General features: G+C 72.9%; 82 protein-coding genes, 1 tRNA gene and 8 pseudogenes. 43 read left to right on the top strand and 48 right to left on the bottom strand.

Annotated elements, in window-relative coordinates:
* Together GTY84_RS25880 and GTY84_RS34200 are read left to right on the top strand one after the other, a co-directional pair.
* A partial coding sequence (locus GTY84_RS25880) for an avidin/streptavidin family protein (protein WP_161224100.1) occupies positions 1 to 446 on the top strand: 446 nt, incomplete at its 5' end.
* Positions 447 to 911: 465 nt separating this feature from the next.
* The gene (locus GTY84_RS34200; RefSeq protein ID WP_237532663.1) at positions 912 to 1,094 is read left to right on the top strand and encodes a hypothetical protein; all 183 of its coding nucleotides are present in this window, start codon (positions 912 to 914) and stop codon (positions 1,092 to 1,094) included.
* Positions 1,095 to 1,340: 246 nt separating this feature from the next.
* On the opposite strand, the gene GTY84_RS25885 is transcribed toward GTY84_RS34200, so the two are convergent.
* From GTY84_RS25885 to GTY84_RS25900, 4 genes are all read right to left on the bottom strand, one after another.
* A complete protein-coding gene (locus GTY84_RS25885) occupies positions 1,341 to 1,802 on the bottom strand; it encodes a hypothetical protein (protein ID WP_161228805.1) in 462 nt (153 codons plus the stop codon).
* 128 nt (positions 1,803 to 1,930) lie between these two features.
* Positions 1,931 to 3,244: a hypothetical protein gene (locus tag GTY84_RS25890; protein ID WP_161228806.1), complete on the bottom strand. Its 1,314-nt coding sequence runs from the start codon at positions 3,242 to 3,244 to the stop codon at positions 1,931 to 1,933.
* Positions 3,241 to 3,990, bottom strand: a complete 750-nt coding sequence (locus GTY84_RS25895) for an ATP-binding cassette domain-containing protein (RefSeq protein ID WP_161228807.1) — start codon at positions 3,988 to 3,990, stop codon at positions 3,241 to 3,243. Before GTY84_RS25895 ends, GTY84_RS25890 begins: the two co-directional genes overlap by 4 nt.
* A 48-nt stretch (positions 3,991 to 4,038) precedes the next feature.
* Positions 4,039 to 4,464, bottom strand: a complete 426-nt coding sequence (locus tag GTY84_RS25900) for a hypothetical protein (protein WP_161228808.1) — start codon at positions 4,462 to 4,464, stop codon at positions 4,039 to 4,041.
* A gap of 237 nt (positions 4,465 to 4,701) precedes the next feature.
* On the opposite strand from GTY84_RS25900, the pseudogene GTY84_RS34205 reads away from it, so the two are divergent.
* Positions 4,702 to 4,815: pseudogene (locus GTY84_RS34205) on the top strand (IS701 family transposase); the annotation flags it as partial.
* Between the two features lie 354 nt (positions 4,816 to 5,169).
* Here the strand turns inward: GTY84_RS34205 and GTY84_RS25910 are convergent.
* The 4 genes from GTY84_RS25910 to GTY84_RS25925 form a co-directional block, all read right to left on the bottom strand.
* Complete coding sequence (locus GTY84_RS25910; RefSeq protein WP_161228810.1) at positions 5,170 to 5,313, bottom strand: hypothetical protein; 144 nt, start codon at positions 5,311 to 5,313, stop codon at positions 5,170 to 5,172.
* Between the two features lie 106 nt (positions 5,314 to 5,419).
* Positions 5,420 to 5,950 (bottom strand): hypothetical protein, encoded by a 531-nt coding sequence (locus tag GTY84_RS25915; protein ID WP_161228811.1) that lies wholly within the window; start codon positions 5,948 to 5,950, stop codon positions 5,420 to 5,422.
* Between the two features lie 254 nt (positions 5,951 to 6,204).
* A complete protein-coding gene (gene ltrA, locus GTY84_RS25920; protein WP_161228812.1) occupies positions 6,205 to 7,986 on the bottom strand; it encodes a group II intron reverse transcriptase/maturase in 1,782 nt (593 codons plus the stop codon).
* A gap of 645 nt (positions 7,987 to 8,631) precedes the next feature.
* Entirely contained in the window at positions 8,632 to 8,964 is a 333-nt protein-coding gene (locus GTY84_RS25925; RefSeq protein WP_202551748.1) for a hypothetical protein, read from the bottom strand.
* 490 nt (positions 8,965 to 9,454) lie between these two features.
* Here GTY84_RS25925 and GTY84_RS25930 point away from each other — a divergent pair, with 490 nt between their 5' ends.
* From GTY84_RS25930 to GTY84_RS25970, 9 genes are all read left to right on the top strand, one after another.
* On the top strand, positions 9,455 to 10,714 hold the full coding sequence (locus GTY84_RS25930; protein WP_161228813.1) for an alpha/beta hydrolase: 1,260 nt from the start codon (positions 9,455 to 9,457) through the stop codon (positions 10,712 to 10,714).
* 172 nt (positions 10,715 to 10,886) lie between these two features.
* A complete protein-coding gene (locus GTY84_RS25935; protein WP_161228814.1) occupies positions 10,887 to 11,990 on the top strand; it encodes a thioester reductase domain-containing protein in 1,104 nt (367 codons plus the stop codon).
* A 933-nt stretch (positions 11,991 to 12,923) separates the two neighbouring features.
* Positions 12,924 to 13,367 (top strand): SRPBCC family protein, encoded by a 444-nt coding sequence (locus GTY84_RS25940; RefSeq protein WP_161228815.1) that lies wholly within the window; start codon positions 12,924 to 12,926, stop codon positions 13,365 to 13,367.
* 150 nt (positions 13,368 to 13,517) lie between these two features.
* Positions 13,518 to 15,920: an MFS transporter gene (locus tag GTY84_RS25945; RefSeq protein ID WP_161228816.1), complete on the top strand. Its 2,403-nt coding sequence runs from the start codon at positions 13,518 to 13,520 to the stop codon at positions 15,918 to 15,920.
* A gap of 304 nt (positions 15,921 to 16,224) precedes the next feature.
* Positions 16,225 to 17,058 carry a M55 family metallopeptidase gene (locus GTY84_RS25950; protein WP_161228817.1) on the top strand — a complete coding sequence of 278 codons (834 nt, stop codon included), beginning with the start codon at positions 16,225 to 16,227 and terminating at the stop codon, positions 17,056 to 17,058.
* Positions 17,051 to 18,382 carry a M20/M25/M40 family metallo-hydrolase gene (locus GTY84_RS25955; RefSeq protein ID WP_161228818.1) on the top strand — a complete coding sequence of 444 codons (1,332 nt, stop codon included), beginning with the start codon at positions 17,051 to 17,053 and terminating at the stop codon, positions 18,380 to 18,382. Before GTY84_RS25950 ends, GTY84_RS25955 begins: the two co-directional genes overlap by 8 nt.
* A gap of 331 nt (positions 18,383 to 18,713) precedes the next feature.
* Positions 18,714 to 20,684 carry a prolyl oligopeptidase family serine peptidase gene (locus GTY84_RS25960; RefSeq protein ID WP_161228819.1) on the top strand — a complete coding sequence of 657 codons (1,971 nt, stop codon included), beginning with the start codon at positions 18,714 to 18,716 and terminating at the stop codon, positions 20,682 to 20,684.
* A gap of 20 nt (positions 20,685 to 20,704) precedes the next feature.
* On the top strand, positions 20,705 to 21,628 hold the full coding sequence (locus GTY84_RS25965; protein ID WP_161228880.1) for an LD-carboxypeptidase: 924 nt from the start codon (positions 20,705 to 20,707) through the stop codon (positions 21,626 to 21,628).
* Between the two features lie 227 nt (positions 21,629 to 21,855).
* The gene (locus tag GTY84_RS25970; protein WP_161228820.1) at positions 21,856 to 22,407 is read left to right on the top strand and encodes a GNAT family N-acetyltransferase; all 552 of its coding nucleotides are present in this window, start codon (positions 21,856 to 21,858) and stop codon (positions 22,405 to 22,407) included.
* Positions 22,408 to 22,447: 40 nt separating this feature from the next.
* Here the strand turns inward: GTY84_RS25970 and GTY84_RS25975 are convergent, their stop codons facing one another.
* Positions 22,448 to 22,798, bottom strand: a complete 351-nt coding sequence (locus GTY84_RS25975; protein WP_161228821.1) for a VOC family protein — start codon at positions 22,796 to 22,798, stop codon at positions 22,448 to 22,450.
* A 69-nt stretch (positions 22,799 to 22,867) separates the two neighbouring features.
* On the opposite strand from GTY84_RS25975, the gene GTY84_RS25980 reads away from it, so the two are divergent.
* The 13 genes and pseudogenes from GTY84_RS25980 (at position 22,868) to GTY84_RS26040 (ending at position 36,558) form a co-directional block, all read left to right on the top strand.
* On the top strand, positions 22,868 to 23,401 hold the full coding sequence (locus GTY84_RS25980; protein ID WP_161228822.1) for a phage holin family protein: 534 nt from the start codon (positions 22,868 to 22,870) through the stop codon (positions 23,399 to 23,401).
* Between the two features lie 946 nt (positions 23,402 to 24,347).
* Positions 24,348 to 25,646, top strand: a pseudogene (locus GTY84_RS25985) (NAD(P)/FAD-dependent oxidoreductase); the annotation flags it as partial.
* 2,156 nt (positions 25,647 to 27,802) lie between these two features.
* Positions 27,803 to 29,653, top strand: a complete 1,851-nt coding sequence (locus GTY84_RS25990; protein ID WP_161228823.1) for a transketolase — start codon at positions 27,803 to 27,805, stop codon at positions 29,651 to 29,653.
* Between the two features lie 913 nt (positions 29,654 to 30,566).
* Positions 30,567 to 30,827 (top strand): annotated as a pseudogene (locus GTY84_RS25995) (gas vesicle protein); the annotation flags it as partial.
* A gap of 412 nt (positions 30,828 to 31,239) precedes the next feature.
* Positions 31,240 to 31,674 (top strand): gas vesicle structural protein GvpA, encoded by a 435-nt coding sequence (locus GTY84_RS26000; protein ID WP_161228824.1) that lies wholly within the window; start codon positions 31,240 to 31,242, stop codon positions 31,672 to 31,674.
* Positions 31,671 to 32,456: a GvpL/GvpF family gas vesicle protein gene (locus GTY84_RS26005; RefSeq protein ID WP_161228825.1), complete on the top strand. Its 786-nt coding sequence runs from the start codon at positions 31,671 to 31,673 to the stop codon at positions 32,454 to 32,456. The genes GTY84_RS26000 and GTY84_RS26005 overlap by 4 nt, the downstream gene beginning before the upstream one ends.
* Before the next feature lie 8 nt (positions 32,457 to 32,464).
* On the top strand, positions 32,465 to 32,728 hold the full coding sequence (locus GTY84_RS26010; protein WP_161228826.1) for a gas vesicle protein GvpG: 264 nt from the start codon (positions 32,465 to 32,467) through the stop codon (positions 32,726 to 32,728).
* On the top strand, positions 32,725 to 33,441 hold the full coding sequence (locus GTY84_RS26015) for a DNA primase (protein ID WP_161228827.1): 717 nt from the start codon (positions 32,725 to 32,727) through the stop codon (positions 33,439 to 33,441). The genes GTY84_RS26010 and GTY84_RS26015 overlap by 4 nt, the downstream gene beginning before the upstream one ends.
* Positions 33,438 to 34,715 (top strand): SRPBCC family protein, encoded by a 1,278-nt coding sequence (locus GTY84_RS26020; protein ID WP_161228828.1) that lies wholly within the window; start codon positions 33,438 to 33,440, stop codon positions 34,713 to 34,715. Before GTY84_RS26015 ends, GTY84_RS26020 begins: the two co-directional genes overlap by 4 nt.
* Positions 34,712 to 35,041, top strand: a complete 330-nt coding sequence (locus GTY84_RS26025; RefSeq protein ID WP_161228829.1) for a gas vesicle protein — start codon at positions 34,712 to 34,714, stop codon at positions 35,039 to 35,041. Before GTY84_RS26020 ends, GTY84_RS26025 begins: the two co-directional genes overlap by 4 nt.
* A pseudogene (locus GTY84_RS26030) lies at positions 35,038 to 35,799 on the top strand (GvpL/GvpF family gas vesicle protein); the annotation flags it as partial. The gene GTY84_RS26025 and the pseudogene GTY84_RS26030, both read left to right, overlap by 4 nt.
* A 290-nt stretch (positions 35,800 to 36,089) precedes the next feature.
* Positions 36,090 to 36,269: a gas vesicle protein gene (locus GTY84_RS26035; protein WP_161228830.1), complete on the top strand. Its 180-nt coding sequence runs from the start codon at positions 36,090 to 36,092 to the stop codon at positions 36,267 to 36,269.
* Position 36,270: 1 nt separating this feature from the next.
* The gene (locus tag GTY84_RS26040; RefSeq protein ID WP_161228831.1) at positions 36,271 to 36,558 is read left to right on the top strand and encodes a gas vesicle protein K; all 288 of its coding nucleotides are present in this window, start codon (positions 36,271 to 36,273) and stop codon (positions 36,556 to 36,558) included.
* Between the two features lie 56 nt (positions 36,559 to 36,614).
* Here GTY84_RS26040 and GTY84_RS26045 read toward each other — a convergent pair whose 3' ends face one another.
* From GTY84_RS26045 to GTY84_RS26055, 3 genes are all read right to left on the bottom strand, one after another.
* The gene (locus tag GTY84_RS26045) at positions 36,615 to 36,785 is read right to left on the bottom strand and encodes a hydrophobic protein (RefSeq protein ID WP_161228832.1); all 171 of its coding nucleotides are present in this window, start codon (positions 36,783 to 36,785) and stop codon (positions 36,615 to 36,617) included.
* Positions 36,786 to 36,838: 53 nt separating this feature from the next.
* Positions 36,839 to 37,660 (bottom strand): methyltransferase domain-containing protein, encoded by an 822-nt coding sequence (locus GTY84_RS26050; protein ID WP_161228833.1) that lies wholly within the window; start codon positions 37,658 to 37,660, stop codon positions 36,839 to 36,841.
* Positions 37,661 to 37,796: 136 nt separating this feature from the next.
* A complete protein-coding gene (locus tag GTY84_RS26055) occupies positions 37,797 to 39,311 on the bottom strand; it encodes a bifunctional phosphatase PAP2/diacylglycerol kinase family protein (RefSeq protein ID WP_161228834.1) in 1,515 nt (504 codons plus the stop codon).
* Between the two features lie 415 nt (positions 39,312 to 39,726).
* Between GTY84_RS26055 and GTY84_RS26060 the strand changes: the two genes are divergently transcribed.
* Positions 39,727 to 41,346 (top strand): ATP-binding cassette domain-containing protein, encoded by a 1,620-nt coding sequence (locus tag GTY84_RS26060; RefSeq protein ID WP_161228835.1) that lies wholly within the window; start codon positions 39,727 to 39,729, stop codon positions 41,344 to 41,346.
* A gap of 172 nt (positions 41,347 to 41,518) precedes the next feature.
* Here GTY84_RS26060 and GTY84_RS26065 read toward each other — a convergent pair whose 3' ends face one another.
* On the bottom strand, positions 41,519 to 42,640 hold the full coding sequence (locus tag GTY84_RS26065) for a Vms1/Ankzf1 family peptidyl-tRNA hydrolase (RefSeq protein WP_161228836.1): 1,122 nt from the start codon (positions 42,638 to 42,640) through the stop codon (positions 41,519 to 41,521).
* Positions 42,641 to 42,704: 64 nt separating this feature from the next.
* Between GTY84_RS26065 and GTY84_RS26070 the strand changes: the two genes are divergently transcribed.
* A complete protein-coding gene (locus GTY84_RS26070; RefSeq protein WP_161228837.1) occupies positions 42,705 to 42,989 on the top strand; it encodes a DUF6158 family protein in 285 nt (94 codons plus the stop codon).
* A gap of 409 nt (positions 42,990 to 43,398) precedes the next feature.
* Here the strand turns inward: GTY84_RS26070 and GTY84_RS26075 are convergent, their stop codons facing one another.
* Positions 43,399 to 43,953, bottom strand: coding sequence for a type 1 glutamine amidotransferase domain-containing protein (locus tag GTY84_RS26075; RefSeq protein ID WP_161228838.1), 555 nt, complete (start codon positions 43,951 to 43,953; stop codon positions 43,399 to 43,401).
* Between the two features lie 89 nt (positions 43,954 to 44,042).
* Positions 44,043 to 44,435 (bottom strand): DUF2795 domain-containing protein, encoded by a 393-nt coding sequence (locus tag GTY84_RS26080; RefSeq protein ID WP_161228839.1) that lies wholly within the window; start codon positions 44,433 to 44,435, stop codon positions 44,043 to 44,045.
* A 795-nt stretch (positions 44,436 to 45,230) separates the two neighbouring features.
* Here GTY84_RS26080 and GTY84_RS26085 point away from each other — a divergent pair.
* The 4 genes from GTY84_RS26085 to GTY84_RS26100 all read left to right on the top strand — a co-directional run bounded on the left by GTY84_RS26085 (position 45,231) and on the right by GTY84_RS26100 (position 51,013).
* Positions 45,231 to 46,025: an RNA polymerase sigma factor SigF gene (locus GTY84_RS26085; RefSeq protein ID WP_161228840.1), complete on the top strand. Its 795-nt coding sequence runs from the start codon at positions 45,231 to 45,233 to the stop codon at positions 46,023 to 46,025.
* 329 nt (positions 46,026 to 46,354) lie between these two features.
* A complete protein-coding gene (locus GTY84_RS26090; protein WP_161228841.1) occupies positions 46,355 to 47,317 on the top strand; it encodes a hypothetical protein in 963 nt (320 codons plus the stop codon).
* Between the two features lie 1,255 nt (positions 47,318 to 48,572).
* Complete coding sequence (locus tag GTY84_RS26095) at positions 48,573 to 49,949, top strand: aminotransferase class I/II-fold pyridoxal phosphate-dependent enzyme (protein ID WP_345943529.1); 1,377 nt, start codon at positions 48,573 to 48,575, stop codon at positions 49,947 to 49,949.
* The gene (locus GTY84_RS26100; RefSeq protein WP_161228842.1) at positions 49,946 to 51,013 is read left to right on the top strand and encodes an MBL fold metallo-hydrolase; all 1,068 of its coding nucleotides are present in this window, start codon (positions 49,946 to 49,948) and stop codon (positions 51,011 to 51,013) included. Before GTY84_RS26095 ends, GTY84_RS26100 begins: the two co-directional genes overlap by 4 nt.
* 179 nt (positions 51,014 to 51,192) lie before the next feature.
* Here the strand turns inward: GTY84_RS26100 and GTY84_RS26105 are convergent, their stop codons facing one another.
* Positions 51,193 to 51,822, bottom strand: coding sequence for a VTT domain-containing protein (locus GTY84_RS26105; RefSeq protein ID WP_161228843.1), 630 nt, complete (start codon positions 51,820 to 51,822; stop codon positions 51,193 to 51,195).
* Positions 51,819 to 52,592 carry an MBL fold metallo-hydrolase gene (locus GTY84_RS26110; protein WP_161228844.1) on the bottom strand — a complete coding sequence of 258 codons (774 nt, stop codon included), beginning with the start codon at positions 52,590 to 52,592 and terminating at the stop codon, positions 51,819 to 51,821. Before GTY84_RS26110 ends, GTY84_RS26105 begins: the two co-directional genes overlap by 4 nt.
* An 80-nt stretch (positions 52,593 to 52,672) precedes the next feature.
* On the opposite strand from GTY84_RS26110, the gene GTY84_RS26115 reads away from it, so the two are divergent.
* The 3 genes from GTY84_RS26115 (at position 52,673) to GTY84_RS26125 (ending at position 55,984) form a co-directional block, all read left to right on the top strand.
* Positions 52,673 to 53,074 carry a hypothetical protein gene (locus GTY84_RS26115; protein WP_161228882.1) on the top strand — a complete coding sequence of 134 codons (402 nt, stop codon included), beginning with the start codon at positions 52,673 to 52,675 and terminating at the stop codon, positions 53,072 to 53,074.
* A 124-nt stretch (positions 53,075 to 53,198) separates the two neighbouring features.
* Positions 53,199 to 55,322: a phage holin family protein gene (locus tag GTY84_RS26120; RefSeq protein ID WP_161228845.1), complete on the top strand. Its 2,124-nt coding sequence runs from the start codon at positions 53,199 to 53,201 to the stop codon at positions 55,320 to 55,322.
* A 233-nt stretch (positions 55,323 to 55,555) separates the two neighbouring features.
* On the top strand, positions 55,556 to 55,984 hold the full coding sequence (locus GTY84_RS26125) for an OsmC family protein (RefSeq protein WP_161228846.1): 429 nt from the start codon (positions 55,556 to 55,558) through the stop codon (positions 55,982 to 55,984).
* 80 nt (positions 55,985 to 56,064) lie between these two features.
* Here GTY84_RS26125 and narI read toward each other — a convergent pair whose 3' ends face one another.
* The 12 genes and pseudogenes from narI to GTY84_RS26185 all read right to left on the bottom strand — a co-directional run bounded on the left by narI (position 56,065) and on the right by GTY84_RS26185 (position 70,438).
* Positions 56,065 to 56,787 carry a respiratory nitrate reductase subunit gamma gene (narI, locus tag GTY84_RS26130; RefSeq protein ID WP_161228847.1) on the bottom strand — a complete coding sequence of 241 codons (723 nt, stop codon included), beginning with the start codon at positions 56,785 to 56,787 and terminating at the stop codon, positions 56,065 to 56,067.
* A complete protein-coding gene (gene narJ / locus GTY84_RS26135; protein WP_161228848.1) occupies positions 56,784 to 57,281 on the bottom strand; it encodes a nitrate reductase molybdenum cofactor assembly chaperone in 498 nt (165 codons plus the stop codon). The genes narI and narJ overlap by 4 nt, the downstream gene beginning before the upstream one ends.
* A 1-nt stretch (position 57,282) precedes the next feature.
* Positions 57,283 to 58,875, bottom strand: coding sequence for a nitrate reductase subunit beta (gene narH, locus GTY84_RS26140; RefSeq protein ID WP_161228849.1), 1,593 nt, complete (start codon positions 58,873 to 58,875; stop codon positions 57,283 to 57,285).
* The gene (locus GTY84_RS26145) at positions 58,875 to 62,570 is read right to left on the bottom strand and encodes a nitrate reductase subunit alpha (protein ID WP_161228850.1); all 3,696 of its coding nucleotides are present in this window, start codon (positions 62,568 to 62,570) and stop codon (positions 58,875 to 58,877) included. The genes narH and GTY84_RS26145 overlap by 1 nt, the downstream gene beginning before the upstream one ends.
* 145 nt (positions 62,571 to 62,715) lie before the next feature.
* A pseudogene (locus tag GTY84_RS26150) lies at positions 62,716 to 62,985 on the bottom strand (transposase); the annotation flags it as partial.
* Between the two features lie 90 nt (positions 62,986 to 63,075).
* Positions 63,076 to 64,641 carry a carbamoyltransferase C-terminal domain-containing protein gene (locus GTY84_RS26155; RefSeq protein ID WP_161228851.1) on the bottom strand — a complete coding sequence of 522 codons (1,566 nt, stop codon included), beginning with the start codon at positions 64,639 to 64,641 and terminating at the stop codon, positions 63,076 to 63,078.
* A 61-nt stretch (positions 64,642 to 64,702) separates the two neighbouring features.
* Positions 64,703 to 65,518, bottom strand: coding sequence for a histidinol-phosphatase (hisN, locus tag GTY84_RS26160; RefSeq protein WP_345943530.1), 816 nt, complete (start codon positions 65,516 to 65,518; stop codon positions 64,703 to 64,705).
* On the bottom strand, positions 65,515 to 66,204 hold the full coding sequence (locus GTY84_RS26165) for a methyltransferase (protein ID WP_161228852.1): 690 nt from the start codon (positions 66,202 to 66,204) through the stop codon (positions 65,515 to 65,517). Before GTY84_RS26165 ends, hisN begins: the two co-directional genes overlap by 4 nt.
* The gene (locus GTY84_RS26170) at positions 66,201 to 67,520 is read right to left on the bottom strand and encodes a DegT/DnrJ/EryC1/StrS family aminotransferase (protein ID WP_161228853.1); all 1,320 of its coding nucleotides are present in this window, start codon (positions 67,518 to 67,520) and stop codon (positions 66,201 to 66,203) included. Before GTY84_RS26170 ends, GTY84_RS26165 begins: the two co-directional genes overlap by 4 nt.
* A 60-nt stretch (positions 67,521 to 67,580) precedes the next feature.
* Entirely contained in the window at positions 67,581 to 68,597 is a 1,017-nt protein-coding gene (locus GTY84_RS26175) for a Gfo/Idh/MocA family oxidoreductase (RefSeq protein ID WP_161228854.1), read from the bottom strand.
* A gap of 45 nt (positions 68,598 to 68,642) precedes the next feature.
* Positions 68,643 to 69,119: an NUDIX domain-containing protein gene (locus tag GTY84_RS26180; RefSeq protein ID WP_161228855.1), complete on the bottom strand. Its 477-nt coding sequence runs from the start codon at positions 69,117 to 69,119 to the stop codon at positions 68,643 to 68,645.
* A gap of 476 nt (positions 69,120 to 69,595) precedes the next feature.
* Positions 69,596 to 70,438, bottom strand: coding sequence for a class I SAM-dependent methyltransferase (locus GTY84_RS26185; RefSeq protein WP_161228856.1), 843 nt, complete (start codon positions 70,436 to 70,438; stop codon positions 69,596 to 69,598).
* Between the two features lie 357 nt (positions 70,439 to 70,795).
* Between GTY84_RS26185 and GTY84_RS26190 the strand changes: the two genes are divergently transcribed.
* The gene (locus tag GTY84_RS26190; protein ID WP_237532665.1) at positions 70,796 to 71,008 is read left to right on the top strand and encodes a hypothetical protein; all 213 of its coding nucleotides are present in this window, start codon (positions 70,796 to 70,798) and stop codon (positions 71,006 to 71,008) included.
* A 1-nt stretch (position 71,009) separates the two neighbouring features.
* On the opposite strand, the gene GTY84_RS26195 is transcribed toward GTY84_RS26190, so the two are convergent.
* The 11 genes and pseudogenes from GTY84_RS26195 to GTY84_RS26245 form a co-directional block, all read right to left on the bottom strand.
* The gene (locus GTY84_RS26195) at positions 71,010 to 71,408 is read right to left on the bottom strand and encodes a GNAT family N-acetyltransferase (protein WP_161228858.1); all 399 of its coding nucleotides are present in this window, start codon (positions 71,406 to 71,408) and stop codon (positions 71,010 to 71,012) included.
* Between the two features lie 192 nt (positions 71,409 to 71,600).
* Positions 71,601 to 71,834, bottom strand: a pseudogene (locus GTY84_RS26200) (alanine--tRNA ligase-related protein); the annotation flags it as partial.
* Between the two features lie 20 nt (positions 71,835 to 71,854).
* Positions 71,855 to 72,427 (bottom strand): GNAT family N-acetyltransferase, encoded by a 573-nt coding sequence (locus GTY84_RS26205; protein ID WP_161228859.1) that lies wholly within the window; start codon positions 72,425 to 72,427, stop codon positions 71,855 to 71,857.
* Positions 72,424 to 73,218: a tRNA (adenosine(37)-N6)-threonylcarbamoyltransferase complex transferase subunit TsaD gene (locus GTY84_RS26210; protein WP_161228884.1), complete on the bottom strand. Its 795-nt coding sequence runs from the start codon at positions 73,216 to 73,218 to the stop codon at positions 72,424 to 72,426. The genes GTY84_RS26205 and GTY84_RS26210 overlap by 4 nt, the downstream gene beginning before the upstream one ends.
* 381 nt (positions 73,219 to 73,599) lie before the next feature.
* Entirely contained in the window at positions 73,600 to 75,180 is a 1,581-nt protein-coding gene (locus tag GTY84_RS26215; protein ID WP_161228860.1) for an ABC transporter ATP-binding protein, read from the bottom strand.
* Positions 75,177 to 76,802: an ABC transporter ATP-binding protein gene (locus tag GTY84_RS26220; RefSeq protein ID WP_161228861.1), complete on the bottom strand. Its 1,626-nt coding sequence runs from the start codon at positions 76,800 to 76,802 to the stop codon at positions 75,177 to 75,179. The genes GTY84_RS26215 and GTY84_RS26220 overlap by 4 nt, the downstream gene beginning before the upstream one ends.
* A complete protein-coding gene (locus GTY84_RS26225; protein ID WP_161228862.1) occupies positions 76,792 to 77,646 on the bottom strand; it encodes an ABC transporter ATP-binding protein in 855 nt (284 codons plus the stop codon). The genes GTY84_RS26220 and GTY84_RS26225 overlap by 11 nt, the downstream gene beginning before the upstream one ends.
* On the bottom strand, positions 77,643 to 78,722 hold the full coding sequence (locus GTY84_RS26230; protein WP_161228863.1) for an iron chelate uptake ABC transporter family permease subunit: 1,080 nt from the start codon (positions 78,720 to 78,722) through the stop codon (positions 77,643 to 77,645). The genes GTY84_RS26225 and GTY84_RS26230 overlap by 4 nt, the downstream gene beginning before the upstream one ends.
* A complete protein-coding gene (locus GTY84_RS34210) occupies positions 78,719 to 79,687 on the bottom strand; it encodes an iron chelate uptake ABC transporter family permease subunit (protein WP_345943531.1) in 969 nt (322 codons plus the stop codon). The genes GTY84_RS26230 and GTY84_RS34210 overlap by 4 nt, the downstream gene beginning before the upstream one ends.
* 146 nt (positions 79,688 to 79,833) lie before the next feature.
* Positions 79,834 to 80,901 carry an ABC transporter substrate-binding protein gene (locus GTY84_RS26240; RefSeq protein WP_161228865.1) on the bottom strand — a complete coding sequence of 356 codons (1,068 nt, stop codon included), beginning with the start codon at positions 80,899 to 80,901 and terminating at the stop codon, positions 79,834 to 79,836.
* Between the two features lie 127 nt (positions 80,902 to 81,028).
* Positions 81,029 to 81,832 carry a siderophore-interacting protein gene (locus GTY84_RS26245; RefSeq protein WP_345943532.1) on the bottom strand — a complete coding sequence of 268 codons (804 nt, stop codon included), beginning with the start codon at positions 81,830 to 81,832 and terminating at the stop codon, positions 81,029 to 81,031.
* A 280-nt stretch (positions 81,833 to 82,112) separates the two neighbouring features.
* Between GTY84_RS26245 and GTY84_RS26250 the strand changes: the two genes are divergently transcribed.
* Positions 82,113 to 83,819: a helix-turn-helix domain-containing protein gene (locus GTY84_RS26250; protein WP_161228867.1), complete on the top strand. Its 1,707-nt coding sequence runs from the start codon at positions 82,113 to 82,115 to the stop codon at positions 83,817 to 83,819.
* Here the strand turns inward: GTY84_RS26250 and GTY84_RS26255 are convergent.
* Entirely contained in the window at positions 83,813 to 84,676 is an 864-nt protein-coding gene (locus GTY84_RS26255; protein WP_161228868.1) for a helix-turn-helix transcriptional regulator, read from the bottom strand. The genes GTY84_RS26250 and GTY84_RS26255 overlap by 7 nt on opposite strands.
* A gap of 74 nt (positions 84,677 to 84,750) precedes the next feature.
* Positions 84,751 to 85,570 (bottom strand): annotated as a pseudogene (locus GTY84_RS26260) (helix-turn-helix transcriptional regulator).
* A 123-nt stretch (positions 85,571 to 85,693) separates the two neighbouring features.
* On the opposite strand from GTY84_RS26260, the gene GTY84_RS26265 reads away from it, so the two are divergent.
* From GTY84_RS26265 to GTY84_RS26275, 3 genes are all read left to right on the top strand, one after another.
* Positions 85,694 to 86,002, top strand: a complete 309-nt coding sequence (locus GTY84_RS26265) for a 4a-hydroxytetrahydrobiopterin dehydratase (protein WP_161228869.1) — start codon at positions 85,694 to 85,696, stop codon at positions 86,000 to 86,002.
* 852 nt (positions 86,003 to 86,854) lie between these two features.
* On the top strand, positions 86,855 to 87,565 hold the full coding sequence (locus GTY84_RS26270) for a hypothetical protein (protein WP_161228870.1): 711 nt from the start codon (positions 86,855 to 86,857) through the stop codon (positions 87,563 to 87,565).
* A 229-nt stretch (positions 87,566 to 87,794) separates the two neighbouring features.
* Complete coding sequence (locus tag GTY84_RS26275; protein ID WP_161228871.1) at positions 87,795 to 88,922, top strand: class I SAM-dependent methyltransferase; 1,128 nt, start codon at positions 87,795 to 87,797, stop codon at positions 88,920 to 88,922.
* A gap of 122 nt (positions 88,923 to 89,044) precedes the next feature.
* Here the strand turns inward: GTY84_RS26275 and GTY84_RS26280 are convergent, their stop codons facing one another.
* Together GTY84_RS26280 and GTY84_RS26285 are read right to left on the bottom strand one after the other, a co-directional pair.
* Positions 89,045 to 89,881 (bottom strand): aldo/keto reductase, encoded by an 837-nt coding sequence (locus GTY84_RS26280; protein ID WP_161228872.1) that lies wholly within the window; start codon positions 89,879 to 89,881, stop codon positions 89,045 to 89,047.
* A 156-nt stretch (positions 89,882 to 90,037) separates the two neighbouring features.
* On the bottom strand, positions 90,038 to 90,931 hold the full coding sequence (locus GTY84_RS26285; protein ID WP_161228873.1) for a LysR substrate-binding domain-containing protein: 894 nt from the start codon (positions 90,929 to 90,931) through the stop codon (positions 90,038 to 90,040).
* Between the two features lie 478 nt (positions 90,932 to 91,409).
* Here GTY84_RS26285 and GTY84_RS26290 point away from each other — a divergent pair, with 478 nt between their 5' ends.
* Positions 91,410 to 92,480 (top strand): bile acid:sodium symporter family protein, encoded by a 1,071-nt coding sequence (locus tag GTY84_RS26290; protein WP_161228874.1) that lies wholly within the window; start codon positions 91,410 to 91,412, stop codon positions 92,478 to 92,480.
* Positions 92,481 to 92,534: 54 nt separating this feature from the next.
* Here the strand turns inward: GTY84_RS26290 and fdhD are convergent, their stop codons facing one another.
* Complete coding sequence (gene fdhD, locus GTY84_RS26295) at positions 92,535 to 93,386, bottom strand: formate dehydrogenase accessory sulfurtransferase FdhD (RefSeq protein WP_161228875.1); 852 nt, start codon at positions 93,384 to 93,386, stop codon at positions 92,535 to 92,537.
* A 744-nt stretch (positions 93,387 to 94,130) separates the two neighbouring features.
* On the opposite strand from fdhD, the gene GTY84_RS26300 reads away from it, so the two are divergent.
* Together GTY84_RS26300 and GTY84_RS26305 are read left to right on the top strand one after the other, a co-directional pair.
* Positions 94,131 to 95,078, top strand: a complete 948-nt coding sequence (locus tag GTY84_RS26300; RefSeq protein WP_161228876.1) for a beta-ketoacyl-ACP synthase III — start codon at positions 94,131 to 94,133, stop codon at positions 95,076 to 95,078.
* A 426-nt stretch (positions 95,079 to 95,504) separates the two neighbouring features.
* A tRNA-Leu gene (locus GTY84_RS26305) sits at positions 95,505 to 95,592 on the top strand.
* A gap of 360 nt (positions 95,593 to 95,952) precedes the next feature.
* On the opposite strand, the gene GTY84_RS26310 is transcribed toward GTY84_RS26305, so the two are convergent.
* Positions 95,953 to 98,610: a hypothetical protein gene (locus tag GTY84_RS26310; RefSeq protein WP_161228877.1), complete on the bottom strand. Its 2,658-nt coding sequence runs from the start codon at positions 98,608 to 98,610 to the stop codon at positions 95,953 to 95,955.
* Positions 98,607 to 100,025: a hypothetical protein gene (locus GTY84_RS26315; protein WP_345943533.1), complete on the bottom strand. Its 1,419-nt coding sequence runs from the start codon at positions 100,023 to 100,025 to the stop codon at positions 98,607 to 98,609. Before GTY84_RS26315 ends, GTY84_RS26310 begins: the two co-directional genes overlap by 4 nt.
* A 448-nt stretch (positions 100,026 to 100,473) precedes the next feature.
* Between GTY84_RS26315 and GTY84_RS26320 the strand changes: the two genes are divergently transcribed.
* Complete coding sequence (locus GTY84_RS26320; RefSeq protein WP_161228879.1) at positions 100,474 to 100,941, top strand: hypothetical protein; 468 nt, start codon at positions 100,474 to 100,476, stop codon at positions 100,939 to 100,941.
* A gap of 163 nt (positions 100,942 to 101,104) precedes the next feature.
* On the opposite strand, the pseudogene GTY84_RS26325 reads toward GTY84_RS26320, so the two are convergent.
* Positions 101,105 to 101,699 (bottom strand): annotated as a pseudogene (locus GTY84_RS26325) (chitinase); the annotation flags it as partial.

A 101,699-nucleotide genomic window follows, 5' to 3' on the forward strand; every position in this document is an offset into this window, starting at 1 on the left:
CGAAGGCCACCGCCACGAACGGCCTCAGCGGTACCTGGTACAACGAACTCGGTTCGACCTTCACGGTGACGGCGCACGCGAACGGCAGTCTCACCGGCACATACGACTCGGCGGTCGGCAACGCCGAGAACCAGTACGTGGTGAAGGGCCGTTTCGACACCCTTCCCGCGCCGGACCACGGCACGGCACTCGGCTGGACCGTCTCCTGGCGCAACAGCTACCGCAACGCCCACTCCGCGACCACCTGGAGCGGCCAGTACTTCGGCGGCTCCAACCCGCGGATCAGCACCCAGTGGCTGCTGACGTCCGGCACCACCTCCGCCGACCAGTGGAAGTCGACGCTGGTCGGCCATGACGAGTTCACCAGGACCAGGCCGTCCGCCGCCACGATCGCCGCGGCCCGCAAGGCCGGCGTGAACGGTGGGGCCCCCTCTGCGCAGAAGTGACACGCCGGCCCGAGCCTGCCGGGACGACGCGTCCCGCGAGGGCGCCCGGGACGATTCCCTCTCGGGCGCCCTTCGCCGTGAAGAATCCGCGCCGGACCGTCTGCCGGGTCCGGGTACCCCTCATCGCCCGCGCCGTCGGCGGCGGGCTGAGGGCGGAGCTCCTCCACCGCGGCGCGCAGGCCCGCGATCTCCTGCCGGAGGAAGGCGAGCTCGCTGCGGGCCTCCTCCCGAGCAGTACCCGCAACCTGCTTGATCTGCCTGGCCGCTTCGCGTGGTTCCTCCGCGGCCGCCCGCCTGTCATCCGGGCCTTCGGCAGCGGCCGGGGCCGCGGTGAACGGTGCGAGCGCGACGGTGAGTTCCTCGGACAGGACCTCGCGGACGGCGTGGCGGACCGCGTCGAGCGGGAACCCCCTGCCCGGCAGGGCGCCCTCGCCGGTGGTGCGCTGCGCGGGGATCCCGGCGTGGGTGAAGTCCTCCCCGGGCTCGGCCGGTGCGGGGGCCGGAGCCGCCGCACCCGCCACCGTTCCTGGTCCGCTCGATGCGGCGGAGCAGCAGCCCGGCGCGGACGAGCGCGGCGATGACGGTGAGCGCGCCGACGAGCACAACCAGCCGCCCGCTCGCTGGACGGCGAGTCTGCCGGGGCGGTGATCGCGTGAGGCCGAGCCGAGCGGGGTCGACCTCGCTCGTCAGGCCCTGATCGCTGCCCGTGAGGCGGCGAAGAAGCCGAAGCGGCGCACCGGCACTGCCATACGGCGTGACGGCCGCGAGCCGCTCGGGCTCAGTGCGGCGATCGGCCTGGTGATGACCGAGCACGGCATGGCTGCTCCGGCGGTCGGCGGCAGCGTCCTCCCCCCAGCTCGACGACATCCTCGCCGCGGCCGCGCCCGAAGAGGCTCAGCGGGGGAAGTCACCCTTGGCCGTATAGCGCAGGCCAACCAAGAGAAGCGCCGCGGATCCCACCCAGGAGAGGGTGTCAGAGGCCCCAGCTGCGGGCCACGCCCACCAGTGCGCTACCTGCTCGGCTCCATAGCCGAACACTGAAACGATCAGGGCGAGCAGCGTCGGAAGCACAGTGGAAACATGAATACCGGCGATTGCTCTGCCGATGAGTGCGAGGCCGGTGTAGCAGATGAGGTTGCGGAGAGCCTGCTCGAAAACGTCATCCTGTACCCCGTTGATCCAGCCTGCCGCGATCGGGGCCGTGGCAGCTGCCATGCCCGCCACAACGGTAACGGCGAGCAGGGAGTCGAGAGCGGCGACCCGTCGCAGCGCCGTCGACTCGATGGGGGCGGACGTGCCGTAGCAGGTGTTCAAGGTGATGGCCGGCGCCAACGGCGCAAAGAGAATGACAGGCACGTTCGCCGAAGTCGCCCCGCCCAGCTGGGGCAGTGGGAGGCTGGCATTTCCTAGCAGGAGGGTCGCTACCCACAATCCGATGGTGACGATCGCGAGCAGGTGTACGCGTCGTGTGCGAAGCCACCAAGTCATCGGGGCATGCACCAGGCCCGGGAGAGAGTGGAGTGGTACCAGGCTTCCTGACTGCCAGGGCTGGTTTTCAGTACGTCTTCGACAGGTTTCCAAGTGCGGGGGTCGGAGTTGAGCCCGAAGTTCCGCTGGGGCATACCGGCATGTACTGAAAGCCAGATGTGTAGTTCTTCCTCGGCGTCGAGGGCTTCTTGTACAGCCGTGACAGGCTCTTCCGAGCAGACGGTGGCATTGTCTTCATGCCCGGTGCTGGTGAGATTCACAGTGAGGTCGGAGGCGAGACCGGCGACGATGTCCTGGCTAGTGAAATCCACATCCTGTCTGACAGTGACAGTCCACTGCCTCTTCCCGGGGTGCTGGGTGCTTTCGGTGACGACCTCCGGCGGGGTCACTCCGACGGACCGAAGCCGTTCGACTGCCTCGCTCACGGTCTGAGCCGCTTCAGGCAGGCGGGAGGCGTGCTCGGGCCAGACACACGTCCGCGTGCGGTTGATCTTGGTGCAGACCAAGTCCGCGGTGGGTCGTGCTTGAACGGCATCGGGTCCAAGTCCGTTCACCAGGCTGACGCCCACGGAAGTGGTCGTGAAGGCAACGATTGCAGCCAGTGCGCCAGCCAGGTAGGGGGCGGACGTGGGCAGGTGCCCGAGGCGGGGGGTACGCCGGGAGAGAGCAGCAGCGGCGGTCGCCAGCGCGGCGAGGCCGACGGCAACGAGTGCCGGTGCCGCGACGCCCCTGAGGTCAACGGCAACGGTGCTCAGGCAGCAGCCCGAGGCCGGCTGTGTGAGATGACGCAGCCAGAGAGGCTCGAGCGCGGGAGGGTACACGTTCCACAAGTAGTCGCCCACGAGCACGACCGGCACGGCGGCCACCGCGGGCAGCCGCAATCCGACCGCGTATCCGACGACGGTGTGGGCGCACACCACAACGCAGGACGCGCCGATGATGCGGCCATCCGGCCAGCCCGAAGCTGACTCCATGTGCAGACGGGCCACGGCGAGGGCCATGGCGAGGGCACAGAATCCCATCAGCACCACAGGCGTGAGGGAGACAGCGGCGATCTGCCACCCACTGCGTGCCGGAGTGCCCTCCCCGATCCGGGCGCGGCGGAGCCTTCCTGCCTCCCAGGCCGCACACGCCGCGGTCACCGGGGCGATGAAAATCAGCGCGGAGGCGGCCTTCGCAGTGGCCGCGGTCCAATAGCCGTCCAGGTCCCCTGCGACGTAGTCAGAAGAAACATAGAGGGCAACAATGCAAAGAAGCAGGGGGCTAACGAGAACGGCAGAATGGGCGCGCGGATGGAAGCGGAACGTCACCACCTTTCGCCACCGCCGAGAACCGCGGCGTAGGCGCCGTCCGCAGTGCGCCCCGGCGCCGTGTCACTCGGCGCCTTCGCGTAGAACTCCTGCACGGTACCGTTGAATCGGACGGCTCCCTCGGACAGGACTACCACGTAGTCGTAGACCTCGGAGAGATCCTCTGTCTGATGAGTGGAAACGATGACGTCAGCGCTCTCGGAAAGCTCTTCCACGGCCTTACGGAAGTTTCCTCGCTGCGCAGGGTCGAGACCCGCTGTCGGTTCGTCCATCAACACGAGCTGGGATGAGTGCACCAGTGTCTGCGCCACGCCGATCCTGCGGAGTTGTCCGCCGGACAGCGACGCCGTCTGATGGCCCTCCTTTTTGGCGAGTCCGACACGCTCCAGCGCCCCCAGGGCACCTTCCCACGCGTCTCGCCGTGACATGCCTTTGAGCCATCCCGCGTAAGCAACCTGCTCCCGGCAGGTCATTCCCGGGACGGAAGTGATGTGCTGGGGCATCCACCCGACTTGGCGCCTGTAGGTGCGCAGTTGAGACCGCACGGCGGGATCGAGACCGGCGAAGGAAACGCTGCCCGAGCGAGGCTTCAAGGCGGAAGCGGCAAGCGACAAGAGCGTGGTCTTGCCCGCCCCGTTGGGCCCGAGCAGCACCGTGCGACCGGAGGAGAAGGCGAAGCTGAGTCCGTCGAGGACTGTCGGCCCCCGGCGATACTGGTAGGAACAGGACTCGAACTCGACAGACACAGCCTCACTACCCTCTTACGAAAAAGAACGATGGTTCATCTTGCCAACTCAGTACTTTACGGAGACCGAGTTCACCGAAAGGTAATAGCCCGACGCACTACCCTGGATCTTGGTCACCGTGAAGTGATAGCTGCCCGACGGCTGGACGCCGAACGCATGGGAGTCGGAGCTGCTGCACTTGTAGGTGTAACGACCTCGGTTCTCGTTCGGCTGAATGATCGAGGTTTCACGAGTCAGCTGCAGCTCCGTGTTGCTGACCGCCGCACCCAGTCCCCCGTTGTTGCAGCCGCTGAGTCCGATGGTGGTACTGACGTTGTCGCTGTTCTTGTCGGACCAGGTCCGGGAGTCGAATCCGGTGCGAACCGCGCTCATGCTCGAAGTCCAGCTGCCTTCAGCGTGGGCCGGTATCGCGCCGGCGAGAACGAGAGCCGCAGCAGATCCCGTAACGGCGCCGACCAACTTCTGTCCACGCATGGAATGTCCCCTTCACTAGACCTACATGACATGGCCACAATGAGTAGCCGATCATGGACGGTACGCCAACGAGGCAGGTCAGGGCAGGGGGGCAAGAGGTAAGGCATGTCACGTTTGGTGCTCCAGCAGCGGTTCGTGTCCTGAGGTGCTGGTTGTCGGTGTCCTGGTATGGAAGGAATGACTGAAGTCGCCCACTGCGCCGCCGAGTTGGATTCGTGGTTCGCGCGGGTGGCGGGCCGGTTCGCCCGGACGGATCTGCGCTGGCGGACGCGGGACTACGTCCGTGGCCTGCTGGGGCGGGCAGCACTCAAGAACGGCTGGCAGCTCGGTTGGGCCGGCGGGACGGCTTCCAGCGGCTCCTGAACAGCAGCGTCAGTGATGATGTGACTGGTGGTTCTGCTGCTTCCTCGCCTTCCTCGACCTCGCAGCCGCCCTGACCTACTACAAGAAGCTATCGAAGATCGCCACGTGAGATGATTTTTAACGTCTGGCTGGAGTATTGGTTCCGCACCAAGAAGGCAATCGTGAAACGAGCCAGGAGTCGCCTGGAAAGTAGGTCGATCAAGGACCTGACCTACAACGTTTGGGGCCGTGTTCCGGCCTGGTGCCAGATAGGAGCGCATGAAAGCGTCAGTCAAGCTGGCTTCAAGACCAGTCAAATACGACAGGTCGGCTGCCGGTGCCCCCTATGAGCTCGCAACACGATCATGATCGGGCCTTCTTGAGGCGTCTCCAGTAGATCAGACTGCAGGCCAGGGGGAGGAGGGCGTCGTGGAGTTCGGTGCGGCGTTCCCAGCGGACGGCCAGTCGTTTGAACTGGTGAAGCAGGGCGAAGGTCTGCTCCAGCACGTACCGGTAGCTTGCCCAGGCCCTTGATGCTCGGGGCGCCCTTGCGGGAGATGACCGGCAGGATGCGGCGCTTTCGGAGCTCTTCGCGGTTCGGGTTGGAGTCGTATCAAGCTGTTGATATCGGTGACCGCCGACCGCCCAAGGTGGCCACCCGCCCTGATGAGGCATCTTCGGGGTGTCCGCCGCGGCGCTGGTACTTACGGGACCACAGCGCGACGGACAACCATGCCTTCCGGCCTACCGGGTCGAGCTCCTCCCACATGCCCTTGCGGCCGAGATGCCCTGTTCGGCGGAGGTCCCAGATCTCCGCAGCCCCAGGGAGAAGTTCATCGCACCGCAGCCGTACTTCGACATCGAACAGGCCATCGCCGTGCAGTGGCGGCCTCGCAGCCGTCGCCGTCACCCCGCTGACGAAGTAGGAACCCGTTTCGATGCCTTCAGCATCGAGGAGTGCCAGGTGAGCCCCGCCTGCCCTCGCTCTCCTGCTCCCGAGATGGTCGAGGCTGGTCAGGAACTTCCCCTGCGGCGAGGACCCCAGCAGTTCGACCTGCCGTAGACCGTCTTCCTGAGGTCCGAACAGCCCGTTGGTGTCCCGTACGGACCCCCAGAACTCGTCATCGTCCTCGTCACTGGGCAAAAGGGGTACCCGCATCCCTCGCCAGCCCCACCAACTGGGTCCATGACACCTCCTGCGCAGGGAGCCCACAGATGGCTACACCAGGAGCAGCGGAATCTGGCTATTCCGTCACGGCTACGGATACGAGGTGGTCGATGTCGAGGCCGCCGGGGCCCTGGATGTAGCGGTCGTGTCGGGTAGCCCCGTCCCCTTGCGGCGACGGGGCCCCCTCAGAACCGGACGTGCGAGTTGTCCCCGCATCCGGCTCAAGCAGATCACAAGGGCCTGTTGCAGGTGGCCTTCAGTAGGCCACGCCGGACGTTCCCGGCGTGGTGTTGGCGGTGGCATTCCGCATGGATCAGGATCAGATTCGAACGATGGTCAGGTCCACCGTGGCTCCGGTAGATGACATGGTGCCTGTGTAGGGTCCGGGACGTAGCAACGAACCAGCGCACCCAATCGCGCACATTGTCCGGCTCGTACCCCGCACCATCAATCAAGTCCAGCCCGCAGAGAGGGCATAGCCCCTTCTGCCGCACGGCCAGAGGGACGTTGGCTCCGTCCGCCTGGGGATGCTTGCGCTTCCGCGTGCGGTCGACCCAGTAATCCACGAGGCTCGGGTCGTCCTTGGACGCCGATCCCTTGACGGGGATATGCCTCACGATCTTGGTCCAACCGAACTTGTACAGGTACCTCTTCGTCTCCCGGTCACCGAAGACCCAGCGATCGTCGCGTTGCGAGTGATAGCGCCCCCAATAGCGGTCCACGACCCATGCCCTGGACTTTCGTGGATGACGCCGTCTGGCCCACTTCCACGTCAACCTCCATACATGGTGGTCGAGGGAGCCGAAGATCTCCTTGGAGACCACACCCCTGTAGTAAGTGGCCCAGCCCTTGATCAGGGGGTTGAGGTGTCGAATGACGTCCTCGGTTCGATCTTGCCCCATGGCCTTGATCTTCTCCCTGATCTCCCGCTTGATCCGGCGCACGGAGGCTTTGCTTGGCTTGATGAGAAGCTTCCCGTTGTACTTACGAACGTTGAATCCGAGAAAGTCGAAGCCGTCATCGAGGTGAACCACACGGGTTTTATCCTCGTTGAAGGTCAGACCCCTCGGCGCCAACCACTCCGTGATACGGCGTTTCACTTCCCACGCTTCATCCTCCGTGCGGCAAAACACCACGAAGTCATCCGCGTATCTCACCAACCGAGGCGACCGAAGACGCGCATTGCGTCCCGTGCCGGCCGTTCTCCCCAGTGCCGCCTCCATTCCATGCAGTGCGATGTTCAGCAGCAGGGGGCTGATGACGCCGCCCTGTGGGGTTCCCTCCACGGTTGGCGCGAATCGCCCCCTTTCAATCACACCTGCTGCCAACCATTTCCGGACCGCTCCCCTGGCGGGGAAGCACTCCAGCATCCCTAGGAGGCCGTCATGGTCGATTCGGTCGAATGCGCCCTTGAGGTCGGCGTCCAGTACCCATGGTTTGGTGGCACTCCGACGTGAGACGGTCCTGAAGATCGCCTCGATTGCGTCGTGACACCCCCGTCCGGGTCTGAAGCCGTAGCTTGCCCCCTCGAAGCGCGCCTCCCACTCTGGTTCCAGGGCGTTCTTCACCCTGGCCTGTTGGGCTCGGTCCCTGAGGACAGGGATACCGAGTGGCCTCATCGCTCCATTGGCCTTCGGGATGAATACGCGACGAACCGGTTTGGCTCTCAACGCAGAGATCGCTGCTAGCTCCGCGACCAGCCGTCCGCGGGCGGCTGGTGTGGGAGCCTTCTCTCCGTCGATTCCTGCTGTTCGTCGGCCTGTGCTCGTCAAGGCCACCCGTTTCACGCTCACGAGCGTGTTGGAGTGGGACTTGAGCATGAGCTTCTGAAGATTGCGAACCCTCTTGAGGTCGCCTTCCTGCGTGGCCTTGAAGATCCTCTGCCGAAGACGTCGTACGTGTCGTTCCGCCCGTGACCAGTCGGTGCTGTGCCAGTATTCGGCGTATGACGCGCTCAGGGGTCCGTTCGCGGCATCGTCTGCAGAGTCAACGACTGCTGTCGCTTCTGGCATGATCCCTCCGCGTCCAACTTGTGCCTTGATGCTGACGTTTCACGTTGTCTCTTCAAAGATCCACCTGACCCGCGTTGGCTCCCTTTCGGGCCCGGCAACTCTGGCCGGTATCTGCCCGGTTATACGTAGCGACTGAGGCGCCGTTCTCTACATTTTCCCGTGGGCTTTCGCCCAGGCAGCGTTCGCTTCTCGGGTCATCCTGTCCCGCACGAGATTCGCCGTCGTTACCTCTGGCTTACCGGTCAACTGGCCGGACTCATACGGGGTTTCCATGTTCCGCTTGACTCAGTAGCGCCCAAGGAGGGTGCCTCCTATACCCCGGGGTCGGTGGTGATCGCGCCGTCCAGTTCTACGGGCCGGACAGCCACCTGACGCTTCACAGCGACAGACCCTTCGACCGCTGATTACTGACCATTGAGCGGCCTTACTCTGACGAGGCCTCATCGGAGGTTCACTTGCGTTCACCCACTTGGGCTTTCCCCTGCCTGTAGCCTGCGAATGGCCCGCTGACCCTTGGGCTTTCTTGTCGGTCGGCTCAGCACGGTGCCGTTGCCAGCGCCGCACTCGACCTAGGGAACCGGCCTGTCGATCACTTGGCCGGAGAAATGCCTACCTCCTGACATTTCCACTGAAAATCAAACGACTTCATGTCGCACCGTAGGGGCTGTACCACTCGCCGCCGCTCAGGGTGCAGCGTCCGCTGACGGTGGGCGGGACGACGGCCTCGGCCCTGAGGGCCTCGGCCCTGGTGTTGCAGCCGTCCTTGTCGGCGTCGGTCCAGTGCTTGAAGGCTGCACGCTGGTATCCGGTGCGGTCCTCATCGGCGACAGGGATCCGGGCCAGCACGTCGCGCACGGGCGCGGTGACGGTCCGGCCCGCCTCGCGGGTGACCGCGCCGGCCGGCGCGGCGTGTGCGGCGACAGGTACCAGCAGGGCTGTGACAGCGGCCGCGAGCGCGGCGGTACGGGGGAGACTCACGAAGGGGCCCTCTCGGAGATCACCGGTCCGAACATCACCTTCGCAGCGGCCACCGGCATCCCGGAGCCCGGACGAGACGCCGCCCCTCATCCGCCTGGACGGTAAGTCATACGGTCCGGCCGCGGATGCGGCTCGCCCCCGTCGCAGGCCCCGTTGCCAGGGCGGCGAGGCAGCACTGCGTCGTGCCCGGCTGCTGGCCCTCCGTGCCTGCCTCGGCATCGATCAGCGCCCCACATCCCAGGTCTTGGTGGGTCTGGCGGCGGCGGGTGGTGCCGCTGATATGCGCCCTGCGGGGACGACCGGGAGTCGCTGAAGCATGCCGAGGAAGTGTGCCCAAGGTCGCTGATGTGTACACCTGCCTCGGGGGAGGTCTCCACGATGGTGTGAATGCGCATGCCAGTTCGCCCTGCGAGTGTGCCGTGCTTTCTTAAAGTGCCGTCTTGGGCCCAGCCGGTGGGCGGGCCCTGACCTGCCAAGGAGTTGACTGATCATGTCCACACCCGTCGTCGACATCTGGGGACCGGTTTCCCCTGAGTTCCGCTCCACGACGCCCTCCGCGCCGGAACCGCATGACGAGTGGTCCCTCGCCGGCGGAACCGCGTGGGTCTACTACAGCCCGCTGAACCGCCGGCAACTCGTCAGGCCCGTCATCCTCTCCGACGGCTTCTCCCACGGGGCGAGCGACCTCGACCGGCTCTGGAACGGCCTGGAGGAGAACGGAGACTTCCGGTTCATCTCCGAACTCCACGCGACCGGCCGCGACGTGATCATCCTCGGCTACGACGACCGGACGGCGTCGATCAGGGACAACGTCGACACGGCCATCGACTGCGTCCGCCGCGCCCTCGCCGAGCGGGTGGGCCGATCGAGGCTGGTCGTGGGCGGCTTCAGCATGGGCGGCCTGATCACCCGCTACGCACTGGCGAGGATGGAGCAGGATCCGGCCCTGCCCGACCACGAGACATCCCTCCACCTCTCCTACGACTCCCCCCACCAGGGCGGGTGGCTCCCTGTCTCCTTCCAGGCCTTCATCCACTTCGCGGCGGACAACTGGAGCGAGGACCCCGTCGTCGGAGACTCCCTGCGCTTGTTCTCCGGGCTGCTCAACAGCCCCGCCGCGAAGCAGATGGCGCGCTGGTACATCGCGAAGCCCGACGACACCCCGGCCCCGGCCCCGGAGCGGGAGCAGTTCCTCCGGGAACTCGACGAACTCGGCGGATGGCCGCGCAGCGTCCGCAGGATCGGCGTCGCCAACGGCGTGGAGACCGGCAACGGCAACGGCGTCACGCCCGGCGCGACCGCGGTCCGGGGCGACGGCGAATCCCTGCAGGACACCTGGCTCAAGATCCAGGGCCAGGGCGACCAGACCGTCGCCCGCCTGCAGAAGCCCGGAGGCCCGGTGACCGAGGTGCGCACCGGCGGGCTGCCGGAGATCGACGGCGCTCCCGGCGGCCTGTTCACCCTGCCGCTGCCGGACGGCGACCCCGGCAGCTTCGGACTGGCGGGCCTCCTCATGCGTTTCCTGCGCAACCGCGTTGACGACGACACCATCCGCACATCCTGCTTCATTCCCAGTGTCAGCGCCGTCGCCGCCGGTGACATCAGCGACCAGAAGGCCCTCTACGCACCGATCACACCGGACGCCAGCGAACTCGACGCGTTCCTGTGCGCCAGCCGCAACGAGGGACACACCACCATGACCGAAGAACTCGGCGCGTGGATCGTGAACGAGATCGTCTCCGGCGGCTGAACCCCAACCGCTCGACCCAGCGGGCCGGTGTACCGTCCGCCCCGACTGCGCACCGGGGCCGCCCGGTCTGAAGCGACACCGAAGGGACCTAAGCAGGGGGCCGCCTGGCCGAAACGACCGTCCGTCGAGGCTGCGAGGTTGGCTCTTCCGCTCCGGAGTTGGAGGTTTCGGCATGACGCTGGTATTGACCGGGGGGACGGGGTTCGTCGGCTCCAGGCTCTGTGCCGAACTGCTGCGCCGTACTGATGACGTGGTGGTCTGTCTGGTCAGAGCTGAGGATTCGGTGAAGGCCGAGGAACGGACACGGTCGGCGCTGGCCGCCGTCGACAAGGGCGTGGCCGGGTCGGCGCGACTGCGTGCTGTGCCCGCAGATCTCTCCGCCGACCGGTTCGGTCTGGGCGAGGACACTTATCGGCGGCTGGCCGACGAGGCGGACGCCGTCTATCACAGCGGAGCCTCGGTGCACCTGGCCGCACGGTACGAGCGGGTGGCTCCCGTCAATGTCGGCGGTACCCGACGAGTGGCCGAGTTCTGCACCACCGGTACATCCAAGCACCTGCACCACGTGTCGACTCTGGGGGTCTTCCTCACGGCCCGCGAGGCGGGTCTGGAACGGGTGGCCGAATCGACGGAGCCCACCCTGCGGACCTGTGGTCCCTTCGGGTACCCGCAGACCAAGGTCGAGGCCGAGCGGGCGGTGGCGGCCGCCGTGGCGGACCACGGTCTCGAGGCCACTGTCTACCGGCCGGGGCTGATCCTGGCCGACTCGCGCGACGGGTCCGCGCCCGCCACCGACCTCACGACCTGCGTCATCGCCGCGGCCATCGTCACCGGCTGCTACCCCACCACGCTGGGGTCGCTGCCCGCCTCGACCGCCGACCACACAGCACAGACGATCGCCGCTCTGTCCCTGACTCCCGGGACGGCGGGCAATGTCTTCCACATCATGCGGCCGGAACCGCTGCCCGTGCGAGAGCTGTTCGAAAGGACCCGTGAGCACGGACACCCCCTGCGGGAGGTCACCGCGCAGCAGTGGAGGAACGCCCTGCACGAGCACCGCGCGAGTCCCTGGGCACGAGCCGCATACGCGCTGGAGATCTGCACCTACACCCTCGGTCTCACGTACGCGTGCCGGCCTCCCGAGGTGGGTGGTGACGCCTCTGTTCGCGCTGCCGAAGCGGCAGGTGTGCCGGTTCCGGACACCGGCCCCGCCTACTTCCGCCGTCTGCTGACCCGGCTCGAACAAGAGCACGGAGACTCTCTCGGCAACACCTGATCAAAGCCGCGACCGTTGTGTGACCGCTGCGCACCTGGCCGTCGTGCTCTCCGCCCGCCTGCCCGCACGTGCCCACATCTGTTCCTCGAAAGCGCGGACGCCCAGCCAGGTCTCCGGGGCGGCAGGGCGGCCACGATACGTCCTGACGCCCGCACCGCAGCCAGGAGACCTGCCCGAACGCAGCACCTTGTCCCGGGACAGCGGCTTCTCACCGCCTGGCAGCGGTGACGCTGGGTGCCGACCACGAGCGGATGGCGGAGGCGGACAAGGGCAGTGAGAGGTGTGCCCTCCACCCTGGAGTTGGGAATCCTGGGCAGGGTGACGGGCAGCCGCTTCCCGGCGCCACTCCTGCCGACCGATGAACCCGCACCGGATGGGGGACATCCAAAGGCGCGTATTCCGCTGCCCACGCGAGCCCCACGGGGTCCGCTGTGCCCGGGGCACGGGGAGGTCAACCAGGCCCCGCGCGCATCACCCGCCCACCGCCAGCGCCCAGTACACCCTGTGCTCCCTGCCCGTCGCACCTCCGCCAAGGGGCCGGGACAGGACCAGCGCAGGACGACGACCATGGGGCGTCCGCAACCTGCTGATGTGGGCGAGCGGTTGGCCTGATAGAGGAGTTGCGTGCCTGGCTGTGAACACTGCCCGTGATCGTGCGAACGATCCCGACCGCTCGGCGGACGCGTCCGGCCTCCCCCGGGCGGCCGTACGGTCGGCGGCGGCACAGTCGGCGTACGGGTCGGCCGCGCGTGTCGACCGGTCCGGGGGTGCGGACCCGGTGGGTCGGCCGCGCGGGCGGGGGAGTGCGTTCCGGGCGTCCGGGCGGGTGAGTAGGCCGGGCCGGACCGGCCCTCGCCCCACCCCCGATTTGGAGGGCGGGCGGAGGGGTGGTTGGCTTGCCCCATCCCGAGAACCAGGCCCTGGAGGAACCCGATGGCGCAGGTCGAGGCCACGACGGAGCGGATCGTGGCGGCGGACGCGGAGACGGTGTTCGACACCATCGCCGACTACAGCGGCACGCGCGCGAAGCTGCTGCCCGAGCACTTCAGCGAGTACGAGGTCCGCGAGGGCGGCGACGGCGAGGGCACCCTGGTGCACTGGAAGCTCCAGGCCACCAGCAAGCGTGTCCGCGACTGCCTCCTGGAGGTCACCGAACCGTCCGACGGCGAACTCGTCGAGAAGGACCGCAACTCCACCATGGTCACCACCTGGCGGGTCACCCCGGCGGGCGAGGGCCGGTCCCGGGTCGTGGTCCACACCGCGTGGAAGGGGGCCGGTGGCGTCGGCGGCTTCTTCGAGCGGACCTTCGCCCCCAAGGGCCTCGGCCGGATCTACGACGCGGTGCTCGCCAAGCTCGCCGCCGAGGTCGAGAAGTAGCCAACACGCCCTGAACCGAGGGGCGTTGGCGGCCTCACCGGTTCGAGTGATCCTCGGATGATCGCGTCGTACGCCGTAACTTGTCGCACTTGCTCGTAGTTGCTGCCGCAGGCGGCCAGTTGTGAGCGGGTGTGACGAGGGGAGCGGCACATGGGCGGAGTCACCTTGGTGCAGGAGGAACCGGCCGTCGTGCCACCGCGACGGCCGGAGCCACCCGCTCCGGCCCCGGTCGCGGACCCGGGCCTGACCCCCCGGCGGGTGCGGCTGGTCTTCGTCGGGCTCATGCTGGCCCTGCTGCTGGCAGCGCTTGAGCAGATGATCGTCGCCACGGCGCTGCCGAAGATCGTCGGCGAGCTGCACGGCCTGGACCGGATGTCCTGGGCGATCACCGCCTACCTGCTCACCTCCACGATCGGCCTGCCCGTCTACGGCAAGCTCGGCGACCTCTTCGGGCGCAAGGGCGTCTTCCAGTTCGCCATCGTGGTCTTCGTCATCGGCTCGGCCCTGGCCGGCCGGGCGGGGACCATGAACCAGCTCATCGCCTTCCGCGCCGTGCAGGGCGTCGGCGCCGGCGGGCTGATGATCGGTGTGCAGGCGATCATCGCGGACATCGTGCCGCCCCGGGAGCGCGGCCGGTTCATGGGCCTGATCGGCGCCGCCTTCGGCCTCGCCTCGGTCGCCGGGCCCCTGCTGGGCGGCTACTTCACCGACCACCTCTCCTGGCGCTGGTGCTTCTACATCAACGTCCCCTTCGGCCTGCTCACCCTCGCCGTGGTCACGGCCGTGCTGAAGCTGCCCAGGCCCACGGCCAAGCCCCGGCTGGACATCCCCGGTGCGGTCCTGCTCGCCGCCGCCTCCACCTGCCTGGTCCTGCTGACCAGCTGGGGCGGCACCGAGTACGCCTGGGACTCCGGGGTCATCCTCGGCCTCGGCGGCGGCGCGGTGGCGGCCGCGCTCCTGTTCCTGCTGGCGGAGCGGCTCGCGCCCGAACCGCTGATCCCCCTGCGGCTCTTCCGCGACTCCGTCTTCAACGTCACCGCCCTGGCCGGACTCGTCGTCGGCATCGCCCTGTTCGGCGCGGCCAGCTATCTGCCGACGTTCCTCCAGATGGTCGACGGCGCCAGCGCCACCGAATCCGGCCTGCTGATGCTCCCCATGATGGGCGGCATCGTCGTGGCCTCGGTCGCCTCGGGCCAGCTCATCAGCCGCACCGGCCGCTACAAGGCGCACCCCGTCGTCGGCGGCGCCCTGTCCGTCATCGGCATGTGGCTGCTCTCCCGCCTCGACGTCGACACCCCCCGCGCGCAGTACAGCGTGTGGATGGCCGTGCTAGGCGCCGGGATCGGCATGGTGATGCCGGTCCTCGTCCTCGCCGTGCAGAACTCCGTGCGCCCGGCCGACCTCGGCACCGCCACCAGCGCCAACAACTACTTCCGGCAGATCGGCGGCAGCGTCGGCGCGGCGGTCTTCGGCACGCTCTTCGCGGGCCGCCTCACCGACGCCCTCCGCGAACGGGTCCCCACCGGGGCCGGTGCCGGGCCGCCCGACGCCGAGTCCCTCACCCCGCAGCTCGTCCACACCCTCCCGCCCGCGCTGCGCGACGCCTACATCGCGGCGTACGCCGACGCCATGCCGCGCATCTTCCTGTACCTGGTGCCCGTGCTCGCCCTCGGCCTGATCATCGCCTTCTTCCTCAAGGAGAAACCGCTGGTGTCCCACAACGCCCCCCTCATCGAGCCGGAGACCACCGCGCCGCACCACGCCGCCGTTCCGCAGGCCAGGTCGCCGTACGCCGCCGGGATCGCCGTCTGCGGCACGGTCCAGCACCCCGACGGCACCGTGGTGCCCCGCGCCGCCCTCACCCTCATCGACGTCGCCGGGCAGCAGATCGGCCGGGGCGCCAGCGGCGACGACGGACGCTACGCCCTGGCCACGCCCGGCTCGGGCGCCTACGTCCTGATCGCCGCTGCCGGCGGGCACCAGCCGCAGGCCGTCTCCGTGACCGTGGGGGAGCGCCCGGTCGAGCTCGACGTGGTCCTCGGCGGCGCCGGACGCCTGGCGGGCAGCGTGCTCACCGCCGACGGCACCCCCGTGCGCGACGCCATCGTCACCCTCACCAACGTCCACGGCGAGGTCGTCGCCAGCACCCGCAGCGGACGCGAGGGCGGCTACGCCATCACCGAGCTGGTGGCCGGCGAGTACACCCTCGCCGCCAGCGCGCCCGCCTTCCGCCCGGCCGCCCTACCGGTCAGCGTGCAGGCCGCCCGGGAGACCCGGCAGGACGTCGAGCTGGCCGGGGGCGCCGTGCTGCGCGGCACCGTCCGGGCGAGCGGCGGCCGGGCCGTCGAGGACGCCCGGGTGACCCTGCTGGACGCCGCCGGGAACGTGGTCGACACCCTGACCACGGGGCCCGACGGCGGCTTCCGTTTCGTCGACCTCTCGTCCGGCGAGTACACCGTCATCGCCGCGGGATATCCGCCCGTCGCCACCGTCCTGCGGGTCGCCGGCGGCGGACGCACCGAGCGCGATCTCCAACTCGGCCACGAGGACTGAGCGCGGGGAGGGGCGGGCCCCGGCGGTGGTCAGCGGATGGATCGGCAGGGCGCCGCGCACCGGCTGCGCGACGCCCGGACGGCGGGAGCCGGACGTGTGACGGTCCGGCGGCGGGAGCCGTGCCCCCGCCCCGTGTCCCCGCCCCGTGTCCCGGGCACGGGCCTCGCCGGGTATGCCCCCCGACGGCGTCGGCCACTGGTCCGGACGGGTCCCGCACCCCTCCGCACCGGCCGTTGGTCTGGGCCGGTGAGAGTTTTCCACAGCCCTGGCTGCGACGTGGAACCAGCGCGTAACGTGACGTGACATGAAGATCCTCATCAGCGCCGACATGGAAGGCGCCACCGGTGTCACCTGGCCCGCCGACGTGCTGCCGGGGACGCCCCAGTGGGAGCGGTGCCGGTCGATGTTCACCTCGGACGTCAACGCCGCCGTGCTCGGCTTCTTCGACGGCGGCGCCGACGAGGTGGTCGTCAACGAGGCCCACTGGACCATGCGCAATCTGCTCCTGGAGCGGCTCGACGAGCGCACGGAGATGCTCACCGGGCGGCACAAGCCGCTGTCCATGGTGGAGGGCGTGCAGCACGGGGACGTGGACGGCATCGCCTTCGTCGGCTACCACGCGGGCGCCGGCATGGAGGGCGTCCTCGCCCACACCTACCTCGCCAATCAGATCACCGGCGTCTGGCTCAACGACGTCAGGGCCAGCGAGGGCCTGCTGAACGCCCGTGTCGTCGCCGAGTACGGGGTGCCCGTCGTCCTCGTCACCGGCGACGACGTGGCCTGCGAGGACGCCCTGGGCTACGCGCCCGGGGCACCCAAGGTCGCCGTCAAGGACCATGTGTCGCGGTACGCCGCCGTGTGCCGCACCCCGTCCCGCACGGCCTCCGACATCCGTGCCGCGGCCCGGACCGGGGCGGCGCTAGCCGTGCGGCACGAGCCGGTCGACGCAGGGCCGTTCACTGTGGCGGTCGAGTTCGACGCCGAACACCTGGCGGCCGCCTGCACCGTCGTCCCCGGTGTCGCCCGCGTGGCGGAGCGCAGGATCTCCTACACCCACACGACCATGTACGAGGCCATCCGCACCTTCAAGGCGGTCACCACGATCGCCTCGGCCGCTGTGGAGGAACAGTATGGCTGAGCAGCCGGAGAGCATCGACGACCGGGCACTCGACGAGGTCGTCCGCTTCACCTCCGACCTCATCCGGATCGACACCACCAACAGGGGCGGCGGCGACTGCCGCGAGCGCCCCGCCGCCGAGTACGCCGCCGAGCGGCTCGCCGAGGCCGGGCTCGAACCGGTGCTGCTGGAGCGCACCGAGGGCCGGGCCAACGTGGTCGCCCGGATCGAGGGCACCGACCCGTCGGCCGACGCGCTGCTCGTCCACGGCCATCTCGACGTCGTCCCGGCCGAGGCCGCCGAGTGGAGTGTCCACCCGTTCTCCGGGGAGGTCCGCGACGGGGTCGTCTGGGGCCGGGGCGCCGTCGACATGAAGAACATGGACGCGATGATCCTCGCCGCCGTCCGTTCCTGGGCGCGCTCCGGAGCACGGCCCCGCCGGGACATCGTGATCGCCTTCACCGCCGACGAGGAGGCCAGTGCCGAGGACGGCTCCGGGTTCCTCGCGGACCGGCACGCGGCCCTGTTCGAGGGATGCACCGAAGGGGTCGGCGAGTCCGGGGCGTTCACCTTCCACGACGGCACGGGCCGCCGGATCTACCCCGTCGCCGCCGGGGAGCGCGGCACCGGCTGGCTCCGGCTGACCGCGCGCGGTCGCGCCGGACACGGCTCCAAGGTGAACCGGGAGAACGCGGTCACCCGTCTCACCGCCGCGGTCACCCGTCTCGGGGAGCACGAATGGCCGCTGCGCCTGACGCCGACCGTACGGGCCTGCCTGACCGAACTCGCCGCCCTGTACGGCATGGAGGCCGATCTGGCCGACCTGGACGGCGTGGACACCCTGCTGGACAAGCTCGGTCCCGCCGCCCGGCTGGTCGAGGCGACGGTCCGCAACAGCACCGCCCCGACGATGCTGGAGGCCGGTTACAAGGTCAACGTCATCCCCGGGGAAGCCGTCGCCCATGTCGACGGGCGCTTCCTGGCCGGATTCGAGGACGAGTTCCGGGCCACCCTGGACCGGCTCACCGGACCCGACGTGGACTGGGAGTTCGCCCACCACGAGGTGGCCCTCCAGTCGCCCGTGGACACCCCGGTCTTCGCCCGGATGCGCGCGGCGGTCCAGGAGTTCGCGCCCGAGGGGCACGTGGTGCCCTACTGCATGTCCGGCGGCACCGACGCCAAGCAGTTCTCCCGGCTGGGCATCACGGGCTACGGCTTCGCCCCGCTGAGACTTCCGGAGGGCTTCGACTACCAGGCCCTCTTCCACGGCGTCGACGAACGCGTCCCCGTCGAGGCCCTGCACTTCGGCGTCCGCGTCCTCGACCGCTTCCTGCGCACGGCCTAGCGGGGAGACGGCGGGGGAGGCGGCGGCCACGACGGGGCGTCTTCCCACCGCCCGGGCGGCGGGAAGCGTGTGTTCGACGGCCGGGGGACGGGCCGGGCGCACCGCGCGGGCGGGCTGGGCCTGGACACGAACAGCGCCGGCCGGGGCGCGGCCCGTGGGCAGCCCGGCCCTTCTGGCCCCGATGGACGGAAAGGTCCTGCTGGTCCTGCTGTCCGTGGCGGCCGGTCGGGACGGATGACCGGGAAGAGTGAACCGGGGCGGCGGAGCGGGACGGTGCGAACCGGAACGGCACCCCGCCACGATGAAGAAGTAGAGAGACCGGAGGAGAACGATGGGGGAGACAGTGCAGACTCAGCCGTACGGATCGTGGCCCTCGCCCATCGACGCGGCGCTGGCCGCCGCGCACGACGGGCACCCGGACGACGTGGAGTTCGTCGGCGACGAGGTGTGGTGGACCGCGCCCCGGCCCGATGAGGGCGGCCGTCGCACCCTCGTTCGGCGCCGTGCCGACGGCACCGAGGAGTCGGTGCTGCCCGCGCCGTGGAACCTGCGGACCCGCGTCCTCGAGTACGGCGGCCGGGCCTGGGCGGCCGTCCCCGGTGGCTCGGGACCGCTGGCGCTGTTCAGCCACTTCCCCGACCAGCGGTTGTACGCCTGGGAGGTCGACGGCGTCACGGAGCCGCGTCCTCTGACCCTGGTCTCCCCGGTCGGCGGCGGACTGCGCTGGGCGGATCCGCAGCCGATGCCGGAGCGCGGCGAGGTGTGGTGCGTCCTGGAGGAGTTCACCGGCGACGCGCCCTCCGATGTGCGCCGGGTCCTGGCCGCGGTCCCGCTGGACGGTTCGGCCGCCGACGACCGCACGGCCATCCGTGAACTCACCGACGAACGTCACCGGTTCGTCACCGGTCCCCGGGTCTCCGCCGACGGGGACCGTGCCGCCTGGCTGGCCTGGGACCATCCCCGGATGCCCTGGGAGGGCACCGAACTGCGTGTCGCCGACATCGGCCCCGACGGGGTCCTCCACGGGGCCCGCACCGTCGCGGGCGGCCCCGAGGAGGCCGTCGCCCAGGCCGAATGGGCCCCCGACGGCGCCCTGCTGTACTCCTCCGATCGCACGGGCTGGTGGAACCTGTACCGCGACGGGGAGCCGCTCTGCCCCCGTGAGGAGGAGTTCGGCGGGCCGCTGTGGAAGCTCGGGCAGCGCTGGTTCGCCCCGCTGGACAACGGACTCATTGCCGTTCTGCACGGCCGGGGCGGCGCCGCCCTCGGCATACTCGACCCGGCCACCGGGGAGGTCGTGGACGCGGTCGGCCCCTGGACGGAGTGCGCGAGCACCCTCGCCGTGCACGGCACCCGCGTGGTGACCGTCGGCGCCGGTCCGCACCGGAGCCCCGAGGTCGTCGAACTCGACACGCGCACCGGCCGTGCCCGGGTGATCGGCGCCCCGCACGAGGACACAGTCGACCCCGCCCACTACCCGAGGTCGGCCGCGCGCACCTTCACCGGCCCCGGCGGGCGCGACATCCACGCCCACATCCACCCGCCCCACCACCCCTCCCGCACCGCTCCCGAGGGCGAACGGCCGCCGTACGTCATCTGGGCGCACGGAGGACCCACCAGCCGGTCCCCGCTGGTGCTGGACCTGGAGATCGCCTACTTCACCTCGCGCGGGATCGGGGTCGCCGAGGTCAACTACGGGGGTTCCACCGGATACGGCAGGGAGTACCGTGACCGGTTGCGCGAGCGCTGGGGCGTGGTCGATGTGGAGGACTGCGCAGCCGTCGCCCTGGCCCTCGCGGAGGAGGGCACCGCCGACCCGGCGCGGCTCGCCGTGCGTGGCGGCAGCGCGGGCGGCTGGACCAGCGCCGCGTCGCTGGCCACCACCGGGGTGTACGCCTGCGGCACCATCCGCTACCCCGTTCTCGACCTCACCGGGTGGGGCACCGGGGAGACCCACGACTTCGAGTCCCACTATCTGGAGAGCCTGATCGGTCCCCTCGCCGAGGTGCCCGACCGGTACGTGGAGCGGTCGCCCATCGAGCACGCCGACGGTGTCACCGCACCGTTCCTGCTGCTCCAGGGTCTCGACGACGTGATCTGCCCGCCTGCGCAGTGTGAACGGTTCCTGGCCCGTCTGGCGGGCAGGGGCGTTCCCCACGCCTATCTGACCTTCGAGGGCGAAGGGCACGGGTTCCGCAGGGCGGAGACCATGGTGCGCACCCTGGAGGCCGAACTCTCCCTTTACGCGCAGGTGTTCGGGATCGATGTGCCCGGCATCCCGACCCTGGAGCTGGGCACATGAGGGAGCGCGGGGGCGATCGCGTGGAGGAGCTGGCGCGGCCTGCCCGGCTCGCCCCCGGCGCCCGGGTCGCGGTCGTCGCGCCCAGTGGGCCCGTGCCCGAGGAGCGGTTGCAGGCCGGCCTCGATGTGCTGCGCGGCTGGGACCTCGACCCGGTGGTGGCACCCCATGTCCTGGACCGGCACGCCGCCTTCGGATATCTGGCCGGTGAGGACGCCGACCGGGCCGCCGATCTCCAGGCCGCCTGGTGCGATCCGGAGGTGGACGCGGTGCTGTGCGCCCGCGGCGGCTACGGAGCACAGCGGGTGGTCGATCTGCTCGACTGGGAAGCGATGCGCGCGGCCGGGCCGAAGGTCTTCGTCGGGTTCAGCGACATCACCGCGCTGCACGAGGCGTTCGCCACTCGGCTGGGGCTGGTCACCCTGCACGGACCGATGGCCGCCGGAATCGACTTCATCAAGAACGCGCGGGCTCAGGAACATCTGCGGGCCACGCTGTTCGCCCCGGAGACGGTCCGGGTCATCGCCTCCGCCGGGAGGGCCCTGGTGCCGGGCCGGGCGCGGGGTGTCACCCTCGGAGGCTGTCTCACCCTGCTCGCCGCGGAACTGGGTACGCCGCATGCCCGGACGTCGGCGCGCGGCGGGCTGCTCTGCCTGGAGGACGTGGGGGAGGAGGTCTACCGGCTGGACCGTTCGCTGACCCAACTGCTGCGCGCGGGCCTGCTCGACGGGGTGGGTGGTGTGCTGCTGGGTTCATGGGAGCGGTGCGAGCCCGCCGAGCGGCTGCGTCCACTGCTGGCAGACCGGCTCGGAGGTCTGGGCACACCGGTCGTCCAGGACTTCGGGTTCGGGCACTGCGAGGGGGCTCTGACCCTGCCCTTCGGAGTGGCGGCGGAACTCGACGCGGACGGCGGGACACTGACCCTGGACGCCCCGGCGCTGCGGTGACCGGCCGTCGGTCGCCGGTTTCGGAATCCTGGCTGCGCAGGCTTTCTGCAGTGTCCGCCCTTCTTGCAGTGCCTGCCCTTCCTGTAGTGCCCGCCGCCAACGGGTTCGCGATCGTGGAGGTTCCCGGGACGCGTGCGTGGTCCCTGGCCGGGGTCACTCGCCGGTCGGTGGCCACGCTGGCCACCGTGCCTCGGGGCTCCGGAGTCCCGGCGGCGTAGGCTGACGGTATGCCGCACGTCGCCGTCCCCTATCTCGCCGAGGGCCCCCGGGTGGGCCTGCGGCATTTCACCCACGGGGACGCCGAGGAGTTCGTCGCGCGGGCCCGCGAGAGCCGGGAACTGCACCGTCCGTGGCTGTTCCCGCCCGACACCGCGCGGGCCTTCGCCCCCTACGCGGCGCGGCTGATCGAGGATCCGGCCAGGGCGGGGTTCCTGGTGTGCGAGAGGGACGGCGGTGCCATCGCCGGGTTCGTCAACATCAACAACATCGTGCACGGTGCCTTCCGGAACGGTGCCCTGGGGTACGGCGCCTTCGCGCACGCGGCCGGGCGCGGCCTGATGCGCGAAGGGCTAAGGCTCGTGGTGCGGTATGCCTTCGGGCCGATGCGCCTGCACCGGCTGGAGATCAACGTCCAGCCCGGCAACACCGCCTCCATCGCCCTGGCTCGCGCCTGCGGGTTCCAGCGGGAGGGCTTCTCGCCGAGGATGCTCCACATCGACGGTGCGTGGCGGGATCACGAGCGATGGGCGATCACCGCCGAGTCCGTGGGCGTGGACTGAGTCAACGGGCCGAGCGGGCAGGGTCCGGCCGGGCGTCGGTTCAGGCGGCGTGGCGGTCGACGTACTCGTACACGACTCCGTCGGGGTGGCGGGCGATCAGATTGCGTCCGGCGGGCGTGGGGACCGGTCCGGCGATGATGTCGGCACCGAGACCGGTCAGGACCCGGTGCGTCTCCTCCACGTCGGTCACGGCGATGGTGGCGGTGACCTTGCGCAGTACTTCGAGCTGGGCCTCGGGGCCGCTCATCAGCAGGAAGCAGCCGACCGCCGCGACCGCGACGCCGCCGCGCTCGAATCGGAGGGCCCGGCCACCGGCCAGACCTTCGTAGAAGGGGATCGCCCGGTCCAGGTCGTCGACGTAGATGCGCAGGGTGGCTCCGAGAATGTCCATGCGGGGAAGCCTAGTTGGCGATCGGGGGCCTCCGCCCATGGAAGCCGGGGGCGGGGGTAACCGCATCGTATGAACCGCAGGGAACAGTTGGAGCAACTGGACAGGGAACTGGTCGACGAACTGGCGCGGGTGGCGCGCGAGACGGTGCGTGACGAACTGCGTGAGCAGACGCGGAAGCGGCGTCGCAGGGCGGCGTTCTACGCGGCGTCCGGTGCCGTCGCGCTGTATGCCGGGGCGGCGCTGGCGCTCGCCGCCGGGCTGGCCCTCGCCGGCGTGGTGCCGGGTTGGGCCGCCGCGCTGATCACCGCCGTGCTGCTGGGCGTCGTGGCCCAGATGCTGCGCGGGGCGGCCCGGCCCTCCGAGCACCGGCCCTCCGAGCAGCGGTCCTTCGAGGGAGGGGCCGAGGGACGGAGCGCCGGACACCGGCACACCATCGGCGGCGACGCACCGGCGGCGCCGCCGAGCGGGATGGGGTTGCCCTACCCGCCCACGCCGTCGGCGCCGCCCATGGCGCAGGGCGGGGCGACGGGTGTGCCGGGAGCCCCGAGGATGGAGCCGTCCCAGGACGAGCTGGACCCCGAGGCCCGGCGGAACGGCCGTTGACGGGCCTCCGCCGGTGCTGGGGCGTCCGGCCGCCGGTGGGGGGGTGCCCTCCCGGACGGGACGTGAGCCGAGTGATGAGGCCCATGCCGCGCGACACGAGGCGGCGGTGTCAGCGATGAGACGGCGCTGTCGGTCGAGGGACGACGAGTGCCCCCGGACCCGCTCCGGGGGCACTCGTGTGGGATGACATGGGTGTGGGTGTCGGGGCGTCTCGGCCCGGGGCGCGGGGGCGAGACGGTGCGGGGCGGGCCCGTCCGGCTGGTCCGTGGGGTGCGAGCGGGGACCGGCGTTCTTGAACCGCTGTGGACCGGTCGCCTGGGTTTGTTCATGGGGGACCTGTCCGGTTCCTTCATTTCGTGGTTCCGGTGGCAGGTGCGGGTCCCTCCTAGGGCTGGGGTGGGGCCGGGGCGGGTTCGGTTCGCCGTTCGGCGGTGATCAGGGGGAGCGGGGGGCGAGGGATTCCGCCGTGCCGGTGCAGGGGGCGTCGCAGCGTTCGGGGACGCTGCCGGCCGACTTCGCTTCGGGCCACTCAGGTTCGGGCTCCGCGCTATCGGGAGCGGGAGCGGCTGAGGCGGAGGGCCGTTCAGTGAGCGGCGGAAGGACGGTGCTCCGGGGCGTCGGGCTTCCACCGAAGAGCAACGCGTCGGCACCGTGCTCACCGCACCGTGTGTGCCGGGTGTTCGCGGCGCCTCTCCGAGGCGATCGGCCGACGTTCCGTCGGTGTGGGGCACCGCATCCGGCAGCGTGCCGGCCGGTGACCGCGCACATGTGGTGGAGGGCTCTTGGGGCCCACTCCGCGAGCGGCCCTCCGGAGCGGTACCGGAGGGGCGCGGCGCGGTAGGTCAGGGGTGGATGGCGCGGGGGCGGCGGGCGTGGGGGACGTTTGGCGGTGCGGGGCAGGGGGACGCGGAAGGCTCATGTGTACGCGAGAGTCCGGAGGCACATCGTGAGCCGACCCCGCGTCGTGATCGTCGGTGCCGGTTTCGCCGGGTACCGGACGGCACGCACCCTCTCCCGGATCGTCCGGCGCCGGGCCGACATCGTCCTGCTCAACCCGACCGACTACTTCCTCTACCTGCCGCTGCTGCCCCAGGTCGCCGCCGGGATGCTGGAGCCGCGCAGGGTCGGAGTGTCCCTCACCGACACGTTGCCGACGGTGCGGCTGGTGCTCGGGGAGGCGGACGGGGTCGACCTCGACACGCACACCGTGCGCTACACCTCGCCCGAGGGGCGCCCGGGCACCCTGGACTACGACCGGCTGGTGCTGGCCGCGGGCAGCGTCAACAAGCTGCTGCCGATCCCCGGGGTGGCGGAGCACGCCCATGGCTTCCGCGGGCTGCCGGAGGCGTTGTACCTGCGTGATCACGTCACCCGGCAGATGGAACTGGCCGCCGCGAGCGAGGACCGTGCGGAGCGGAGGGCCCGGCGCACCTTCGTGGTGGTCGGCGCGGGATACACGGGTACCGAGGTCGCGGCGCACGGCCAGCTCTACACCGACGCGCAGGCCCGCCGGGGCCCGGGGCGGGGCGGGCCCAGGCCGCGGTGGATGCTGCTGGACGTGGCGCCGAGGGTCCTGCCGGAGCTGGACGAGCGGCTCTCCCGCACCGCGGACAGGGTGCTGCGCCGGCGCGGGGTGGACGTGCGGATGGGCACGTCGGTGCGGGAGGCCACGCATGACGGGGTGGTCCTGACCGACGGCACGACCGTGGGCACCCGCACGGTGGTCTGGTGCGTGGGGGTGCGGCCCGATCCGCTGGTGGAGTCCCTGGGACTGCCCATGGAGCGCGGCCGGCTGCTCGTCGACGCCCACCTCCAGGTCCCCGGGTGGCCGGACCTCTTCGCCTGCGGGGACGCGGCCGCCGTGCCGGATCCGAACCGGCCGGGTGCGTACACGTCGATGACCGCGCAGCACGCCTGGCGGCAGGGCGCTGTCTGCGCCCGGAACGTCGCCGCGTCGCTGGGCGTCGGCGAGCGGCGGACGTACCGCCACCGGGACCTGGGCTTCGTGGTCGACCTGGGTGGCGCGCAGGCCGCGGCGAATCCGTTCGGCGTGCCGCTGTCGGGCCCGTTGGCGGGTGCGGTCACCCGCGGATACCACCTCGCGGCGTTGCCGGGCAACCGGGTGCGCGTCGCGGCGGACTGGGTGCTGGACACCGTACTGCCGCGCCAGACGGTGCAGTTGGGACTCGTACGGTCCTGGTCGGTGCCGTTGGAGTCGGCGTCACCGGAGCTGGCGCGGGTCCCGACGGGCCACGAGGGGACGCGGGGTGCGGGCGGCGGCCGTGAGACACCAGGGGCGCGGGGCGCGCGGGACGTGCGGGACGCGCCGAGTGTGCCGGGTGCGCCGGGCACGGAACCGGAACGGGGACGATCCTCCGGGGCGTCCGGGGCGTCCGGGGCGTCCGGGGCTTCGGGCGCCGCTATGACTCCCGGTACTGCCGCGGCTGTTGGAGCCGCAGAGACCGCCGGGGCCGCGCGGGAGCCGTCCGGTGAACGGAGGCCGGGCGGCGGCACCGCAGGGCATCGTCCCGCTACGGGTGCGGTCCCCGGCCGGACGGCTTCCGGACACCTGCCGGAGGGAGCCTCCGGTGGGGACCGGCCCGGTGGTGCGGCCGGTGCCGGTGCGGCCGGTGCGCTGCCGGGGGGCGCCGCTCAGGACGGGCCGGTCCGGGCCGGGGAGTCGGCGAAGCCCGGTCCCGCGGCGATCCCGGGACGACCGGAGCCGGGGGCGGCCGACGATCGGGCGGCGGGTCGGGGCGGTGCGGGTACGTCCCCCTCCGAATCGGTGATCACCGGGGGTCCGGCGAAGCCGGGCGCGTCCGGTGTCCCCGGGGAACGGGAGGCGTCCGGCGGTCGTTCGAGCGGTACCGGTCACGTCGGGAACCCGTCCCGCGCTGCCACCGATGACGGACCGGCGGGATCCGGACCCACCGGCGGGCGTGCGAAGCCCGGTCCGGCGGGTGCGACCGGCGCGTCCGGACGGGCCGACGGCCCCGGAAGGCCCGGACCCACGGGCGCTTCAGGGACGTCCGGTTCCTCCGGCGACCACGGGAGGTCCGGCTCGGCGGGCGCGCCGGGGAAGCCCGGGCCCGGTGGTGGACGCGGGAAGCCCGGCCGTCTTCACGCACCTCCGATGTCGGGGCCTTCCGATGGACCGGGTGGCTCCGGTCCCACCAGCGGTCACGGGACATCCGGCCGTGCAGGCGCATCCGGGGCCCACGGCACTACGAGCCGGTCCGCGGCGCCCGCCCCCGGCGATGGCTCCGCGCGACCCGGCCCCGCCGACCGCCCCGGGACCCCTGGCTCCGCCGACGGCACGGGGAGCCCTGGCTCCGCCGACGGTTCCGGGAAGTCCGGCCGGGCGGCCGGTGCCGCCGCGACACCGCGAGCCGACCGCGGTCGGGAGGCGAAGACCGGCGCGCCCGGCGCGCCCGGCGCCCACCCCAAGCCCGGCCCTCCCCCCGGCGCGCACGCTGAGCCTGCCGAGCCTCATGGCGGGCGCCCGAAGCCCGGCCCTCCACCCGGCGCGCAGACTGAGCCTGCCGAGCCTCATGGCGGGCGCTCGCAGCCCGCTCCGCCTCACGGTGCGCACCCCCAACCGGCCCAGCGCCACGGCGGGGACCCGAAGTCCGCTCCGCCTCACGGCGCGCACGCCGAGCCTGCCGAGCCTCACGGCGGCGGGCGCCCGAAGCCCGGCCCTCCCCACGGCGCGCACCCCGAGCCTGCCGAGCCCCCCGGCGCGCACCCCAAGCCCGGTCCTCCCCACGGCCGGAAGGGCGCCCGGGGGCCCGCCTCCGAGCCCCACCCCACTGCCGGACCGCCCCCCGGTGGGCCCCCCACGGCCGGACCTCCCGCGCCCGGACCCCCCGCGCCCGGCTCCCCTCCCGCGCCCGGGCCACCCGCCGCAGCGCCCCCGTCGAGCGGGCCCACCGGCGCGGAACCGTCATCCCCGGCCGCCCCGCCGAGGTCCGGCCCCCGTCCCCACTCCGGCCCGGGCCCCGCCGGTCCCCAGCCCCCGGCAGAGCAACCGCCCCCGGCGGGACAGCCGTCCCCGGCGGGGAAGCCGCCCACGGCGGAGAAGCCGCCCGGAACGACCCCCAGCCCCCCCGGGACCCACACCAAGCCCCCCGGGCCGCCGTCCCGTGCCCACGGCATCCCCAAGCCGCCGCCGGGCACCCGGGCCAAGCCCAAGCCCAAGCCGCCGCCCGGGGCCCGTGCCATGCCCGAGCGCCCGTCGGGCACTCGCACGGCGAACGCGGCCCCCGGCACCCCGACCCGTCACCGGGGTCGCGGGGTGCCGTCCGATCCCGGGCCGGAGGCGCCCCCCGGTCAGCCCCCGCCCGGCCCAGACGTCGCGCCCGGTCCCGTCAAGCGTTCCGACGGGCGGGCGAAAGGAGATTCATGAACACCGGAGAGATCACCGAACTCGGCCGGCAACTGCGCGTCGACAGCGTCCGGGCCGCCGCGGCCGCGGGGTCCGGACATCCGACCTCGTCGATGTCGGCTGCGGATCTGATGGCCGTCCTGCTCGCCCGCCACCTGCGCTACGACTTCGACCATCCCGACCACCCCGGCAACGACCGCTTCGTCCTCTCCAAGGGGCACGCATCCCCGCTGCTGTACTCCGCGTACAAGGCGGCCGGGGCCATCGACGACGACGAACTCCTCACCTTCCGCACCCTGGGCAGCCGTCTGGAGGGGCACCCCACGCCCCGGCGGCTGCCGTGGGTCGAGACGGCCACCGGATCGCTCGGCCAGGGCCTGCCCGTCGGCGTCGGCATCGCGCTCGCCGGCAAGCGGCTGGACCACGCCGACTACCGGGTGTGGGTGATGTGCGGTGACAGCGAGATGGCGGAGGGCTCCGTGTGGGAGGCCGCCGAGCAGGCCGGGTACGAGCACCTGGACAACCTCGTCCTGATCGTCGACGTGAACCGGCTCGGCCAGCGCGGTCCCACCCGGCACGCCCACGACCTGGACGCCTACGCCCGCCGCTTCCGGGCCTTCGACTGGCACACGGTCGAGATCGACGGCCATGACGTGGACGCCGTCGACCGCGCCTACGGCGAGGCCCTGTCCACCCGGGGCCAGCCCACCGCCGTCATCGCCCGCACCATCAAGGGCAAGGGAGTCGCGGCCGTGGAGAACCGGGAGGGGCAGCACGGCAAACCGCTGCCCGACGCCGACGAGGCCGTCGCGGAACTCGGCGGCCCGCGCGAGGGCCTGCGCGTCCGGGTGGCCGGGCCGCCCGCCACCCCGGCGCCGTACACCGGGGGCACCGGGCGGATCGAACCGCCCCGGTACCGCAGGGGCGAACGGGTCGCCACCCGTGACGCCTTCGGCGAGGCCCTGACCGCCCTGGGCTCCGCCCGCGGCGATGTCGTCGCCCTGGACGGCGAGGTCGGGGACTCCACCCGCGCCGAGTACTTCGCCAAGGAGCACCCCGAGCGCTACTTCGAGTGCTACATCGCGGAGCAGCAGATGGTCGCCGTCGCGGTCGGGATGGCGGCGCGCGGCTGGGTGCCGTACGCCTCCACCTTCGCGGCCTTCCTCACCCGCGCGCACGACTTCGCGCGGATGGCCGCGGTCAGCGGCTCCGGCATCAATCTCGTCGGCTCCCACGCGGGGGTCTCCATCGGCCAGGACGGGCCCAGCCAGATGGGCCTGGAGGACCTGGCGATGATGCGGGCCCTGCACGGCACGACGGTGCTCTACCCGTGCGACGCCAACCAGACGGCCCGGCTCGTCGCGGAGATGGCCGACCTGGACGGCATCCGCTATCTGCGCACCTCGCGCGGCGCGAGCGAGGTGATCTACGGTCCCGACGAGGAGTTCCCCGTCGGCGGGAGCAAGGTGCTGCGGTCCGGCGCCGGGGACCGGCTGACCGTCGTCGCGGCGGGCGTCACCGTCCACGAGGCGCTGACCGCCGCCGATGTGCTCGACCGGGAGGGCATCCCGGTCCGGGTGATCGACCTGTACTCGGTCAAGCCGGTCGACCGCGAGACGCTGCGCAGGGCGGCCGAGGACACCGGCTGCCTGCTGACGGTGGAGGACCACCGGCCCCAGGGCGGCCTCGGGGACGCGGTCCTCGACGCCTTCCGCGACGGGCGGCCCGTGCCGCGCCTGGTGCGGCTGGCGGTGGACACGATGCCGGGCTCCGCGACGCCGGCCGAGCAACTGCGCGCCGCGGGCATCGACGCCGAGACCATCGCGGCGGCCGGCCGGATGCTGGTCGAGCAGGCGGTCGTCGTCTGATCCCCCTCGTCCGCCGGGGACGGCAGGCCCACGCGCGCCGTCCCCGGCGGCTCCATGCCCGCTCCCCGGCGGGGCGTGTCGCGGCCGGGGTGCGGCGCGTCGAGGTGTGACACGTGTCGCGACCGCCGGGCGGTGCCCCCGCGCCGCAGTACCGGAGACGTGGCGTGCGCCGGGGCGTGCCGGAACGGCGCGTGCCCCGAGGGCCGGACAGAGATCTGACGGAAGGTCATGCGTACGTGGTCGGGGGGCGCAAGCGGTGGCGTACGGGGACCGTGAGCGGACATGACGCCGGTTCCGTCGCTTGCGCGTCGCGCCCCTGCGCGCTCCCGAGCCTCGTGTCCCGCCGGACCCGGCCGGGGGCATCGCGCGCCACCGAGCCTGCCGTCGTCCCGTGTGCGCCCGGGCGGCACGCTGCCACCCCGCGTCCGCCGGGTGGCCCGCCCCCGCCCGCGCGCCCCGCAGCGGCCTCCGGCCGGGCCGGGGGGTGCCCGCCGCAGGTCCCGTGCGGCGCCCGCGCCACCCGCCGCGCCCCCCTCGCCGTTCGTCAGTCACGCGTCCGACCCGGCCCAGCACATCCCTTCGATTCGCGCAACCGCAGAGGTTTGGTCCGGGAGCACGCGGCCACACGGAGGGGGAGGTGGTCATGTCTGACACAAGGAACACCGCCGGAAGGCAGAAGGACCCACGAGAGGGTTCCCCCCGGTCGAGGCGGTCACGGACGGACGCCGGCACCGGTGCCACCGACGGCGACGACGCCCATACCGGAACCGACAACAGAAGCGACGGCGGCGCCGGCCGCGACACCGGGAACGGGACCGACGGGACCGGCACGAGCACCCACCGCGACCGCGACGGGGACGGGACCGGCACCGACCGCGGCGCAACCGGGTCGTCCCGCGGCGCGGCGGCGGCCCGGCAGCCCGCCCCCATGGAGGTGCTGCGCGAGGCGCGTGCCCAGTTCGGTGAGCTGACCGGGCTGACCGCCGAATCCGTGTCGTCCTTCGAACGGACGGAGGAGGGCTGGTCGCTGGAGGTCGAGGTGCTCGAACTGGAGCGGGTGCCCGACACGATGAGCCTGATGGCGAGCTATCTGGTCGAGTTGGATCCCGAGGGAACGCTCACCGGGTACCGCCGGGCCCGGCGGTACGAGCGCGGCCGGGCCGACGGGCGCTAGACCGCGTGGCCGACCCCGGCGGCACGCCCGCCGGACGGGTCGGCGCGCCCGGCCCGGGGCCCCGACGGCAGGGAGCCGCGCGCAACGTCAGGGAGCCGCGCGCACGGCGCAATCACGGCGGAAGGGTTGTCGTGTTTCCCGTGCGCGGAGGCGCCGGTGAGCGAGGGGAACGGCCCGGCGGCGCCGGGACGCGCCCGCACGCCGTGGCCCCGGCGGGAGGGACCGTACGGCGCCGCACGGACGAGGGCCCCGCACATCCGGAGAAGGACCCCGCGTCCAAGGACCCCGGACGCCCGGGACGCCCCGGACACCCGGGAGAGCAGAGAGAGCCGAGAACACCGGACAGCGACAACCCGGACACCGACAACAACCCCGGAAACCGAGAACCCGGAGACAGGGAGGTATCGCCGGAATGACAGTCGTACCGGCACAGCAGGGTGGCGGCGGAGGCGGCAGCAGCGGCCTCTACGACGTGCTCGAACTCGTTCTGGACAGGGGGCTCGTCATCGACGCCTTCGTGCGCGTCTCCCTGGTCGGCATCGAGATCCTGAAGATCGACGTACGGGTCGTGGTCGCCAGCGTCGACACGTATCTGCGCTTCGCCGAGGCGTGCAACCGGCTCGACCTGGAGGCCGGGCCGCGCAAGGACCCGGGCCTGCCCGATCTGGTCGGGGAGATGACCGAGTCCGGCGCCCGGGGCAAGTCCAAGGGAGCGCTGTCCGGCGCCGCCGAGACCATCTCCGACGCGTTCAAGCAGGCCCGGGAGGGCGGTTCCGAGGGCGAGTCCGCTCCCCGGGCCCGCACCCGCAAGGCCGCCCCGTCGCGCCGGAAGGAGGAGCAGGAATGAGTACGTACGTCTACGGCATCACGGCCGAAGCGCATCCCGCGCTCCCGGAGGGCCTGGTCGGCGTCGGGGACCCGCCGCGCGCGGTGCGGGTCCTCAGGGAGGGCGAGCTGGCCGCCGTGGTCAGTGACGCCCCCGAGGGGCTGCGGCCCAAGCGCAGGGAGCTGCTGGCCCATCAGGCCGTGCTCAGCGAGACGGGCGCCGACGGGTGCGTGCTTCCCATGCGGTTCGGCAGCGTCGCCCCGGACGACACGGCGGTCACCGCCGTCCTCGCCCGGCGCGCCGGGCACTACCGGGAGCGCCTGCGGGCGCTGGACGGCCGCGTCGAGTACAACGTCAAGGCCAACCACGTGGAAGAGGCCGTGCTGCACCACGTGATGGCGGAGAACCCGGAGATACGCGCCCGGGCCGAGGCCAACCGGCAGGCCGGGGGCGGGGACTACGAGGACCGGATACGGCTCGGCGAGCTGGTCGCGGCGGCGGTGAAGGGCAAGGAGGCGGTGGACGGCACCGCGCTGGAACGGGCCCTTGAACCGGTCGCCGAGTCCGTGAGCAGGGGCCCCGACTCCAGCGGCTGGCTGGCCAACGTGTCGTTCCTCGTGGACCGGGAGTCGGCCGACGCCTTCCTCGCCGCCGTGGAGCGCGCCCGCGCCGCCCTGCCGCACCTGGAGGTACGGGTCAACGGCCCCCTGCCGCCGTACAGCTTCGTCGAGCCCGGACCGGCCGAGCCCGCGGGCACCGACGCGGGCCGCGCGCACGGCTCGGCGCCGACCGGGACGGGGTGACGGGCCGCGTGGGACTCATCTCGGAGGTCCTGATGCTGCCGCTGGCACCGGCCCGCGGCAGCGTCTGGGCCATCGGACAGGTGATGAGGGAGGCGGAGCGGATCTACTACGACCCCGGAACGATCCGCGCCGAACTCGCCCGGCTGGAGGAGGCGCTGGAGGCGGGGGAGATCACCGAGGAGCAGTTCGACCAGCAGGAGGACGCGCTGCTGGACCGGCTGGAGACGGCGACGCGCACGGGCGCGGGATTGGGCAACGGTACGGCGCCATGAACCGAACGGGACTGGGCCTCGCGATAGGGGCCGGATATCTGCTGGGACGCACGAGGAAACTGAAACTCGCGGTCGCCGTGGGCACCATGGTGGCCGGCCGGAAACTGAACCTGACACCGTCGGGCGTCGCGGAACTGGTCTCCGCCCGCCTGCGGGACAACCCGCAGTGGAAGGAGATCGGCGACCAGCTCCGCGGCGACCTGCGAGGGGTGGGCACGGCCGCGACCGGTGCCCTGGTGGAACGACGGATGGACGCCCTCGCCGACCGGCTGCACGGACGCACCGAGCGGATGCGCGACCGGCTCTCCGGCGCGGTGCCGGCACCGGAGGCGGAGACGGAGCCCCCGGACGACACGGACGACACGGCGGGCACGGCGGACACCGGGGACGGCGGAGCCGCGGAGGACTCCGGCGACGGCCGGGACGGGGCGAGGCGTACCGGGACCGGGACCCGGACCCGGACCCGTGGGGCCCCCGGGGGACAGGCCCGCTCCGGTGAGCCCGGGGCGGCGAAGTCCGCCGCGAAGGCCCCCGCCAAGCGGGCCGCCGCGAAGGCGTCGGCGAAGAGGACGCCCGCGAAGAGGACCGCCGACCCCGAGGACCGCACGGCGGCCAAGAAGACGCGGTCCGCCGGGAAGTCGGCGGCTCCGCGGGCGGGGGAGACCCGGCGGACGGCCGGCGCCGGCCGGACGAAGGGCGGTGGTGACCGGTGACGGACACCCCGGCACCGGCGGCCTCCGCCGTCGGCGGCGCCGCGAAGCGCAGCCCGCTCGGCGAACTGGCCCGCAGCGAGGCGGCCGACCGGCTCAAGGCCGAGGCACAGGAGTATCTCGCGGCGCGGGCCCAGCAGTTGCTCGCCGGAGCGGGCCGCAGGCTCGGCGAGACCACCAACCGGCTCAACGACATCGCCGAGGGCAACAGCCCCGGCCTCGCCCGGCTCGCCCTGGACGGCGGACGCAAACTGGCCGAGGGCAAGGGCCCCCTGCGCAGCGCCCTGGAACTCGGCGCCTCCCGCGCCAAGGAGCGCGTCGTCGGCGCCGTCCGGAACGCGGTCGGCGGCAGGGGCGGACGCCACGGCGGCTCCGGCAACCGGCCCACGGTCATCATCGAGTACGCCGACGTCGGCGTACCGCTGCGCACCGCCTACGACCAGTGGACCCGCTACCAGGACTTCAGCGCCTTCGCCAAGGGCGTCAAGAGCGCCCGGCGAGCCGACGGCACCACCTCCGACTGGCAGATGAAGGTCTTCTGGTCCAACCGCAGTTGGAAGGCGAGGACCACCGAGCAGGTGCCGGACGACCGGATCTCCTGGACGTCGGAGGGCGCCAAGGGCACGACCCAGGGCGTCGTCAGCTTCCACCCGCTCGCCGACCGGCTCACCCGCGTGATCCTGGTCATCGAGTACTACCCCAAGGGCCTCTTCGAGAAGACGGGCAACCTCTGGCGCGCCCAGGGCCGCCGTGCCCGGCTCGACCTCAAGAACTACGTCCGCCACGTCACCCTCAAGGGAGAGGCGGAGGACGGCTGGCGCGGCGAGATCCGCGACGGCGAGGTCGTCCGCGACCACGAGGAGGCGCTCGCCGAGGAGGAACGGGAGCAGGGGCCCGACGAGGCCGAGGGCGACGGCCCCGGCGACGGGGAACCGGAGGCCGGCCACGAGGAGACCGCCCCCGGTGACGAGGACGACGGATACGACGAGGACGACGGGGACGACGGGGACGACGGGGACGGCCCCCTCGGCGAGGACGACGGCGCCGAGGAGGAAGAGGAGGAGAACGGGGAACCCGGTGCGCAGGCCGTGGACGGGCCGGACGAGCCGTACGACGACGAGGAGGACCCCGGCGAGCCCGCCCCGGAGGACGAGTACGACGAGGAGGACCCCGAAGAGGAGTACGTCGCCCCCGACGAGGACGAGGACGACGGCGAGGACGTCGTGGACGACGAGTACGAGGACGACGAGTACGCGGAGGGCGGGAGCCGTCGATGACCACCCCCAGCAGACTGCCCGACCCCTATGGCCAGGGGCAGGGCGCCAACCTCGCCGACATCCTGGAACGGGTGCTCGACAAGGGCGTCGTCATCGCCGGTGACATCCGGATCAATCTGCTCGACATCGAACTGCTCACCATCAAGCTGCGGCTGGTCGTCGCCTCCGTGGACAAGGCCAAGGAGATGGGCATCGACTGGTGGGAGTCCGACCCGGCGCTGTCCTCGCGGGCCCGGCGGGACGAACTGACGAAGGAGAACGCCGAGTTGCGTCAGCGGCTCAGAGAACTGGAACCGGGCCGCGTACCGGGGGAGGAGGCACCGTGACCCGACTGCGCTACGTCTACGCCGTCTGCCGACCCTTCGCCGCGGCCCTTCAGTCCCAGCTCTCCGGGGTGGCGGGCGATCCGCCGAGGCTGCTCGCCCACCGGGGGCTGGTGGCGGTCGTCAGCCATGTGCCCGAGGCCGACTTCTCCGAGGAGGCGCTGCGGGCGCACCTGGAGGACCTGGACTGGCTCTCCGGCACCGCCCGCGCCCATCAGCAGGTCGTCGACGCGCTCACCGCCGTCACCACACCGCTGCCGCTCCGGCTGGCCACGGTCTTCCGGGACGACAGCGGGGTGCGGACGATGATGGAGGAGCGCGGGGACGGCTTCCGGAGCACCCTCGACCGGCTGGCGGGTCGCGTGGAATGGGGCGTCAAGGTGTACGTCGAGCAGGAGCGGGAGCCCGCCGGGGCGGGGGCCGCCCCGGCGTCCCGCCCCGCCTCGGGCCGGGATTACCTGCGGCGGCGCCGGATGCGCAACCGTGCGGACGAGGAGCGCTGGTCCCGGGCCGAGGAGTGCGCGACGCGTCTGCACGACGCCCTCTCCGCCCGTGCCGACGCGGCCCGGCTGCACGCGCCGCAGAACCCGGAGCTGTCCGGGGCCGCCGGGAGGAACGTGCTCAACGCCGCCTATCTGGTGCCCCGGGAGACCTGCGAGGAATTCGTGGAGACCGTGGACGCGCTGAAGGGCGGGACCACTCCCGGAATCCGCGTGGAACTGACCGGACCGTGGGCCGCGTATTCCTTCGCCGGAGAGGAGAACGGGGGACGGGACGCCCCGGAAGGGAAAATCCCGGCGGGAAAGGATTCGGCAGGAAACGATCCGGGAGGGAACGGACGGCCGGGAAACGGGCCGGGGGAACAGGGCCCGGCGGGAACGGGAGCGGAAGGAAGGGACCCGCGAGGGTCGGGCCCGGCCGGAAGCGGTCCCGGCGGGGGCGGCCCGGGCGGGAGGAGGGGCGGGCGGGAGGACGCGGGCGGCCCGGGCGGACCGGGCGGGGGAACCGCCGGGGGGCCCGGTGGCGGACCGACCCGTCCCGGGGAGGCGCCGTGATCGTGGAGCGCCGCGAGATCGCCCTGGTGGACCTGCTCGACCGGCTGCTGGCCGGCGGCGTCGTCATCACCGGCGACCTCACCCTGCGCATCGCGGACGTGGATCTGGTCCGCATCGACCTCAACGCCCTGATCAGCTCGGTCAACCGGGACGTCCCGGCGCCCTGGGGGGAGTGACATGTCCGAACACCCCGGCAAGCGGCTCGCACTCGAACCCGACACCGTCGAACGCGATCTGGTCAAACTGGTGCTGACGGTCGTGGAACTGCTGCGCCAGCTCATGGAGCGGCAGGCGCTGCGCCGCGTGGACGAGGGGGATCTGAGCGAGGAGCAGGAGGAGCGGATCGGGCTCACCCTGATGCTGCTCGACGACCGCATGGCGGAGCTGCGCGACCGCTACGGACTGCGGCCCGAGGACCTGAACCTGGACCTCGGGCCGCTGGGACCGCTGCTGCCCCGGGAGTGACCCTCCCGGGGCAGCAGCCCTGCTCTCCTCACCCTCCTCGGCTCACCGCACGCGGCTCACCACTTGTACCAGCGGCCCCTGCCGCCGCCCGCGGTCGTGCCGCGCATGAGAAAGCCCAGCAGCCAGATGACGAGAACGGCCAGTGCGATCCACCACAGGACCTTCACCGCGAATCCGATACCGAAGAGGACCACGGCGAGAAGCAGTACGAGCAAAAGCGGAAACATAGTGTCAACCTCCTGCCCTACTGGTGTCCCCGATTTCACCGTTCAGGCATGCGTCACGCGGATTTCCGGCACAGGATCTCTCCGTTGAGCACGCTGAACCAGCCCTCCGGACACGCTCCCCATTCCCGCCAGGCCGCCGAGACGGCCCGCAGCCGCTCCGGCGTCGCGTGACGGCCCTCGGTGGCCCGGTCGGCGTAGGACGACTCCAGGGTGCGGTCCGCCCACAGGCCGCTCCACCACTCCCGCTCCTCGGGAGTGGCGTAGGTCCAGGTGCCGGAGCTCGCGGTGATGTCGGTGAACCCCGCCTCCATCGCCCAGGCCTTGAGCCGCCGCCCCGCGTCCGGCTCGCCCCCGTTGGCGCGGGCCACCCGGTGGTAGAGGTCCAGCCAGTCGTCGAGACCCGCCGAGGCCGGGTACCAGGTCATGGCGGCGTAGTCGGCGTCCCGCACGGCGACGAGACCGCCCGGCCGGGTCACCCGCCCCATCTCGCGCAGGGCCCGCACCGGATCGCTCACGTGCTGGAGCACCTGGTGCGCGTGGACCACGTCGAAGGTGTCGTCCGGGTAGTGCAGCGCCTGCACGTCCGCCACCTCGAAGGAGACGTTGGCCAGGCCGCGCCCCGCGGCGGTGGCCGCCGCCCGCTCCAGGATCCCCGCGGCCCGGTCCACGCCGGTCACCCGGCCCCCGGGCACCAGCGCCGCCAGATCGGCGGTGATGGTGCCCGGCCCGCAGCCGACGTCCAGGACCGTCATGTGCGGCTCCAGCGAACCGAGCAGGTAGGCGGCCGAGTTGGCGGCGGTGCGCCAGGTGTGCGAGCGCAGCACGGACTCGTGGTGCCCATGGGTGTAGACGGCGGTCTCCCGAGGCTCGGGCATGGCTGGTCCCCTCTCCAAGCGGCTGACGGCACGCCGGAACGCGGGGTACGGACCCCGTCCGACGACAGGTTCACCGTACGCCCGCGCTCCATATGATGAGACCGCTGTTTCGCGATGTGGACCGAACGGGGGAGGTTCAGCCGGCCGTCCCGCCCGGCTCGCGACCGCTCAGCGGACGGTAGACGGTGAGCGCCTCGGGGAGCTTCTCCAGCGTCAGGTCGCCCTCGGTCTCGGTCAGCTCGCCGTCGTACGCCAGCAGCGTGCCGGGGGCGACGCCGGACAGCCGCAGCCGGGGTGTGCGGACCGCCGCGTGGGCGGGGGAGCGGGTCAGCGGACCGGCCAGGGCCGCCGACAGCAGCCGCAGCGCGGGCCACCGCCCGCCGTGCACCACCCGCACGTCGAGCTGCCCGTCGGCCATGTCCAGCCGCCGGCCCGAGGCCAGCCCCCGCCGGTGGTAGGTGCCGTTGCCCGCGAACAGCATCCAGAGCGGGCGCCTGCGCCCCCGCACCTCGGCCTCCAGGGGGTGCCGGTCGGCGCGCAGCACCCGCACCGCGCCGAGCACCCCCGCCGGCCAGCCGCCGATCCGGGGCGACCAGTGCTCCCGCTCGCGCACCAGCTCGGGGTACACGCCCAGGCTGAAGGTGTTGAGGAAGATCCCGTGCCGCCCGCCCGAGGCGAACCGGCCCACGTCCACCCGGACGCCCTCGCCCGCCTCCAGGGCCCGGCAGAGGTCCCGCGCGTCCTCCACCCCGAGGTCGTAGGCGAAGTGGTTGAGGGTGCCGCCGGGAAGCACCGCGAGCGGCAGCCCGTGGCGCAGCGCCAGTTCGGCGGCGGCGTTCACGGTGCCGTCGCCGCCGCACACCCCGAGCACCCGCGCCCGTCCCGCGGCGTCCTCCAGCTCCGCCCGCACCTCCTCCGGCGCGCACTCGATGACCTCGGCCTTCGGCAGCGCGTCGCACAGCGCCCGTACCCGGTCCGAGGTGCCCGAGCCGATGTTGGCCACCAGGACCAGGCCGTCGCCCTCGGGCAGCGCCGGAACCTCGGCGCGCGGCCGGGCGGGCGGGGTGAGCTGCGCCCGGGTCGGCACCAGGCCCCGCACGGCGAACGCGGCCCCCGCGCCCAAAAGCACGCCCGCCAGCACGTCGCTCGGGAAGTGCACCCCCGTGTAGACGCGGGACAGCGCGACCGCCCCGGCCAGCGGGGCCACCGCCGCGCCCCAGCCCGGGGACTCCAGGGCCACCCCGGTCGCGAAGGCCGCGGCCGAGGCGGCGTGCCCGGACGGGAACGAGGTGGTGACCGGCTGCCGCTTCAGCCGCCGCACCAGGGGCACCGCGTCGAGCGGGGGGCGCGAACGGCGCACCGAGCGCTTGCCCAGGGTGTTGATCGTCAGGGAGGCCAGCCCCAGCGAGGCCAGCCCCCGGGCCGCGGCCCGCCGGGCCCTCGGGGTGCGCGAGGCGGCCACCGCCGCCGCGGCGGCGACCCACAGCACCCCGTGGTTGGCGCCGCGGCTCAGCCGGGGCAGCACACGGGTGGCGGCGGGCCAGTCACGGGTGGCGACGGCTTCGAAGACACGGTGGTCCAGCCGCATGAGGCCGTCGCGCAGCGGGCGCGGTCCGGGTGCGGGGAGGGTGAGGTCGACGTCGGGGCTCATGCCTGCCCGCCTACCCCGAGAAAGGGGTTTCTCGCGCCGGACGTCCGGGCGGCCGCGCCGACCGCCCACCGGGGCCGCCCTCGGGCCCGGTGGGCGAGGAGCGGCACACTGCCGAGGGCAGGGCCTCTCCCCGGTCCGGCGACGGCGCGTTCGGTGGGGAGCGGGACGTCGGGTTCGGCCCCTGCCCCCGGTCCGGCCCTCCGGCCCGGGCAGGGCCGAACCCCGGTCCGGCCCGGTGCCCGCCGCCGCTGGTCCGGCCCCCGGCGTGGGCGGGGCCCGGCTCGGGTCCCGCCGGTTGCGGCCGCCCGGTGCGCCCCGGGCGGGTCCTCCCCGGCCCCGGCACGGCCCGCGCCCCGCCCGCGCCCCCGGATATCGGTTTGCCACGGTCCCCGGACGCCCCGCACAATCCGGTTCCATGGGTCACCTCGAAGCCGCGCACCTGGAGTACCACCTGCCCGACGGGAGGACGCTCCTCGGCGATGTCTCCTTCCGGGTGGGCGAGGGTTCCGTCGTGGCCCTCGTCGGGCCCAACGGCGCGGGCAAGACCACGCTGCTGCGCCTGCTCTCCGGCGAGCTGAAGCCGCACGGCGGCACCGTCACGATCAGTGGCGGGCTCGGCGTCATGCGGCAGTTCGTGGGCTCGGTGCGGGACGAGACGACCGTGCGCGACCTGCTGGTCTCCGTCGCGCCGCCGCGCATCCGCGAGGCCGCCCGCGCCGTCGACACCGCCGAGCACGCCATCATGACCGTCGACGACGAGGCCGCCCAGCTCGCCTACGCCCAGGCGCTCGCCGACTGGGCCGAAGCGCGCGGCTACGAGGCCGAGACCCTCTGGGACATCTGCACCACCGCCGCGCTCGGCGTCTCCTACGAGAAGGCCCAGTGGCGGCAGGTGCGCACCCTGTCCGGCGGTGAGCAGAAGCGCCTCGTGCTGGAGGCCCTGCTGCGCGGCACCGACGAGGTGCTGCTGCTCGACGAGCCCGACAACTACCTCGACGTGCCGGGCAAGCGCTGGCTCGAGGAGCGGCTCGCGGAGACCCGCAAGACCGTCCTGTTCGTCTCCCACGACCGGGAGCTCCTGGCCCGCGCCGCCCAGCGGATCGTCTCCGTCGAGCCGGGGCCCGCCGGTGCCGACGCCTGGGTGCACGGCGCGGGCTTCGCCACCTTCCACGAGGCCCGCCGCGAGCGCTTCGCCCGCTTCGAGGAGCTGCGCCGCCGCTGGGACGAGAAGCACGCCCAGCTCAGGAAGCTGGTGCTGACGCTCCGGCAGGCCGCCGCTGTCAGCCATGAGATGGCCTCCCGTTACGCGGCGGCGCAGACCAGGCTGCGCAAGTTCGAGGAGGCCGGACCGCCCCCCGAGCCGCCGCGCGAGCAGGACATCCGGATGCGGCTGAAGGGCGGGCGCACCGGCGTCCGCGCCGTCACCTGCGAGGGCCTCGAACTCACCGGCCTGATGAAACCCTTCGACCTGGAGGTCTTCTACGGCGAGCGGGTCGCCGTCCTCGGCTCCAACGGCTCCGGCAAGTCGCACTTCCTGCGCCTGCTCGCCGGCGACACCGTGGCCCACACCGGGGGCTGGAAGCTGGGCGCCCGCGTCGTGCCCGGCCACTTCGCCCAGACCCACGCCCACCCCGAGCTGCTGGGCCGCACCCTGCTCGACATCCTGTGGACCGAGCACTCCCAGGACCGGGGCGCCGCCATGTCCCGGCTGCGCCGCTACGAGCTGACCCAGCAGGCCGAGCAGACCTTCGACCGGCTTTCCGGCGGCCAGCAGGCCCGTTTCCAGATCCTCCTGCTGGAACTGGAGGGCGTCACCGCCCTGCTGCTCGACGAGCCGACCGACAACCTCGACCTGGAATCGGCCGAGGCGCTCCAGGAGGGGCTGGAGGGCTTCGAGGGCACGGTCCTCGCCGTCACCCACGACCGCTGGTTCGCCCGCTCCTTCGACCGCTACCTCGTCTTCGGCAGCGACGGCCGGGTCCGCGAGACGGCGGAGCCCGTCTGGGACGAACGCCGGGTGGAGCGCGCCCGCTAGCGCTCCCCGCAGCCCGCAGCCCGCAGGTCATCGTCCGACCGTGCGCCCCGTCCCGCCGGGGTACGGCGCGGGGGCGCACGCACCGCGCCCCGGGCCGGGCCCCGGCCGGGCCCGGGGCACGCGCCGCGCTCCGTGGCCGGGTCCGCCGCGGCCCCGGTCCGGGGCGGCGGCGTCACCGCCAGCGCAGCAGCGCGCCCAGGCCGCCCACCGGCGCGCGGTCCGCCGGGCCGCCGCGCAGCGCCGGGGTCATCGAGACGGCCGGGGCACCGGTCATCACCACCGAGCGCAGCAGCGCGTCGTCCGCGCGGGCCGCCCAGGAGTTCTGCTCGCCGAGCGTGCTCAGCTCCGTGCGGCGCACGGCGAGCTGGTCGGCGTCCTCGCCGATCCACACCTCGCGGTGGGTGTCCGGCCCGTCCGGGATGACCAGCAGTTCGTCGATGCGGTGCTCCCGGGCCGCCTCCACCAGCGCCGGCACGCCCTCCGCCGCTCCGGCCCGGCCCTCGTCGTCCGGTGCCCTGGCGGCCAGGAACCGCTCCAGGTCCTCCCGCGCCCTCTCCCGCACATGGTCGTCGCGCAGCCGCTCCACCTCCCCGTCCAGCAGCCGGCTGCCCGCGCCGTGCCCGGCCTCGGTCACCCGGTCGCGGAGCCGCTTGGGCAGCCGCTCGCGCACCGCGCGCCGCTCCCGGTCGTCGCCGACCAGGATCAGCAGGTCGGCGCCGGTCTCGTCCTGGCACACCGCGAGCGCGTCCGCGACCTCAGCCGCGTTGTGCTCCCAGGTGTTCTCCACCCGGAGCTGGAAGTGGCGCTCGGACCAGTCGGCCGAGCCGGTGCGGTGCAGCGGCCACTGCCTGCCGGTCACCGAGCCCGCGTCCCGGCTGCCCAACGCGGTCCGCAGCTCGAAGTCGGCGCCCTTGCGGTCGATGTACGCCACCACGGACAGCGGGTCCTCGCCCGCCAGGTCCAGCAGCGGCGCCACGTGCGGCAGCGGTGCCCAGTCCGCCGTGGTCCCGCCGTACGGGGCGCGCGCCAGCGGCGGGTCGAGGACCACCCGCCCGGCCCGTGCGAACAACGCCCGTCCATGGGGGTCGGAGGCGTGCCGCAGCTCGTTCACCGCGTCCCGCACGGCCCGGCAGGTCGCGTCGTCCGCGCCCTGGTCCGCCAGCTCCCGGGCGATCGCCTCGGCGGTCAGCTCGCGTTCGTGCGCCGTGTCCTCCGTGTGCCGGGAGAGATCGACGTACACGGAGGCCCAGGGGCCCGGGTCCGCGTAGAGCGGATGCAGAAAGGCGAGGTCCATGTCTGGCTCCCTCCCGGAGGGGCGCTCGGGGGTGGTCTTGCCCGGGGGCGGGTACCCGGACGGCATGAACGAACACGACACGCGGGACGGCGCCCCGTCCGGAGTGGATCCGGCCCGGCTGGACGACCAGCAGCTCATGAAGGAGCTGGAGACCATCCACCGCACGCGCCACGACACGCTGCTCTACGGGTCGAACGGCGCCCTGCGCGCCCACAACGACCGGATGGCGCGGCTGGAGGGGGAGTGGCTGCGCCGCAACCCCCGGCGCTCGGTCGTCGCCGGACGGACCCGTGAGGGCGCCCGCGGCCGGATCAGCGGCGAGGCGGCGGCACCGGCACCGGGGGGCTGAGCGCGTTCCCGTCCCGCCGCGCAGGGCCCGGCCCCGGCGGTACCCGCCCGGTCCAGGCCCTTCGGTGTGGACCGGGCGGATCGCTCCCTCGCGGGCCGGTCCACACCGGCGGTCTTCGGGAGCACCCCGGGACACACGGGCCCGCGTGTCCCGGGGTGCTCCCGAAGACCCCGGGACACACGGGTCCGGCCGGTTCTTCCCGTTCCCGGTCCGGTGAGGAGGGCCGGTGCTCACCCGTCCGGGCGGTGGATTCACGGTTCCGACCGTGCGCCGGACGGTGCCAGTGCCTGTGCGGCGCCGAGCGGCGGTGTCGGCCGAGGGCGGTCCCGTCGGCCGACACCGCCGACGCCCACGTGGGAAGCGGACCGCCCGGCCCCGGGGCTCCCGCGACCGGGCGCGGCTCTGCGGCTCAGGCCGTGGCCGATGCGCCCGCCTCGGCGAACTCCGCGAGGAAGGCCGCACAGAACGCCTCCAGGTCGTCCGGCCGACGGCTGGTGACGAGGACGCTCTCACCGTGGTCGCAGACCCGGACCCGCTCGTCGACCCAGGTGGCCCCGGCATTGCGCAGGTCGGTCCGCAGACTCGGCCAGGAGGTCAGCACCCGGTCGCGGACCACGTCCGCCTCGATCAGCGTCCACGGCGCGTGGCAGATCGCGGCCACCGGCAGGCCGCGCGCGAAGAAGTCCCTCACGAACGCCACGGCCCTCCCGTCCGTGCGCAGGAAGTCGGGGTTGGCCACGCCGCCCGGCAGCACCAGGCCGCCGAAGGCCTCGGCCGAGGTCTCGCCGACCACCTCGTCCACGGGGAAGGTGCCGGCCTTGTCGAGGTGGTCGAACGCCTGGATCTCGCCGGACCGCGTGGAGACGAGCACCGGCTGGTGGCCCGCCCCCTCCGCCGCCCGCCACGGCTCGGTCAGCTCGACCTGCTCCACGCCCTCGGGTGCGCTCAGGAATGCGATGCGCATGGGGTTCGGCTCCTGTTCCGGTGGACGCCGGGCCGTCCGGGCCGGGCGTCCACCCGTGTCCTTCGTACGCCGTCGGATGCCGGGGCCGTTCAGGGACGCCCGGCACCGCCGGTCTCGGTCAGGGCGACGGCCAGTTCCTGGACGTTGCCGTAGCGGGCCTTGCGCGGCAGCCGCTCCATGCCCTCGACGAGGACGTCGGGTGCGTGGCCGAGACGCAGGGCCCGGCCCAGTTCCCCGGGGCCCGCCGGGAAGGCGCCCCGGGTCAGGGTCCGGGCCAGCTCCAGCCGCAGGGACTCCAGACGGGTGGGCCCGCGGTCGGGCGTCACCGGGCCGTTCATGACCTCCGGGTCGTCCTCGGCCGTCGGCTCCGGGTCGTTCCACTCCTCGGTACGGGTGGGGTGCCCGGAGCGCAGCATGCCCTGCAGTTCGTGCTTCATCTCGTCGTCGCGGTGGGCGCTCAGCCGGTCGCTGCCTCGCTGCATGTCTCCCTCACATCCTTCGGGGATGCGGACCGCGTACCCGAACGGAGCACCCCGACACGGGTTCTCCGCCGAGGGCTTCGGCGACCAGCGGAAGGGGCGTTCCCGCCGGTACGGGGGTTGCGCGGGGTGACCCGGAGGCCGCACGGGGTGACCGCGCGCGGAGACGGCGCGCGCGGAGACGGCGCGCGCGGGGGAGGGCGTGCGCGGAGACGGCGTGCGCGCCGGGGGAGGACGGCCGGGGCGGTGTCGTGCCGGGGCGGCCACGCGGGCCGGTGTTCCCCGGCCCCGCCCCGGAGGACGCCGTCCCTGCCACGGAACGGGAACGGCGTCCCCGGCCGCCTGGTTCCGAGCGCCCGGTGCGTCCCGCGTGCGGTGCCCCCGCGCCGTCCCGCGCGTCGGCCTGGCGGGAGACAGCGGACCGCCCCCGTCCCTCCCCGCCCGCGCGCCGCCGGGCGGGGCCATCCCCGGGGGCCCGCACCGGGTGGCTCGGCGGACCGGTCCGCCGCCCGTCCGGAAACGGGGGTTTGGACTCCGGTCCGCTGGGAAGGGGCACGTTCAGTGCTTCGGACAGCAGGCACGCCCGTGGGAGAGGTGTCCCTCCACGGAGCGTCCGTCCGGGCGCCCGGACCTTCTCCCACGGTGACCGCCCGCCCCCACGGGCCGTGTCGTCGTACCACCGGCACCCGTCGCGCGCGGCCCGAGGCCGTCCGGCCGGAGCGCCGTCCGCCCCGGCCACCCCGCCGGAGCACCCCGGAGCGACGACGGGCCCCGCACTCCGAGGGAGTTGCGACGCGCATGCCGATCCACGCCGGTGCCAAGCACCCGCACGACGACGCCCCCGACACCGCCGACGCCTTCCACCGCCTCACCGCCCTGCCCGACGGACCCGAGCGCGCCGCCGTCCGCGACGGGATCGTCGAGGCGTGGCTGCCGATGGCCGAACGCATCGCCGGACGCTTCCGCAGCCGCGGCGAGAGCCACGAGGACCTGCGCCAGGTCGCCGCCCTCGGCCTGGTCAAGGCCGTCGACCGGTACGACCCCGGTCTGGGCAGCGCCTTCGAGAGCTACGCCGTCCCGACCATCACCGGCGAGATCAAGCGGCACTTCCGCGACCACATGTGGACGCTGCACGTGCCGCGCCGGGTGCAGGAACTGCGCAACCGCGTCCGCACGGCCGGCCGGGAACTCGCCCCGACGGCCTCCGGCCACCCCCCGTCGGTCGCCGACCTGGCCGAGCGGACGGGACTGAGTGAGGACGACGTGCGGGAGGGGCTGGAGGCGCTGGAGTCCTTCACCGCGCTGTCCCTCGACGCCGAACTGCCCGGCAGCGAGGACGGCTACTCGCTCGGCGACGCCCTCGGCGCCCCCGACCCGGCGCTCGACACGGTCGTCGACCGCCAGGCCGTCAAGGACGGCCTCGCGGCGCTGCCGGAGCGCGAACGGGCCATCCTCTACATGCGGTTCTTCGACGACATGACGCAGAGCCGTATCGCGGCGCGCCTGGGCCTGTCCCAGATGCACGTGTCCCGGCTGATCACGCGCTGCTGCGCCCGCGTCCGGGAACAGGCGCTGAGCGACGCGACACCGTGAGCGCCGGGCCCCGGCCGGGACCCGCCGGGGCTCCATGACGCCCCGCGCGGCCGCTCCTCTCCGGGGACGGACGCCGGGCTCCGGGCCGGACCGTTCGGGGCGTGCGGAGCCGCGCCCCGAACGGGCCTGCCCCTGCGCCTGACCCGGGCGCCGACGCGGCGGCGCGGCCGCGACCCCGGCCCTGGAGCCCGGGGGCGCCCGCCGTCACCCGCTCGGGCGCCGGTGTCCCGCCAACGGCGCACGGCGGCGCGCGGGACGCGGGCGGGGCGGCTGTGATGGGCGAGGGCGCGCGAGTGCCGTGCCCGCCTCCGCCCGAAGGAGCCCGCTCCATGCGCCGCACCGCCCGCGCCCTGTCCGCCGCCCTCCTGACCGGTGCCGCCCTCGGGATGTGCGCCGGAACCGCGACCGCGGAGTCCGGTACGCCGCCGCAGCCCCCCGGCGTGGGGGAGACCGCGTCCGACACCGGCCCCGACACGGTGCCGGAGACCGTGCCGGACGGCGCCGGGTACGTGCCCGATCTCGGGCCCGGTGCCGAGGAGCCCGGTCCCCTGGGCCTCGGGCGGTCCGCGGCGGAGGTCGACCCGGCCGCCGTCGGCCCCGGCGGCACGGTCACCGTCGCGGTCTCGTGCGGGGAGACCGGCGGACCCGCGCCCGCCACCCTCGACGCCACGTCGGCCGCCTTCGACGAGGGCACGGTCGTGCTGCGCCGGGTCGCCGACGCCGGGGGCGGCCCCGCCTACCGGGGCACCGCCCGGGTGGCTCCCGCCGACAGCTTCCCGGACACCCCGGACGCGGCCGGGGCGGACCACCCCTGGACCGTCGACGGCACCTGCCCGGGCGAGGCCGGGAGCGAGGGGGACCCCTGGAGCGCCGACATGACCGTTTCCCCGGACGGCGCCGCCGGGCCGCCCTGCCCCGAATCGGCCACCCCGGGCGCGCCCTGCGCGGGGAACGCCCCCGCGCAGCCGTCCCGCCCCGAGCGGCCCGACCAGTCCGCCCGGCCGGACCCGTCCGCGCGGCCCGGCCAGTCGCCCTGCCCCGGGCCCGCCGCCCCGCATGGCGAGGGCGCGGGCCACGGCACGTCCTGCACGACCCGGCCCCCCTGCCCGGAGCCGGTGGCGCCCGACGGGGCCTGCGGCACCGGGACCCCGGAGCACGGCGTACGGGCGGGCTCCGGGGGCGCCTTCACGGACTCCGTGCCCGCCCTGGCGGCGGGCGGCGCCCTGATCGCCGGGGCGTTCGGCGCGGCGGCGCACCGGCTGCTGCGGCGCGGGAGCGGAGTGCGGCGCTGACACCTCCTCGCGGGGCGCGGCCATGACCGGGCGGCCCGGTGGGTACTTGGAGCACGACCGAGGAGGCGGGCCACCGCCGGGCGGCCACGGATCACGGCGGAGACGGCGCGACGGACTGCGCGGAGGCGAGGAAGCCATGCGGCCCACACACCCCACCCACGCACCCGCCCCTGCCCCCGCCCCGACCCCCGGTCCTGGCCCGGCCTCCGGCCCCGGTTCGGCCTCCGCGCCTGGGTCGGCTCCTGCGCCTGGTCCCGCCTTGGCCCCGGTCTGGACGTGCGCCCCGAGCCCTGGCCCGGCCCCCGGCCCCGGCCCCGGCCCCGGCGCGAGCTTGGTCTCCGCGTCCGGGTCGGCCCTTGCGCCTGCTCCCGCCTCGGCTCCGGTCTCGGCGTGCGGCCCGGACTCTGCCCCCGGTGCCGGCCTGACCTCGGGCCCCGGTTCGGCCTTCGCGTCCGGGTCGGCCCGTGCGCCTGGTCCCTTCCGGGGCCCGGTCTGGGCGTGCGCCCCGAGCCCTGGCCCGGGTCCTGGCCCGGCCACCGGCCCCGGCCCCGGCCCCGGCGTGAGCTTGGTCTCCGCGTCCGGGTCGACCCCCGGTCCCGGCCCCGGCTCCGGCGCGAGCTTGGTCTCCGCGTCCGGGTCGGCCCGTGCGCCTGGTCCCGACTCCGCCCCGGGCTCCGCGTGCGGCCCGAACCCTGGCCCGGGGCCTGGCCTGGCCCCCGGCCCCGGCCCCGGCCCCGGCCCCGGCCCCGGCCCCGGTCCCGGTCCCGGCCCGAGCGCGGTCTCCGCCTCCGGGTCTGCCCCCGCGCCTGGTCCCGGCCCCGCCCCGGGCTCCGCGTGCGGCCCAGCCCCGGCCCGCGGCGCCGACTCCGCCCCGGGCCAGGGCGTCGGCCATGTCCATGGTGGTGAAGACCCCCGTCCCGGCCTGGGCCGTGCTCCCGGTGCGGACCCCCTCGTCGGCTGGGACCGGACCCCCGGTGCCCGCCCCGTCCGGGGCAGGAACCATGCCCCTGGTGAACGCCCCGCTCCCCACCAGGACCCTCCCCCCGACAGGGCCCCCCTCCCCGGCTGGAACCGTGCCTCCGGCGAGGACCCCCGCCCCGGCCGGAGCCGCCGCGAACCCGGGCGGGGTTCCGGTCCCGACCGGGAAGCCCGGCCCGGTGGAGGACCCGTTCCCGGATCGCCCGGACCCCCGGGCGGGCCCCCGTTCCCGGCCGGTACCGGGTCCCGGCGCGTCCCCCCGTCCGGGCACGGTCCTGTGCGGTTCGGGCCGTCGTTGCCCGGGGACGGGCTGCCCGTGCCGCCCGAGCTGGCCGGGGTGGTCGCCGCCACCGCGGGGCGGGCTCGGGAGGAGCCGGTCGGGGGCGGCGGGGCGCTGCTCGACGCGGCCCGGGGCTACTGGGAGCGGCGCGGGCTGCCCACCGGCCCCGGGCGGGCCGTCGCCGGGCCCGGGGCCCACGCGCTGCTCCTCGCCCTGACCGCCGCCGTCGACGGCGACGTCCTGGTGCCCCGGCCCTGCGCCGCCTGGTGGGCGCCGTACGCGCGGCTGCTGGGCCGGGCCGTCTTCCACGTGCCCACCCCGGCCGAGGGCGGCGGCGTACCCGATCCCTACGCCCTCCTGGAGACCGTGCGCCGGGTCCGCGCCGAGGGAGGCGACCCCCGGGTGCTCGTGCTGTCCGTCGCCGACGATCCCACCGGCACCGTCGCCCCGCCGGAGCTGGTGCACGAGACGGTCCTGGCCGCCGCCGGGGAGGGGCTGCTCCTGGTCAGCGACGAGACCTGGCGCGACACCCTGCACGACCCGCGCGCCCCCGTCCTGCTCAGCCCCGCCGAGATGCTGCCCGACCGGGTCGCCGTCGTCACCGACCTGGCCGGTGCGCTGCTGCCGCCCGCCTGGCCCGCCGCCGTCGCCCGCTTCCCCGGGACCCCCGAGGGCGACCGCCTGCGCGCGCGGGTGCTGGACGCGCTCACCGCCCTCGGCGCCCGGGTCGCTGCCCCGGTCGCGGCGGCGGCCGCGTACGCCCTGGCCGAGCCCGAGCCGGTCACCGCCCGCCGGGCGGCCGTCGTCCGGCTGCACGCGCGGCTGGCCGCGGCCGCGCACGCCGTCGTCGTCTCCTCGGGTGCCACCGCCCGGCCCCCGCAGGCGGGCCGCCATCTGTACGCCGACCTCGGTCCGCTGCGGGACGCGCTCGCGCGGCGCGGCGTGGCGGACGCCCAGGAACTGGAGGACTTCCTCACCGACCGGCTCGGTATGCCCGCCCCGGGCGGCCACCGTTTCGGCGACGAACTGCCCGCCCTGCGGGTCCGGCTGTCCACCGGGCCCCTGCTCGGCGAGGGACCGGAGGCCGAGCGCCGGGCGGAACGCCTGCTCGCCCCGGGCACCGTTCCCGCCGCCGGAGGGGAGGCTGCCGCGCCCGCGGGCACCGCTCCGGCCGCCGGACGGGACGCGGCCGGGCCCCCGGCCCGGAGACGGGAGCCCCCCTCGCCCCCCGGCCCGCACCCGCGCCCGCACCCCGCCGCGGACCGCGCCCCGGTCCCCGACCCGACCGAACCACCGGGCGTGCGCGGCGCGTTGGCCGTCCTGCGGTCGGTTTTCGACGAACTCCGTGACGCTCAGCGATGGGAGCCCCGATGACACAGCAGCCCCGGACGACGACGGGTACCCGGCGCTCCCGCCCCCCGGCCGCCCCGGTGTCCGCCGCGCCCCCGGCGGCCCCGGGCACCCCCTTCCCGCCGCTCGCGGAGCCCCGCCCGCTGGCCGAGCGGCGGGTGTGGCCGCGCGCCTTCCACGACCGGCTGACCGCCCCGCTGCCCGGTCTGCGGGCCATCGCCAGATTCGCCCGAGAGGGCGCCGTCAGACCCGGCCCGGAGGGGCTCGCCGACATCCCCCGGCTGCCGTTCGCGCCCGGCCCGCTGCCCCGCGTGGGCACCCGCGCCATCGCCGTCTCCTGGGCGGGGCACGCCAGTTGGGTGGTGTCCCTGGGAGGGCTCACCGTGCTCACCGACCCGGTCTGGTCGCGCCGCATCCTCGGCACCCCGGCCCGTGTCACCCCCGTCGGCGTCGCCTGGAGCGCGCTGCCGCGCGTCGACGCCGTCGTCATCAGCCACAACCACTACGACCACCTGGACGCCCCCACCCTGCGCCGGCTGCCGCGCGACACCCCGGTGTTCGCGCCGGCCGGACTCGCGGGCTGGTTCCACCGCCGCCGCTTCACCGAGGTCACCGAGCTGGACTGGTGGGAGGGGGCCGAACTGCGCGGCGTCCGCTTCGACTTCGTACCGGCCCACCACTGGTCCAAGCGCACCCTGACCGACACCTGCCGCAGCCTGTGGGGCGGCTGGGTCCTCACCGATCCCGAGGGCCGCCGGCTCTACTTCGCGGGCGACACCGGCTACGGCCACTGGTTCGGACGCATCGGCCGCCGCTACCCGGGCATCGACCTCGCCCTGCTCCCCATCGGCGCCTACGACCCGCGCTGGTGGCTGCGCGACGTGCACTGCGACCCGGAGGAGGCGGTCCGGGCCGCCCAGGACCTCGGCGCCCGCCGCATGGCCCCGATGCACTGGGGCACCTTCGTCCTCTCGGCGGAACCGGTGCTGGAGCCCCTCACCCGGGTCCGCGCCGCCTGGCACCGCGCAGGTCTGCGCCGCGACGCCCTGTGGGACCTGCCCGTCGGCGCCTCCCGGGTCCTGGAGTGACCTCCGCCCCCGGTCCGGGCGTCCGGGTCCTGCATCCGGCCCCGCTCCCCCCGGGCCCCGCGTCCGGGCCACGCCCTTCGGGCCCGCGGTCGCCGCGGCCCCGAAAGCGCCCCCGGTCCGCACCCCGCCCCGGACTCCGTAACGGCCCTGCCCCGGAATCCCTGCCGGCCCCCGCCCCGCTACGCCTTCGCCGGTCCCCGGACCCGCCGCCACACCCCCGGTGCCGCGCCGACCACCAGGGTGAGGGCGATGGCGGCGGCCACGCCCTCCCAGGGCTTGCGGAACAGGGAGCCGCCGAGCACGCCGATCAACTGGTACGTCGCCGCCCAGGCCAGGCAGGCCGGCAGGTTGCCCCGGGCGAACCGGCGCGGCGGCCACTTCGCCAGCAGACAGGCCAGCATCACCGGAATCCGCCCCGCGGGCACCAGCCGGGACAGCACCAGCACCGCGACCCCGTGCGCGGCCAGCCGCTCCTGCGCCTGGGCCAGCCGGTCCTCCGGCGCCCGGGCGCGGATCGCCTCCAGCCAGCGCGACCCGTTCCGCGAACCGACGCCGCGCCGCCCCAGCCAGTACAGCCCCATGTCCCCGAGGAAGGCGGCCAGCGCCGCCGTCGCGAACACCATCACCATGGAGTACGGCAGCGTCTGGTGCAGGGCGACCACGGCCGCCGAACTCACCAGCGCGCCGGTCGGCACCACCGGGACCAGCGCCCCGATCAGCACCAGCAGGAACAGCGACGGATAGCCGAGCGCCTGCTGCGTCGGCTCGGCCGGCACGACCGCGGTCGCGACGGAGCCCAGCCAGGTCACCGGGCGGCCTCCACCCGTACGCTCCCGCCGTGCTCCAGCCGGTGCACCGCCACGTCCGGCGCACGCAGCGCGGCCAGGCGCGCGAACTCGTCACCCGGCGCATGGAATTCATGGGGGCGCACGGCGTCCATCCCCACGGGCCAGTACGTGCCGTAGTGCACCGGCACGGCCGTCGCGGGCGCCAGCCGGGCCAGGGCCTCGGCGGCCCGCCCGGCGTCCAGGTGTCCCGCGCCGAGATACGGCCCCCAGCCGCCCACCGGCAGCAGCGCCACGTCGACCCGGCCCACCTCCCCGGCCATCCCCTCGAACAGCCCGGTGTCCCCGGCGAAGTACGTCCGCGCCTCGCCCTCGACGACATAGCCGAGCGCGGGGGAGCGGTGCGGTCCGAAGGGCAGGCGCCGGCCGTCGTGCCGTGCCGGGACCACCTGGACGCGCAGGTCACCGAGGGCGACCTCGTCACCGGGGGCCACCTCCGTCAGCTCCAGGTGCGCGAGCCGGCGCACGCCCGGCACCGACTGGGGCGCACCCCGGGGCACCAGGAGGCGCGTGCCCGGAGCGAGGCGCTCCAGCGACGGCACATGCAGATGATCGGCGTGGAGATGCGAGATCAGCGCCACCTCCGCGCGGCAGGCGTACGCCGGGGGTACGTCACCCCGGCGGCGGCGCAGGTGCGCGAGCCGGCGGGCGAACAGCGGGTCCGTGATCACACGGGTGTTCGAATCCTCGACCGTGCAGGTGGCGTGTCCCCACCAGGTGACCTCCACCGGCACCCTTCCGCCTCCTTCGCGCGACTCCCCGCAGCCTACGTCCAGGAGTAGGGTCTGCCACGAAACTGGAGGTGAGGGCATTCATGGGGCCGGTGCGGGTGACGTCCATCGCGAGTCTGACGCCGTTGGAGCAGTTGGACGACGATCCGTTCCTCGTCGATTCCCGCAGCCAGTACGCCATGTGTGCCCGCTGGGCCGCCGAGCGGGGCTACGTCGTCGCCCGGGAGTTACTGGTCCGGGCCCTGCGCCCGGACCACGACGCCCTCTGGGACGGCGTCCTCCCCGGCCGCGACCTGTTCGTGGCCCCCAGCCGCAGGGTGCTGGAGAGCGCCCTGGCCTCCGTCGAGGAGTTCACCGACGAGTGCCTGCGGCGCGGTGTGCGCGTCGAGACCGTCAACGACGCGGAACCCTCCTACGACGCCGAGATGAAGGCGCGCGTGCACCGCAGGCTGTCGATGCCGACGGCCGGGTACGACGGCCGCTGACCGGCCGCGCCCTCACGGGAGGGAACGGGACCAGGGGGGACAAACCCCGCCCACCGGCCGTTGTGGCAGGGTGAGGGCAGCCCGTACCGACCGCGGGCCGGGACGACGTGAGGTGTGCGGGACCGTGGGTGGAGGGCGTTGGCGACGCGTCGCCGGGCAGATCGGCCGGAGCGTCACGGTGTGGGCGGTCTCCACCGTCACCATGCTGGCGCTCGCCGGGATCCTCCCCGACTTCCGCCTCCAGTCGCCCGACGGCGACAGCCCCACCGACATCGCCGTGACCGCCGCCCTCGGCGCCGGGGCCTTCGGCCTGCTGTCCGCCCTGGTGTGGCCGCTCCTGGTGCGCCTGCTGCTCCTGGTGCCCGCCCTCGTCCTCGGCCTGCTGGTCTTCTTCCTCAACGGCGGGCTGCTCTTCCTCGCCCTCGACCTGAACCCCACCACCCGCGGCGGCGTCGCCCCGGAGACGGCGGTCGTGGTGGCCGCCGTGATGTCCGCCGTCGCCTCCGCCACCGGCGGCGCCCTGGCCGTGCGCGACGACGACGCCTACCGCCGCCGGCTCTCCCGGCTGGCCCACCGCCGCCGCCGGGGCGGCCCGCCCTGCCCCTCCGCCCCCGGCACCGTCTTCCTCCAGCTCGACGGCGTCGGCCACGACGTGCTGCGGGACGCCGTCGCCGACGGCACCCTGCCCACCGTCGCCCGCTGGCTCGGCCGCGACGGCGCCCCCGCCACCCACCGCCTCGACCTCTGGCGCACCGACTGGTCCAGCCAGACCGGAGCCAGCCAGCTCGGCATCCTGCACGGCAGCAACCACGACGTCCCGGCCTTCCGCTGGTACGAGAAGGACAGCGGCGAGGTCGTCGTCTGCAACCGCCCCGCCAGCGCCGCCGCGCTCCAGCGCCGGGCCGTCGAGCGCACCGGCGACGGCGGACTGCTCGCCGAGGACGGGGCCAGCCGCGGCAACCTGTTCAGCGGCGGCGCCGGGGAGCAGGCGCTCGTGCTGTCCATCGCCGCCCGCCGCCGGGGCCCCGGCACCCGCTCCCGGGCGGGCTACTTCGCCTACTTCTCCGACCCCGCCAACGCCGTCCGCACCGCCATGTCCTTCGCCGCCGAGGTCTGCCGGGAGATCGGCCAGTCCACCCGCGCCCGGCTGCGCAAGGACCGCCCCCGCGTCTCCCGGGGCGGCCTCTACCCCCTCGTCCGCGCCTTCGCCACGGTCGTCGAACGGGACGTGGTGGTCGCCGCCGTGATGGGCGACATGCTCGCCGGCCGCACCGCCGTCTACGCCGACCTGGTGGCGTACGACGAGGTGGCGCACCACTCCGGGCCGCGCAGCCGGGACGCCGCCCGGGTGCTGCGCCGCCTCGACCGCTGCCTCGCGCTGATCGAGAAGGTCGCCGAGCACACCCCCCGTGAGTACCGCCTCGTCGTCCTCTCCGACCACGGGCAGAGCCCCGGCGAGACCTTCCGCACCCGCTACGGGCTCACCCTCGGCGATCTGGTGCGGGCCGGGTGCGGGCTGCCCGTACCGCGCCGCGCCCGGCGCACCCGCAGCGGCGCCGAGGCCCGCGCCGCCGTACGGGCCGCCCTGCACCGGCCCGTCGAGGAGGGCGAGGAGCGCTACCGGCCCGCCGGGCGCCGCTCCGAGCCCGTGGTGCTGGCCTCCGGCAACCTCGGCCTGGTCTCCTTCCCCGACGTGCCGCACCGGATGAGCCGGGAGGAGATCGACGCCCGCCACCCGGCCCTGCTGCCCACCCTCGCCAACCACCCCGGCATCGGCTTCCTGCTGGTGCGCAGCGAGCGGCACGGGGGCGTGGTGCTCGGCGCGCACGGCGCGGAGACACCCGTGGACCGGCTCGACGAGGACCCGGGCCCCCTCGCGGTCTTCGGGCCCGGCGCCGCCGAGGCGGTGCGCCGCACCCACGGCTTCCCGCACACCGCCGACATCATGGTCAACTCCTTCCACGATCCGGCCGACGGCGAGGTGCTCGCCTTCGAGGAGCAGATCGGCTCCCACGGCGGGCTCGGCGGCGCCCAGTCGCGGGCCTTCCTGCTCTCCCCGCTGGTGCTGTCCGCGCCGGGCGGGGAGGGGAGCGCCCTCGTCGGCGCCGAGCGGGTGCACCGGGTGCTGCGCCGCTGGCTGCGCGAGGCCCGGGGCGCCCGGACCCCGGACGGGACCGCGGGGCCGGTGCCCGGCGCCGGGGCATCCCCCGCCGTGCCGGACGGACTCGCCCGCGACGCCCGGCCCTGAACGGCGCCGCGCGGCGCCGTTCGGCACCGGCGGCACGGCAGCGCGACGCCGGGCCCCATGCGCGGCGGGGTGCCCGCCGGCGGCGGGGTGCCCGGGCGGGGCGGCGAGCGCCGGGGACGGGCGGGGGAGCTACGGGGAGTACGGCCGTCCTGTACGTTCCGGCAGGGGGAATGTGATCGGATGGGGGTGGAACCCCGCAAGGGGACGACCAGACCATCCGAAAGGGAAGAATCGTGGCAACCACGCGCTCCGCACACACCGTCTGGACAGGGAACCTCCTCGACGGCAACGGTGTCGTCACCTTCGACTCCTCCGGCATCGGGGAGCAGTCGGTGTCGTGGCCGTCCCGCGCCGAGCAGGCGAACGGGAGGACCAGCCCCGAGGAGCTGATCGCCGCCGCGCATTCGAGCTGCTTCTCCATGGCCCTGTCGCACGGGCTGGCCGGCGCGGGCACCCCGCCCACCAGGATCACCACCTCCGCCGACGTCGGCTTCCAGCCCGGCGAGGGCATCACCGGCATCCACCTCACCGTCGAGGGCGTCGTCCCCGGCATCGACAACGACACCTTCGTCGCCGCCGCCGAGGACGCCAAAAAGAACTGCCCGGTCAGCCAGGCCCTCACCGGCACCACCGTCACCCTGTCCGCCAAGCTCGCCGACTGACCTCCCCGCGCGGGAGCGGGCCCCGCGCACCCGCCCCGCGGGACGGGGCCGCGCGGGAGCCGCCCCCGCCGGGGCGGCCCTCAGGAACCCGCCCGCTCCCAGCCGCGGCGCTCCGGGCGCGGCCCCAGCTGCCCGGGGTCGCGCGACCGGTACACCACGTACGGCCGGGTCAGGTACTGCACCGGCGCGCTGAACATGTGCACCAGCCGGGTGTACGGCACCAGGGCGATCAGCACCATCCCCACCACCGCGTGCACGTGGTAGAGCACCGGCACGCCCTCCATCAGCCCCGTCCGGGGCCGCAGGGTGAACAGGCTGCGCGCCCAGGGGGCGATGGTGGCCCGGTAGTCGTAGCCGTTGCCCGCGGTGTCGGAGAGCTTGGCGGCCATGCCGAGCACGATGGCGCCGAGCAGGAAGAGGTACATCACCTTGTCGTTGCGCGTGGTGGCGCGGAAGACCGGGGCCCGGGTGCGGCGCCGGTAGACCAGCAGCGCGATCCCGGCCACCGCCAGTGCCCCGGCCAGGGTGCCGGCGTACAGCGACAGCAGGTGGTAGGCGTGCTCGTCGACGCCGGCCGCCCGGGTCCAGGACGCCGGGACGAACAGGCCGACCAGATGCCCCGCCAGCACGAACAGGATGCCGTAGTGGAACACCGGCGAGGCGATGTTCAGCAACCGGGACTCGTACACCTGCGAGGAGCGGGTCGTCCAGCCGAACCGGTCGTAGCGGTGCCGCCAGACCAGCCCGGCGACCAGGGACAGGAGGGCTACGTAGGGCAGGACGCCCCAGAGGAAGACGGTCATCGGCGGGCTCCGGGGGACGTGGACGGCAGGGTGGCGCAGACCGCGTCCAGGACGCGCGCGTAGGGCGTGCCGAAGGCGGCCAGCCGGGAGCGGAGCCGGTCCAGCGCGTCACGGTGCTCGACGAGCGGCTCCGTGCTCCCGGTGCGGGCGGTGAACTCCAGCACCGCGGGCAGGAAGTCGGGCAGTTCCTCGCCGGTCAGCTCCAGCCCGTGGGCCCGGTACAGCTCCTTGAAGCGGACCAGCGACATGCCGCGCCGCCGGGTGTCGCCGTCGGTCCACCAGCTCAGGTACAGGCTGTGCCGGTTCTTGAAGTCGAAGACCTCGACGTAGTGCGCCTGGAGCGCGGGCTGCGGGGTCGCCGCCGCGTGGTCGGTGAACTCCCGCAACTGCGGGGCGGCTTCGCGCAGCAGCGGCAGCCGGGTGCGGAAGGCGTCATCGGGATAGGTCAGGCAGAGCGCCGCCGCCTGGTACAGCACCTGGGCACCGCCGGGCATCTCAGACCTCCCGCTCGTCGTCCGCGGTCTGCCGGCGGCGCAGGACGTGGAAGTTCTCCACCGGCACCAGCGGCAGCCGTCTGCGCCCCGAGTCCCCGCCGAACGGCCCGCCGCCGCCCATCCCCGGCCCGCCCTCGGTGTCCAGGCTGCACGAGCCCGGCAGCGACTCCTCCAGGCGCCGCGCGTCCCCCACGGCGGCCGTCGGGATCACGTACCGCTCCTCGTACTTGGCGATGGCCAGCAGCCGGTACATGTCCCGGATCTGCTCGGCCGTCATGCCGACGGACGCCGCGGTGGCCGGGTCCGGCTCCTCGCCGAAGGTGACCGCCCGCATGTGGGCGCGCATCGCGGCCAGCTTCTCCAGCGAGGCCCGCACCGGGCCGACGTCGCCCGCGGTGAACAGCTCCGCCAGGTACTCCAGCGGGATGCGCAGGGTGTCGATGGCGCCGAACAGGTTCTCCGCGTCCTCCCCGTCGTGGCCCGTCTCGGTGAGTGCCTCCACCACCGGCGACAGCGGCGGGATGTACCAGACCATCGGCATGGTGCGGTACTCCGGATGCAGCGGCAGCGCCACCCGGTACCGGCTGACCAGCGCGTGCACGGGTGAGCGGCGGGCCGCCTCCACCCAGTCGTGCGGGATGCCGGCCGCCTCCGCCGCCCGCCGCACCTCCGGGTCCTCCGGATCGAGGAGGACGCCGAGCTGCGCCTCGTACAGGTCCTTCTCGTCCGGCGTCTCGGCGGCCGGGACCACCCGGTCCGCGTCGTACAGCAGCACGCCCAGGTAGCGCAGCCGCCCCACACAGGTCTCCGAGCACACCGTCGGCAGCCCCGCCTCCACCCGCGGGTAGCAGAAGGTGCACTTCTCGGCCTTGCCGGTGCTGTGGTTGAAGTACACCTTCTTGTACGGGCAGCCGGTCACACACATCCGCCAGCCGCGGCAGCGGTCCTGGTCGACCAGCACGATCCCGTCCTCCGACCGCTTGTACATCGCCCCGGACGGGCAGGAGGCCACGCACGACGGGTTGAGACAGTGCTCGCAGATCCTCGGCAGGTAGAACATGAACGTCTGCTCGAAGGCGAACCGCACCTTGTCCTCGGCCTCCCGGCGGGTCCGCTCCACCATCGGGTCCAGATCGCCGTAGGCGGGGGCGCCGCCCAGGTTGTCGTCCCAGTTGGAGGACCATCCGATCTTCATCGGCTTGCCGTCGAGCTGCGACACCGGGCGGGCCACCGGATAGTCGCCGCCGAGCGGGGCGTCGGTCAGATTCCGGTAGTCGTACGTCCACGGCTCGTAGTAGTCCTTGATCTCCGGGAGCCGGGGGTTGGAGAAGATCCCGGCGAGCTTGCGGAACCGCCCGCCCGCCTTCAGCTTCAGCGCCCCCCGCCGGTTCAGCTCCCAGCCGCCCCGCCACCTCTCCTGATCCTCGTAGCGGCGCGGGTAGCCCTGGCCGGGCCGGGTCTCCACGTTGTTGAACCAGACGTACTCCACGCCCCGCCGGTTGGTCCACGCCTGCTTGCAGGTGACCGAACAGGTGTGGCAGCCGATGCACTTGTCGAGGTTCATCACCATCGCGACCTGGGCCATGGGACGCATCAGTACTCGACCTCCTGACGGCGGCGGCGGACGACCGTCACCTCGTCGCGCTGGTTGCCCGTCGGGCCCAGGTAGTTGAACGCCCAGGACAACTGGGCGTAGCCGCCGATGAGATGGGACGGCTTGAGCAGCAGCCGGGTGAGCGAGTTGTGGATTCCGCCGCGCATCCCGGTCGTCTCCGACAGCGGCACGTTGACCGTCCGCTCCTGCGCGTGGTGCATGTAGACGGTGCCCTGCGGCATCCGGTGGGAGACCACCGCGCGCGCCACCACCACGCCGTTGCGGTTGACCGCCTCGATCCAGTCGTCGTCGGCCACGCCGATGGCGTCCGCGTCCTGCGGTGCCATCCAGATCGTCTGCCCGCCCCGGGACAGCGACAGCATGAACAGGTTGTCCTGGTACTCGGAATGGATCGACCACTTGTTGTGCGGGGTGAGGTAGCGGACGGTCACCTCCCGCTGTCCGTCGGCGCCCGGCCGGGGCTCGCCGAACAGCCGGTTCATGTCCAGCGGCGGCCGGTACACCGGCAGCGCCTCGCCCAGTTCGTGCATCCAGTCGTGGTCCAGGAAGAGGTGCTGGCGGCCGGTGAGCGTGTGCCACGGCTTGAGGTGTTCGGTGTTGAGCGTGAAGGCCGTGTAGCGGCGCCCGCCGGTCTCGATGCCGGACCACTCCGGCGAGGTGATCACCGGTACCGGGGCGGCCTGGGTGTCGGCGTAGGTGACCCGCCTGCCCTCGTGCTCGGCGGCCAGGTGCGCCATCCCCTGCCCCGTCCGCTCCTCCAGGGTGCGGAACCCCTGGGTCGCCAGGCGCCCGTTGGTCGTCCCGGACAGGGCCAGGATCGTGTTCGCCGCCTTCACCGCCGTGTCCAGCAGCGGCCGCCCGTCCGCCGGTCCGCCGCGCACCGCGCCGTTCGTCTCCCGCAGCCGCGCCACCTCCGCGTCCGGCCACAGGGTGATCCCCTTCGCGGGCAGCCCCTTGGCCTCCACCAGCGGCCCCAGCGCCGCGTACCTGGCCCCCACCGCCGTGTAGTCGCGTTCCACCACGGTCAGGATCGGCATCGTCCGGCCCGGCTCGGGCGCGCACTCGCCGCGCTTCCAGTCCCGCACCACCCCGCCGGGCTGGGCGGTCTCGCCGGGGGTGTCGTGCTGGAGCGGCGTGGCCACCAGGTCCTTGCGCACCCCGAGGTGGCCGACGGCCAGTTCGCTCAGCTTCTCCGCCAGCGCCTTGAAGGTGTCGAAGTCGGTGCGCGCCTGCCACGGCGGGTCCACCGCGGGCGAGAAGGCGTGCACATAGGGGTGCATGTCCGTGCTGGAGAGGTCGTGCTTCTCGTACCAGGTGGCCGCGGGCAGCACCACGTCCGAGAGCAGGGTCGAGGAGGTGTGCCGGAAGTCCAGCGACAGCAGCAGGTCGAGCTTGCCCTCCGGCGCCTCCTCCCGCCAGACCACGTCCCGGGGCCGCTCGCCCGGTGCGGCCTCCTCGGCGCGCAGCGAGGAGTGGGTGCCCAGCAGGTGCTTGGTGAAGTACTCCGCGCCCTTGGCCGACGAACCCAGCAGATTGGCCCGCCACAGGGTCACGATCCGCGGCCAGTTCTCCGGCGCGTCCGGATCCTCGCAGGCGAACCGCAGTGTCCCCGCCCGCAGTTCGGCCACCGCGTTCGCCACCGGGTCGCCGAACACCCCGCCCAGCTCCAGCGGGTTGCGGTCGAAGGTCGGGTAGGACGGCATCCAGCCGGTGCGCGCCGACAGCGCCAGGCAGTCCGCGGCGGTCATCCCGGTGAACAGCCCCTCGCCCAGCGGCGAGGCCAGCACGTCCGCGCCGAACCGGTCGTAGCGGAACTGGTCGGTGTTGAGGAACCAGTACGCCGTGCCGATCATCTGCCGCGGCGGGCGCGCCCAGTCCGACGCGGCTGCCAGCGACGCCCAGCCGGTCACCGGACGGCACTTCTCCTGGCCGACGTAGTGCGCCCAGCCGCCGCCGTTGCGGCCCTGGCAGCCGGTGAGCTGGAGCAGGGCCAGGAAGGCGCGGTAGATCGTCTCGGAGTGGAACCAGTGGTTGGTGCCCGCTCCCATGAGGATCATGCAGCGGCCCCGGGACCGCTCGGCGGTCCGCGCGAACTCCCGGGCGATCCGCACGCAGGCCGCCGCCGGGACCGAGGTGTGCGTCTCCTGCCAGGCGGGGGTGCCGGGCGACCCCGCGTCCTCGTACGAACCCGGCCACTCGCCCGGCAGCCCCGGCCGGGCCACCCCGTACTGGGCGAGCAGCAGGTCGAACACCGTGGTGACCAGCGGCCCGTCCGGACCGCCCAGCCGGGTCGCCGGCACCCCGCGCCGGGCCACGGCGCCGCTGCCCTGCCCGTGCGGGCCCCCGTCGGTGTCGAAGCGGGGCAGCAGCACCTCGACGCCGGCGGACGCCTCGTGCCCGTGCAGGCTCAGCCGGGGCTCGATCCCGTCCAGGTCCAGGTTCCAGCGGCCCCGGTCGGCCTCGTTCCAGCGGAAGCCCAGCGAACCGTTGGGGACGACGGCGCGGCCCGAGGCCCCGTCCAGCACCACCGTCTTCCAGCTCGCGTCCTCCCCCTCCTGCCCGAGGTCGGCGGCGCGCAGGAACTTCGACGGGACGTGGGCCCCGTCCCGCTCCGCCAGCGTCACCAGGAACGGCAGGTCGGTGAAGCGCCGCACGTAGTCCGAGAAGAACGGTGTCTCCCGGTCGACGAAGAACTCCTTGAGCACCACGTGCCCCATGGCGATCGCCAGCGCGGCGTCCGTCCCCGGGTGCGGGTGCAGCCACTCGTCGGCGAACTTGGTGTTGTCGGCGTAGTCCGGCGAGACCACCACGACCTTCTGCCCCCGGTAGCGGGCCTCCGCCATCCAGTGGGCGTCCGGGGTGCGGGTCACCGGGACGTTCGTCCCCCACATGAACAGATAGGCGGCGTCCCACCAGTCGCCCGACTCCGGCACGTCCGTCTGGTCCCCGAAGACCTGCGGCGAGGCCACCGGCAGATCCGCGTACCAGTCGTAGAACGACAGCATCGGCGCGCCGATGAGCGAGTGGAAGCGGGCGCCCGCCGCGTGCGACACCATCGACATCGCCGGGATCGGGGAGAACCCGGCGATCCGGTCCGGCCCCTGGGTCCGGATGGTGTGCACATGGGCCGCGGCGATCAGCTCGATCATCTCGTCCCAGTCGGCGCGCACCAGGCCGCCCTTGCCGCGGGCCAGTTGGTAGCGCCGCCGCCGCTCGGGGTCGCCCTGGATGTCCGCCCAGGCCAGCACCGGGTCCCCGAGCCGATCCCGGGCCTCCCGGTACATCTGGAGCAGGACCCCGCGCACATAGGGGTAGCGCACCCGGGTGGGCGAATAGGTGTACCAGGAGAAGGCCGCGCCCCGGGGACAGCCGCGGGGCTCGTACTCGGGGCTGTCCGGGCCGACCGACGGGTAGTCCGTGGCCTGCGTCTCCCAGGTGATGATGCCGTCCTTGACGTACACCTGCCAGCGGCACGAGCCGGTGCAGTTGACCCCGTGGGTGGAGGTCACGACCTTGTCGTGGCTCCACCGGTCCCGGTAGAAGGCGTCCGCCTCGCGTCCGCCGACCAGTCCGATGCTGTGCAGGTCGGGCGCGGCGGTGCCGGGCCGGAGGAACCGTCCCGCGCGCTGCAGCGCCGCGCCCGGCTCGGTGGGCGGTGTCCGCGTGTCCGTCACGTGCGCTCCCTGGATGGCTCGTGTCCGAACCTAGGGGCGCGCGCGGGGGCGCACCTGCCCACGGCGCCCGAACGGGTCGGTACGCCGCGGTCCCGGGGCGGCGGGGCGTGGGCCGGAGGGGTGCGGGGCGGGCGGCGCGGGACTGCCTGGTGGTGGGGGCGAGGCCGGCGTAGGAGGCGGGGTGGGCGGCGGTGGGGAAGCCGGTGCCGTCGCCGACGGTGACCAGGAGGACGGCGGCGGTCCTGACGCCGACGCCGGGCATCGACGTCAGGACCGGGGAAAGAGGGTGGGCCTCCAGCAGGGCGTGGATCCGGGTCCCCGTCGCACGGTGCTGGGTGTGGACGGCGGCGAGCGAGGCGGCCGGGGAGGGCACGACGATGTCGAGGGTGCCGGTGCCGGGGACGACGACGCTCTGTCATGGAAGCACACAAGGGCGCCGCTGCGGCAACCGTGTACCAGCACGCGACGCGTTCCTTGCTGCTGCGGTGTGGCACCGGGGTGCGTATTACTGCCGCGGGGTTATGAAGGTTCCGTTCACGACATATCCATCGAGCCCATGAAGTTCGCCGTACGCGATCAGGTCGCTGGTGCGGTTGATGAATCCGCGTCCCGAATAGTTGAGCGAAGTGTTGCAGAGGACGCTGAATCCGGTCAGTTCACCGAAGCGGGTCAGCAGTTCGGCCATTTCCGGGTTCGCCGTCGGGTCGACGGTCTGGGTGCGGGCAGTCCCGTCGACGTGCGTCACCGCCCGCAGTTCGTCGGACTCGACCTGGCTGAAGTACAGCATGTAGGGGTCGGGGACGCCGCCGCCGAACCAGCGGCCCGCGTCCTGTTCCAGGCAGATCGGGGCGATGGGCCGGTAGCTCTCGCGCTGCTTGATCTTGTTGAGTCTGCGCGTCGTCTCCTCGGTGAAGGGAGCGGCAAGGATCGACCGGTTCCCGAGCGCGCGGGGGCCGATCTCCCAGCGGCCCCGTGCCCAGCCGATGATGTTCCCGTCGCGGAGATAGCGGGCGACCTCGTCATGGGATACCGGGCGGATCTCGTAGCGCCGCGGGTCGAATGGCAGATCCTCGACGAACTCGCCTCCCGTGTACACGTCCCAGTCGAGGGCGGCCGACCCGGTGTAGAAGTGCTGGGCGTCGATGGCGGTCCCGATTGCGGATCCGCTGTCGTTGGGGCACGGCGGGACGAAGACCGCGGGGAAGAGGCCGCACTCGCGCCAGCGGCGGTTCCACTCGCAGTTGAGTCCGCAGCCGCCGGAGATGAGAAGTGGGAGGCCCTCGACCAGATGCTCCCGGGCGTATGTGTGGAACCGGTTGAATATGGCGTCCGACAGGTGGGCTGCGAAGTTCTTGTACGCCTGCGTCTCCACGCCGATGTTGTGGAAGGGAGAGTCGGCCATCCGGTTCTTGAGGCTGCCCGTGATGACCTCCCGCTGCCCGAGGATGAAGTCGATGGCTTCCTGCTCCGCCCGCCCGGCCGGCCGGGCGTCGGCGAATCCGGAGAGGGCCATCTGCTTCCCCGCGTCCTGGAAGCGGACGAATTCCTCGTGCGGGCTGTACTCGGGATCGGCGAGCGCGAAGCCGTAGGAGTACTTGTTTCCGGGGTAGTTGAGCACCTCCTGGAGGTGGGTCACCCTTCCGTACTCGTCGATGCGGTAGAAGGAGCCGATGTTCCCCTCCCAGACGAGACTGTAGAAGGCCTGGTCCTGGGGGAACGCGGACATTCCGTATGACGTCATGATGTGGGAGCGCTCGTGTGTGGAGGAGAAGACACGCACGTTCTTCCCGAAGAACCGGCCGGCCTCGTCCGTGATCGAGGATTCGCCCACCCCGAAGTACCCGGCACGCGACGGCTGGTCGGTGGCCTGAGTGCCCTTGATCCAACCGCTCACGGCGATGACATCGGGCTGTTCGTCGAGCCGGTCGGCCGCCACGGCGAATGTCTCGGCCGTCAGCGTGCTGTAGCGGCTGAACGAGTCCTTCTCCGCCTCCAGGGAGAAGAGCAGCTTTCCGTCCTTGACGGCTGCGATCGCGCCGTCGTGGCCCTCTTTGAGGGAGAGAATCAGCATGGTGGTCCTTCCCGCTGCGGGTGTGGGATGTGGCAGTGGGTGCCTTGGCGGAGTACCCGGGTCAGGTGGTGCCCGGACCGGCTGCCGTCGAGAGGACTTTGAGGGCGAGCCGGTGAAGCTGTGGATTGGCGGACAGCGCACCGGTGCCCCCCTGGGGCGTGCCACCCCTAAGATCGGTGCAGGCCCCGCCGGATTCGGTGACGAGGACCTGTACGGCGGCGATGTCCCATGGGTTCACGACCGGTTCGGCGGCGATGTCGAGGGTTCCCTCGGCGACCATGCAGTGCTGGAGGAAGTCGCCGAAGGCGCGGTCCTCCCAGCACTCCTCGGCAAGGCGCAGATATGCCGCACGTGAGTGGAAGACGTCCCAGGTGCGCGTGCTGGTGGTGGACAGGTAGGCGTCGGCAAGACTCTTCCGGGCGGAGACCCGCAGTGGCAGGGGAGCACTGCCGGCCGGCCCGCGCCGCAGCCAGGCACCCCGGCCGGCCGCCGCCCACCAGCGGCTGTACAGGGCGGGGGCGCTGATCACACCGACGGTGGGCCGCCCGTCCTGCAGCAGGGCGATCAGTGTGGCCCAGACCGGTACCCCGCGCAGGAAGTTCTTGGTGCCGTCGATGGGGTCGACCAGCCAGGTGCGCCCTTCCGTGACGGAGCCGCCGGTCTCCTCACCGGCGAAGGAGTCGTGGGGGCGGGCGGAGCGCAGTGCCTCACGCACGGCCGTCTCGACGGCGGTGTCCGCGTCGGTCACGGGCGTGCGGTCCGGCTTCTCCCGGACCCTCAGGTCAAGGGCCCGAAAGCGGGGGCCGGTGATGTGGTCGGCGATGTCGCCCATTCGCAGGGCCAGTTCGAGATCGTCCAGTGGGGATACGGGGATCACCTCGCGTGGAGTTCGAGCAGGTGGTATTCCATGACACGGACCTCCTCGATCCGGCGTACACGGCGCAGCATTTCGACCCGTACGCCGGCTTCCTCCGCGATGGCGTCGAGCCGTTCGCGGTCGCCGAGGTCGGCGGTGCCCAGCAGCAGCCTGCCGCCGTCCGTCAGATGCTTGTGGGCTCCTGCGATGTAGCGGGCCTGGCCCTGGTAGCCGGGATCGAAGACGGCGGAGTGCAGATCGGTGGACAGGGCGAAGTCGTCCTCCACGTAGGTCCAGGGGACGTTCCAGAAGATGGTGTCGAAGCGGTCCACCGGTTCGAGTGCCGTGTACATGTCGCTGTGCAGGGCGCGCACCCGATCGCCCACGCCATGGCGTTCGGCGTTGGCGACCGTGTTGGCCACCGCCCTCTCGTTGATGTCCAGCGCGGTCACGGACGCACAGCCGTGAAGTGCCGCGGTCACGGAGATGACGCCCGTTCCGCAGCCGATCTCCAGGAACGAGCCGCCCGGCGGATAGGGCACGATCGAGGCCAGCACCTCGGTCGCGGCGCTCAGAGTGCTGGGGAAGACCCCGCGGTGCAGGTCCCATTCCCGTCCCAGCAGGGTGAAGGTGTCCGGCAGGTCGTCGCCGACGAGGGCGTGCCGGAGGGCCTGGGCCACGGTCTCGGGGGATTCCTGGGCGGTCATCGCTGCTGCCTCTCGGGCGGTGTCGGTCGTCGGGCCGAGCCGGCCGCGTACCGTACGAGGGCTCCGCGGTGGCGGCCGATCTTGAGGAAGGCCTCGGCATACTGCTCTATGAGCGTCTTGTCCTCGGGCCAGTTGGTGAAGGTGGGCAGTGACAGTGCGTGCTGCTCGACACGCTCCGCGTGCGATCCGTCCCTGGGTCCGGTGCCCTTCTTGGCCGTGCCGGGGAACAGGGGGTTCTCCCGGGAGGCGTACAGCGGCAGCGTGGAGAGCCGAGGACCGGAAGGAGCGCCCACTTCCATGCCTTCGGCGCGTAGCGCCTCGATGAGGACGGAGCGGGGGACGCCGCCCAGCGCCTCGGGCCGGTAGAGCGGTTTGTAGCCGTACCATGCGCCCATGTCGACGTGGTCGGCCACGTGTACCGGCTCCAGATAGGCGACGTCGCCGATCTGTCGGCCGAGGTGGCGCAGGCAGCGGTGCCGGGCCTCTTTGCGCGCCGGGAACGCGGCGAGCGCGTGCCGGGCGACGATGGCGTTGAAGGGCGACATGCGCAGCTTCAGCCCGAAGCCGGTGACCCAGTGCGCGCGCAGTTCCTCGTCGAGGACGGAGTCCCGGGAGCGGTCCCGGTAGTGGCCCAGGAGCGTGGCACGGTCGTGCACCTGGGCGTCGCTCGTGACGAGGATGCCGCCTTCGCCCGCGTAAACGGCCTTGTTGGCCTGGAGGGAGAAGACCGCAGCGTCGCCGAAGGTGCCGACGGGCTTGCCTTTGTAGCGACTGCCGTGGGCGTGGGAGCAGTCCTCCAGAACGCGCAGCCCGTGCCGCTCGGCGATCCGCAGGATCGCGTCCATGTCGCAGGGGTGGCCCCACTGGTGGACCACCGTGATCACCTTGGTGTGCTCGGTGAGTGCGGCCTGAAGGGCCTTCGGGTCCAGACCTCGGGTGCCGGGATCGATGTCGGCCAGGATCACGTCGCCGCGGAGCGCGAAGACGGGGCTCAGGGCCGCGTGGTAGGTGAGCGCCGGTCCCACGACATCCACGCCTTCGCGCACACCGAGGGCGAAGTAGGCGGCGAACAGGGCGCTGGTACCGGAGTTGAAGGTGACGGCGAAGCGGGTTCCGCCCTCCAGGAAGGCGAGGAAGTCGGCCTCGAACCGGCCGATGGGACCGCTGTTGCCCTTGATGGAGATGTCGGCGTTCCGCTGCGCGGCCAGTTCGGACAGCTCCGCCTCATCGGCCGGGGGCGGCCAGACTTCGTGCGGCAGGGGCCGTTCGATGGCGGGTGTGCCCCCGAGGAGGGCGAGTTGCTCGATCGTGGCCATGTGTCCTTCCTGGTTCCGTGGTGGGGCCGCGCGGGTTCTGCGGGTCCGTCGGAGCTGGGGTCAGGCGCACCGGTCGGCGATTTCGTCGTACTCGCGCAACCGGTCCCGGTAGATCCCCTCGATCGTGTGCACGGAGCGGAGCTGACGCTGGAGGTGGTCCTGCCGGTAGCGGAGGTCGTCCAGATGGCCCAGGTAGTGGGCGATCATGGAACGCGCGATGTCGGACTTGGGGCCGTCCCAGGTGAAGCTCTCCAGCGGCAGTCCTCCGATGGAGTGCAGGACGGCGACCCCGGGAGTGACGTTCAACGCGCCCTCCGTACCGAGCACGCAGAGATGCTCGGCCTTCTCGTAGTGGTGGCGTGAGATGCGCAGCGAGCCCTTCAGTCCTGTGGCGGGGTAGCTGGACATGAGGCTGACGAGATCCTCCAGCCGTCGATCCCGCATCTCCTGGTAGTGGTGCACGAAGGCGGAGTGCACCTGGGAGGGTTCGGGGAACATTCCGCTGAGCACATCGATGAGGTGGTAGCCCATATCGAGGAGCACACCGCCCATGGCGTGCTTTCTGGAGGCGCGCCAGCCCGTGGTCGGGTGGGCCAGGTTCAAGTGGTAGTCGTACGAGAACCAGTAGGGCTGCCCGATCCGGGTGAGGTTTTCCCGGGCGAACCGGAAGACGGGGTTGAAGTTCCGTTGCAGCAGGGTGAAGATGCTGCGGTCGGCCTGTTGCGCCAGGTGGATGAGTTGCCGGGCTTCCTGCTCGGTGACAGCGAATGGCTTTTCTTTGATGACGTGCCTGCCGTGCGCAAGGATTTCCGAACAGACCGGGAAGTGCTCACTGTGCGGGACGGTGACCACCGCGACATCAAATTCTGTCCTTGCGAGCGCCTCACCCAGGAGGGTGTAATGCGGGAATTCCCAGGCGTCGGCGAGTGACGAGGCTGCCGGCGCCGGGTCGACTCCGCCGACGACGTCTGCGTTTTCCCGCACGACCGGCAGATACTCTTTTCCTTGATGTCCGGCAAATCCGACCACCAGAACTCGCGGGCGCGGGACTGCCTTCTTCGACCTGTTACCGGACATACAGAATATCTCCCTCGCAGAAAATATCTGAAGTCGTAGAGGGGTTCAGGGGGCTCGGTGCTCTTTTCCGGACTCACCGGCGAGCCATGTGTGCGCCGCGGTCACGACGTCCTTGATGAAGGTGCTTCCGCTGAGCTTTGTATTCTCGTCGAGCAGCGTGACGCCGTCGGTCGTGATCCAGGTGAACTCGGTGTGCTTGTCCCGTTCGAGTTCGGGCGACGAGAGGTCACCGTCCACCTCGACGACGTAGTCCGATTCGATGTGCCGCAGTCCGTCCGCCGTCCACTCCTCGTGCGCGACCCGGGCAAGCACGTGGCGCAGTCGCCACCCGGTCTCCTCGGCGATCTCCCTGCGGAGCGCCTCCAGCAGGGGCTCACCCTCCTCCACGGCTCCGCCGACGATGTCCCAGCAGCCGGGGAAGAGGCGTCGCCCGGCCGAGCGGCGCTGGACGAAGATCCGGTCGCAAGGGTCACGGATCAGCGCACCCACCACGCGCCGCGGTTCGTTCGACGAGCTGACCATTCATCCCTCGATTCACCAGCACGCGAGATATCGCGTGCGCCATGTGCCGGGTAGAATAGAAAATGAGCCGAACGGTCCGAAGGAGAGGGCAAGCAGCTGAATTGCCGCCGCATTGATCGGGGCGGCTTGGCCGGGCTAACCGGACTCTCCGCCCCGAAGGCTACCGGAGACCCTCGACGACACAAGAGAGTGCGCAAGGATTCGGACGCCTCAACTTCCTCTTGACATGGTGATGCGCCATATGCTGACAAGCGCCCCATGGATGTCGCCCGCTGATTCGGGCTGCAGGTGTCGAGGTGCCCCGCCCCGAAGTGTGGACTGCTCTCGCCGGCGCTCACCGTCTTCCGGGTGAGGGCTTTCTCGCCCGACTCACTCAGCGATCATTCCTTTCTGTCACCGCCGGTCATGTCACGCTGGATATGTTGGCCGGATTTTCCATGTGCCGGATCCTGATGGCGCCGCTCGGTGCCCGGACGCTACCGGCGGCGGGCGACCAGGAAGACGTACCCGACCTCGGGGAGCGCACCGAACCGGGGAAGGGAGCGGGTGGAGGTGAAGAACTCGTAGTGAGGGTCACCGGGGGTGGGCCGGACGCCGTCGAAGGCATCGGCGAACGCCTGATAGGTGCGCCGGACGTGTTCCCCGATGTCGTTGAACTCCACGGTCTCCAGACCGGCGCGGTCCAGCGCCGTACGCAACTCCACCGGTCCGGGAAACCCGGGGGACCGGAACGCCCGGCACGTCTGGCGGACCGTCTCGGCGGCATCTCCGGTCACCGGAGCCCGGAGCAGCACATCAGTGACGACCAGCGGGCTTCCCGGTCGAAGTGTCCGGGCGATCTCGGTGAGAGCCGCGGTCCGGTCGCTGATGTGCATCAGGCACTCGATCGCCCAGGCACCGTCGAAGGACGCCGCGTCGAAGGGCAATGCGCAGGCGTCCGCGTACCGGAAGTCCACCCGGCCGGCGAGCGCGGCGGCGTCCGCGCGTGTCCGCGCGAGATCGATGTCCTCGTCGCTGACCGAGATCCCGGAGACGCGCGCACCGGTGGCCCGGGCGATCCGCAGGGCGGGCCGTCCGGTTCCGCAGCCGACGTCCAACAGGCGCTGTCCGGGTGCGGTGGCCAGCCGTTCCGCCACGAGGTCGGTGAGCCGGTCGGTGGCTTGGTTGAGAGAGCGGTCGTCGTCGGCGCTGTCCCAGTACCCGACGTGGATGTTCCCGTCGACGGCCGTGCCGTCCGCGGTCTCGGTCTGCTCGTCGTGGACCGGACCGGTGTCTGGTGACGACGGGGCGGTGTGGCGCACGGACGGGTCGTCGGTCATCGAGATCTCCCGCGCTTGAAGGGCGTGTCAGCCGGTGGTGAGGGCTGTCGGGCACGATTCACGGTACGCATCCCGGGCGAACGAGCGGGCGAGCCCACGGGGTTCACCGGGACGCCGAGAGGTATGCGGCGGCGGTCGCCGGTCGGGCGGTTGCCGCCCATGGTGAGGTCGGTGGCGATGCCGGCGAGTGGTGTGACAGCTCTGTGGGCGACGCGTTGCACCGGGGGTGTCCGACGGCGATGGGCATCGAACGACGATTGTCCTGGAGGGTGTGGAGTTCGTCCAGGGTGCCGCGTTGGCATGGCCGCGACCGACCGGCGGCCGGGAGTGTCTGATCAACGGCGATCTGATGATCAAGTGAGGCCGGGGAGCGCCCAAGCAGACCCTGGGCCATGGGCGAACGGCTCCGCGAACTCGGCGCAGTTGGCCACCGGGCTGCTCGCTGCGGTCCTCGCCCGCGTTCTCGGCATCGTCATCACCGTCGCCGGCAAGCGGCAGCGAGCCGCCGCCGGAAACCGGGCCGTCCACGCGACCGGGATCAGCCGTCGGACGACTGCGGAGCAGGCGTGAACTACCGGAGGGCGATGAGCCCTGCGTCCGTGGGTCTGAAGCCGCACGCGTCGAAGTAGAAGGGACGCAGATGCTCTTCGAAGTCAACGTGGAGCCATTCACAGTCCGCTGCATGGGCGCCTTGCACCGCGGTCGTCATGAGCCCGGTCCCGATACCGGTCCCGCACATGTCCTGAGCGACCATCGTGTCGAGAACGAAGGCATGGACGCCACCGTCCCAGGCAACGTTGACAAACCCTACGAGCCTGCCGCCTTCCCGGGCGCAGACCCAGCCGAGGCTGTGGCGGTGCACTTGTGCCTGCCAATCGATGGGCATCCTGGCGTGGCTGAACGCTTCCGCGTGGAGCGCGTTGACGGCGGCGTTGTCGATGTCGCCGCGCCACTCATACGTGATCACCATGGGCCGCATCGTAGGTCGCGGGATCTCGGCTCAGCCCTCTTTGTTCGGGGCCTGTGCCCCTTTCGGTCAGAGACATTCCGTGAGTTCTCGTACCCGATTCCGTCATTACGGGTGTCGAGGGAGAAGCGTCGTCAATCCTGGAGACGATGCGCAGACCGGCGCCCGGCTCAGCCTGCGCCGAATGATCCGGACCGTGGTCCTGCCGACCTCCTCGATGTCCAGGGTGCGGATGCACTTCTGCACGCTCGTGGCCCGTTCCCACGGCGGGACGGCCTCCCCGGTGAAGTAGGGCTTGAAGGGGACCATGCCGGCGTTGACGAACAGCAGCGTCGGGTCCGGGGTGGGCAGCGGCGCGCTCGGGACGACGGTGTGGCCGCGGGCGGCGAAGTGATCGAGGAAGCGCTGTCGGATGTCGGCGGTACGCAAGACGGGCTGCTCCGGATCGGTCAGAGGGGAAGGTGAACGGCTGCGCGGGCCGGGTGTCGTGGACCGAGGAACACGGCGTGCCCGGCTCCTTCGGGGGCGGGGTGGGTGGCCTGGCTCCAGCCGAGGCGGCGGTAGAAGGCCACGGCTCCGACGGCATGGACGGGGGTCATCAGCCAGCACCTCCCGTCCGGGGCGTCGGCGGTGACGGCCTTCAGCAGCGCGGAACCGCAGCCCCGCCACCGGGCGGGAGCGGCGACGGCCATTTCGTCGATCTCCCGAGCACCGCTCAACCAGGCCCGAGTCCGCTCCGGGCCGAGAGCGGCGGCGGCCTCCGGGTGGCAGCGGTCGACCGGGAAGGGTGTGGGTGTGGTCCAGCCGGTCGCGAATCCGACGACCTCGCCCTCGTCGAAGGCGAGGGCGGCAAAGAAGCCGGGGCGCGCCACGTCACCCGACAAGCGCGCGATGAAGCTCGCCGCGGAACTGTCTCCACGCCAAGCGGAAGCGGTGAACACCTCCGCGTACAGGTCCGCCACCTCGACCCCGCGCCGGAGCAGCTCAGCGCCGGGTACCCGGCGGACCGCGGGCGTCCTCATGCGGCAGCCATCGCCGGGCGCGCGGCGGGACGCAGGGCCGCGTACCCCAGAGGCGCGGACGGGCCGGCCGACAGGTCCGGCTGCGCCGGGGCGGAGCCGGAACGGACAGGAAGGTCACCGACGGCGGCGACCATCGCCCCGCCGTCGGTGCACAACGTCATCGGCGGCACCCGCAGCTCGACGCCGGCGGCCGCGCACCGCTTGTCTGCCAGGACCCGTACACGGGAGTTCGCCGCCACACCGCCGACCGCGACCGGCGTGCGGACCTCGTACTGCCGGCGGGCGGACGGCACCTTGCGGGTCAGCGCGTCCGCGACGGCTCCTCGGAGCGATGCGGCGCCGTCGGACACGGGGAGTTCCTCTTCGTTCCGGCGGTGCTGCTCGGCCCGGCGGGCGGCGGCCGTTTTCGGGCCGGGGGAGGAGAAGCCGTAGGGGTGTTCCTCCGAGCCCGGGAGCGGTCGAGGTAAGGCAAGGGCGCGGAGGCTGCCCCCGCGGGGTGCGCGGGCGATGACCGGCCCGCGAGGGCAGGGCGGTCCGAAGACGCGGGTGACCTTGTCGAGGCACTCACCGGCGTCGTCGACCGTGTCGCCCAGGTGCGGGATCGGAACCCGCACGAGGTCGCGTACGAGGAGCAGCGAGGTGTGTCCGCCGGACACGACCAGCACCGTGCGCGGGTCGGGCAGCGGCCCGTGCTCCAGGGGGGCCACCACGTGTGCCGGCAGTGGCAGCCGGCCGCCGGACACGACCCCCGCCCCGGTCCCGTCGCAGGACGACTCGATACCCAGCACCACGGGAGAGCCCACGGCAACCTCTTTCGCACATGAGAAGCAATTGCAACCAGTGTGCAATAAGGTACGCGTCCGAAGGGCGCCCGGGGGAGGGGCGGCCTCCCGCCCGTGCTCGTGGTCAACCCACCCGTGATCTGGCGACACCCGTGCCGGGTGCGCGCCGCGTGGCGCGCTCCTTCCCCGAGGCGACCCCGTACACGATGGACGTCGTGGGCCACTGGCTCCACCGCAGGGGTGGAACAGAAGAGGCGCTGCGGGGCATCGACGCCCACCTCACCCGACCGCGGGGCCGAGCCGACGGGAGTGCGGCGGTGCGGTGGTCCGCCCGGGGCGCGGGCCCCGTCCCACCTGTTCCTGACCCCCTCGGCCCCGGTCTTCGGCGCGTCATGAACGGGGTGTACGCCCGGGAAGGGTGATGACGTCCGTGGCGTCCCAGATTTCGGTACGGCGATGGGTGACCGCGATGATCGTGCCGGGCAGTTGCCGCAGCGTGTGCACGACGCGTTGTTCTGTCACCGCGTCGAGCGCCGCTGTCGCCTCGTCGAGGATGAGGATCGGCGCGTTCTTCAGGAGGGCACGGGCAAGGGCGACGCGTTGGCGTTCCCCACCGGAGAGCGCGCTTCCGTGGTGTCCGACATCCTGGTGGATGCCGTGCGCGGACCGGGCGACGACGGTGTCGAGATGTGCCTTCCGGGCGGCTTCGAGGACGTCGTCGTCGGTGGCCGCGGGGTTGCCGAGCCGGATGTTCTCCGCGAGGGTGCCGTCGAACACGACCGGTTCCTGAGGCACATAAGCGATGTGCGCGGCGAGGTCTTCGTGGCGCAGGTCCGTCAGGGCGGCTCCGCCCAGTGTCACGTGCCCCTCTTCGGGGTCGTCGAAGCGCATGAGCATGTTGAGCAGGGTGCTCTTGCCGCTTCCTGTCGGACCGGTGATGAGCACCCGTGCTCCTTCGGGAACGACGGCAGAGAGGCCGTGGAGCACGGGCGGGTACGAGATGTTCGCGAGTTCCAGTTCGTGGCCGTTCCGCGGGGCGCTCCGCGATGGTTCCGGGAGAGCGGGCGGGGCGGCCACGGTGCGGTACTGCCGGACCGTGGTGCGCAGGTCGTTCACTGTGAGGCCGGTGAGCGCGAGTGCGTCCAGCGGCGCCGCGGCCCGTCCGGTCAGGATCACGAGTGCGAGCGCCGCTGCGGGATCGTCGATTCCCGTGACCGCGAGGAGCACGACGATGCCGGCGAGCGGAAGGGCGCCGGCGAGGCCGGAGACGAGGGTCGCCGGCGCGGAGGCGTTGGTCGTGCGGGCGAGTGCGGCCTCCTGGGCCTGCCAGGTCGCCGTGAGGCGCGCGACGGCTCGGTCGGGGCCCGCGGCCGTCCGCAGCAGTTCGAGATGATCGACGAACTCCAGTGACGCCGCGGCGGCAGCCTGCTCGGCGTCGCCGCGGCCGGCGTCCGCGCGGGCCAGGGCCCGCTGGGCGGCGCTCTGCGCGAGGAACGCGACCGCCAGGAGCACACCCACGAACAGCATCGCGGACGGCCCGCCGACGATCCCGACGCCGACGAGCAGCAGCAAGGGGAGCAGTGGCGCGAGGACGAACGTCTGCAACTGATGGGCGGGCACGCTCATCAGCGTCGGGATCGCACGTCCGGCGACGGTCCCGATCAGTGCGCGGTTGGCCTCTGTGAACCAGGACAGCTTGGCTCGCGCGAAGGCGGTACCGAGGGCGTCGTAGAGGTCGCCCGCGAGCCGAGCCCCGGTGAGATATCCGCCGCGTGAGACCAGCACGGTGATCGCGACGGCTGCGCCCGCTGCGCCGAGCACCGGTCCGGGCGGCCGTCCGTTCGCGATCGCCCGTGCGAGTGCCGTGTACGCGGCCGCTTCTGCGACGGCGACGAGCACCCATCCGAAGGAGATCAGGAGCAGTCGGCGCTTCGCCGTGGAAGGAAGCGCCTGGGGCGCGGGCGTGGTCATCGTATGGCTCCGGTCGTCGTGAGGCGCCCGTCGGCGAGCGTGAGCTGTGCATCCGCGGTCGCGGCGAGCTGAAGGTCGTGGGTGACGATGATCAGCGTCCTTCCCGAGTCGGCGAGAAGACGCAGTTCCGCCATGAACCGGGCGGCCGTGTGCTCGTCGAGTGCGCTGGTCGGTTCGTCCAGGAGGATCACGGGCGCGTCGGTGAGGAAGACCCGCGCCAGTCCGACGCGCTGTCTCTCTCCACCGGAGAGGTTCGTCGTCTCCGTCTCGGGCGGAATGCCGAGCTGGGCCCGCCGCAGTCCCTCGGCCAGGTCCCGGTCGTCGTGGTCCGGGGCGGAGAGGCGGAGGGTGTCGCGCACCGCTCCGGGCAGCACGTCGCCGCCTTGCGGGACGAGGAGAACCGGTCCGGATGACGCGTGGGCACGTGACCGCGCGGCCGGAGCCGGCGGGAAGACGATGTCCCCCGCCGTGGCTGATTCGAGTCCGGCGATGACACGGAGGAGCGTCGTCTTGCCGCTTCCGCTCGGTCCGGTGACGACGGTGATCGTCGACGGCTTGAACGCATGCGTCACCTCGTGGACGAGGACGCGTTCCGCGCTCCCGACCGTGAGGCCGGCCAGGGCCATTCCCGTGGCGTTCTCCCCCTGGCCGGCCCGATGCGAGGAGAGCGTGACGAGGGGCTCCTGGAACACCTCGGCGATGCGGTCCGCAGCGGCGCGGCCCGCGCGGACGTAGTCGAGCCCGTGGCCGAGACGCAGCGCCGGGGTGACGACGGCCAGACCGAACAGCAGCATCGCGGCGAGCGTTCCGGCATCCTGTGCGTGGCCGACGGCGTAGGCGATCGCGTAGGTCGCGGCCGCTTGGAGCAATGCTCCCGCGACGGCGGCGAGCGTCGCGACCCGTCCCACCCAACGGACCATTCCCGTGGTGAAGCGGCGGGTTGCCGCCGCGTAGCGGGCCGCGGCCCCGGTCTGGGCCCCGTAGGCGCGGCAGACGAGGATTCCGCGGGCGTAGTCGTCGACCGCGGTGACGACGTCGCTCATCACCCGGGCGCTCTCGGCTCCGTGACGTGCGGAGGTCCGTGGAACGACGAGCAGGTAGTAGCAGGCGGCGAGCAACCCCGGGACGAGGGCGAGCAGCGCGCTGGGCCCCGCGACGGCGAGGAGGACGAGCACACTTGCCACGGGCACGACCGCGAGCGTCGTGCTCTCGGCCGGCAGGTGCGCGACCGCGTGGTGCAGCGCCGCGATGTCGTCGGAGACGAGGCGGCGCAACGCGTCACCGCCTCGCCCGGCCAGAGCACTCATCGGCATCCGGGCCAGGTGTCCCGCCACTTCGCGCCGCACACGTTCCGCGAAACGTGCTTCGCCGCGGTGAGCCGTCCACGAGGAAACGGCCGAGAGCAGGCCGCTGGTGATCCATGCCGCACAGGCCCACACGGCATACGCGGGCGTCGGGTCCGTGAGGAGCCGCGTCGTGGACCAGAGCGCGCCGAGACCGCAGAGCCCGGCCACTGCCGCGGTGAACGAGGCGACGCCGAGCAGCGGGAGGCTGGGGAGCAGTGCTCGCGCGAGTGGCGAACGGCCGACCGACGGCGAGTGGGATGCGTGTTCAGGTGTCATCGACGTTCTCCTGCCGGGGAGTGCGGTCGCGCCCGATCGGAACGACCTGGGGTGTGCCGGCGACGGGATCGGCGACGACGAGGCACCGCAGCCCGAAGACGTCCTCGACCAGGTCCGCGGTGACGACCTGGGCGGGCGGGCCCTCGGCGACGACGGCGCCGTCCTTCATGGCGATCATGTGCGTCGCGTACCGCGCCGCCTGGTTGAGGTCGTGGAGCACCGCGACGAGGGTCCGGCCGGCCACGTGCAGGTCGGTGAAGAGTTCGAGCAGTTCGATCTGATGGGTCAGGTCGAGGAAGGTCGTCGGCTCGTCGAGGAGGAGGATGTCCGTCTGCTGGGCGAGCGCCATCGCCACCCAGACCCGTTGGCGTTGCCCGCCCGAGAGTTCGTCGACCGGGCGCGCGGACAGATCCGCGATGCCGGTCGCGGCCATCGCGTCCGCGACGATCCGCTCGTCCGCGACGGTCCATTGACGGATGAGCCTCTGGTACGGGTGGCGTCCGCGGGCGACGAGGTCGGCGACGCGGATGCCGTCGGGGGCGAGTGAGGACTGCGGGAGGAGCCCGAGCCGCCGCGCGACCTCTTTGGCCTTGTAGGCGTGGATGTCCCGGCCGTCGAGAACGATCCGCCCGTTCGCGGGCCGCAGGAGCCGCGAGAGTCCGCGCAGCAGCGTGGACTTCCCGCACGCGTTCGGGCCGACGACGACAGTGAACGATCCGTCGGGGATCGCGACGGACAGCCGGGTGTTGACGGGGCGTTCGTCGTACCCGATCGTCGCGTTCTCGGCGCGGAGCCGAGAACGGTTCGACGCGTGCACGGGCGCCTCGGTGTCGGAATGGGTCATGTGTTCCGTCTCGTTTCGCGGATCAGCAGCCGGATCAGGTAGAGGCCGCCCAGGCAAACGGTGATCAGGCCGACGGGCACGGAGCGGTACGCCTGCGCGATCGCCAGCGACGACGCGTGGGCGAGGGCGAGGAGGGCGGCCCCCATGAAGGCGGATGAGGCGACCGTCACCCCCGGCGTGCGGGTCAGGCGGCGTGCGAGCTGCGGCGCGGAGAGCGCGACGAATCCGATCGGTCCGGCCGCGGCGGTGACCAGTGCGGTCGTGGCGACGCCCGTGATCAGGAGCACCGGGCGGGCGCGGGCGGCGCTGACCCCTTGTGCGAGGGCTGCGTCGTCGCCCAGCTCCAACTGCCGCAGCACCGGGGCGAAGACGGTGACGCAGCCCAGGACGAGCGCCCCGCCGATCAGGGAGGGGACGAGCGCGGCCCATCCCACGCGGCTCAGTGAGCCCGCTCCCCAGAAGCCGATGCTCATGGCGTCGTTGATGTCGGCGCGGGTGATGAGGTAGGAGTTGACCGATCCGAGCATGGCCGAGACGGCGATGCCGACGATGATCAGCCGGAACCCCTGCACGCCTCGCCGGTACGCGAGCAGGTAGACCGGGCCCGCGGTGAGGAGACCTCCCGCGATCGCCGCCGCGGCCACCGACCAGTGGCGGTGGGAGCCGAGGAGCAGGACCGTGATGACGACGCCCGTATAGGAGCCGGCATCGAAGCCGATCACGTCCGGTGACCCGAGGGGGTTGCGGGTCAGGGACTGGAAGACCGCCCCGCCGACGCCCAGCAGCGCGCCGAACAGGACGGCGCCGATCGCCATCGGCAGACGCCATTCGATCACGATCAGCCGGTGGAAGTCGTCGCCCTGCCCCGCGAGCGCCCGCACGACCTGGAGGGGGCTGAGCGGATAGTCGCCGAAGCCGAGGGACAGCACCGCGACGCCGATGGCGACCGCCGCGAGGACCGCGTTGACCACAAGCATTCGGAGGCTGAAGCGCGTCGCGACAAGGTCGCCGATGCGGACGGTGACATGCCGGTAGCCGAAATCGATCGGTTTCGGCCGGGATGCGGAGCGGTTCACAGTCCGGCCGCCTTCCTGCGGCGCACGAGTGCGATGAGTACGGGGGCGCCGATCACGGCCGTCAGCACGCCTGCTTCGATCTCCCCGGGACGGGCGACGAGACGGCCGATCACATCGGCGCCGAGGACGAGGATCGGCGAGGCCAGGGCGGTGCAGGCGATGATCCACCGCTGATCCGGTCCGGTGAACCAGCGCACGACGTGCGGGACCATCATCCCGACGAACGCGATTCCTCCGGTGAGCGCCGTGGCCCCACCCGCGAGCAGCGTGACTGCGGCGATCCCGGCGACGCGCGTGCGGATGACGCTCGCACCGAGCGATGCGGCCCGGTCGTCGCCCAGAGCGACGGCGTTCAACGCTCCGCCCAGGCAGAACGCGATCACCAGCCCGACGGCGATGAACGGAAGCACGGAGAGCGCGTCGGGGATCGAGGTGCGGGCGATCGATCCGAGACCCCAGTTCTTGAAGGCCCGGAAGGTCTCTTCGTCCATGAGCATCAGGAGCGTCGAGAACGCCGTGAGCACCGCGGCCAGGGCCACACCGGCGAGCACGAGTGTGACCGGTGAGGCGGAACCCCGCCCGCAGGAGCCGATGGCGTACACGAGGGCCGTCGCGACGACCGCGCCGAGGAAGGAGAACCACACGTACCCGGTGATGCCCGACACCCCGAACAGGCCCACTCCGATCGTGATCGCGAACCCCGCCCCCGCGTTCACGCCCAGGATTCCCGGGTCGGCGAGCGGGTTCCGGGTGATCGCCTGGACCAGTGCTCCCGCAACCCCGAAAGCGACGCCCGAGAGGATGCCGACGAAGGTGCGAGGCACCCGCAGCGTCCACACGATCGAGGCCGCCTCGGACCCGTCGGGATGGAACACGTTCTGCCATACGTCCCGGAGCGGGACCGGATTCGCTCCGAAGCTCACGCTCAGCGCCAGCACGCAGGCGAGCACGAACGTCAGCACCACCAGTCCGAGCGTCCGCCGTGCTCGCGGGACCTGCTCCGTGCGTCTCTCCTCCGGCGGGCGAGGCCGCGACGCGTCCGTGGTCATGGTTCTCCTCGGTCGGGCGTGTGCGGGGCGCGGCCGTGCTCACGCCCCGCACACGTGGGGGGTCAGAGGGCGTCGGCGACGAGCGGAACGAGGTGTTCGGCCGCCCACTTGTTGCCGATCGGCCCGCCGCTGGTGATCGCCCACAGCAGGTCCCCGCCGTCATCGGTCTTCGGAGGAAGCTGCACGAAGCGTCCGGAGGACACGGCGCCGAGGTTCTTGAACAGGCTGCGACCGGTCAGCTCCCGCATCTCCGTCTCGCTCGCGGCAGCGCTCCGACCGAGGAGCAGCACGTCGGCGTCGGTCTTCGAGAGCAGTTCGTCGCTCACCGTGGCATCCCGCTTGAACTCCCGCGCGTTCGGGTTCTTCGCGAAGCCGAGCTCGCCCAGGAACGTCTCCGGCGCGGAATCGGGCCGCGACAGGTACTGGAGCCCGTTGGCCGCACCGTAGTAGATCGCCCATGTCGCCGTGAGTCCCTCGAACTCCGGGTGCTTCCCGCGCACCGCCGCGAAGTACCTCTCGTTGTCGTCGACGACACCCTTCGCGGCGTCGGCCAGGTCCAGCGCCTCTCCGAGCACACGGATCGAGTCCTGCCACGGGAGGAGCAACTGCGACGAGACGTCCGGGCTGGTCACGACCGGGGCGATGGTCGCCAGCCGGTCGTAGTGGTCGGCGAGCTTCACTCCGCCGAGGCCGTCCGTCCACCCGACGGCGACAATGAGGTCCGGGTGGCTCGCGGCGATCGCTTCCACCGGCACCTCTTCACCCATCGCGAACTCGTATGTCTCGATGTCGTCCGCGCCGTGCTCGTCGAGGTACCCGCCCTCGCTGACGAGACTGGAGCTGAGCACGGGCTTCACACCGAGCGAAAGAAGCAGTTCCGTGTCGATCGCGTTCGGCACGACGGCCGCGATCCGTTCGGGACGCTTCTTCAGCACGGTCCTGCCGAAGGGCGATTCCAAGGTCAGCGGGTAGGAGGTGCGCCCCTCGGCGGCCGGCAGCAGGCCCGCCCCGTCGCCGGACGTGGACGTTCTCTGGGGTGATGCCGTGGACGAGCATCCCGTCAGTGCGAGAGCAGCGGCCAGTGCTGTGCCGATCAAGCCGGTGACGCCGCGGCGTCGTGTGAGGTTCATGAGTGCCGTTCTCGTGGATTTCGGGTGCAGGGGGCGAACAGGGCTGCCCGGCCCGGACGTCCGGCGAGGAGCCGCCGAGCGTGCGGCGGGGCAGGTGGCCGTCGCCGGTGTCAGATGTCGGAGCCGGTCAGAGTGCCCGGGAGCCGACGCCGTCCGCGGGCTCGCGTTTCCAGTAGCCCGTGAAGTCGATGGCGGACTTGGTCATGTGACGATCGCGGACGAGATGCCGGCGGATCTCCTGAACCGCCGACTGCTCACCGGCCAGCCACGCGAACCATTCCCCTTCCGCCCAGGCCATCCGGCGGACGGCCTCCAGCAGCCCACCGGGGTGCGCCGGAGCGGACGGATGCCGGGGGAGCCAGATGAGGTCGACCCCGGCAGGGCCGCGCAGTTCCTGTGTGTGCGACGCGTGCTCGACGTCGATGAGCACGCGTCCGCGAGTACCGTCGGGAAGCTCTTCCAGCAGACGTGCGATCGCGGGAATCGCGGTGTCGTCGCCCGCGATCAGCCGCCGGTCCGCGCCCACCGGGAGCCCTTGCGTCCTGGCGGGACCGGCGATGTGCATCCGATCCCCAGGGGTCACCGCACGAGCCCAGTTCGACGCGATCCCGTCACCGTGGAGAACGATGTCGACATCCAGTTCACGTCCGTGCGGGTCGTAGCGGCGCACCGTGTAGGCCCGGGCGATCGGCCGGCGTCCCTCCGCGAACGTCACACGTCCGTCCTCGATGAGGGGGAGGACGGGCTCGCTCTCACCCGGATACGGGAACAGCAGCCGGATGTCGTCGTCGAAACCCGGCGAGGTGAACGCCGGCCACTCGGTCCCGTCCTCAGAGGTGAACGCGCCCAACTGGCCACCGGTCAAGGTCACGCGCCGCATTCCTGCCGTGACGTCGACGATCCGGGCGACGACCAGTTCCCGCAGGGCCACGGGGAACACGGTCAGCGGTCGCGCGGGGACAGACACGGAAGAACTCCTCGAACAGCGGGACATGGCCTGGTGAGCAGGGCGTCGGAGCGCCACGGCGACCACCTGGGTAAGGCTAGCCTTACTATTCGGTCGCTTGTTATCCTCATATGCATGATCCATGGACTGGCGGAATGTGAATGACGTGGATGCGTGCCATCAGCCCCTGATCCGGCCGACCCCGGGGGTTCCGGCCGCCCGGGCGGCCTCACCCGGAAACGCGCGCGAGCCGTCCCTTCTCTGGATGCACACAGGCGCCGGGCATGTGCGGACGGCGACGGCGCGGCATCGCCTCACGGCGGGCCAGGGCATCTGGATGCCCGCCGGCCTCCCCTACGAGGTCGACGTCGAGGCCGATTCCCTCGCGGTTCCGATCTTCCCGGCCGCGCGTTCCCGGTCGACCGTGATCGACCGCCCTCTCCCCGTCGACTTCCCGGGCGGCTGGTCGGACTGGCTCATGTACCAGTTCGTCCGCAGCCTCGGCTACCTGCGCGGTGCCGCGGACGACAACGGCTTGCTCGACCTCGTCGCCAACGCGCACCCGGCAGACCCGGCGCATGACGTCGGCAGACCGCTGCCTGCCCCACCGCTGCCCACATCGCCCGAAGCCCTCACCGTCGCGCGGACGCTGCTTCAGGAACCGAGCCACGGCGCGGGGATCGGCGAACTGGCGCAGTCGGCCGGCATCAGCGTCCGAACGCTGCAGGACCGGTTCCGCAACGAGACGGGACTGCCCTTCGCGCGGTGGCGCACCGCCGCACGGGTCGCCGCCGCGGCGAGCTACCTCGACCTCGGCCACGGCATCGGCTGGACCGGCAGACAGGTCGGGTTCTCGACCCCCGCGGGATTCACGAAGGCATTCCACGCGCACGCCGGAGTCACACCCAGCGAGTACAAGGAACGGCATCGCGACGGACCGACCGGGACCCGGCGGTTCCCGAGCCCTCTCGAAGCACGGATCGACGTCCACACGCACCGAGCGGCGGACGGAGAGGCGATCGCGAAGCCGCCGTCGATACCGGCGTCGCGGACCTGGAACCGGATCAACGACTTCCATGTGCTCGTCTGGGCCTACCGCGGGACTGCACAGCTCGTCATCGGGGGCCGGAAGCACCGGCTACGGCGAGGCGATGCCGCCTGGCTCCCGGCGGGAGTGCCCAACAGCATCACCCTCCCGCGCGGTGCGCTCCTGCTGCCGCTCGGCTCCCGTCCGGGGTCTTCGGCAGCCCTGCCGACGGACGTCCTCATCCGGAGCCTCCCCCCGCAGGCCGAGGGCCTTCTCCTGCACACGGTCGTTGCCAACTACAGCTTCATCCGCCCCGAGGGACACGACCCCAACGACATCACGCGGCGCTTTCTCGAACTCTTCTCCGCGCCCGGTCTCCCCGCGGCCGCCGGCGGAGCAGTCACCCCTGCCGTCGGCCGGATCATCGAGGAGACCCGACGCGAACCCGCGAGTCGGCGCACGCTCGTGCGGTGGGGCGCGGAACTCGGCGTGGACGCCAGGACGCTCGGTCGCGACTTCATCGAGGCCACCGGTCAGACCTATGTGCAGTGGCGAGCCCAGCTCCGCATGACCCTCGCCCGCCAGTACCTCGAAGAACGGATGACGGTCGGCCAAGCCGCGCGGAGACTCGGCTACACGGACGCCTCCGCCCTCACGCGAGTGTTCACCCGCGCCCACGGGATGTCTCCGCGCGAGTACCAACGGAACGGCTGGCAGCACACCGACGAAGGACTCATATCGGCCTGCGGCTGTCGAGGGCCCCAATGGCAGCGGGCACGGCCTCCCGCCCTTCTCCGACGAAGTGTGCTCCCACGCTCGGCGCGCGGACCGCACCACCGTCCGCACGCCCCCGCCCCGGGACGCCTCGCCCCACCCCGGGGCGGGGCGCGACTGCCCGGCGCATCCAACGGGGGGACGAGAGGTGCGGCCGGGCGCGGTCAGTAGCGGTCGCGGTACTCGCGCAGAATCGTCCCGGTGCGCCGGGTGGAGGCGGCGCGCGCGGTCATGTGGTCCAGGACCTCCAGGTGCGCGGAGATCTCCGAGCGCGAGTCCAGGTAGAGCGCGCCCGTCAGATACTCGGTGAACACCATGTCCGGCAGCTCCGGCTCCGCGAACCGGAACAGCGTGAACGGCGCGTACGTGCCGGGGTGCGGGCCGTCCGCGAACTCCGCGATCTGGAGCGTCACCCGCTCCCGGCCGGTGAACTCCAGCAGCCTGTCGATCTGCTCGCGCATCACCCCGCCGTCGTTGCTGACCGGTCGGCGCAGCACCGTCTCGTCCATCACCACCCACAGGTGGGGCGCGTCCGCGCGGTCCAGCAGCCGCTGCCGCTCCATGCGCAGGGCCACGTGCCGCTCGACCGCCTCCTTCCCGGCGTTGCCGATGGTGCCGGACTCCAGCACGGCCCGCGCGTACCCCTCGGTCTGCAGCAGGCCCGGCACGAAGTGCGGTTCGTAGGACCGCATCATCCGGGCGGCGCCCTCCAGGCTGACGTACAGGCTGAACCAGTCCGGCAGCACGTCGTGGTACCGCTGCCACCAGCCCGGCAGGTTGGCCTCCTCGGCCAGCGCCACGAACGCCTTGACCTCCTGCTCGCCGACGCCGTACGCGGTGAGCAGGATCTGCACGTAGGGGATGCGCAGCGAGACCTCGGCGGTCTCCATGCGCCGCACGGTCGCCGGTGCCACCCGCAGGACCTTGGCGGCCTCCTCGCGCCTGAGGCCAGCCGCCTCCCGCAGCTCCTGCAGCCGTCTGCCCAGCACCACCTGTCCCACGGTGGGCGCGGGCCGCCGCTCGCTCATGCCGCCCTCCCCAACGTGCCCCGGCCTGCCCGCAGTCTGTCATGGTCCCCCGCGGGCGCCACAGGGGGCGGAACTCAGGAGATCGCCGCGGACAGGTACTCCGCCGTGGCCGCGTCGGCCGGGAGCAGTGTCTCGATGGCCAGTTCGGCCACCGTCACGTCCATCGGGGTGTTGAAGGTGGCGATGGACGAGACGAACGACAGTGTCCGCCCCCCGTGCTCGATCCGCAACGGCAGCGCGAAGTACGGCACCGGCCCGGCCGGGTCCCCCGCCCCCGCGCCCGCGGGCACCGGGTAGGCGGCCACCTCCTCGTACAGCGCCCGCAGCGCCGCCGACCGGCGCAGGGCGATCTGCCGCTCCATCTGGGCCAGCAGGTGCCCGCGCCACTCGGCCAGATTGCGGATGCGCGGCGCCAGGCCCTCCGGGTGCAGCGTCAGCCGCATGGCGTTCAGCGGCGGCGCCAGCACGTGCTCCGGCAGGCCCTCGGTCAGCAGCGCGACCCCCCCGGTTGGCGGCCAGCACCCCGTAGGCCGCGTCGACCACCAGCGCCGGGTACGGCTCGTAGGCCCGCAGCAGCCGCCGGGTGCCCTCGCGCAGGGTGTCCAGCGCGGGGTCGTCCAGCGGGGTCTGCGGGTAGCGCGGGGCGTAGCCCGCCGCGAGCAGCAGGGCGTTGCGCTCCCGCACCGGCACGTCCAGGTGCTCCGCCAGCCGCAGCACCATCTCCTCGCTCGGCCGGGACCGGCCCGTCTCGACGAAGCTGATGTGACGGGCGGAGGAGCCGGCGCGCAGGGCCAGTTCGAGCTGGCTGACCCGCCGTCGTTCACGCCAGTCGCGCAGCAGCGGGCCCACGCCCTGGACGGTCACGGTGGGGACGGCGGTGCCTGGAGGCGTCATGCCCACGACCGTAGTGGACGTGGCGCCGGTGCCGGTGCCGCCCGGGTGGCCCGCCGTACCGGGCCCGCGCGGTCCCCCTGTGCCACGCTGAGGGCACATCCGCCCAGGAAGGGAGCGCGGCCCATGTCCGCCGAACCGCTGTCCCCGCAGGAGACCCGGGAACGGCTGGCGCGCCTGCCCGGCTGGTCCGTCGACGACACCGGCCGCCTCATCCGCTCCTACGACCTCGGCTCGCACTTCGCGGCGGCGGCGATGACCGTCCACATCGCCCAGGTGCAGGAGGAGTTGAACCACCACTCCGACCTCACCCTCGGCTACCGCTCGGTCTCCCTCGTGGTGAGCACCCACAGCGCCGGGGGCGCCCTCACCGGCAAGGACATCGAACTCGCCCGCAGGGTGGAGGACCTGGCCGGGAGCCACGGGGCGCACTGACCCCCGTGGCCGGCCACGGGCGAAGCCCCGGCCCCGCCCTGCGCCTGGGGCCTCCCCGACCAGGAACGCCCGCGCCGGGACCCGGTCCCCACCCTCCGGGCGTACGCGAAGCGGTGGGGCGCCGGCGCCCGCGCGGCCCCCCGGGGCTCTCGGCATCGGGGCACCCGGAGCGGTGCTCCGGTCCGTGCCGCGGTACGGGCGGGGGAGTCGCCGGTACGGCCGGTCCGCCCCGGCGGCACGGGCGTCCGGGACGGGGCGAACGGTGGGGGAGCGCGATGGACGGTGGCTCCGGAACCCGGACGGCGACGGACGCCCCGGCGGGAGGCGCCCGGTGACCAGGTCGCTGAAGCGCTGATCGTGGGCACCACCTCCGGCCCGGTCCCGGTGAGCGCCCTCACGGTGAGCACGGGCCTCCACCCGGTGGTCCGGGTCCTTGGGGGAGTCCGAGACGGTGCCGGTCGTGTTCACGGCGGTGCTCGGGGCCGGGGGCCGCCGGGGGCCGGAGAGCGCCGGTACGCCGTCCGGGCCCGCCGGGACGGCGACGGCCGGGGGCGCCGGGGCCCGCCCCGGCGGCCGGGTTCCGCGTCCGGGCCCGCGCGTGCCCGCCCGAGCGCCGCGGCCCGCGCGGCCTCCGGCGCGGGCTGTGCGTGCTCGCCCCTGGGTCGCGGCCCGCGTGGCCCGCGCCTGCGTGGCCTGCGTGGCCCGCGCGGCCGACGCATCCGTCCGGGGCCGTCCGAGTTCCCTCCGGGTCCGTGTCGGCCGGGTGTTCGGCACGATTCGGTCACATGGCCCGATCTCGCGGGAATCCGGGGGGATGATGGGATCCGTCACCATCGTGTTCCGGGGGGAACCTTGAGCCAGTACAGCAGTCCGCCGCCGATGCCGCCCTACGGGCCGCCGATGCCTCCTCCGCCGCCCCCGCCGGGCAGGCGGCCCGCCGTCACGACCGCCCTCGTCGCGGGCGCCGCCGCGGTCGTCGCAGCCGTCGTCGCGGTCGTCGTGACCCTCGGCGTCACCGGCGACGGCAGGGCGGAACCGGCCCCCACGGTCACCGTCACCGAGACCGTCGGACCCGACGCGGCGGACGGCGGTGACGAGGGCGCCGGGGAGTCCGGGGCGGACACCGCGGACGACGGTCCGGAGGGGACCGAGGACACCGCGACCGCCGACGGGGTGCACGCCCTCGACGACACCGTCGTCTACGACAGCGACATCGAGGTGGGTCTCACCGGCCTCGAGCGGGCGGTCTCCACCGACTCCGCCGTGCCCGAGAACACCCCGTACATCCGGTTCACCGTGAGGCTGGAGAACAAGGGCGACAAGCCCTTCGACGCGCCGATGCTCACCGTCAACTGCTCCTACGGCGAGGACGGCAGCAGTGCCGAGGCGGTCTTCGACACCGCTGCCGGACTGAACGGCGGACCCGAGACCAAGCTGCTCGCCGGACGGTCGCTCAACGTGCCCTGGGGCTGCGAACTCCCCAAGGGCGAGAAGCTGGTGCAGATCGAGATCACCCCGGACTACGACTCCGAGGCCGCGATCTTCACGGGCCGGATCCCGTAGGAGCGCACCCGGAACGCCGCCCGTCGCGGTGGCGCCCCGCCCCGGTCCGCCACCGCGCGAGCACCGGCCGGTGGCCCGGCTTCCTTCCGGCCGGGCCCCGGGGCGCCCCGCCGGGGATGGCGTGGGCCGGCCCCGGGCGCGGCCCGATTTGCCGTCCCGGCAACACTGCTTGCCTCCCGCCGGTGCGTCGTCGCACCCTGGCGGCCTCGCGAACGGGAGGCTGACCAGCATGGCGCACGACCACCTTCACCAGCACGGGGACGCACCGCGCCCCGGAGATCCGCACGAGCACCCGCACTCGGGCCACGACCCCGCCGGGACCCACGGCACGGACGACCGCCGGGACGGCGCCGAGCACCGGGGCGGTGGCGGAACGCACGGCGCGGGCGACGGGCACGCCGAGGGCGACCGGCACGGTGGTGGCCAAGGGTACGGCGCCGGCCACGGCGGTGGCGGCGGGCACGGCGGTGGCGGGCGCGCCGGTCACGGCGGGCACCACGACCACACCGACCTCGACTGGGCCGAGATGGCCCCGGTCCTGGAGGCCCAGGCGGAGCTGTACGCCCCGATGTACCGGCGGGCCCTGGAGTGGCTGGCGGCGGAGGTGCCCGACCCGGGGCTGGTCGTCGACGTCGGCAGCGGCCCCGGCGTCGTCTCCGGCCTGTTCGCCGAGACCTTCCCCGCCGCCCGGATCGTCGCCGTCGACGGGGCCGCGCCCCTGCTGGAGCGGGCCCGCGCCCGTGCCGCCCGGCTCGGCGCCGCCGACCGCTTCGCCACCGTGACCGGTGAACTGCCGGACGCCCTCGACGGGGTCGGCGCCCCGGCCGGCCTGATGTGGGCGAGCCAGAGCCTGCACCACCTCGGGGACCAGCGGGCCGGGCTGGCGGCCTTCGCCGCGCGCCTGGCGCCCGGCGGCACCCTGGCCGTTCTGGAGGGCGGACTGCCCGCCCGCTTCCTCCCCCGCGACCTGGGCTTCGGCCGCCCCGGTCTCCAGGCCCGGCTGCACGCCCTGGAGGAGGACGAGTTCGCCCGGATGCGCGCGGGCCTGCCCGGCTCGGTCGCGGTGGCCGAGGACTGGCCCGCCCTGCTGACCGCGGCCGGCCTGCGGCACACCGGCACCCGCAGCTTCCTGCTCGACCTGCCCGCCCCGCTGTCGGACACGGCCCGCGCCTACGTCGCCGAGGTGCTCTCCCGGCAGCGCGAGCGGGCCGCCGACGTCCTGGACGCCGGGGACCGCGCCGCGCTGGACCGGCTGCTCGACCCCGACGACGAGGCGGGCGTGCACCGGCGCCCGGACGTCTCCGTCCTCCTGGCCCGCACCGTGTACACGGCGGTCCGCCCCGTGGCCGGGCCCTGAGGGACCCCGCTCGCCCTTTCCGGGCCGCCCGCCGGGCGGCAGGGGGTCGGGCGGCGGGGCCCGGACGGGGCGAGGGCCCGGTCCGTCATGGACCGGGCCCTCGTACGGGGCGGCGGGGCTGCTCAGGCCACCTCGAACGTGGCCGGGTCCGGGCCCAGCCGCCGGTCCTCGTTGAGGGCGCTGATCGCCGCGAGGTCCTCGGTGTCCAGGGAGAAGTCGAACACGTCGATGTTCTCCTTGATCCGCGACGGGGTCACCGACTTCGGGATCACCACGTTGCCGAGCTGGAGATGCCAGCGCAGGACGACCTGGGCCGGGGTGCGGCCGTGCTTCTGGGCGATGGCCACGATCGCCGGGATCTCCAGGATGCCCTTGCCCGAGCCCAGCGGGGACCACGCCTCGGTCGCGATGCCCTGCTCCGCGTGGACCTCGCGGGCGGCGTGCTGCTGGAGGTGCGGGTGCAGCTCGATCTGGTTGACGGCCGGGATCACCGACGTCTCCCCGATCAGCCGCTCCAGGTGCTCCGGGAGGAAGTTGGAGACGCCGATGGCCTTGACGCGCTGGTCCGCGTACAGCTTCTCGAACGCCCGGTACGTGTCGACATAGAGATTCTTCGACGGCAGCGGCCAGTGGATCAGGTACAGGTCCACGTACTCCAGGCCGAGCTTGGCCAGCGAGGTGTCGAAGGCGCGCAGCGTGGCGTCGTACCCCTGCTCGCTGTTCCAGAGCTTGGTGGTGACGAAGAGCTCCTCGCGGGGGATGCCGGAGGCGGCGACGGCCTTGCCGGTGCCCTCTTCGTTGCCGTAGATCGCCGCTGTGTCGATGCCGCGGTACCCGGCCTCCAGCGCCGTCGCGACGGCGGTCTCGGCCTCGTCGTCCGGCACCTGCCAGACACCGAAGCCAAGCTGGGGCATCTCGACGCCGTTGTTCAGGATGATCGGGGGGACCTTGCTGCTCACGAGCTCTCGATCCTTAGGGTTGTGGTCGTTCGTACGCCCCTGCTCAACGATCACGGGCCGGGATGCATTCCTGACCGGGCTTCTCTCACCTCCGTAGGGTTCCTCGGCGGCGCCGTCGTAAGCGTCCCGGGGGCACCGCGTCCGGGTTCCGGCGGGTCAGCCGGGAAAGTGGCCGGGTTCCGGCCGCTGCGGCCGGTGCAGCCGGTCGCCGCCCGCCAGCACGGCCGCGGCGAGGGCGTCGGCGGCGTCCCGGGCGGCCGGCCGGTGCCGGCCGTGCACCAGGACGAAGTCGACCCGGCCCAGGTCGGGCAGCCCGGCCCGGTCCGGGACCCGTACCAGGCCCGGCGGGATCAGCCCCCGGGAGTGGGCCATCACCCCGAGGCCCGCGCGGGCCGCCGCGATCAGCCCGTTCAGGCTGCCGCTGGTGCACACGACCCGCCACTCGCGGCCCTGGCGGCGCAGCGCCTCCATCGCCCGGTCCCGGGTGATGCCCGGCGGCGGGTAGACGATGAGCGGCACCGGGCGGTCCGGGTCCAGCCGCAGCCGCTCGGCGCCGATCCACACCAGCCGGTCCTGCCGGACGAACTCGCCCCCGGGGTCCCCGGGGCGGCGCTTGGCCAGCACCAGGTCGAGCCGCCCGGCCGCCAGCCGCTCGTACAGCGTGCCCGACAGCTCCACCGTCAGCTCCAGGTCGACCTCGGGATGGTCGTGGCGGAAGCCCTCCAGCACCTCCGGCAGCCGGGTCAGCACGAAGTCCTCGGACGCCCCGAAGCGCAGCCGTCCGCGGACCCGGGTGCCGGTGAAGAAGGCCGCGGCCCGCTCGTGGGCCTCCAGGATGCGGTGGGCGAAGCCCAGCATCGCCTCGCCGTCCTCGGTCAGCTCCACCGAGTGGGTGTCCCGGGTGAAGAGCTGCCGCCCGGCGGCCTCCTCCAGCCGCCGCACGTGCTGGCTCACGGTGGACTGCCGCAGCCCGAGCCGCCGGGCGGCCCGGGTGAAGTTCAGGGTCTGCGCCACCGAGAGGAAGGTGCGCAGGTGGGAGGGGTCGTACACGGGGCCCACGGTAGCCGGTCGGGCGCCGGTCATCGGGAAGCACGATGACAGTGAGAGCGATGTGCGGGATTCCCGATCACGGGCGGGACGGGCAGGATGGGGCGGGAGCCCGGGGAGCCCGGGGAGCCCGGGGGCGCCGGACGGCAGGCCGGTCGGTCGGCCCGGGTGTGGCCGGCGGCCGGTGGTCCGCGGACCGCGGTCCGACGGTCGGGCGGCGGGACGGACCTGATCGGCCGGCCCGGGGACTCCGGGGGCGGGCCAGGCGGGTACGCCCGCCCCGCACCGGGCGCACCGGGCGGATTGGGGCCGGGGCCCAACCGGACGGTCGAAGGGTCCCGACGGTCCGGACGGGACGAAGCGGGGCCGGACGGGGCGGAGCGGTCCGGGCGGTCCCGACGGCGGCCGGATGCCCCCGGAGGGCCGGTGCGCCCGGCGTTCCGGGGCGAGCGACAGCGAGACGACGAGTGACGGGAGCACCGTGAAACGCCTGAGCCGACCGGCCCGACCGCCGGTCGACCCCTTCGTCCTGATGCTCCTCGGCACGGTGGGGCTGGCCGCGCTGCTCCCCGTACGCGGCGCGGGCGCCGAGGCCGCCTCCGGTGCCACCACGGGGGCCATCGCCCTCCTCTTCCTCCTCTACGGCGCCCGGCTCTCCACCCGCGAGGCGCTGGACGGGCTGCGCCACTGGCGGCTCCACCTCACCGTGCTGGCCTGCACCTTCGCCGTCTTCCCGCTGCTCGGCCTCGCCACCCGGGGTCTCGTCCCGATCCTGCTGACCGAGCCGCTCCAGCAGGGGCTGCTCTTCCTCACCCTCGTCCCGTCGACCGTCCAGTCGTCCATCGCCTTCACCTCCCTGGCGCGCGGCAACGTGCCCGCCGCGATCTGCGCGGGCTCCTTCTCCTCCCTGGCGGGCATCGTCCTCACCCCGCTGCTGGCCGCCCTGCTGCTGGGCGGCGGCGGGGGCGCGTTCTCCGCCGACGCGCTGCTGGCGATCGTGCTCCAACTGCTGGTGCCGTTCGCCGCCGGCCAACTGCTCCGCCGCTGGATCGGGGGGTTCGTCGTCCGGCACCGGCGGGTGCTGGGGTTCGTCGACCGGGGCTCGATCCTGCTGGTCGTCTACACCGCGTTCAGCGAGGGCATGGTGCGGGGCGTCTGGCACCGGGTCGGCCCGGCAGGGCTGGGCGGCCTGCTCGTGGTGGAGGCGGTGCTCCTGGCCGTGATGCTGCTGCTGACCTGGTACGGCGCGGCGGCGCTGGGCTTCGGGCGGGCGGACCGGGTGGCGATCCAGTTCGCCGGGTCCAAGAAGTCCCTCGCCTCCGGACTGCCCATGGCGAGCGTTCTGTTCGGAGCCGAGGCCGCGCTGGCCGTGCTGCCCCTGATGCTCTTCCACCAGATGCAGCTCATGGTGTGCGCCGTCATCGCCGGACGCCGCGCGCGGGACCCCGGTGCGGGCACCCCTCGGGGGACGGCCCCTCCGGAGGAGCCCCCCGAGGACCCGGTGCGCCCGCCGGTGCCGGGGTCGGCCGGGAGCGGGCCCCGCCGGAGATGACGGGGGCGGCCCCTGACGGCCCCCCGGGGGCCCGGGGCGGGCACGCCGCCAGGGTCAGTCCGGGTGCCCGGCCGGTTCCGGCAGGACGAGCCGCTCCTCGCCCGCGTACACGTTCATGGAGCCGCCGCGCAGGAACCCCACCAGCGTCAGCCCCGTCTCCACGGCCAGGTCGACCGCCAGGGACGACGGTGCCGACACGGCCGCCAGCACCGGAACGCCCGCCATCACGGCCTTCTGCGCCAGCTCGAAGGAGGCCCGCCCCGAGACCAGCAGCACCGACCGCGACAGCGGCAGCCCCCCGTCGCGCAGCGCCCGGCCGACCAGCTTGTCGACGGCGTTGTGCCGGCCCACGTCCTCCCGGACGTCGACCAGTTCGCCGTCCTCGGTGAACAGCGCCGCCGCGTGCAGGCCGCCGGTCCGGTCGAACACCCGCTGCGCTGCGCGCAGCCGGCCGGGCAGCTCCGCCAGCAGCCCGGGGGTGAGGCGCAGCGGGGGCGTGTCCGCGACGGGCCACCGTGCCGTCGTCCGCACCGCGTCCAGGCTGGCCTTGCCGCACAGGCCGCAGGACGAGGTCGTGTAGACGTTCCGCTCCAGGGTGATGTCGGGCATCGGCACGCCGGGCGCCGTCCGCACGTCCACCACGTTGTACGTGTTGGAGCCGTCGGCCGTGGCGCCCGCGCAGTAGACGATGTTCAGCAGGTCCTCCGCCGCGCCGAGTACGCCCTCGCTGACCAGGAAGCCCGCCGCGAGGTCGAAGTCGTGGCCGGGGGTGCGCATGGTGATCGCCAGGGGCTTGCCGTTGAGGCGTATCTCCAGCGGCTCCTCCGCGACGAGCGTGTCCGGGCGGGCGGAGACCGCGCCGTCCCGGATGCGGATCACCCTGCGTCGTTCCGTGACTCGTCCCATGTCCGTGTGCCCCTCGCGCCGGTCGGTCCCGGTTCTCCTGCGTACGTACGGACGGCTGGAGCAGTTCCTGCCGTGTGCCGTGTGCCGTGTGCCGTGTGCCGTGTGTCCTGTGCCGCCGCCCGCCGGGGCCGGGCGCCGCGCGGAGGAGCGGTGTTCGTCGGCCTCCGCCCGCCTCGGTCCCGCCATTGTCCCGCAGGGCCCGGGGGCGGGGAGCGGGTGGTCCGGTCGCCGGGTCGGGAAGGCGCGGTCGGAGGCCGGGCAGCCGGGCGGCCCGGTCGTGCGCGCGGCGCGGGCGGCGCGGGCGGGGGCGCGAGTGCGGCGTGTTCGCCGGGCGCCGGAGCCATCGGAGGAGGTGCGCGGTGCGCGGGATACGGAGGGCGGTGGGCGTGGCGGGGGCCGCGCGGTGGGCGTGGTGGGGGCGGGCGTGACGGGCGGTGCGTCCGGGACGGGGATGACGCTTTCGGTAAATTCGGTCGACTTCGCGGGGCGGATCGTGGACTATGCCCTGGAGAGCGTCCGCGCCGTGCCGGGAGAAGGCCGGCGAGCGGGGCCCACGAGCGGTGCAGCCCCGCCCATATGGGGGCGAGAACCGCGTATCACCGGCGGTCGTTCCGGTTCCGTCTCGGATGCTGAGCGAAACCGACAAGCGGGATGACCGAATCCTGTTGCTTCACCTGCCCTCCTACCCGTCGGTCACTGAACACACTGGTGGATCAGCACCCGAGGAAGCGAGGGGGTTCCGCCATGCGCGGCTCGCGCATCACCGCCGTCGGCCACTACCAGCCCGCCCGGGTTCTCACCAACGAGGACCTCGCGGGCATGGTCGACACCAGCGACGAGTGGATCAGGAGCCGGGTGGGCATCCGGACCCGCCACATCGCCGGGCCCGAGGAACCCGTCGACGAACTGGCCGCCCACGCGGCCGCCAAGGCCCTCGCGGCGGCCGGGACCGCGCCCGGCGAGGTGGACCTCGTCATGGTCGCCACCTCCACCGCGATCGACCGCTCCCCGAACATGGCCGCCCGTGTGGCCGCCCGGCTCGGTATCCCGGGACCCGCCGCGATCGACGTCAACGTCGTCTGCGCCGGATTCACCCACGCCCTCGCCTCCGCCGACCACACCTTGCGGGCCGGTGCGGCGACCCGCGTCCTGGTCATCGGCGCCGACAAGATGTCCGAGATCACGGACTGGACCGACCGCACCACCTGCGTCCTGCTCGGCGACGGGGCCGGTGCCGCCGTGGTCGAGGCCTGCGCGGAGGGCGAGGAGCCGGGGATCGGCCCGGTGGAGTGGGGCTCGGTGCCCGAGATGGGCAACGCGGTCCGGATCGAGGGCACGCCGCCGCGCTTCGCGCAGGAGGGCCAGAGCGTCTACCGCTGGGCCACCACCCGGCTGCCCGCCATCGCCCGCCGGACCTGCGAGCGGTCCGGGGTGGAACCGGCCGACCTCGCCGCCGTCGTCCTCCACCAGGCCAACCTGCGCATCATCGAACCCCTCGCGCAGAAGATCGGCGCGGTCAACGCCGTCGTCGCCCGCGACGTCGTCGACTCCGGCAACACCTCGGCGGCCAGCATCCCGCTCGCCCTGTCCAAGCTGGTGGAACGGGGCGAGATCACCACCGGCGACCCCGTGCTCCTCTTCGGCTTCGGCGGCAACCTCTCCTACGCCGGGCAGGTCGTCCGCTGCCCCTGACGGAGGGGCGGCAGGGGGTCCGGTGGGCGCGGCGGCGGGCCGGTGCCGCTCCGGCGGGGCGGACCGCGGTGGCTCACCTGGCGTGGGTGGCCCGGTCGCCGTGGGCCCGCAGACCGTCGACCGGCGCGGAGCCGAGCACCCGGACGGACCGGGGGACCGGGAGGACGTCCGTCGTGGCGGCGACGGGCGCGTACCGGAAGGCGCTCCGCGGATGCTCCCGGAACGGCGACGGCGGCCGCGTCCGTCGCTCGCGGAGTGGTCACTGCGTAACCGACCCGTCGCTCACGGTGCGCTCCGGGTCGCATCCGCCCCGGCGTCGGCGGAGCGTTGGCGGGACGAAGGAAACGCAGGTGAAAGGCGCTGCGAAACCTTGGTATGGTTGTCCATGTCGCCGCCGGGGAACACCCCGGAGTCGACACACACCCGGTCCGGGTGGCGGAATGGCAGACGCGCTAGCTTGAGGTGCTAGTGCCCTTTATCGGGCGTGGGGGTTCAAGTCCCCCCTCGGACACCAGCAGGGACGTTCACGAGATCGTTCCGGAGCGTTCACGAACTATCGGTCGAGTCATGTGACTCTCCGGTTTTTCGTCGTTTCCGGGGCTCCGCTTCGGGCACGTCGCGGAGGAAGACGAAGCGGCGCGAGAGACTGTGCAGGGTCCCGAGTCCGGACGCTTCGAGGATGACGTTCCGAGGATCACGTTCGGCGGAATACCTGCATTCGGCACTCTCCGAGCCCTCACCTCGGAAGAAGCTGACTGCAAGCACCGCGAGGACCCCGTCCACGCGCCGCTCTGCGCGTGGACGGCCGCACTGTGCACCGGCACGGACCGGCACGCCGCCGCGGGGTCACGGAACTGATCGCCCTCTCTTCCCGTCAGGTGTCGAGTGCGAACAGGCGACCGACCAACTCCGGGTAGGTGAGGCCTGCTTCGGCGAGAATCTTCCTGAGAGCTTCCGGCGGACCCTTCTGTAGCGGGGTCGGAGAACCGACGCGGCCGGGCACTGCGGAAAGGTCGCCGCCGCTGAACCGTGATTCGGGGGTGGCGGGGAGTCGTACCTGGTAGGTGCGCCAGACGCGTGCCGGGAGATTGAGCAGGACCAGGTAGGGGTCCGCCCAGGCCATGAAGGCCCAGCGGTCCTTGCTGCGGGCTCGTACGAGCACGCCGTCGGCGTGGTGCCGCCCGAGTCGTTCGGCGGCCTTGGCCACGACCGGAAGCGGATTGCCGAAGGAGCCCGTGATCTCCCAGAGCCCGTCCTCGCACACGACCGACCAGCCGGCCGCGGTGAGCCCCTCGACCGCCTCCGCGTAGGGGTCGTCCTCCTGGGCCAGAGCGATGAGCCGGTCCACCTCGCTCCAGGGCGCGACGCGGGCGAGCGCCCGCTCCGGCGGGATCATCAGGTCCTCCGCCTCGGCGGGCTCGGCGCGCGCGATCATCGCCTTGCCGCCGTGCCAGGCACGGGCCGCCAGTACGTCGTGTTCGCCGCCGCCCGAGAACGTGGCGTCCTGGACGAGCAGTGTCATCACCACGGCCGCCACCGCGTCCAGCCGTCGGCGGGTCTCGGGCGGGGCTTCGTGGTCCGCCTCGCCCGCCGGGTCCTCGGAACGGAGCGCTTCGAGGAGGCGGCTGAGCCCGCCGCGCCAGCTCTGATCCTGCTCGTCCCAGACCCCGGCGGCCAGGAGCTGGACATACAGGTTGGCCACGAGCAGCCGGACCGGAACCGGTGCTGCGGCTGAACCGTCGGGGCCCGTGAGCGCGGCGACCCACCGCTGGGCCCAGGCGCGACAGCGGGCACGCTGCTCCGGCGCCACGTACGGGGCGAGCGCCTCGCTCGTGGTGGGGAGGTCCGCCTCCTCCGTCTCGTTCTCGTACTCCTCGTCACTCTCCTCCCGCACGGCCAGGGTGACCGCCGACACGGTCCACCGCGACGACGGTGCCTGCGGCAGGTCGAGCGGCGAGGTGCCGAACGCCAGATCCGTCAACGGCGCCCCGATCATCCGGCGGCAGTCGGCGAGGTAGGCGTCCCAGCGGTCGACGCCGCTCGATGTCACCGAGCCCGCTGTCGTGTCCCCGACCGGGTTCACCCGGGGAGCGGACGTTGCGGCGGTGAGTTCGCGCAGGCGCAGGAGATCGGTTTCGAAGCGCCGCGCGGCACGCTCGTCGGCGAACAGGGCCTGCGCCGTGTAGTCGTGTCTCAGCCGGGGGCCGCTGTCGGCGCCGTGGCGCCGTGCGCAGTGCACGGGGCTGTAGACGAAGACGACGGCGGATTCGGCGGTGGTGCCGTCAGGACGGGCGCACGTGGCGCGAACCGCCGCACCGGGCACCTCGGGCAGCGGGAAGGAGCAGGCCGCCGCCCCCGCCGGAACGGTTCCGGTCCGTTTCCAGGAGCCCGGTGAACCGTCCGGAGACGTGCTGATCACCACGGGCAGGGGCTGGGGGTGCGCGAGAGAGACGTGCAGGCCTTCGCTGTCCGTCTTCGCGCCCAGCAGGACGAGCGTGTGACCGGTGGTCTGGAAGGGCCGGATGGTGCGGCCCGTCAGGCTCGCGAGTGGAGCGATGCGCCCCTGTTCCGGAAGCAGCGGCGCGGTGTCGGCGGCGAGTACGGCGAGTTCGCAGTTGCCGCCGTCCCGGGTGCTGGTGCACAGCGCGGCGCGGGTGAGGTTCGGGCTCCCGGTGAGCGCGTATCGGCGGCCGTCGGCCTGCCACTCGACGAATTTGCCGTGCCGCATCCGGGTCTCTTCGAGGAATCGGATCTGTGCGTCGGAGGCGCCGAGTGCCCTCTTGATCGCTTCGGCGTCGTAGCTGGACCAGCGGGGCTGGAGCCCGAGGACGGTACGGCGGGGTGCCAGACGGCCGAGCAGCCCCCTGAGGGCATGACCGGCCTCGTCGACGAACGGGGCGTACGCGTGCAGTTCGTCGACAGGGCCGAGCGGCAGTTGGTCCAGCAGACTCGTCCCGAGGTTGTGCAGCAGCCGGGCACCGGATTCCGATCCGGCCGGGGCGTTGATGTGGCGCTCCGTCAGGATGGCGGCGAGTTCCGACAGATGACTCGCCGACCAGGGGTCCAGTTCCACGGCGGAGGGCAGTTCCTCCAGCCAGTCGGCGAGGTCGGCCAGGAGCGCGTGGGAGTCGTCGTCCTCGGTCTCCACCACCGTCCACAGCTCGTCGTTGGCGCCCCAGCCGGACAGTGTCGGGTTCCCCGAACCCACGGCGAGTCGGCAGGCGTGTTCTCCGACCAGAAGGACGACCTTGGGGTGGAAGGCACGCCGACAGGAGGCCAGGCCGTGCAGATAGCTGCGTCCGGCCATGCGCACATCGACCGGGTCGTACAGCCCTTGGCCCGCATCACCGATCACCGCGGTGCGGGCACCCAGGCCGCGGGCGACGGGTATGGCGACCTTCTCCAGGAAGGGAAGATCGACTGTGAATCCGAGGAAGAGCGCTTCGTGGAGCGCCTGCTGATCGCCGCGTTCGCTCCACTCTCCCAGCAGCGTCACGGGGGATGCGAACCGGGTGTGGTGTGCCGCGCTCATGGGCTCGTCTCCAGGATCCGTCGTCCCTCCGCGGTGACGGTGTGGCAGTTGTCGCGGACGGTGAAGAGCCCCAGCTGCGCCGCCAGGGACCCCAGTTGGGGGATGCGGGTGCCGATGTCGGAGTCTCCTTCGTCACCGGTCTTGAAATAGCGCTCGTTGCGGAGGTGCAGACGGGAGAAGATCTTCAGTCCGCCGGTCGCGGGGTCGGTGCGCAGCTTGGTGAGGGCGACCCTGCGGGACTGGGCGAGCATGTCGTCCACCAGTCGGGCGGCCAGGTCGCACATCGGCCTGTCGGCGTAGTCGTCGATGAGGCCGTCGACCCACGTCGGGTCGAGGAACTCGGCCCAGCGCCGCTGACGGCCCAGGAAGACGGACCGTACTTCGTCGGACAGATGCCCCTCTCGGGAGCGCAGCGCGCCCACCAGCAGGAGCAGCACATTGGTCATCGCGGCGTCGGCGCCCTGCGTCGGGAGTTGCCGTTCGGCGGGCAGCAACTGTCCTGCCGCGTTCTTGAGCGGAGGCAGGTCGTCCAGGACCCGCCGCACCTTCGCGTCCGGGGCCTGTCGCGCCAGCCAGTCGCGCAGTTCCTCGGCCGACCGGTCGGCCTCGCCGTCCTTGGAGCCGACACCGGCCACCAGCGCCGCCCACAGCCGACGCCAGGCGCCGACGGAGTAGTGGCGCAGCAGCACTCCCCGCCAACCGGCCGTCTCGGGAATCGCCGCCAGAACGGGGTCCGTTGTCGCCTCGCCACCGAAGGCCACCGCGGAGCGCAGCGTCTCCTGGTACCCGTCGCCCTCATGACCGTGGAGTTCGATCGCCCGGCCGAGGACACGGAGGGTCGCACGCCGGGTGCGGTCGGATGCCTCCCAGCCCCCCTGCGGGGCGGTTCCTCCACCGCGGGTTGCGGTCAGCACGTCCGTCAGCCATTCGCGCTCGGGCGGACACGGGACGCCGAGGGCCGCCTGCCGCGCCGTCCCCAGGTCGGCGAAGGACACGACGTCCCGCTCTGCGAGTGACAGCAGGGGTGCGAAGAGTTCCTTGACCGCGGGAGGGCACGGATGCCGGCCGGGTCTGAGCGCTCCGTCCCGGACGTCCACGGTGCCGAGGATCGTGGCGGGTCCGCCGTACTGGTCCCAAAAGCCCCAGCGACGGGGTGAGTACGACTGGCCCGGCTGCTCCTCGTCGGCGGCTCGTGCGAGTTCCAGTTCCTCCGCGCAGAAACGCCGCACTCGATCGGTCCCGTGGGCAAGCCACGCCGGATCTGTCTCCGTGTGATGCTGGAGCGCCGCGATGAGGACCTCGCTGCGGCGGACCGCCCGGCGGCACGCGGTGACGTCCCACGCGTTCTCTTCCGCGTGCGCCGCGATCGCCGCATACAGTGAGTGGTACCGGATGTAGCGGGTCACCGTGGACACTCCGGGAACCAAGCGGTCCACGGCGCGCATCACCGGGCCCTCCACCGCCAGGGGATAGCGCCCGGACCGCACACCCAGTCCCTCAAGTGCCCATGCCGGCCCACGGACATCCGCTGTCACTTGCCACCCCTTGTCGGTTGCCGGAGCGCCGCATCGGCAGGAGCCACCTGGCCCTGTCCCAGAATAGATGCTGATCTCGGACGAGAGGTCGGCACCGTCGCCCGGCGCAGCACCTGTCGCAGTTCATCACGCTCGACGCGAAGTTCCCTTGCGGCGGCCGGGGCGGCCGCTGCCGGCGAGGACCTGTATCGCATGGTGGTTCCGGCGAAGGCCACCGCCCAGTTCGGTCAGGGCGCCGTTCGCCGTGACCCGGGGAAGGAGGACACTGACCGTGCGGGCGGTTCGCCGCGCGTCGCGCTCCACCGGCCCACCGGCGGAAAGGGGCGGGATGACCGTCACCTGGCGCAGCGCCGCCTCCTGCGCGCTGACCGTCACCCTCGGATCCTGGGTGGTCGGAGCCTTGGTCGGCCTGGCTTGGTCGGCGGCGGCGGACACCCCCGGGCTGTGGGTGGCGCTCCGGCCCGCGAACCCGCTGTCCCACGTGTTCCTGACCGTCGCCGCACTCACCCTGACCGTGACGCGCCGACTCGGTGCTCCCGGGCCGCCGTGGCGGATTCCGCTGGTCGACGGCGGCGCGTATCTGCTGGTGCTGCTGCTGTCGTACGGCCTCTCCGTGTGGCGGGACGGAGCCGCCGCACCGGCCGACGACGCCTTCGCCATGGCGGGTTACGCCATGCTCACCCTCCAGTTGCCGTCCGCGTGGCTGCTGAGCGTGTGGCGCGCCCACCACCTGCGCACCGCACCCGCCCGGAACGGCGGCGGCACGGACGCCGCCCGGACGGCCGCGGGGACGTGACGACCGGGACCGCCGCCGTCGGCACGGCGGGCGCCCGCGGGTGTCCGAGCACCGCTGTCGCGTGTGGGGGCGACGTCGGCGACGCCGAACGACGGGGAAGCCGGCCGGGGAGTCCCGGCCGGCTTCCGGCGTCTTCACGGGGCTGTCGACGACCGACTGGTGGTCAGCGGCGGAAGTAGGTGTCGAAGTTGTTCTGGAACTGGTAGCCGCCGAAGCGGTCCCAGTTGATGGACCAGGTCATGAGGCCGCGGAGGTCGGGCCAGGTGCCGTGGGTCTGGTAGCTGCCGCAGTCGGTCTTCTTGGTGAGGCAGTTGAGGGCCTTGTTGACCTCGGTGGAGGAGACGTGGCCGTTGCCGGCGTTGGTGGTGGCGGGCATGCCGATGGCGACCTGTTCGGGCCTGAGGGGCGGGAAGACGTTGGCGGTGTCGCCCGCGACGGGGAAGCCGGTGAGGAGCATGTCGGTCATGGCGATGTGGAAGTCGGCGCCGCCCATGGAGTGGTACTGGTTGTCCAGGCCCATGATGGAGCCGGAGTTGTAGTCCTGGACGTGCAGGAGGGTGAGGTCGTCGCGCAGGGCGTGGATGACGGGGAGGTAGGCGCCTGCGCGGGGGTCCTGGCCGCCCCATTTGCCGGTTCCGTAGTACTGGTANCCGAGCTGGACGAAGAACGTCTCGGGGGCCATGGTGAGGACGAAGTCCTTGCCGTACTTGGCCTTGAGGGTCTTGACGGCGGAGACCAGGTTGACGATGACCGGGGTC

This window comes from Streptomyces sp. SID8352, from assembly GCF_009862265.1.
Classification (GTDB): Bacteria; Actinomycetota; Actinomycetes; order Streptomycetales; family Streptomycetaceae; genus Streptomyces.

What these genes read in the sequence shown, in the direction of transcription:
- GTY84_RS25900 (WP_161228808.1), bottom strand. Translation starts at nt 4,464, where the DNA reads ATGCGTGGACAGAAGTTGGTCGGCGCCGTTACGGGATCTGCTGCGGCT.
- ltrA (WP_161228812.1), bottom strand. Translation starts at nt 7,986, where the DNA reads ATGCCAGAAGCGACAGCAGTCGTTGACTCTGCAGACGATGCCGCGAAC.
- GTY84_RS25930 (WP_161228813.1), top strand. Translation starts at nt 9,455, where the DNA reads ATGTCCACACCCGTCGTCGACATCTGGGGACCGGTTTCCCCTGAGTTC.
- GTY84_RS25935 (WP_161228814.1), top strand. Translation starts at nt 10,887, where the DNA reads ATGACGCTGGTATTGACCGGGGGGACGGGGTTCGTCGGCTCCAGGCTC.
- GTY84_RS25940 (WP_161228815.1), top strand. Translation starts at nt 12,924, where the DNA reads ATGGCGCAGGTCGAGGCCACGACGGAGCGGATCGTGGCGGCGGACGCG.
- GTY84_RS25945 (WP_161228816.1), top strand. Translation starts at nt 13,518, where the DNA reads ATGGGCGGAGTCACCTTGGTGCAGGAGGAACCGGCCGTCGTGCCACCG.
- GTY84_RS25950 (WP_161228817.1), top strand. Translation starts at nt 16,225, where the DNA reads ATGAAGATCCTCATCAGCGCCGACATGGAAGGCGCCACCGGTGTCACC.
- GTY84_RS25955 (WP_161228818.1), top strand. Translation starts at nt 17,051, where the DNA reads ATGGCTGAGCAGCCGGAGAGCATCGACGACCGGGCACTCGACGAGGTC.
- GTY84_RS25960 (WP_161228819.1), top strand. Translation starts at nt 18,714, where the DNA reads ATGGGGGAGACAGTGCAGACTCAGCCGTACGGATCGTGGCCCTCGCCC.
- GTY84_RS25970 (WP_161228820.1), top strand. Translation starts at nt 21,856, where the DNA reads ATGCCGCACGTCGCCGTCCCCTATCTCGCCGAGGGCCCCCGGGTGGGC.
- GTY84_RS25975 (WP_161228821.1), bottom strand. Translation starts at nt 22,798, where the DNA reads ATGGACATTCTCGGAGCCACCCTGCGCATCTACGTCGACGACCTGGAC.
- GTY84_RS25980 (WP_161228822.1), top strand. Translation starts at nt 22,868, where the DNA reads ATGAACCGCAGGGAACAGTTGGAGCAACTGGACAGGGAACTGGTCGAC.
- GTY84_RS25990 (WP_161228823.1), top strand. Translation starts at nt 27,803, where the DNA reads ATGAACACCGGAGAGATCACCGAACTCGGCCGGCAACTGCGCGTCGAC.
- GTY84_RS26000 (WP_161228824.1), top strand. Translation starts at nt 31,240, where the DNA reads ATGACAGTCGTACCGGCACAGCAGGGTGGCGGCGGAGGCGGCAGCAGC.
- GTY84_RS26005 (WP_161228825.1), top strand. Translation starts at nt 31,671, where the DNA reads ATGAGTACGTACGTCTACGGCATCACGGCCGAAGCGCATCCCGCGCTC.
- GTY84_RS26015 (WP_161228827.1), top strand. Translation starts at nt 32,725, where the DNA reads ATGAACCGAACGGGACTGGGCCTCGCGATAGGGGCCGGATATCTGCTG.
- GTY84_RS26025 (WP_161228829.1), top strand. Translation starts at nt 34,712, where the DNA reads ATGACCACCCCCAGCAGACTGCCCGACCCCTATGGCCAGGGGCAGGGC.
- GTY84_RS26040 (WP_161228831.1), top strand. Translation starts at nt 36,271, where the DNA reads ATGTCCGAACACCCCGGCAAGCGGCTCGCACTCGAACCCGACACCGTC.
- GTY84_RS26045 (WP_161228832.1), bottom strand. Translation starts at nt 36,785, where the DNA reads ATGTTTCCGCTTTTGCTCGTACTGCTTCTCGCCGTGGTCCTCTTCGGT.
- GTY84_RS26050 (WP_161228833.1), bottom strand. Translation starts at nt 37,660, where the DNA reads ATGCCCGAGCCTCGGGAGACCGCCGTCTACACCCATGGGCACCACGAG.
- GTY84_RS26055 (WP_161228834.1), bottom strand. Translation starts at nt 39,311, where the DNA reads ATGAGCCCCGACGTCGACCTCACCCTCCCCGCACCCGGACCGCGCCCG.
- GTY84_RS26060 (WP_161228835.1), top strand. Translation starts at nt 39,727, where the DNA reads ATGGGTCACCTCGAAGCCGCGCACCTGGAGTACCACCTGCCCGACGGG.
- GTY84_RS26065 (WP_161228836.1), bottom strand. Translation starts at nt 42,640, where the DNA reads ATGGACCTCGCCTTTCTGCATCCGCTCTACGCGGACCCGGGCCCCTGG.
- GTY84_RS26070 (WP_161228837.1), top strand. Translation starts at nt 42,705, where the DNA reads ATGAACGAACACGACACGCGGGACGGCGCCCCGTCCGGAGTGGATCCG.
- GTY84_RS26075 (WP_161228838.1), bottom strand. Translation starts at nt 43,953, where the DNA reads ATGCGCATCGCATTCCTGAGCGCACCCGAGGGCGTGGAGCAGGTCGAG.
- GTY84_RS26080 (WP_161228839.1), bottom strand. Translation starts at nt 44,435, where the DNA reads ATGCAGCGAGGCAGCGACCGGCTGAGCGCCCACCGCGACGACGAGATG.
- GTY84_RS26085 (WP_161228840.1), top strand. Translation starts at nt 45,231, where the DNA reads ATGCCGATCCACGCCGGTGCCAAGCACCCGCACGACGACGCCCCCGAC.
- GTY84_RS26090 (WP_161228841.1), top strand. Translation starts at nt 46,355, where the DNA reads ATGCGCCGCACCGCCCGCGCCCTGTCCGCCGCCCTCCTGACCGGTGCC.
- GTY84_RS26100 (WP_161228842.1), top strand. Translation starts at nt 49,946, where the DNA reads ATGACACAGCAGCCCCGGACGACGACGGGTACCCGGCGCTCCCGCCCC.
- GTY84_RS26115 (WP_161228882.1), top strand. Translation starts at nt 52,673, where the DNA reads ATGGGGCCGGTGCGGGTGACGTCCATCGCGAGTCTGACGCCGTTGGAG.
- narI (WP_161228847.1), bottom strand. Translation starts at nt 56,787, where the DNA reads ATGACCGTCTTCCTCTGGGGCGTCCTGCCCTACGTAGCCCTCCTGTCC.
- narJ (WP_161228848.1), bottom strand. Translation starts at nt 57,281, where the DNA reads ATGCCCGGCGGTGCCCAGGTGCTGTACCAGGCGGCGGCGCTCTGCCTG.
- narH (WP_161228849.1), bottom strand. Translation starts at nt 58,875, where the DNA reads ATGCGTCCCATGGCCCAGGTCGCGATGGTGATGAACCTCGACAAGTGC.
- GTY84_RS26155 (WP_161228851.1), bottom strand. Translation starts at nt 64,641, where the DNA reads ATGCTGATTCTCTCCCTCAAAGAGGGCCACGACGGCGCGATCGCAGCC.
- GTY84_RS26165 (WP_161228852.1), bottom strand. Translation starts at nt 66,204, where the DNA reads ATGACCGCCCAGGAATCCCCCGAGACCGTGGCCCAGGCCCTCCGGCAC.
- GTY84_RS26170 (WP_161228853.1), bottom strand. Translation starts at nt 67,520, where the DNA reads ATGGCCACGATCGAGCAACTCGCCCTCCTCGGGGGCACACCCGCCATC.
- GTY84_RS26175 (WP_161228854.1), bottom strand. Translation starts at nt 68,597, where the DNA reads ATGTCCGGTAACAGGTCGAAGAAGGCAGTCCCGCGCCCGCGAGTTCTG.
- GTY84_RS26180 (WP_161228855.1), bottom strand. Translation starts at nt 69,119, where the DNA reads ATGGTCAGCTCGTCGAACGAACCGCGGCGCGTGGTGGGTGCGCTGATC.
- GTY84_RS26185 (WP_161228856.1), bottom strand. Translation starts at nt 70,438, where the DNA reads ATGACCGACGACCCGTCCGTGCGCCACACCGCCCCGTCGTCACCAGAC.
- GTY84_RS26195 (WP_161228858.1), bottom strand. Translation starts at nt 71,408, where the DNA reads ATGGTGATCACGTATGAGTGGCGCGGCGACATCGACAACGCCGCCGTC.
- GTY84_RS26205 (WP_161228859.1), bottom strand. Translation starts at nt 72,427, where the DNA reads ATGAGGACGCCCGCGGTCCGCCGGGTACCCGGCGCTGAGCTGCTCCGG.
- GTY84_RS26215 (WP_161228860.1), bottom strand. Translation starts at nt 75,180, where the DNA reads ATGACCACGCCCGCGCCCCAGGCGCTTCCTTCCACGGCGAAGCGCCGA.
- GTY84_RS26220 (WP_161228861.1), bottom strand. Translation starts at nt 76,802, where the DNA reads ATGACACCTGAACACGCATCCCACTCGCCGTCGGTCGGCCGTTCGCCA.
- GTY84_RS26225 (WP_161228862.1), bottom strand. Translation starts at nt 77,646, where the DNA reads ATGACCCATTCCGACACCGAGGCGCCCGTGCACGCGTCGAACCGTTCT.
- GTY84_RS26240 (WP_161228865.1), bottom strand. Translation starts at nt 80,901, where the DNA reads ATGAACCTCACACGACGCCGCGGCGTCACCGGCTTGATCGGCACAGCA.
- GTY84_RS26250 (WP_161228867.1), top strand. Translation starts at nt 82,113, where the DNA reads ATGCACACAGGCGCCGGGCATGTGCGGACGGCGACGGCGCGGCATCGC.
- GTY84_RS26255 (WP_161228868.1), bottom strand. Translation starts at nt 84,676, where the DNA reads ATGAGCGAGCGGCGGCCCGCGCCCACCGTGGGACAGGTGGTGCTGGGC.
- GTY84_RS26265 (WP_161228869.1), top strand. Translation starts at nt 85,694, where the DNA reads ATGTCCGCCGAACCGCTGTCCCCGCAGGAGACCCGGGAACGGCTGGCG.
- GTY84_RS26275 (WP_161228871.1), top strand. Translation starts at nt 87,795, where the DNA reads ATGGCGCACGACCACCTTCACCAGCACGGGGACGCACCGCGCCCCGGA.
- fdhD (WP_161228875.1), bottom strand. Translation starts at nt 93,386, where the DNA reads ATGGGACGAGTCACGGAACGACGCAGGGTGATCCGCATCCGGGACGGC.
- GTY84_RS26300 (WP_161228876.1), top strand. Translation starts at nt 94,131, where the DNA reads ATGCGCGGCTCGCGCATCACCGCCGTCGGCCACTACCAGCCCGCCCGG.
- GTY84_RS26310 (WP_161228877.1), bottom strand. Translation starts at nt 98,610, where the DNA reads ATGAGCGCGGCACACCACACCCGGTTCGCATCCCCCGTGACGCTGCTG.
- GTY84_RS26320 (WP_161228879.1), top strand. Translation starts at nt 100,474, where the DNA reads ATGACCGTCACCTGGCGCAGCGCCGCCTCCTGCGCGCTGACCGTCACC.